Origin of the sequence: Halorhodospira halochloris (assembly GCF_002356555.2) — a bacterium.
GTDB lineage: Bacteria > Pseudomonadota > Gammaproteobacteria > Nitrococcales > Halorhodospiraceae > Halorhodospira > Halorhodospira halochloris.
Map to the genome: position 1 here is coordinate 2520172 of NZ_AP017372.2, position 114124 is coordinate 2634295.

General features: G+C 57.3%; 115 protein-coding genes and 2 tRNA genes (2 of these 117 running past the window's edge). 56 read left to right on the forward strand and 61 right to left on the reverse strand.

Translation table 11 applies throughout. From position 1 onward, the window contains the following. From HH1059_RS11535 to HH1059_RS11580, 10 genes are all read right to left on the reverse strand, one after another. Positions 1-127 carry the start of an STAS domain-containing protein gene (locus HH1059_RS11535; protein WP_162549530.1) on the reverse strand. It extends 164 nt beyond the left edge of the window, so only the first 127 of its 291 coding nucleotides appear in the window; its start codon is at positions 125-127; its stop codon lies beyond the left edge, outside the window. Between the two features lie 81 nt (positions 128-208). Further along, positions 209-577, reverse strand: a complete 369-nt coding sequence (locus HH1059_RS11540) for an Hpt domain-containing protein (protein WP_096406133.1) — start codon at positions 575-577, stop codon at positions 209-211. After that, positions 567-1133, reverse strand: a complete 567-nt coding sequence (locus tag HH1059_RS11545; protein WP_096406136.1) for an isochorismatase family protein — start codon at positions 1131-1133, stop codon at positions 567-569. The genes HH1059_RS11540 and HH1059_RS11545 overlap by 11 nt, the downstream gene beginning before the upstream one ends. 30 nt (positions 1134-1163) lie before the next feature. Continuing rightward, positions 1164-1715, reverse strand: coding sequence for a Slp family lipoprotein (locus HH1059_RS11550; RefSeq protein ID WP_096406138.1), 552 nt, complete (start codon positions 1713-1715; stop codon positions 1164-1166). Continuing rightward, positions 1712-2623: a metal ABC transporter permease gene (locus HH1059_RS11555; RefSeq protein ID WP_096406141.1), complete on the reverse strand. Its 912-nt coding sequence runs from the start codon at positions 2621-2623 to the stop codon at positions 1712-1714. Before HH1059_RS11555 ends, HH1059_RS11550 begins: the two co-directional genes overlap by 4 nt. Next, positions 2623-3459, reverse strand: a complete 837-nt coding sequence (locus HH1059_RS11560; protein WP_231901951.1) for a metal ABC transporter ATP-binding protein — start codon at positions 3457-3459, stop codon at positions 2623-2625. Before HH1059_RS11560 ends, HH1059_RS11555 begins: the two co-directional genes overlap by 1 nt. Before the next feature lie 11 nt (positions 3460-3470). After that, positions 3471-4424 carry a metal ABC transporter solute-binding protein, Zn/Mn family gene (locus tag HH1059_RS11565; protein ID WP_096410242.1) on the reverse strand — a complete coding sequence of 318 codons (954 nt, stop codon included), beginning with the start codon at positions 4422-4424 and terminating at the stop codon, positions 3471-3473. An 8-nt stretch (positions 4425-4432) separates the two neighbouring features. Then, positions 4433-6028 carry a glucose-6-phosphate isomerase gene (gene pgi / locus HH1059_RS11570; RefSeq protein WP_096406144.1) on the reverse strand — a complete coding sequence of 532 codons (1596 nt, stop codon included), beginning with the start codon at positions 6026-6028 and terminating at the stop codon, positions 4433-4435. Positions 6029-6031: 3 nt separating this feature from the next. Continuing rightward, positions 6032-7378 (reverse strand): UDP-glucose dehydrogenase family protein, encoded by a 1347-nt coding sequence (locus HH1059_RS11575; protein WP_096406146.1) that lies wholly within the window; start codon positions 7376-7378, stop codon positions 6032-6034. Positions 7379-7681: 303 nt separating this feature from the next. Continuing rightward, a complete protein-coding gene (locus HH1059_RS11580; protein WP_096406149.1) occupies positions 7682-8692 on the reverse strand; it encodes an NAD-dependent epimerase in 1011 nt (336 codons plus the stop codon). Positions 8693-8887: 195 nt separating this feature from the next. On the opposite strand from HH1059_RS11580, the gene HH1059_RS11585 reads away from it, so the two are divergent. Next, positions 8888-9382, forward strand: coding sequence for a disulfide bond formation protein B (locus HH1059_RS11585; RefSeq protein WP_162549532.1), 495 nt, complete (start codon positions 8888-8890; stop codon positions 9380-9382). A 46-nt stretch (positions 9383-9428) separates the two neighbouring features. Beyond that, complete coding sequence (locus HH1059_RS11590) at positions 9429-9929, forward strand: thioredoxin fold domain-containing protein (protein ID WP_162549533.1); 501 nt, start codon at positions 9429-9431, stop codon at positions 9927-9929. Between the two features lie 79 nt (positions 9930-10008). Here HH1059_RS11590 and trxB read toward each other — a convergent pair whose 3' ends face one another. The 3 genes from trxB to HH1059_RS11605 all read right to left on the reverse strand — a co-directional run bounded on the left by trxB (position 10009) and on the right by HH1059_RS11605 (position 13906). Next, positions 10009-10962 (reverse strand): thioredoxin-disulfide reductase, encoded by a 954-nt coding sequence (gene trxB, locus HH1059_RS11595; protein WP_096406157.1) that lies wholly within the window; start codon positions 10960-10962, stop codon positions 10009-10011. A gap of 23 nt (positions 10963-10985) precedes the next feature. After that, the gene (locus HH1059_RS11600; protein ID WP_231902094.1) at positions 10986-12989 is read right to left on the reverse strand and encodes a S9 family peptidase; all 2004 of its coding nucleotides are present in this window, start codon (positions 12987-12989) and stop codon (positions 10986-10988) included. Positions 12990-13381: 392 nt separating this feature from the next. Continuing rightward, on the reverse strand, positions 13382-13906 hold the full coding sequence (locus HH1059_RS11605) for a hypothetical protein (RefSeq protein WP_096406159.1): 525 nt from the start codon (positions 13904-13906) through the stop codon (positions 13382-13384). Between the two features lie 115 nt (positions 13907-14021). On the opposite strand from HH1059_RS11605, the gene modA reads away from it, so the two are divergent. The 6 genes from modA (at position 14022) to vapC (ending at position 17989) form a co-directional block, all read left to right on the forward strand. Next, the gene (gene modA, locus HH1059_RS11610) at positions 14022-14792 is read left to right on the forward strand and encodes a molybdate ABC transporter substrate-binding protein (protein WP_096406162.1); all 771 of its coding nucleotides are present in this window, start codon (positions 14022-14024) and stop codon (positions 14790-14792) included. Positions 14793-14815: 23 nt separating this feature from the next. Continuing rightward, positions 14816-15505, forward strand: a complete 690-nt coding sequence (gene modB / locus HH1059_RS11615; protein ID WP_096406165.1) for a molybdate ABC transporter permease subunit — start codon at positions 14816-14818, stop codon at positions 15503-15505. Further along, the gene (modC, locus tag HH1059_RS11620; protein WP_096406167.1) at positions 15505-16572 is read left to right on the forward strand and encodes a molybdenum ABC transporter ATP-binding protein; all 1068 of its coding nucleotides are present in this window, start codon (positions 15505-15507) and stop codon (positions 16570-16572) included. The genes modB and modC overlap by 1 nt, the downstream gene beginning before the upstream one ends. An 82-nt stretch (positions 16573-16654) precedes the next feature. Then, positions 16655-17260, forward strand: coding sequence for a nitrogen fixation protein NifQ (locus tag HH1059_RS11625; protein WP_096406170.1), 606 nt, complete (start codon positions 16655-16657; stop codon positions 17258-17260). Between the two features lie 97 nt (positions 17261-17357). Further along, entirely contained in the window at positions 17358-17588 is a 231-nt protein-coding gene (gene vapB / locus HH1059_RS11630) for a type II toxin-antitoxin system VapB family antitoxin (RefSeq protein WP_096406173.1), read from the forward strand. Then, positions 17588-17989 (forward strand): type II toxin-antitoxin system tRNA(fMet)-specific endonuclease VapC, encoded by a 402-nt coding sequence (vapC, locus tag HH1059_RS11635; protein ID WP_096406175.1) that lies wholly within the window; start codon positions 17588-17590, stop codon positions 17987-17989. Before vapB ends, vapC begins: the two co-directional genes overlap by 1 nt. 124 nt (positions 17990-18113) lie before the next feature. Here vapC and ssb read toward each other — a convergent pair whose 3' ends face one another. Further along, positions 18114-18590 (reverse strand): single-stranded DNA-binding protein, encoded by a 477-nt coding sequence (ssb, locus tag HH1059_RS11640; RefSeq protein WP_096406178.1) that lies wholly within the window; start codon positions 18588-18590, stop codon positions 18114-18116. 102 nt (positions 18591-18692) lie between these two features. Further along, on the reverse strand, positions 18693-18881 hold the full coding sequence (locus HH1059_RS13555; protein WP_162549535.1) for a hypothetical protein: 189 nt from the start codon (positions 18879-18881) through the stop codon (positions 18693-18695). 132 nt (positions 18882-19013) lie between these two features. Between HH1059_RS13555 and uvrA the strand changes: the two genes are divergently transcribed. Continuing rightward, positions 19014-21863 carry an excinuclease ABC subunit UvrA gene (uvrA, locus tag HH1059_RS11645; protein ID WP_096406181.1) on the forward strand — a complete coding sequence of 950 codons (2850 nt, stop codon included), beginning with the start codon at positions 19014-19016 and terminating at the stop codon, positions 21861-21863. A gap of 64 nt (positions 21864-21927) precedes the next feature. After that, positions 21928-22398: a hypothetical protein gene (locus HH1059_RS11650; RefSeq protein ID WP_162549536.1), complete on the forward strand. Its 471-nt coding sequence runs from the start codon at positions 21928-21930 to the stop codon at positions 22396-22398. Positions 22399-22492: 94 nt separating this feature from the next. Here the strand turns inward: HH1059_RS11650 and HH1059_RS11655 are convergent, their stop codons facing one another. From HH1059_RS11655 to HH1059_RS11690, 8 genes are all read right to left on the reverse strand, one after another. Beyond that, the gene (locus tag HH1059_RS11655; RefSeq protein WP_162549537.1) at positions 22493-25417 is read right to left on the reverse strand and encodes a carboxypeptidase-like regulatory domain-containing protein; all 2925 of its coding nucleotides are present in this window, start codon (positions 25415-25417) and stop codon (positions 22493-22495) included. 4 nt (positions 25418-25421) lie between these two features. After that, positions 25422-26282, reverse strand: a complete 861-nt coding sequence (locus HH1059_RS11660) for a fimbrial biogenesis chaperone (protein WP_096406188.1) — start codon at positions 26280-26282, stop codon at positions 25422-25424. Positions 26283-26408: 126 nt separating this feature from the next. Further along, positions 26409-26957, reverse strand: a complete 549-nt coding sequence (locus HH1059_RS11665; protein WP_096406190.1) for a hypothetical protein — start codon at positions 26955-26957, stop codon at positions 26409-26411. Between the two features lie 117 nt (positions 26958-27074). After that, positions 27075-27503 carry a hypothetical protein gene (locus HH1059_RS11670; RefSeq protein ID WP_096406193.1) on the reverse strand — a complete coding sequence of 143 codons (429 nt, stop codon included), beginning with the start codon at positions 27501-27503 and terminating at the stop codon, positions 27075-27077. A gap of 256 nt (positions 27504-27759) precedes the next feature. Further along, the gene (locus tag HH1059_RS11675) at positions 27760-28545 is read right to left on the reverse strand and encodes a response regulator transcription factor (RefSeq protein ID WP_162549538.1); all 786 of its coding nucleotides are present in this window, start codon (positions 28543-28545) and stop codon (positions 27760-27762) included. A gap of 693 nt (positions 28546-29238) precedes the next feature. After that, positions 29239-31668 (reverse strand): glycoside hydrolase family 65 protein, encoded by a 2430-nt coding sequence (locus HH1059_RS11680; RefSeq protein WP_231901952.1) that lies wholly within the window; start codon positions 31666-31668, stop codon positions 29239-29241. Continuing rightward, the gene (gene otsB / locus HH1059_RS11685) at positions 31665-32459 is read right to left on the reverse strand and encodes a trehalose-phosphatase (protein ID WP_096406201.1); all 795 of its coding nucleotides are present in this window, start codon (positions 32457-32459) and stop codon (positions 31665-31667) included. Before otsB ends, HH1059_RS11680 begins: the two co-directional genes overlap by 4 nt. A 69-nt stretch (positions 32460-32528) precedes the next feature. Next, the gene (locus HH1059_RS11690) at positions 32529-33272 is read right to left on the reverse strand and encodes a beta-phosphoglucomutase family hydrolase (RefSeq protein WP_096406203.1); all 744 of its coding nucleotides are present in this window, start codon (positions 33270-33272) and stop codon (positions 32529-32531) included. A 106-nt stretch (positions 33273-33378) separates the two neighbouring features. On the opposite strand from HH1059_RS11690, the gene HH1059_RS11695 reads away from it, so the two are divergent. From HH1059_RS11695 to HH1059_RS11705, 3 genes are all read left to right on the forward strand, one after another. Further along, positions 33379-34878, forward strand: coding sequence for a sensor histidine kinase (locus tag HH1059_RS11695; protein ID WP_162549539.1), 1500 nt, complete (start codon positions 33379-33381; stop codon positions 34876-34878). Beyond that, positions 34875-36233, forward strand: a complete 1359-nt coding sequence (locus HH1059_RS11700; RefSeq protein ID WP_096406208.1) for a sigma 54-interacting transcriptional regulator — start codon at positions 34875-34877, stop codon at positions 36231-36233. Before HH1059_RS11695 ends, HH1059_RS11700 begins: the two co-directional genes overlap by 4 nt. Positions 36234-36353: 120 nt before the next feature. Beyond that, positions 36354-37622: a M20/M25/M40 family metallo-hydrolase gene (locus tag HH1059_RS11705; RefSeq protein ID WP_096406211.1), complete on the forward strand. Its 1269-nt coding sequence runs from the start codon at positions 36354-36356 to the stop codon at positions 37620-37622. Positions 37623-37780: 158 nt separating this feature from the next. Here the strand turns inward: HH1059_RS11705 and HH1059_RS11710 are convergent, their stop codons facing one another. Beyond that, complete coding sequence (locus tag HH1059_RS11710) at positions 37781-38983, reverse strand: DEAD/DEAH box helicase (RefSeq protein ID WP_096406213.1); 1203 nt, start codon at positions 38981-38983, stop codon at positions 37781-37783. A 277-nt stretch (positions 38984-39260) separates the two neighbouring features. On the opposite strand from HH1059_RS11710, the gene HH1059_RS11715 reads away from it, so the two are divergent. Genes HH1059_RS11715 through HH1059_RS11725 form a run of 3 tightly spaced genes read left to right on the forward strand, consistent with a single transcriptional unit; the run spans position 39261 to position 42717 of the window. Then, on the forward strand, positions 39261-40547 hold the full coding sequence (locus HH1059_RS11715) for an FGGY-family carbohydrate kinase (RefSeq protein WP_096406216.1): 1287 nt from the start codon (positions 39261-39263) through the stop codon (positions 40545-40547). Positions 40548-40592: 45 nt separating this feature from the next. Then, positions 40593-41951, forward strand: a complete 1359-nt coding sequence (locus tag HH1059_RS11720; protein ID WP_096406218.1) for an adenosylmethionine--8-amino-7-oxononanoate transaminase — start codon at positions 40593-40595, stop codon at positions 41949-41951. 43 nt (positions 41952-41994) lie between these two features. Further along, the gene (locus HH1059_RS11725) at positions 41995-42717 is read left to right on the forward strand and encodes a 16S rRNA (uracil(1498)-N(3))-methyltransferase (protein WP_096406221.1); all 723 of its coding nucleotides are present in this window, start codon (positions 41995-41997) and stop codon (positions 42715-42717) included. A gap of 242 nt (positions 42718-42959) precedes the next feature. Here the strand turns inward: HH1059_RS11725 and HH1059_RS11730 are convergent, their stop codons facing one another. After that, positions 42960-45332, reverse strand: coding sequence for a FimL-related protein (locus HH1059_RS11730; protein WP_096406223.1), 2373 nt, complete (start codon positions 45330-45332; stop codon positions 42960-42962). Between the two features lie 51 nt (positions 45333-45383). On the opposite strand from HH1059_RS11730, the gene gshB reads away from it, so the two are divergent. The 9 genes from gshB to trxA all read left to right on the forward strand — a co-directional run bounded on the left by gshB (position 45384) and on the right by trxA (position 53027). Then, positions 45384-46328 carry a glutathione synthase gene (gene gshB, locus HH1059_RS11735; RefSeq protein ID WP_096406226.1) on the forward strand — a complete coding sequence of 315 codons (945 nt, stop codon included), beginning with the start codon at positions 45384-45386 and terminating at the stop codon, positions 46326-46328. After that, positions 46325-47422 carry an FAD:protein FMN transferase gene (locus tag HH1059_RS11740; protein ID WP_096406229.1) on the forward strand — a complete coding sequence of 366 codons (1098 nt, stop codon included), beginning with the start codon at positions 46325-46327 and terminating at the stop codon, positions 47420-47422. Before gshB ends, HH1059_RS11740 begins: the two co-directional genes overlap by 4 nt. Beyond that, complete coding sequence (locus HH1059_RS11745; RefSeq protein WP_162549541.1) at positions 47388-48272, forward strand: energy transducer TonB; 885 nt, start codon at positions 47388-47390, stop codon at positions 48270-48272. The genes HH1059_RS11740 and HH1059_RS11745 overlap by 35 nt, the downstream gene beginning before the upstream one ends. Positions 48273-48334: 62 nt before the next feature. Continuing rightward, positions 48335-48919, forward strand: coding sequence for a YqgE/AlgH family protein (locus HH1059_RS11750; RefSeq protein WP_096406234.1), 585 nt, complete (start codon positions 48335-48337; stop codon positions 48917-48919). Beyond that, the gene (ruvX, locus tag HH1059_RS11755) at positions 48912-49346 is read left to right on the forward strand and encodes a Holliday junction resolvase RuvX (protein ID WP_096406236.1); all 435 of its coding nucleotides are present in this window, start codon (positions 48912-48914) and stop codon (positions 49344-49346) included. Before HH1059_RS11750 ends, ruvX begins: the two co-directional genes overlap by 8 nt. Continuing rightward, positions 49343-49855 carry a bifunctional pyr operon transcriptional regulator/uracil phosphoribosyltransferase PyrR gene (gene pyrR / locus HH1059_RS11760; RefSeq protein WP_096406239.1) on the forward strand — a complete coding sequence of 171 codons (513 nt, stop codon included), beginning with the start codon at positions 49343-49345 and terminating at the stop codon, positions 49853-49855. Before ruvX ends, pyrR begins: the two co-directional genes overlap by 4 nt. Continuing rightward, positions 49852-50838: an aspartate carbamoyltransferase catalytic subunit gene (locus HH1059_RS11765; protein WP_096406241.1), complete on the forward strand. Its 987-nt coding sequence runs from the start codon at positions 49852-49854 to the stop codon at positions 50836-50838. The genes pyrR and HH1059_RS11765 overlap by 4 nt, the downstream gene beginning before the upstream one ends. Continuing rightward, positions 50835-52121: a dihydroorotase gene (locus tag HH1059_RS11770; RefSeq protein WP_096406244.1), complete on the forward strand. Its 1287-nt coding sequence runs from the start codon at positions 50835-50837 to the stop codon at positions 52119-52121. The genes HH1059_RS11765 and HH1059_RS11770 overlap by 4 nt, the downstream gene beginning before the upstream one ends. Before the next feature lie 48 nt (positions 52122-52169). Then, a complete protein-coding gene (gene trxA / locus HH1059_RS11775) occupies positions 52170-53027 on the forward strand; it encodes a thioredoxin (RefSeq protein WP_096406246.1) in 858 nt (285 codons plus the stop codon). 90 nt (positions 53028-53117) lie between these two features. Here the strand turns inward: trxA and HH1059_RS11780 are convergent, their stop codons facing one another. Then, on the reverse strand, positions 53118-53894 hold the full coding sequence (locus HH1059_RS11780; RefSeq protein ID WP_096406249.1) for a lytic transglycosylase domain-containing protein: 777 nt from the start codon (positions 53892-53894) through the stop codon (positions 53118-53120). A gap of 153 nt (positions 53895-54047) precedes the next feature. Between HH1059_RS11780 and HH1059_RS11785 the strand changes: the two genes are divergently transcribed. The 8 genes from HH1059_RS11785 to HH1059_RS11820 all read left to right on the forward strand — a co-directional run bounded on the left by HH1059_RS11785 (position 54048) and on the right by HH1059_RS11820 (position 60256). Further along, a complete protein-coding gene (locus HH1059_RS11785) occupies positions 54048-54746 on the forward strand; it encodes a YggS family pyridoxal phosphate-dependent enzyme (RefSeq protein WP_096406252.1) in 699 nt (232 codons plus the stop codon). 13 nt (positions 54747-54759) lie between these two features. Continuing rightward, the gene (gene proC / locus HH1059_RS11790) at positions 54760-55590 is read left to right on the forward strand and encodes a pyrroline-5-carboxylate reductase (RefSeq protein WP_096406255.1); all 831 of its coding nucleotides are present in this window, start codon (positions 54760-54762) and stop codon (positions 55588-55590) included. After that, entirely contained in the window at positions 55590-56168 is a 579-nt protein-coding gene (locus HH1059_RS11795; RefSeq protein ID WP_096406257.1) for a YggT family protein, read from the forward strand. Before proC ends, HH1059_RS11795 begins: the two co-directional genes overlap by 1 nt. Before the next feature lie 138 nt (positions 56169-56306). After that, positions 56307-57455, forward strand: coding sequence for a homoserine O-succinyltransferase MetX (metX, locus tag HH1059_RS11800; protein ID WP_096406260.1), 1149 nt, complete (start codon positions 56307-56309; stop codon positions 57453-57455). Then, positions 57452-58066: a methionine biosynthesis protein MetW gene (gene metW, locus HH1059_RS11805; RefSeq protein ID WP_096406262.1), complete on the forward strand. Its 615-nt coding sequence runs from the start codon at positions 57452-57454 to the stop codon at positions 58064-58066. Before metX ends, metW begins: the two co-directional genes overlap by 4 nt. A 105-nt stretch (positions 58067-58171) precedes the next feature. Beyond that, positions 58172-58849, forward strand: coding sequence for a spermidine synthase (locus HH1059_RS11810; protein WP_096406265.1), 678 nt, complete (start codon positions 58172-58174; stop codon positions 58847-58849). Next, a complete protein-coding gene (locus HH1059_RS11815; RefSeq protein WP_420797832.1) occupies positions 58846-59778 on the forward strand; it encodes a histone deacetylase family protein in 933 nt (310 codons plus the stop codon). The genes HH1059_RS11810 and HH1059_RS11815 overlap by 4 nt, the downstream gene beginning before the upstream one ends. Before the next feature lie 88 nt (positions 59779-59866). Beyond that, positions 59867-60256 (forward strand): PilZ domain-containing protein, encoded by a 390-nt coding sequence (locus HH1059_RS11820; protein WP_096406267.1) that lies wholly within the window; start codon positions 59867-59869, stop codon positions 60254-60256. Positions 60257-60406: 150 nt separating this feature from the next. Here the strand turns inward: HH1059_RS11820 and HH1059_RS11825 are convergent, their stop codons facing one another. Continuing rightward, entirely contained in the window at positions 60407-61036 is a 630-nt protein-coding gene (locus HH1059_RS11825; RefSeq protein WP_096406270.1) for a YbhB/YbcL family Raf kinase inhibitor-like protein, read from the reverse strand. A 92-nt stretch (positions 61037-61128) separates the two neighbouring features. On the opposite strand from HH1059_RS11825, the gene HH1059_RS11830 reads away from it, so the two are divergent. After that, positions 61129-61578 (forward strand): gamma-glutamylcyclotransferase family protein, encoded by a 450-nt coding sequence (locus HH1059_RS11830; RefSeq protein ID WP_096406272.1) that lies wholly within the window; start codon positions 61129-61131, stop codon positions 61576-61578. A gap of 2 nt (positions 61579-61580) precedes the next feature. Here the strand turns inward: HH1059_RS11830 and bioD are convergent, their stop codons facing one another. Genes bioD through bioB form a run of 5 tightly spaced genes read right to left on the reverse strand, consistent with a single transcriptional unit; the run spans position 61581 to position 66101 of the window. Beyond that, on the reverse strand, positions 61581-62282 hold the full coding sequence (gene bioD / locus HH1059_RS11835; RefSeq protein WP_096406275.1) for a dethiobiotin synthase: 702 nt from the start codon (positions 62280-62282) through the stop codon (positions 61581-61583). Then, positions 62264-63133: a malonyl-ACP O-methyltransferase BioC gene (gene bioC / locus HH1059_RS11840; protein WP_096406278.1), complete on the reverse strand. Its 870-nt coding sequence runs from the start codon at positions 63131-63133 to the stop codon at positions 62264-62266. The genes bioD and bioC overlap by 19 nt, the downstream gene beginning before the upstream one ends. Beyond that, positions 63117-63902 (reverse strand): alpha/beta fold hydrolase, encoded by a 786-nt coding sequence (locus HH1059_RS11845; RefSeq protein ID WP_162549542.1) that lies wholly within the window; start codon positions 63900-63902, stop codon positions 63117-63119. Before HH1059_RS11845 ends, bioC begins: the two co-directional genes overlap by 17 nt. A 4-nt stretch (positions 63903-63906) precedes the next feature. Continuing rightward, complete coding sequence (gene bioF, locus HH1059_RS11850; RefSeq protein WP_207148150.1) at positions 63907-65124, reverse strand: 8-amino-7-oxononanoate synthase; 1218 nt, start codon at positions 65122-65124, stop codon at positions 63907-63909. Beyond that, positions 65121-66101 carry a biotin synthase BioB gene (bioB, locus tag HH1059_RS11855; protein ID WP_096406284.1) on the reverse strand — a complete coding sequence of 327 codons (981 nt, stop codon included), beginning with the start codon at positions 66099-66101 and terminating at the stop codon, positions 65121-65123. The genes bioF and bioB overlap by 4 nt, the downstream gene beginning before the upstream one ends. A gap of 68 nt (positions 66102-66169) precedes the next feature. Between bioB and HH1059_RS11860 the strand changes: the two genes are divergently transcribed. Continuing rightward, positions 66170-66901, forward strand: coding sequence for a ComF family protein (locus tag HH1059_RS11860; protein WP_096406287.1), 732 nt, complete (start codon positions 66170-66172; stop codon positions 66899-66901). Between the two features lie 10 nt (positions 66902-66911). Here the strand turns inward: HH1059_RS11860 and ubiA are convergent, their stop codons facing one another. The 9 genes from ubiA to rph are packed head-to-tail and all read right to left on the reverse strand — an operon-like array spanning position 66912 to position 76069. Beyond that, positions 66912-67814, reverse strand: a complete 903-nt coding sequence (ubiA, locus tag HH1059_RS11865; RefSeq protein ID WP_096406290.1) for a 4-hydroxybenzoate octaprenyltransferase — start codon at positions 67812-67814, stop codon at positions 66912-66914. Then, positions 67795-68391, reverse strand: a complete 597-nt coding sequence (locus HH1059_RS11870; RefSeq protein WP_162549543.1) for a chorismate--pyruvate lyase family protein — start codon at positions 68389-68391, stop codon at positions 67795-67797. The genes ubiA and HH1059_RS11870 overlap by 20 nt, the downstream gene beginning before the upstream one ends. A gap of 31 nt (positions 68392-68422) precedes the next feature. After that, positions 68423-70492, reverse strand: coding sequence for an ATP-dependent DNA helicase RecG (gene recG, locus HH1059_RS11875; protein WP_179948764.1), 2070 nt, complete (start codon positions 70490-70492; stop codon positions 68423-68425). Positions 70493-70501: 9 nt separating this feature from the next. Continuing rightward, positions 70502-70897, reverse strand: a complete 396-nt coding sequence (locus HH1059_RS11880) for a RidA family protein (protein WP_096406295.1) — start codon at positions 70895-70897, stop codon at positions 70502-70504. A 36-nt stretch (positions 70898-70933) separates the two neighbouring features. Further along, the gene (gene spoT, locus HH1059_RS11885; protein WP_096406298.1) at positions 70934-73120 is read right to left on the reverse strand and encodes a bifunctional GTP diphosphokinase/guanosine-3',5'-bis pyrophosphate 3'-pyrophosphohydrolase; all 2187 of its coding nucleotides are present in this window, start codon (positions 73118-73120) and stop codon (positions 70934-70936) included. Between the two features lie 23 nt (positions 73121-73143). After that, complete coding sequence (rpoZ, locus tag HH1059_RS11890) at positions 73144-73506, reverse strand: DNA-directed RNA polymerase subunit omega (protein WP_096406301.1); 363 nt, start codon at positions 73504-73506, stop codon at positions 73144-73146. Positions 73507-73560: 54 nt separating this feature from the next. After that, a complete protein-coding gene (hemW, locus tag HH1059_RS11895; RefSeq protein ID WP_096406303.1) occupies positions 73561-74751 on the reverse strand; it encodes a radical SAM family heme chaperone HemW in 1191 nt (396 codons plus the stop codon). 2 nt (positions 74752-74753) lie between these two features. After that, positions 74754-75356 carry an RdgB/HAM1 family non-canonical purine NTP pyrophosphatase gene (gene rdgB / locus HH1059_RS11900; protein ID WP_096406306.1) on the reverse strand — a complete coding sequence of 201 codons (603 nt, stop codon included), beginning with the start codon at positions 75354-75356 and terminating at the stop codon, positions 74754-74756. Then, a complete protein-coding gene (gene rph / locus HH1059_RS11905) occupies positions 75353-76069 on the reverse strand; it encodes a ribonuclease PH (RefSeq protein ID WP_096406308.1) in 717 nt (238 codons plus the stop codon). Before rph ends, rdgB begins: the two co-directional genes overlap by 4 nt. A gap of 237 nt (positions 76070-76306) precedes the next feature. Between rph and HH1059_RS11910 the strand changes: the two genes are divergently transcribed. From HH1059_RS11910 to gmk, 3 genes are read left to right on the forward strand one after another with little or no spacing between them, the layout of a single operon-like run. Next, positions 76307-77914, forward strand: a complete 1608-nt coding sequence (locus HH1059_RS11910; protein ID WP_096406314.1) for a methyl-accepting chemotaxis protein — start codon at positions 76307-76309, stop codon at positions 77912-77914. Positions 77915-77951: 37 nt separating this feature from the next. Then, complete coding sequence (locus HH1059_RS11915; RefSeq protein ID WP_231901954.1) at positions 77952-78815, forward strand: YicC/YloC family endoribonuclease; 864 nt, start codon at positions 77952-77954, stop codon at positions 78813-78815. Next, a complete protein-coding gene (gene gmk, locus HH1059_RS11920) occupies positions 78805-79419 on the forward strand; it encodes a guanylate kinase (RefSeq protein WP_096406319.1) in 615 nt (204 codons plus the stop codon). Before HH1059_RS11915 ends, gmk begins: the two co-directional genes overlap by 11 nt. A gap of 10 nt (positions 79420-79429) precedes the next feature. Here the strand turns inward: gmk and HH1059_RS11925 are convergent, their stop codons facing one another. Next, the gene (locus HH1059_RS11925) at positions 79430-80266 is read right to left on the reverse strand and encodes a LabA-like NYN domain-containing protein (RefSeq protein WP_096406322.1); all 837 of its coding nucleotides are present in this window, start codon (positions 80264-80266) and stop codon (positions 79430-79432) included. Positions 80267-80294: 28 nt separating this feature from the next. Next, positions 80295-80738: an iron response transcriptional regulator IrrA gene (gene irrA / locus HH1059_RS11930; protein WP_096410247.1), complete on the reverse strand. Its 444-nt coding sequence runs from the start codon at positions 80736-80738 to the stop codon at positions 80295-80297. Between the two features lie 138 nt (positions 80739-80876). Between irrA and cls the strand changes: the two genes are divergently transcribed. From cls to HH1059_RS11945, 3 genes are read left to right on the forward strand one after another with little or no spacing between them, the layout of a single operon-like run. Further along, entirely contained in the window at positions 80877-82298 is a 1422-nt protein-coding gene (cls, locus tag HH1059_RS11935) for a cardiolipin synthase (protein ID WP_096406324.1), read from the forward strand. Positions 82299-82342: 44 nt separating this feature from the next. Next, on the forward strand, positions 82343-83758 hold the full coding sequence (locus HH1059_RS11940) for an FAD-binding oxidoreductase (RefSeq protein WP_096410248.1): 1416 nt from the start codon (positions 82343-82345) through the stop codon (positions 83756-83758). Between the two features lie 35 nt (positions 83759-83793). Beyond that, positions 83794-84747, forward strand: a complete 954-nt coding sequence (locus HH1059_RS11945) for an MlaA family lipoprotein (RefSeq protein WP_096406327.1) — start codon at positions 83794-83796, stop codon at positions 84745-84747. 144 nt (positions 84748-84891) lie between these two features. On the opposite strand, the gene HH1059_RS13565 is transcribed toward HH1059_RS11945, so the two are convergent. The 4 genes from HH1059_RS13565 to HH1059_RS11960 all read right to left on the reverse strand — a co-directional run bounded on the left by HH1059_RS13565 (position 84892) and on the right by HH1059_RS11960 (position 87255). After that, positions 84892-85041: a hypothetical protein gene (locus tag HH1059_RS13565; protein WP_162549544.1), complete on the reverse strand. Its 150-nt coding sequence runs from the start codon at positions 85039-85041 to the stop codon at positions 84892-84894. A 144-nt stretch (positions 85042-85185) separates the two neighbouring features. Beyond that, positions 85186-85620 carry an ATP-binding protein gene (locus HH1059_RS11950; RefSeq protein WP_096406329.1) on the reverse strand — a complete coding sequence of 145 codons (435 nt, stop codon included), beginning with the start codon at positions 85618-85620 and terminating at the stop codon, positions 85186-85188. After that, positions 85617-85967 carry an STAS domain-containing protein gene (locus tag HH1059_RS11955; protein ID WP_096406332.1) on the reverse strand — a complete coding sequence of 117 codons (351 nt, stop codon included), beginning with the start codon at positions 85965-85967 and terminating at the stop codon, positions 85617-85619. The genes HH1059_RS11950 and HH1059_RS11955 overlap by 4 nt, the downstream gene beginning before the upstream one ends. A 103-nt stretch (positions 85968-86070) precedes the next feature. Continuing rightward, complete coding sequence (locus HH1059_RS11960; protein ID WP_096406334.1) at positions 86071-87255, reverse strand: PP2C family protein-serine/threonine phosphatase; 1185 nt, start codon at positions 87253-87255, stop codon at positions 86071-86073. 342 nt (positions 87256-87597) lie between these two features. On the opposite strand from HH1059_RS11960, the gene HH1059_RS11965 reads away from it, so the two are divergent. Genes HH1059_RS11965 through HH1059_RS11990 form a run of 6 tightly spaced genes read left to right on the forward strand, consistent with a single transcriptional unit; the run spans position 87598 to position 95201 of the window. Next, complete coding sequence (locus tag HH1059_RS11965; protein ID WP_096406337.1) at positions 87598-88302, forward strand: tetratricopeptide repeat protein; 705 nt, start codon at positions 87598-87600, stop codon at positions 88300-88302. Further along, positions 88299-88973, forward strand: a complete 675-nt coding sequence (locus HH1059_RS11970; protein ID WP_096406339.1) for a tetratricopeptide repeat protein — start codon at positions 88299-88301, stop codon at positions 88971-88973. Before HH1059_RS11965 ends, HH1059_RS11970 begins: the two co-directional genes overlap by 4 nt. 3 nt (positions 88974-88976) lie before the next feature. Next, on the forward strand, positions 88977-91607 hold the full coding sequence (locus HH1059_RS11975; RefSeq protein ID WP_096406342.1) for a tetratricopeptide repeat protein: 2631 nt from the start codon (positions 88977-88979) through the stop codon (positions 91605-91607). Positions 91608-91625: 18 nt separating this feature from the next. After that, entirely contained in the window at positions 91626-93329 is a 1704-nt protein-coding gene (locus tag HH1059_RS11980; protein WP_096406345.1) for a glycosyltransferase family 2 protein, read from the forward strand. Further along, the gene (locus HH1059_RS11985) at positions 93326-94387 is read left to right on the forward strand and encodes a glycoside hydrolase family 26 protein (protein ID WP_096406347.1); all 1062 of its coding nucleotides are present in this window, start codon (positions 93326-93328) and stop codon (positions 94385-94387) included. Before HH1059_RS11980 ends, HH1059_RS11985 begins: the two co-directional genes overlap by 4 nt. Next, the gene (locus HH1059_RS11990) at positions 94380-95201 is read left to right on the forward strand and encodes a PilZ domain-containing protein (protein ID WP_096406350.1); all 822 of its coding nucleotides are present in this window, start codon (positions 94380-94382) and stop codon (positions 95199-95201) included. Before HH1059_RS11985 ends, HH1059_RS11990 begins: the two co-directional genes overlap by 8 nt. Positions 95202-95301: 100 nt before the next feature. Here HH1059_RS11990 and HH1059_RS11995 read toward each other — a convergent pair. Next, positions 95302-95378 (reverse strand) — tRNA-Met (locus tag HH1059_RS11995). Positions 95379-95707: 329 nt separating this feature from the next. On the opposite strand from HH1059_RS11995, the gene HH1059_RS12000 reads away from it, so the two are divergent. Continuing rightward, positions 95708-95899 carry a hypothetical protein gene (locus HH1059_RS12000; RefSeq protein WP_096406352.1) on the forward strand — a complete coding sequence of 64 codons (192 nt, stop codon included), beginning with the start codon at positions 95708-95710 and terminating at the stop codon, positions 95897-95899. 111 nt (positions 95900-96010) lie between these two features. Here the strand turns inward: HH1059_RS12000 and HH1059_RS12005 are convergent, their stop codons facing one another. Continuing rightward, a complete protein-coding gene (locus HH1059_RS12005) occupies positions 96011-96211 on the reverse strand; it encodes a hypothetical protein (protein WP_096406355.1) in 201 nt (66 codons plus the stop codon). Positions 96212-96542: 331 nt separating this feature from the next. Between HH1059_RS12005 and dxs the strand changes: the two genes are divergently transcribed. Continuing rightward, positions 96543-98411 carry a 1-deoxy-D-xylulose-5-phosphate synthase gene (dxs, locus tag HH1059_RS12010; RefSeq protein ID WP_096406357.1) on the forward strand — a complete coding sequence of 623 codons (1869 nt, stop codon included), beginning with the start codon at positions 96543-96545 and terminating at the stop codon, positions 98409-98411. Then, entirely contained in the window at positions 98404-99507 is a 1104-nt protein-coding gene (locus tag HH1059_RS12015) for an RNA ligase (RefSeq protein ID WP_162549545.1), read from the forward strand. Before dxs ends, HH1059_RS12015 begins: the two co-directional genes overlap by 8 nt. 47 nt (positions 99508-99554) lie before the next feature. Here the strand turns inward: HH1059_RS12015 and HH1059_RS12020 are convergent, their stop codons facing one another. Beyond that, positions 99555-99848 (reverse strand): hypothetical protein, encoded by a 294-nt coding sequence (locus tag HH1059_RS12020; RefSeq protein ID WP_096406362.1) that lies wholly within the window; start codon positions 99846-99848, stop codon positions 99555-99557. 301 nt (positions 99849-100149) lie between these two features. Between HH1059_RS12020 and HH1059_RS12025 the strand changes: the two genes are divergently transcribed. Continuing rightward, entirely contained in the window at positions 100150-100479 is a 330-nt protein-coding gene (locus HH1059_RS12025) for an HPF/RaiA family ribosome-associated protein (protein WP_096406365.1), read from the forward strand. Positions 100480-100546: 67 nt separating this feature from the next. Here the strand turns inward: HH1059_RS12025 and ychF are convergent, their stop codons facing one another. The 8 genes from ychF to HH1059_RS12065 all read right to left on the reverse strand — a co-directional run bounded on the left by ychF (position 100547) and on the right by HH1059_RS12065 (position 106701). Further along, a complete protein-coding gene (ychF, locus tag HH1059_RS12030) occupies positions 100547-101638 on the reverse strand; it encodes a redox-regulated ATPase YchF (protein ID WP_096406368.1) in 1092 nt (363 codons plus the stop codon). A gap of 8 nt (positions 101639-101646) precedes the next feature. After that, the gene (gene pth / locus HH1059_RS12035; protein ID WP_338072299.1) at positions 101647-102231 is read right to left on the reverse strand and encodes an aminoacyl-tRNA hydrolase; all 585 of its coding nucleotides are present in this window, start codon (positions 102229-102231) and stop codon (positions 101647-101649) included. Positions 102232-102238: 7 nt separating this feature from the next. After that, positions 102239-102865 carry a 50S ribosomal protein L25/general stress protein Ctc gene (locus HH1059_RS12040; protein ID WP_096406373.1) on the reverse strand — a complete coding sequence of 209 codons (627 nt, stop codon included), beginning with the start codon at positions 102863-102865 and terminating at the stop codon, positions 102239-102241. 27 nt (positions 102866-102892) lie between these two features. Next, entirely contained in the window at positions 102893-103831 is a 939-nt protein-coding gene (locus HH1059_RS12045; protein ID WP_096406376.1) for a ribose-phosphate pyrophosphokinase, read from the reverse strand. 58 nt (positions 103832-103889) lie between these two features. After that, positions 103890-103964 (reverse strand) — tRNA-Gln (locus HH1059_RS12050). An 18-nt stretch (positions 103965-103982) separates the two neighbouring features. Next, complete coding sequence (gene ispE, locus HH1059_RS12055; RefSeq protein ID WP_096406378.1) at positions 103983-104843, reverse strand: 4-(cytidine 5'-diphospho)-2-C-methyl-D-erythritol kinase; 861 nt, start codon at positions 104841-104843, stop codon at positions 103983-103985. Next, the gene (gene lolB / locus HH1059_RS12060; protein WP_096406381.1) at positions 104836-105450 is read right to left on the reverse strand and encodes a lipoprotein insertase outer membrane protein LolB; all 615 of its coding nucleotides are present in this window, start codon (positions 105448-105450) and stop codon (positions 104836-104838) included. The genes ispE and lolB overlap by 8 nt, the downstream gene beginning before the upstream one ends. A gap of 3 nt (positions 105451-105453) precedes the next feature. Beyond that, positions 105454-106701 (reverse strand): tetratricopeptide repeat protein, encoded by a 1248-nt coding sequence (locus tag HH1059_RS12065; protein WP_096406383.1) that lies wholly within the window; start codon positions 106699-106701, stop codon positions 105454-105456. Positions 106702-107030: 329 nt separating this feature from the next. On the opposite strand from HH1059_RS12065, the gene hemA reads away from it, so the two are divergent. Together hemA and prfA are read left to right on the forward strand one after the other, a co-directional pair. After that, on the forward strand, positions 107031-108380 hold the full coding sequence (gene hemA / locus HH1059_RS12070; RefSeq protein ID WP_096406385.1) for a glutamyl-tRNA reductase: 1350 nt from the start codon (positions 107031-107033) through the stop codon (positions 108378-108380). After that, positions 108301-109392, forward strand: a complete 1092-nt coding sequence (gene prfA, locus HH1059_RS12075; protein WP_096406387.1) for a peptide chain release factor 1 — start codon at positions 108301-108303, stop codon at positions 109390-109392. Before hemA ends, prfA begins: the two co-directional genes overlap by 80 nt. Positions 109393-109525: 133 nt before the next feature. On the opposite strand, the gene dksA is transcribed toward prfA, so the two are convergent. From dksA to clpX, 3 genes are all read right to left on the reverse strand, one after another. Next, positions 109526-109960, reverse strand: a complete 435-nt coding sequence (dksA, locus tag HH1059_RS12080; protein ID WP_096406390.1) for an RNA polymerase-binding protein DksA — start codon at positions 109958-109960, stop codon at positions 109526-109528. A 139-nt stretch (positions 109961-110099) separates the two neighbouring features. Further along, positions 110100-111182: a 3-deoxy-7-phosphoheptulonate synthase gene (locus HH1059_RS12085; protein ID WP_096406393.1), complete on the reverse strand. Its 1083-nt coding sequence runs from the start codon at positions 111180-111182 to the stop codon at positions 110100-110102. A 138-nt stretch (positions 111183-111320) separates the two neighbouring features. Beyond that, entirely contained in the window at positions 111321-112604 is a 1284-nt protein-coding gene (gene clpX, locus HH1059_RS12090; RefSeq protein ID WP_096406396.1) for an ATP-dependent Clp protease ATP-binding subunit ClpX, read from the reverse strand. 166 nt (positions 112605-112770) lie between these two features. Here clpX and HH1059_RS12095 point away from each other — a divergent pair, with 166 nt between their 5' ends. The 3 genes from HH1059_RS12095 to HH1059_RS12105 all read left to right on the forward strand — a co-directional run. Next, entirely contained in the window at positions 112771-113034 is a 264-nt protein-coding gene (locus HH1059_RS12095; protein WP_231901956.1) for a Trm112 family protein, read from the forward strand. A gap of 215 nt (positions 113035-113249) precedes the next feature. Next, positions 113250-114083: a peptide chain release factor N(5)-glutamine methyltransferase gene (gene prmC / locus HH1059_RS12100; protein ID WP_096406401.1), complete on the forward strand. Its 834-nt coding sequence runs from the start codon at positions 113250-113252 to the stop codon at positions 114081-114083. Continuing rightward, positions 114080-114124, forward strand: the beginning of a protein-coding gene (locus HH1059_RS12105) for a HesA/MoeB/ThiF family protein (RefSeq protein ID WP_096406404.1). Its footprint extends 702 nt past the window's final position; 45 of the gene's 747 nt are visible here — the first part of the coding sequence; the start codon lies at positions 114080-114082; its stop codon lies beyond the right edge, outside the window. The genes prmC and HH1059_RS12105 overlap by 4 nt, the downstream gene beginning before the upstream one ends.

Below are 114124 nucleotides of genomic sequence, written 5' to 3' on the forward strand. Positions count from 1 at the left end.
GGCTACTGCCGTCAAGTACCACCGGCTGCTCATCGGCGAGTGCGCTACTAAGCTTCTGTTTCAACTCAGAGACAATCGTAATGTCGAGTTGCTCTCCCAAGTTAATAACACCCGAAGCTTCAGCCATTGCCTTACCCTTCATGATTTTATTCTTCAACAGTGCCTAAAAATCTTTCCTCAGGCAAGCATTTTGTTTTGTTGATATTTGTCATCTTCCCGCAGAGAGGGAAGGATTTGTTTGTTCTTTGATAAAACCATCCAGCCTGTCTATTGCCTCTTCCAACTGCGACATTAGGCTGCGAGCTGTCTCTAAATCACCGTCGCGCGCAGCATCATCGATGAGCCTGGCAACACTCTGCGCCTCGGAGGCGCGGATGCTCGCCAAACCGCCTTTCAGCGGGTGCGTTGAGGCGTGAGCTGTCTCGCAGTCGCCATTCGCTAAAGCGGCACGAATCTCTGCCATGCGCTGCGGCATATCCTGACGCATCCGCGCCAGGAGCATGTTAGCCAGATTCTCGTCACCGCCAACATTATCAAGCAGCTGCTGCATATCGACGATCGGCTCTTCAGCCATCATTGACCTCCCACCCTTGACGCAAACGGGGCAGCAACGCTCGGAAAGAGTCGGTACCAGCCCGTTGGAGCCATTCAAAGGCCACCATCTCGTTGCTTACAACGACAATGCCGGCATCGCGCATCCTTTGCAGCGCTAGTTCGCGATCACTTGGCCGCCGTGAACCAACCGCATCGGCCACCACAAATACCTGACGGCCACTCGCTTTGAGACCCAGGGCGCTCTGCAGCACACAGACATGAGCCTCAGTCCCCACTACCACCACCTGTTTGGGTAAACCTGCATGGAGCGGCTCAGGCTCGCTCATCCACCCAAAGCAGTTTTTGTTATAAAGCCTCGTTTCATCTACCCAAGGCGCTATCTCAGCAACTGTTTTACCTATGCTCTCGGGAGATTGCTCTGTGGTAAATATGGGCACCTCTAACTGGCTAGCTACTGCGGCCAACCACTCAGCCGCCGCTATCACTTGCTGCCCCTGGTATATCTTGGGCAGTAACTGCTGCTGTAGATCAACGATCAATAAGGCACTGCGCCGTGGATCAATAATTCCATTATTCATTGAAAAATCTCCAAATGGCATCAATAAGTACTATCTACACCACGGCGACCTCGGATCATATCCCGGTGATCGCGGATCGCAGTACCACCGATCACCATAACAGTGGCCATAGAATACCCCCCTAGTAGCACTAGGCTCACTCAGCTCTGCCCAGAGATGGTAATCCTCAGCCTCGACAACTGGGTAGGTGTACTCATGCTCATCAATCCTACCTTCACGCTCACCCGCAACCTCACCCAATACGGTAATGTAACGGCCTGGAGAGTATGTGGTCGGCTCTAAAAAGCCATCAACCCTAAACATAAACCTGCCTTGGGTCTCATCTCTATCCTGCGGCCGGCCATGGCGCCCCAGCGGCCGCTCGACTATCTCGATCTCGGTGTAATCCGGCTTATTGTGGACATCGGCTATCGCCCCACCCCAACGAACCCGCTTACCTTGATACTCTTGCGGGGCATCACGCACCTGCGTCAAGGTTGGCGCATCATCAGGCGCAGAACGTAACTGCTCAGGAACAGGCGATGCGCAGCCTGCCAAAAGGCCAACCAAGCCAAACAGTATAATCAGCGCCACTAGCCTCATGAGGCAACCCTCCACTGCCAGAACCGCGCCAATAGGCCGTGCCGCGGAGCCAGCAACAGGCTGAGCAGAAACAGCCCCGCAGCCACCAGTACCATTGCGCCACCCGAGGCCAAGTCAAAGTAGTATGCCAGATAGAGGCCGATAACTGTCGATAGAACACCACACAAGGCAGCCAACCCAATCATCCGTGAGAGCCTGTCAGTGAGCAGATAAGCAGTAGCGCCAGGGATAATCAGCATAGCCACAACCAGAATGATGCCCACCGTCTCGAGACTGGCAACAATGGTCAGGGTAAGCAGGAGGATTAAACCGTAGTGAATTGCGGCTGTATTCAAACCCAAGGCTTGGGCATGGATCTCATCAAAGGCATAGGCGAAGAGCGCCTTATAACCAAGCAGGACAGCTAGCAAAGCTATAACACCGGCCACCAGAGTCAGCAGTAGAGCACCTTTATCAACGCCCAGAACATTGCCAAAGAGTATGTGCATCAGGTGGGTAGAGGTAGCAATCTTGCCGATAATAACCACCCCAAGGGCGAATGCGGCGGTAAACATTATCCCTATAGCGGTATCAGACTTGATCCTCGTAGTACGCTCGATAAACCCAATACCCAACGAAGTCAAGGCGCCGGCAATGAAAGCACCGACAAAAAAAGGCCAACCCAGCAGGTAGGCAATAGCGACTCCTGGCAAGACGGCATGCGATATGGCATCTCCCAGCAGTGCCCAGCGCTTGAGCACGACAAAACAGGAGAGAACCCCACAAACCAAGCCTACAACTATGGAGGTAAGCAGCGCCCGCTGCATAAACTGATATTCAAACGGCGTGGCCATTGACTCGGGGAGCAACCCGACACAGGCCATCAAGACTGCCAGCAAGCTGTCGACCAGCGCCTCGCCCCACTCCATCAGCGATCTATCTCCCGAACACTCCGGGCAAACGAAGGGTCTGCAGTCTGCATCAGCAACTCATCACTGAGCACCTCTTCCGGCTTACCCGAGGCGATAACCCGGCGGTTGAACAAAATAATCCGATCGGCATACCGCCTCGCCCCAGCTACGTCGTGGGTTACCAGAACTACCGTGCGCCCGGCAGCACGTAGCTCGCGCAGTACACCGAAGATCATCTGTTCACTTGCCGCATCCACCCCGACCAAGGGCTCATCCAGCAGGAGCAGCTCAGCTCCCTGCGCCAGGGCCCTTGCTAACAGCACCCGTTTGCGTTGCCCGCCGGAAAGGGCGCTGATGTGTCGAGGCGCGCAAGCGCTCATATCTGTCGATGATAAGGCCTGCTCGACCGCTCGATGGTGCTCTTTAGCACACCAACGCTGAGGGAGAAAACGGCACATCCCGGAACTTCTCATCCGCGTATAGCGCGCCGAAAAGACCACATCCCAGACCGATGCTGGGAAATCCCAATCTAAGGTCTCCTGCTGCGGCATGTAAGCAATGTTTCCAGCTCGGCGCTGCTTGGATGCCGACAAGCCCTTGATAAAGAGCCAACCTTGACGAGGCTGCAGCAATCCCATAACCAACTTAAGCAAGGTTGACTTGCCAGCACCATTAGGGCCCACCAAGGCAACCAACTCACCTTGCGGTATATTCAGGTCTACGCCAGCTACTGCATCAAAGCCCTGATAACCGGCATAAAGCCCGCGCCCCTCTACGGCAGACGGCTCAACTGCCGCAGCGTTGTCGCCACTTCCTGACCCGTTAGGGCGCTCAGCAATCAAGCTTCCGGCCAACAAGCCGCCCCCTAGTCATCGCCTACTTCATCACCCACGTCACCGCCTTCGCCATCCCCCAGCGCAGCAACTATCACATTTGCGTTATGGCGCATCATACTAAGATAGTGACCGGCCACACCGTCAGGCTCACCTAGCGAATCGACATATAGTGGACCGGCAACAGCAACCCCGGTGTCTGATGCCACCGACCTTACATAGCGATCAGATATAGTGCTCTCCCAAAATATGGCCCCGGGACGCCACTCATTAACCAGATCGACTACCCGCATCATCTGCCGCGGCGAGCCCTCTTCCTCGGCATTACTGCCCCAAATACCGTCGTGCCGAAAGTCGTATGCATGAGCGAAATAGGGGAAAGCCGCTTCACTGGTAATCAAAATACGGCGCTCTTCCTCGATTGTTGCAAGTTTCTCTTCCAAGTCCGCATACAACTCCTTGAGCTCAGCTTGGTACTCATCTGCTCGATCCCGGTATAGCTCTTCGCCATCTGGGTCCAATTCGGCAAGGGTTTGGTAAATCACCTCTATGTAACGTTCGACCGCACGCGGGTCCATCCACATGTGCGGATCAGGCTCGCCTTCTAACTCACCTATTCGGATCGGTTTAGTGGGATAGCCGCTCTTCTCGGCTACTGCAATTAGATCGACATCGCCGCCGACCGTCGCCCGCACTTGGCGAATCCACTGTTCCAGACCGTAACCGTTGTAAAAAAAGACCTCGGCACGCTCAAGATCACGAAAGTTTCGCGGGCGCAGTTCCCACTCATGGACCTCGGCGCCCACCGGGGCGAGGCTGACCACCTCGACCCTGTCGCCGCCCACAGCAGTGACAAGATCGGCCAAGATAGTAAAAGAAGCCACTGCCTTAATACGCTGCTCAGCCCCCAACGTCAGCGGTGCGAGCATAATAAGCAAAGGCAATGATAGCTTCGCAGCCCACAATAGGCGGCGTTGTTTTACCATACCCACCGTTAGCCCCACCTCTTAATCCAGTCGATAGCCCCGGCTGTAGCCGGATTCAACTGATCTACCCCAGATTCGCCGCGTAGCACCGGCACCAATTGCTTAGCCAGCTGCTTACCCAGTTCGACCCCCCACTGGTCAAACGGATTAATCCCCCAGATTGCTGCCTGGACAAAGACCCTATGCTCATGCATCGCCACCAAACGGCCGAGGGTGCGGGGATCGAGCCGTTTGAACAATACCAAGGTTACCGGGCGATTACCGCTATAGTGCCTATGCTCGGCGGCAGCTTCAGCAGCTGAGGGCGTGCGGCCGAGCGCCAGAGCCTCCGCTTGACCAAGCACATTGGAGAGGATCAAGGCTTGGTGATCAATTGGACAGTCCTGCTCATCAACCGGGCTAACTAGCTCGGTTATCACACGCCCGGTGCCTTGATGCAGCCACTGGAAAAAGGAGTGCTGGGCATTAGAGCCGATCTCGCCCCAGAATATTGCCCCCGTACTGCAGTCGACCTGCTCACCCGTTTGGGTAACCGACTTACCCAAGCTCTCCATATCAAGCTGCTGCACATAGGCCGGGAAGCGTCGCAAGCCCGGATGGTAGGGCAGTAAGGCATGGCCACTAGCCCCACGCAGGCTAATCTGCCAGACCCCCAGCAGACCGAGCATGACCGGTATATTCTCCGCCATCGGGGCGCTGCGAAAATGGGTATCCATATCGTGCATACCCTGCAGCAGCTCGCGGAAGTTCTCCATGCCGATCACAGCTGCTAAGGGTAGACCCATGGCCGAAGGCAGCGAGTAGCGTCCCCCAACCCACTCCCAGACAAAGAAGCGGTTCTGAGGTGGAATACCGAAATCTGCCATGGCCTGATCATCTACCGATATCCCCACGAATTGCTCGGCAACCGCATGACCTGCTGCCTGCTCCAGCCATTGCCATGCACTGCGCGCATTGGTCAATGTCTCTTGGGTAGTAAAAGACTTGGAAGCCACCACGAACAGGGTCGTAGCCGGGTCGATCCGGGACCATGCCGCAAGCAACTCCCGGCCATCCACCCCGGATACTGTATGCAGACGTAAACCGCCCTGAGCATAAGGGGCCAAAGCCTCATAAGCCATGGTGACACCACACTCAGAGCCGCCAATACCAATACTGACAATGTCGGTGATCGGCCTACCATCAAAGCCGAACACCTGACCGGCCCGCAACGCAGTCACCAACTCACCCATGCGCGCGAGCTGCTCATGGACCTGCGCAGTGATATCCTCACCTTCCACCTGCAGTGTTGCATCTGCAGGCTGTCGCAACGCCGTATGGAGAGCCGGCCGACCCTCCGACAAATTAACCACATTGCCGCTGAACAGCGCCTCCACCTGCTCGTTGAGCCGGCGCTGCTCAGCTAGGCGAAACAGCCCCTGCCAGTCTTGGTCATCAAGGGCGTGTCGCGAGAGATCTACCAACAGATCCTCCAGAGCACAGCTGTAGCGCCTAAACCGATCAGAATCAGCGGCGAAAAGATCGCTTACCAGCGGCTCGCCATATTCCTCGATGCGTGAGATTAATTCGCGCCACGCAGAACACTGTCCAAGATGATTAGACATGGTTCACTCACCTTTATGTCGTATGCTCTCGCCTCTACCGATACCGTAGTAGGTAAAGCCCATGGCCTCCATAACTGAAGGGGTATAAACATTACGGCCGTCAATAATAACCGGTTGCCTAAGGGCCTGACGTATCCTCTCAAAGTCGGGGCTTCGAAATACCTGCCACTCAGTACAGACAACCAGTGCGTCCGCATCCTCTAGCGCATCGTACTGATTATCACACAGCTCCAAATCTGCCCGCTCACCATAGATCCGTTCCACCTCATCCATGGCCTCCGGATCATAGGCCTGAACCTGGGCGCCGGCATCCCAAAGCGCTTCCATCAGCACTCTGCTTGGCGCCTCGCGCATATCGTCAGTATTCGGCTTGAAGGCAAGGCCCCACAGGGCAAAGGTACGCCCCTGCAGTTCATCTCCAAAGTACTCGCGGATGCGCTGCATGAGGATATCCTTCTGATTCCGGTTCACGCGCTGTACCGCCTCGAGCAGCTCGGGCTGGTAATCATACTCCTGAGCGGTATGTGCCAACGCCTGGACGTCCTTGGGAAAGCAGGAACCGCCAAACCCACAACCCGGATAAATGAAGTGATAGCCTATGCGCGGATCTGAGCCTATCCCGATCCTTACCCTTTCAATATCAGCCCCCAAGCGTTCGGCAATATTAGACAGCTCATTCATGAAACTTATCTTAGTGGCGAGCATGGCATTGGCAGCATACTTGGTCAGCTCCGCTGAGCGGATATCCATACTGATCAGACGATCATGGTTGCGGTTAAACGGTGAATAGAGCGCTTTCATAAGCTCTGCAGTGCGCGGATTATCGACCCCGACTATGATCCGATCAGGCTTGACAAAATCATCTATAGCAGCCCCCTCCTTGAGAAACTCCGGATTAGAGACAACATCGAATTCAAGGCTGCTACCGCGCTCCCTGAGCTGTTGACCAACAACACTACGCACTTTATCAGCAGTACCGACGGGAACCGTCGATTTATCGACGATTATTCGATAATCGTCCATGTGCTGGCCGATGGTTTGCGCCACATTAAGAACATAATGCAGATCTGCCGAGCCATCTTCATCCGCGGGAGTTCCCACAGCGATAAACTGGAACAAACCATGGTTTACCCCCTCAGCGGGATCAGTAGTAAAGCGCAGTCGTCCCTCTTCCTGGTTGAAGGTCAACATATCATCGAGCCCAGGCTCGTATATTGGCACCTCGCCGTTCTGTAGCTGAGCAACCCGCTCGGCGTCTATGTCAACGCAGACCACATCGTTGCCAGCGTCCGCAAAACAGGTCCCTGTTACCAACCCGACATAGCCGCTTCCGAAGATAGTGACCTTCATTTTTTACTCCATATCTATAATTTAAACGCTTAACCGAAAATAACCTCATAGGGGCACCTCTAAAACTTCCCGGAGCCTTCATCTGCCCCGGCGTGGAGGTCTTAGCGCCAGGGATGGCGCCATGAAGCCTCCAAGGACGGATTCACGGCGTCCTCCACACCGGGGCAGATGAAGGCTCCGGGAAGTTTTAGAGGTGCCCATCGGGAGCTTATACACACTTGTTCGGTACCACTAACCATCCTCTTGAGCCATTTTCTGCCCCGGTTTAGAGGACCACGAGTCTCGCAGCTACCCATACCTGGCTTAAGCGTTATAAAAATCCCTATACCACTTGATAAAACTAGCCATACCATCCTCTATCGTAGTAGTCGGCCGCCATCCGGTGGCCTGGTATAGATCGCCTATATCGGCATAGGTCTGCTCAACATCGCCCGGCTGCATGGGCATGAGGTTACGTTGAGCAGTACGGCCACAAATCTTCTCGATAACGCCGATAAAGTCGTTCAATGCCACGGGCGAATTATTGCCGATATTATAGAGCCGGTACGGCGCGAAGCTGCTGGCTGGATCGGGGGCATCTGTGGAGAAACTCGGATTTGCTCCGGGAATCTGCTCGGCTACCCGAAGCACGCCCTCAGTGACATCGTCAATGTAACTGAAATCGCGGCGCATATTGCCGTAGTTGTAAACGTCTATAGGCTCGCCGCTGAGAACCGCGCGGGTAAACTTAAAGGGGGCCATATCAGGCCTCCCCCACGGGCCATAGACCGTAAAAAAGCGCAAGCCGGTCACTGGCAGCCCGTATAGATGGGCATAAGTATGCGCCATCAACTCGTTAGACTTCTTGGTAGCCGCATATAATGAAACAGGATGATCGACGTTATCATGAACCGAAAAAGGCATCCGCGTATTGGCGCCATAGACCGAGCTTGAGGAGGCATAGACGAGATGCTCAATGCCGTGGTGACGGCACCCCTCAAGGATGTTACAGAACCCTACCAGATTGCTATCGACATAGGCGCGGGGGTTTTCCAATGAGTAGCGCACTCCAGCCTGAGCAGCTAGGTGGATGACGCGATCAAACCTACCATCACGAAAGACCGCTTCAACTCCTGAGGCATCAGCGAGATCGATTCGCGCTAGATAAAAATCGCCGCTCTGCTGCTCTAGCTCAGCCACCCTGGCATTCTTAAGCGCCACATCGTAGTAGTCGTTGAGGTTGTCTAGGCCTACTACCTGAACACCTTCGGCAAGCAGGCGCTGCGCCACATGCATGCCGATAAACCCGGCAGCACCGGTAACCAATACGCGCACGTCACTCTCCTTTCACTGCATTACGCCCCGAGTTATAAGTCCAGCGGGGAACTGCACCAAACTCCGGTTAGCCCTTCAAGTCCTCAACTGACACACACTAAGCACCTCTCTTACTAGTACTTAGCTAAAACCCAGCAGTTGGCATATCATGACGCAGATGGGGTAGAGTTTGCTATAGTTGAGGAGAATTTGATTATGAGCAATCGTCAAGCTCTCGGCTTGGCAACCGCAGGTGCCGTTATTGCGCTGGTAATTGTCTCCGCGATAGAGCACTTGGGGATATTGCAACCGTGCGCGCTATGCTGGACTCAGCGATTAATCATGGGACTCTTTGCGCTGGTAGCCATAACCGGCTTAGTACTCTGGCCGCAAAGCAAACTAGGCAGATACGCCTGCGGCGGCGCCGCTGTTCTAGTCGCAAGCGCTGGGGCCGGTGTCGCAATTAGACACCTCTACGTGGTGGGGAACCCGGATGTGGTCGAGTGCGGAATGAGTCCCGACATGATGCTTAGCATGCTGCCGCTGAACGAAATTGTGGTTGAGTTTGTCACCGGCCACAGTGACTGTGCTCAAGCAGGCAGCCTGCTGTGGGTGCCTTTGCCCTTATGGAGCTTAGTGGCCTTTGTCTTGTTCGGCGCACTCGCCGGATATGCTTTGCTTAAACCCCACTCAGACCGGCGCAGTGACTAAGAATGGCACGGTATCAAGCATTAATGCAGTTGAAGGAGTTGCCTATATGACTAAACGCTTGGCCACCATAAAGATCCTCTTTTTAGCCTTGCTACTCGCCGGCTGCCCTAATGATGCCCCGGGTGAATCGACCGATACATCTGCTTCGGAGCTGGAACAGTTCCAGGACAGCCATTATATAACCGAGGGCGACGGTGACATGATCGTCTACGCCTTTACCGACCCCCAATGCCCGGCTTGTGATCAGCTCCATCAGCGCGTCGCAGAAGGAGCCACACCCAATATTGAATGGCGCTGGATTCCGGTAGGCTTCCTTGGCCAAGGCGCGCGGCGTGATGCGGCCAACCGCATCGAAGAGGCCCTTGATGTAGATGGTGAAATGGCCGAAGAAGAGAACCGCCAGCTTGCCGTTAGCTTAGGGGTGCGCAGTGTGCCGACCATCTTTTACCGCCACCCCAATGGCGAGACCTACCATTTCAGCGGCGGCAATCAGCAGCAGTTGAGCGGCCTGGAAAGCGTTGCCGAACAGTACCGGGAGGAACAGTAGCGGCCTCCCGTTTTAGCAAACCGGTATGCGCGCCCCCGGTTGCCCCGATTTAGAGGCATGGCGCCAAGGATGGCGCCATCTAGCTGATCTGTTGCAGGTACCTTTCGGCATCCAGGGCGGCCATACATCCCGTACCCGCTGAGGTAACCGCTTGACGATAGACAGAATCCATCACATCACCAGCAGCAAAGACACCCGGCACATTAGTAGCGGTCGCATTGCCCTGCTGGCCACCATGAACCTGGATAAAGCCGTTGCTCATGTCTAGCTGTCCGGCGAATAGTTCGGTATTAGGCTTATGGCCGATGGCTATAAAGACTCCGGCGACATCCAGCTGAGACTCTTGATCGTCCTCGACATTACGCAGGCGCAGCCCGGTTACCCCCATCTCATCGCCTAGCACCTCGTCAAGCACGTGGTTCCAGAGTATATCGACCTTGCCCTCGCTGGCCTGCCGGAAGAGTTGCTCCTGCATTATCGCCTCGGCACGCAACTTATCACGACGATGGATAAGCGTTACCTTGGAAGCGATATTGGCTAAATAAAGCGCCTCCTCCACCGCAGTATTACCACCGCCGACCACGGCGACCTCACGGTTGCGATAGAAAAAGCCATCACAAGTAGCACAGGCTGAAACCCCTTTACCCATGAAGGTCTGCTCAGACTCCAGGCCCAAGTACTGAGCCGACGCCCCAGTAGCCACAATCAGGGCATCGCAGGTATAAGCACCCGTATCGCCCTGCAGCTCAAACGGGCGCTTACCGAGCTCGGCAGTATGGATATGGTCAAACACGACCTCCGTGCCGAACCGTTCGGCGTGTTGGAGCATGCGCTCCATCAGCTCCGGCCCTTTGACCCCCTCGGCATCACCAGGCCAATTATCGACATCCGTAGTGGTGGTCAACTGGCCACCCTGCTCGATGCCGGTTATCAGCACTGGCTGCAAATTGGCGCGTGCTGCATAGACCGCCGCAGTGTAGCCAGCCGGCCCAGAGCCAAGGATTAACAAGGGTACGTGCCGCGCATTTGTCATTGCCAGGATCTCCTCAACTCTTGCTATTCGCCGTCGTCAACTTCGACCTCGTTTATATCTACTCGCAGCTCTTCCAAACGCCCTTCTATAGCCTCATCGTACTCGCCCTGATAACGGCCACCGATGTGCTTAGCAAGAAAACGCTCTGTCGCAGCAAGATACGCCAGCCTATTTAACTCATCAACGAAGCCGTGCCCCTCATCAGGGGCCACCAGGTATTCGACCGGATGGCCAGCATCACGCAGCGCCGCCACAATCTGATCTGACTCACGTTGAGCCACTCGTGGGTCGTTAGCCCCGTGGACGACCAACAGCGGCGAGCGCATCTGATCGACCGCAAAGAGGGGCGACTGCTCCTTAAGGCGCTCTCTATCCTGCTCGTCCTTGGGGTCACCGACCCGCCGTTTCAGGCGCTCCATGCCCGGCTCCCAGTAGGGCGGAAAGGTCTCAATCAAGGTAATGATGTTCGATGGACCGACTACTGATACGCCCGCCGCGTAGAGCTCAGGGGTAAAGGCCAGCCCGGCCAGCGTAGCAAAGCCACCATATGAGCCACCATAAATGGCAACCCGGTCGGGGTCGGCAATCCCTTCATCGATCAGATACTTCACCCCATCGGTGATGTCATGTTGCATGACGCCGGTGCCCCACTCGCGATTGCCGGCGTTGAGAAACTCCTTGCCGTAACCGGCAGAGCCGCGAAAGTTGGGTTGCAATACCGCATAGCCGCGGTTGGCGAGAAACTGCACGGTGCCGCTATACCCCCACTTGTCGCGCAACCAGGGCCCACCGTGCGGATTTACTACCACCGGCAAATCCTCTCCATCTGAGCCGGGCGGCAGGGTAAGATAGGCGGGGATCTGTTCGCCGTCACGGGCGCTGTAACGAATCGGGCGCATCGGGGCAAGGTGCTCATTGGGCAGTTCCGGCCTACCCGCGTAGAGCTTATCCAGGTTCATCTGATCAGCATCAAAAACATATACCGTGCCCGGATCGGTATCGCGCGCCGCGCCAACCGTCCACTGCGACTCATCGCTTGTACGCGATGTAAAACTCAGCTCACTCTCCCCAAGCTGCTCACGCAACCACTCCAGCTTCTCGGCAAAGCCCTCATCATGGGCGTAGATACGCTGCTTATCACCAAAATAGGTTGTGGCAAGCAGCCGATCATCCACCTCGGAGAAGATCGCCCCGTCAAGATCGACCTCGCCCTCGGGGTCGGCATCGACCAGCTCTTCCTCGTCCTGGCGCGGGTCAAACAATACCAGCTCGCTCAGATCGCGCTCCTCGCCGGCGTTGGTGACGAGATAGACGCGCTCACCATCGGGATGAAACCGAGCAACCCGGCAAGACTCACCGAAGTCACAGGAATAGACCTGTTGGAATTCGCCATCGGCAAAGCTGAGGATCTCGCTGCCCCCATCACTGGTAGTCCGCGAGGCCTTACGCAACTGCCCTTCATGAAAATGCCAGGATTCGATCCCGACCTCGTTGCGCGCCAACTTCTCTTTGTCACCGCTAGCGATTTCTACCTGATAGACATCGTGATAACGCGGATCACGATCATTGAGTCCGACAAAGACCACCTCAGGCTTCTCCCGCGGCACATGGTAGATAACCGCACGCACCCCCTGATCTCCCGCTAACTGCCAGGAATCCGCCAGATCACCTTCGTCCGCCGCATCGTCATGAGGATTCAAGGCACGGATCTGATAGTTCTCATCACCGTAACGATCCTGCATATAGACTATCGACTCACCGTCGCGGCTCCAGAAATAAGTAGCTATCGAGCGCTCATAGCCGGTTAGCGGCCGCGCCTTATCAAATGGTTCATCAATGCCTTTTATCCAAATATTGCGTCCGCCGTTGTATGGCTTCATAAAGGCAATATATTCACCATCTGGCGATATGCGCGCAGCACTGTAACGCGGATCCTCAAAGAAGAGCCTGATATCAAGCAGCGGCGCCTCTTGTTCTACCTCTTGTTCTGGCTCTCCAACACCAGGAACGGCACACGCGGCAAGCATCACTACTGTGCACAATAAGGCAGCAACCGCTCTGCCGCTGCACAATGATTGCTCAAAGCCGCACCAATTCAGACTACAGCGCCCTCGTGCGCGTAAATACAACCCCCGCATGGAATGGAACAGCTGCTCGCTTTGCAAACCTCTTAATGGCATGTCTACCCCTACACGATGCTTTAATGGCTGCGCCATGGCCATATCCCCAAAAAAAGCTCCTCAACGCTGCCTACGGTGACCTCCACTAGGGATCCTCTAAAACTTCCCTGGCGCCATCATCTGTCCCGGTTTGGAGGGCGCCGTGAATCCATCCCTGGAGGCTTCTTAGCGCCCTCCCTGGCGCCAAGACCTCCACACCGGGGCAGATGATGGCGCCAGGGAAGTTTTAGAAGCACCCGCTAGGAGCCCTCGAGTTGCTCCGCGGCGATCACGATAAGCTCATAAAACACCGGCATGCGCTGCGCAGCCCGATCCAATATCTGCGCCGTATAACCATAAAACTCTCTACCCCCACAACAGTTTATAGGGAACAACTTGGGCAGAATACGCACCTCTTGCGGGGAAAGGTACCCCCTAACCCTACTACAGCCATAATAATGCGCCATGCTCAAGGCGGCAGCCATAGCCGCGGCATAGAGCATGGGGAAACGCTCACTGTAAATATCATGCAGGTATTTGAGCTCGCCCTGCTCAACACCATCATTGTCCGGCAAGGCGCAGCTAGGATTGATGGTAAGATCCTTGATCAGCATATCGTCCTGGCTTAGCAACAAGATGGCGGTCGCCGCCACATCCCGCTCTATCCCCGGCGGAGCGCCGTTACCATCAACGCGGCTGCGCGTGACATAGATCCAAATCCCCTCCTTGCCCTTCTCGCGCTCAAATCTATAATACTTCTGGAATGTTTGCACGGGTGTGCTCATCGACCAAGCCCCATATACCTAACAAATATGATCTAGCACCATAATATATTAGAGTTGATGGCTTGGCGCGGAAATTGCCTTAATCAACTAGAAAGCAACACCTAGGCATTTTTTCATGAAGAATACTGCTCAGCTTACTACCATCACCGCGCTTTGCTGCACCATACTCCTCACCCCGCTAGTAGCCGCAGCGGAGCTGCGAGTTGCCAGCGCGGCAAATTTCTTGAGCACCATCAAGGAGCTCGCCGCACAATATGAGGACCAGACGGGACAGCAAATAAGAATCAGCAGCGGCTCATCCGGCGCCCTCTACGCCCAGATCAGCAATGGCGCACCGTTTGATCTGTTCTTCTCAGCCGATGTCAAACGCGCCGAGGCCTTGGTCGACGACGGCATGGCATACGCCGACTCACGCTTCACCTATGCTCTGGGCATACCCATCTTATGGTCGGATCGAGAGGACTGGCTTGAAGATCCGCAGGAGACCCTGCGCGCGGGGGATTTTCGCTTTATCACCATCGCCGAACCGCGTAATGCCCCCTACGGGGCTGCAGCCAAGCAAATCCTCTCAGACCTAGACCTGTGGCAACGCTTTACCCAAGAGGGGCGCATAATCAGGGCACAGAATCTTACCCAGGCCTACTCCCATGTTGCCTCCGGCGCCGCTGATCTGGGCTTTTTAGCCTTATCCCAGCTCAAGGATAAAGAGGGCGAGATCCCCGGCTCCTTCTGGCGACCACCCGCTGAACTCTTCTCCCCCATTGAGCAGCAGGCAGTAATACTCAAGCGAGCTGAAGATCACAACGCTGCCCGTGAGTTCACGGACTGGCTACGCGGCGACGAAGCCAGAGATATGATTGAGCAGGCCGGCTACGCGATCCCCTGACCAGAGCGAAGGAACCTGGGTAAATGTTCGGCATCAGCGACAATGACCTTACCGCGCTGTGGATAACCCTCAAGTTGGCGGTTATCAGCACCAGCATTCTCATGCTCTTAAGCGCCCCCTTGGCCTGGTGGCTAGCCCATACCCAGCGGCGTAGTAAGGTGATTATCGAGGCGCTGGTTGCCATGCCGCTGGTTCTGCCACCGACGGTCATGGGCTTCTACCTGCTGGTCCTGTTAGGGCCTCGCGGGGCGGTAGGCGGCTTTCTCGAGGATATTGGGGTCGGCCACTTAGCATTCACCTTCACCGGCCTGGTGATAGGCTCGATGATCTACTCGCTACCATTCGTTGTCCAACCCTTGCAAAACGCCTTCGCCAGCGCCGGCGGCCGCATGCTCGAGACCGCTGCCACCCTACGAGCCAACCCCCTAGATCGCTTTATTAGCGTGGTTATACCTCTAGCACGACGCGGCATACTCACCGCGGCAGTTCTCTCGTTCGCTCATACCTTGGGGGAATTCGGCATGATCCTGATGATCGGTGGCAATATCCCCGGCCAGACACAAGTAGCCTCTATCGCTATCTACGACCATGTCGAGGCCATGGACTACGCCTCGGCGCACAGCCTATCTTTATTGCTAGTAGCCTTAGCATTCATCCTGCTCATGAGTGTCTACGCCCTAAATAGACGCTTCAAGGTAGTAGGGATCGGCTGATGGCCATTGAGGCGGAATTCTTCCTTGACCGCGGCGATTTCACTCTAGATGTCGAGCTCGACATCCCAGGCCAGGGCGTAACCGCCCTGTTTGGCCGCTCCGGCTCCGGCAAAACAACCATTCTGCGCTGCCTAGCCGGGCTGGAGCGCATCCACACAGGACGACTCTTTTTCAATGGCGAGACCTGGCAGGATAAACGCCAATGGTTACCGGTGCACAAGCGCCCTTTAGGTTATGTCTTCCAAGAGGGTAGTCTCTTTCCCCATCTGCGGGTGCGCGACAACCTTCTCTATGGCTTCAAACGTCTCCCCGCCGAACAGCGCCACCTCAACCTCAATGAGGTTGCCGGCCTGCTCGGGCTGACAGGTTTGCTCGAGCGTTACCCCGACTCCCTCTCCGGTGGCCAACGTCAGCGCACCGCAATCGGCCGCGCCCTGCTCACCAGCCCACAGTTATTGCTGCTTGATGAACCGATGGCCTCGCTCGATGCGGTCAGCAAGGAGGAGATACTCCCCTACCTGGAAAGGCTCCACGACGAACTTGCTATCCCGATGGTCTATGTCAGCCACTCAATCGAGGAGGTCGCCCGCCTAGCCGATCATATGGTACTACTTGATAATGGCCGCGTCCTCGCCCAAGGGCCCCTGCAAAGCCTGCTGACCCGGACTGACCTGCCCATGGCCCATAGCCAACAGGCCTCTGCGGTAATCGAAGGGCAGATCACCGGCCATTGCGAGCAAGACCACCTGACCGAGTTGGGCTTTGACGGAGGCGGGCTGCTCGTCCCCCTACAGGATCGCGCCGTCGGAGATAGGCTGCGGGTTCGCATCATGGCCCGAGATGTAACCATAGCGCTATGTCGGCCAGAGTCGAGCACCGCCCTCAACACACTGCGCGCCCAGATTACTGAGATCAGCCCTGACCCCCAGCCCAGCCACGTCATAGTCCGGCTAGTGATAGGTGAGCAGGCCTTATTGGCTCGAATCAGCGCGCGCTCCTGCCGGGAGCTGGAGCTTGCCCCGGGTCAAGCGGTATGGGCGATGATCAAGGGCATAGCTGTTACTTGATGGTTAGGGAAATCAGTGACGGCGCTTGGGGAGCGCCTGGGTTATTAATGTTTTCTGTCGAGCTTGAGGAGTCACGAATAGCATGTCCAGCCAACCCCACACAGTGAGCCACTTACCAAGCAGTGCAGAACGCCGTGCCGCATTACTGGCACTGCCTGGTCAGGGCGAACCCTTTGATCGCCATTTGCTGGCTAGCACCCTAGCGCAGGCGCTACAGGAATCAGAGCAGCCGCCCCAGCAATCCTTGAACGTGCTTCTTGGCCTCGGCAGTAGTGATCTAACCAGCCTGCTGGATTATACCTTCCCCGGTTTCGCCGACCTGGAACCGCAGGCCAGCTATTGTGACGATCCCGGCGAACCGGCGATTGAGGAGCCCGACCTACGCCAACTACTGCTCGACCATCGCAGTCAGCAACACCCCGAGGAGGCTTGGTTGGCGTCGATCATCGCTCGCCGCGCCCTGCAGCCGGGGCACCTATGGCAAAGCTTAGGCCTGGATGATCGCGCTCAATTATCAAAGATGCTGCACCGCCATTTCCGCTCTCTAGCGGAGCAGAATAACCATAATATGCGCTGGAAGAAGTTCTTCTACCGTCAGCTCTGCGCATCGGAGGGCGTTCTTATCTGCAAATCACCGATATGCGGCGACTGCCCTGACTATAGTGAGTGTTTTATTCTGGATGATTGATTAAGCGCGAAATTAGATTGGGATATGCTATTGACATATCCCTGGCTGGAGTTAGAGTGGGATATCTCAATTAGATATACACAAAGAGGCGAAATCGATGGAGCGAGTAAGCATCTTCAAAAGCAACAAAAGTCAGGCATTACGGCTCCCAAAGCCCGTAGCTTACCCTGAGACGGTTAGGCAGGTAGACATTTTTATCCTGGGCCGCACCAGGATCATTACTCCGGCTGGCGAGTCATGGGATACCTGGTTCGAGAGTGACGGCGTTTCCGACGATTTCATGACAAGTCGTGAGCAGCCGGGCCACCAAGAGCGTGAGCCCCTTTGATGCTGAAGTACATGCTCGATACGAATATCGCCATTTATACCATCAAGAATCGCCCACAGGAGGTTCGAGAGGAATTTAAGGCGCATGACGGTCAGATGTGTATTTCGGCCGTCTCCCTGATGGAGCTTATATACGGTGCGGAGGCCTCTGCGGCTGTTGATCGAAACTTACGCGACATAGAAGGGTTTGCCGCTCGCCTTGAAGTCCTTAACTATGACAACGATGCGGCTGTGCATACCGGGCAGCTTCGGGCCGAGCTTAGGAAAGTGGGCCGACCTATTGGTCCATACGATGAAATGATCGCTGGCCACGCCCGCTCAAAAGGTTTGGTTGTTGTTACGAACAATACAAAGCAGTTTGAAAACGTGCCAGGCATACGCTTGGCAAACTGGGTGAATTGATCACCTTGAGCCTCCCCACGGCTATACAGCCTTTGCCGGGCAAACTAAAAGGCGAGGTGCCGCACTATACGGCCAACCTCGCTTGGAGTACTCCCTGTTCTTTACATCATCTTAGATGTACGCCTCAGAACGGAATCTCATCATCAACAAACTCTCCGGAGTCCTCCGGCATAGAGCTCTGTCCCTGACTGCCGCCCTGTCCAGCCGCAGCGGGGGCACCCTGACCCGGGCGTTCACCGCCCATTTGGCCATCAGCGCCGGCACCGCGGCTATCGAGCATCTGCATCTCGCTAGCGATTATCTCCGTCGTATAGCGGTCCTGCCCATTCTGATCCTGCCACTTGCGCGTCTGTAGCCGCCCCTCGACGTAAACCTTGCTGCCCTTGCGCAGATACTCGCCGACTATTTCACCGAGCCGGTTGAAAAAAACCACCCGGTGCCATTCAGTCCGCTCCTGCTGTTCGCCAGTTTGCCGATCCCGCCAAGTATCCGTAGTGGCTAAGCTGACATTCGCCACCGCACTGCCTGAGGCGGTATAACGAACCTCGGGATCCCTTCCCAGATTGCCGATCAAGATGACTTTATTTACGCCCCTTGCCATGGCCGAGCACCTCCATTCCGTAGCTCGTAAATCGAAAAAATTCTGCCGCTCAGCGGCCTTGCCAACCGCCGTCGGCCTCCTGTGCCAAATAGTGACGGCTGGTTACGCTAATTTAAAGGTTTTGGCTAGCCAGGGGAACCGACAAAATGCGCTTAGGTTAGCCTTGGCTAGGCTAGTAACTGAGCTAGGTGCAAGAGGTGCCTCTAAAACTTCGCCGGCGCCACCATCCGCCCCGGTGTGGAGGACTTGGCGCCAGGGATGGAGCCATGAAGCCTCCAGGGATGGATTCACGGCGTCCTCCACACCGGGGCGGATGGTGGCGCCGGCGAAGTTTTAGAGGTTCCCAAGAAGCTCAAGCCTGGCACTAGAGCATAGAAAATCCCTATACTGGGGGATTATCCTAACAGATCAGCTAACTCAAGAATGGACTATATCCGCATCCGCGGCGCACGAACTCACAACCTGCGCAACGTCGACGTCGACATCCCCCGCAACCAACTCGTAGTCATCACCGGCCTCTCCGGCTCGGGCAAGTCATCACTTGCCTTCGACACCCTCTACGCCGAGGGCCAGCGCCGCTATGTCGAATCCCTCTCGGCCTACGCCCGGCAGTTTCTCTCTATGATGGATAAGCCCGACGTTGACCATATCGAAGGGCTGTCACCGGCCATCTCGGTAGAGCAGAAACGCGCCTCGCACAACCCCCGCTCCACGGTGGCGACAGTCACCGAAATCCACGACTACCTGCGCCTGCTCTTCGCCCGCGTCGGCACTCCGCACTGCCCCGAGCACGGCATCGCCCTGCATGCCAGCTCGGTCAGCGAGATGGTGGACAGGCTGCTGGCCGAACCGCAGGGCAGCAAGATGATGCTGCTCGCCCCGATCGAGCACCCCAGCGGCAGCGCTCAACAGACCTGTGAACAGCTACGCGCTCAGGGCTTTATTCGTGCCCGCATCGACGGAGTGATCCGCGAACTGGAGCAGACACCCCAAGTAAGTGCCGATCAGGATCACCAGATTGAGGCAGTCATCGATCGTTTTCGTATCCGCGATGACCTCGCCGGGCGCCTAGCCGATTCGCTAGAGACCGCCCTAGCCATCAGTGACGGCATAGTGCGGGCAGGCTGGCTAGACGAGCCCGAGCGCGAGCCACTGACCTTCTCCACCCGCTACTCCTGCCCGCAGTGTGGCTACAGCGTCGAACCCCTTGAGCCGCGGATGTTCTCATTTAATAACCCCAACGGTGCCTGCCCGAGCTGTGACGGGCTTGGAGTAGAGCACCATTTCGATCCCGCCAAGGTCGTCAGCCGCCCGCAACTCGCCCCTGCCGAGGGCGCCATCCGCGGCTGGGACAGGCGCAACGCCTACTACTTCAACCTGCTCGAGGGGCTTGCCGAGCACTACGGTTTTGACATTACCACCCCCTGGGAGAACTTAACCGACGAAGTCCGCGAGGTAATGCTCTACGGCTCAGGAGATGAGGAGATTGAATTCCGCTACCCAACCCGTAGCGGCGAAACCGTCCACTGCCACCCATTCGAGGGGGTTATACCCAACCTGCAACGCCGTTACCGGGAAGCAGAATCGGCCACTGTCCGCGAAGAGCTTGGTCGTTACATCAGCGAACGTCTCTGCCGGGAGTGCCAGGGCAGCCGCCTTAACGAGCGCGCCCGCAACGTCAGCGTCGCTGGCTATAAACTAGCTGAACTGGCCGCGCTGCCTATCCATGAGGCTCACCAGCGTTTCGGCAACCTCGAGCTGACCGGTTCCCGCGCGACAATTGCCGCCCCGGTGATCGATGAGATCCGCCGCCGTCTCGGCTTCCTCGACGATGTCGGGCTCGGTTACCTGACCCTGGAACGTTCGGCGGACAGCCTCTCCGGCGGCGAGGCGCAGCGCATCCGCCTAGCCAGCCAGATCGGCGCCGGCTTGGTCGGCGTACTCTACGTCCTCGATGAGCCCTCGATTGGCCTCCACCCGCGCGACCATAACCGGTTGCTGGCGACCCTGCGGCGCCTGCGCGATATGGGCAACAGCGTCGTAGTAGTCGAGCACGAAGAGGACTCGATCCGCGCCGCCGATCACCTGATCGACATGGGCCCCGGCGCCGGCGTCCACGGTGGTGAGGTGGTTGCCACCGGCACCCCGAAGCAAGTCGCCGCCAATCCGGCATCGGTTACCGGGGCCTTTCTCAGCGGTCAGCGCCGCATAGAGATCCCCCACCGCCGCCGCTCGCCCGACTTCACAGAGCCGCTACGCATCCGTGCTGCTAGCGGCCACAATCTCAACAACCTAGATATCGAACTGCCGCGCGGCCTGCTGATCGGCGTTACCGGCGTCTCGGGCTCCGGCAAATCGACCTTGATCAACGACACCCTCTACCGCCAGGCCGCCAAGCAGCTCAATGCTGCCCACACCGACCCTGCTGCCCATGCGGGCATTGATGGCCTAGAGTACTTCGATAAGGTAGTTGATATCGACCAGAGCCCCATTGGACGGACCCCGCGCTCCAACCCGGCAACCTATACCGGCCTATTCGGCCCGATCCGCGAACTCTTCGCCGCCACCCCAGAGGCCCGCTCCCGTGGCTATAAGCCCGGGCGCTTCTCATTTAACGTCCGCGGCGGGCGCTGCGAGGCCTGCCAGGGCGAAGGCGTGGTGCGGGTGGAGATGCACCTGCTGCCCGATCTCTACGTCGCCTGCGACGCCTGCAAGGGCACCCGCTTTAACCGCGAGACGCTGGAGATTCGCTATCGCGGCTATACCATCCATGAAGTACTCGAGATGAGCGTTGAGCAGGCGCGCGAGTTTTTCGAGGCCGTCCCCACAGTCCGCCGCAAGCTCGACATGCTCAGCGAGGTCGGCCTCGACTACCTTTGCCTCGGCCAAAACGCCACCACACTCTCCGGCGGCGAGGCGCAACGGGTCAAACTAGCCCGCGAGCTCTCGCGCCGCGAACACGGCCGCACCCTCTATATCCTGGATGAGCCGACCACCGGGCTGCACTTTGCCGATGTCGAGCAGCTGCTCGGTGTACTCCAGCAGCTCTGTGATAACGGCAACACGGTGATCGTTGTCGAACACGATCTCGATATCATCAAATGCGCCGATTGGGTCATCGACCTCGGCCCGGAAGGCGGCGCAGCGGGTGGCAACCTGGTAGCGGCTGGAACCCCCGAGGATATTGCTGAGGCAGAGGGCTCCTATACTGGGCAGTACCTCCGCCAAGTACTAGGTAAGACATACGCGAATCTCATACTTGAGGGCGATTGAAAAACCACCTTACTTTCACTAAGTTAACGACGAGACTTAGGACAAATACTGTTCGGGGCTCGAAATGCTTGCGGGCAGAACTAAGGCGTACTCAATAAGTGCAGCAGTCTACTTGGTGTTGTATAGCTCAGCCGGCTTAGCCGACTCCGCTGGCACTCAAGAGAGCGGATCCTTTACGGCTGATGTCGAGGTGATCCCCGCAGCCGGTGTCGACTCTACTAATATCAATCCCTCACTGGCGCTCAATGACGGTGCCCCCATCACCCCGGGCGAAACAGCCAGTGGTGAAGTTGAGCTAAAAATACTTGGTTTAGGGCCCATAGAGATAAGCTACTCACAAGAGCTAACCGAACACCCCTCTGGTGCGGATTCGGGTGACGGCAGCTCCACCGAGCTTAATCTCCCCGATGACAAAACCGAATTGGTGGCGTTTTACAAGACCCGCACAGATGAGATAAAAGCTGAAACTCAGGAAGATGCTGAGGCGGGCCGTTACCAGTGGCACGTCACCGTTACCGCGGCCTACGATTGGTAACCACCCCTTGGCTTACCCAGCCCCCGTTCCCCGACCCCCCCCTCTAAAATAAAAAACCTGGCTTGCTAAATCCCATTGCCGGATGAGCGGCCAGTCACTCGCCCTCTATTTGCAACTCCCTTTGGTGCTCCCAGTGGGCCACCTCGTCGAGCGGCGCGCGGTCCGTCGGCACGACCACCCGGGTTCCATCGGCCAGCTCTCCGTTAAGCATGCGTACCTCCTCGACCAGCGCCTCCAGGCCGCCCTCGACCTGTTCGGCACCCAAGCGCTCGATGACATGCGCTAGATGCTCGCGTAACTCGTGCTCGGCGTCATAGTCGAAGCTGATCTGCTCGACGGGATGCGCCGGTGAGGCAAGCTGGATGATCTCGCCACCGTCATGGATTGTCATATCCATATTGCTGACCAGGTCACCATCTCCCTCGACGGTTACCTGCTGCGCCGTGGCCTCCTGCGGCGCACCCAGTCGCTCGGCCTGGCCCTCAGACGCCTGCACCAGATAGTCCCCTGGCGGCAACTGATCGAGGATATAGAGTCCGTCGTAGGCACTTCGGGCAGTGCTTATCAACTCCCCTGTTTCGGTATCTAACGCCTCGAGCTCGAAGCCGGAAGCCTCAACAGGAGCCTCGACTCCACGGCGGCGCTCCACCACTCCATCGATCTCGCCGGTCACGTGCAGCTCGAAATCGACCGGCAGAACCCGCCCAGGCCGCGGCACAAAACTGACTCCTCGGCTCGCCGGCTGAACAAATGGATTGTCGATACTACCTACATCCACCTCTACATTGACCGGCTCGTGCGGTTCCAGCCGCGCCACCCATGCCTCTCCATCGGCGTCGGTGGCACCACACGCACGCTCAGCGCAGACCTCAACCCCCTCAACCGGCTCCCCATCTTGGTGGATATTGGCCATAACCGCCCCGCGATCGTAGCCTCTGCCGGCCTCAGGGTCAGGCACCCAGCCACCGTCGGGATGGGGCAGGCCGCCAACATCCAGACCGACAGATACTTGCCAGCTACCCTCACTATCTACCTCACCACGCCCCGAGAACCGCCAGTACTCCCGAGTAATACGGGACAGGCCCAGTCTGAGGCTGTGCGGGCGATCGTTGAAACTACCACGCAGGCGAGCACTGCCACGCCAGTCCTCGTTGAGGTTCTGACTGTACTCGGCGTTGGCGTTATTCAGCTCGGCATCTGGGGCCAGATCATAATTTAATCCCAGATTAATGCGCCCTTCCCGGTGACGCCCCCAACGGGTTCGCACGTTGCCGCTAGCAATTATATCCTCATAGTCTTCCCGGCTTACGGTTAATGAATGGCGCAGCATCAGACCATTGAGCCTAATATTCTCTCGAGTCCGCAGCCTCTGCCAGATAGAATCACCCCCTGCCGACTCCTGGTGCTCGTAGCGCAGCCGGGTGCGCAACCCCCCCACTGAACCGGCAAGATGAAGTTCATGTTTGTGGCGCAAATCACCGCTGACCCGCTCGCGGATCTCGTCGGTAGCCAAACCAGCAACGTGGGTATACTCATAGCTCAAATCTATTGGCCCTAGCCCACGATCCAGAGCCAATTGCCAGGCCCGTCCATTTCCGCTTTCCCAAGCTCCACGCAATCGGCCCCAAACCCCGAAAGCACTAAACGCGGCATCGGCACCTGCCACCTCGCCATGGGCTGAATAATCGTCCTCCTCTGGATCAAGGTAGTGGATATCAGCACCAACGCTTAGGCTCTCAGTAACACCCACATCAACTCGGCCAGCCGCGCTTTGATCGTAATCGTCTTGAGGATCATCCTCGTAGATGCTCTTGCCCTCCCGGGTAGCATCCAGGCTGTAGTGAACCGTACCGGGTGGCAACAACCCCGGACCTATCTCTATGGTGCGGGTGATTGTTTCACGCTCACCATGCGGACCGTAGAGCTCGATGGTGTAGTGGTTGGTGCCTGAACGGGCATCAATATCATCAAACTCATGGCGATCTGTCTCCACGTCTTGAGCGAAATCGACAAGATCATCGTCCCGGTAAAGCTCGACGTCCCAACCCTGGGGCACCTCAATCTCGATGCTCTGGTCAGTAAAGGTGGTACGCGCCACGCCCTCGGGGCGATTGGTTACGGTTACGCCCATGCCGGAACTACCGCGGCGGAGCAGATCGTAGCGTGGCGGATTAACCCGACCCAACTCGTAGCGCTCCAGTGCCGGATGGCCCACCTGCTGCCCGAGGGTACCGTCAAAACGGCGAATGTAATCGTCATCGTTAGCCAGCAGCCGCCACTCCGAGTCGTGCCAAAGCAGGTCGCCGGCCCCGGCAAGATCAGCACTTGTGGAACTTCGCTCTTCGTTAAGACGTTGATCAAGACTCAAGGACCAGGCCGGGCGGGTAAGTGCACGCGGCGGCAGTTCCTCACGCGGCAACCACTCCTCGCCTTCTTCCCCCGGCGCATCATCGCGCAGCTGCGCCCAGCGGGCCTCGCGCTCCAGGCGCCTGAGTACAGGCATATCCTCCCTGGCGCGGATATGAACCTCGGCACTACGCGGTCGATAATCGAAATCTACCGGAAGGAACTCCTGGATGGCCGCTTCACGAAAGTAGAGATCGTCGTGCTCTTGGATCCAATCAGCTTCATCGAGGATCAGTGGGTCTTCATCGATCTCACCCATCCCGCTAGCGGTATCGAATGATACCTCTCTATCTTGCTCGAGAATCCACCCAGAGACCTCCCCCTCCAGTGGATCGACATCGAGTGCAAGTTCAAGGTGACGGGCCAGCTGACCCAGGGGATAATAGATGTCGTCTTCTTTCTGGAGCATATACTCGCTCTCAGAGAGGGTATAGCCCTCCAGCTCAAGGCGCAGGACCATATCCTCGGCCCCTGCAGCCTCATCCTCTTCCTGGAGACGCTCAACAGAGAGCGGCGCAGGGACACTAGGCGACCAGAGTATTAGGCCGATGGCAAGCAGCCACGCTGCCCACCCAGGCCGCCAATCGAGCCTACCCCCCCTCAGCCAAAGCACCACCTCACTCGATGACGACTGTCCGTTCCGCCTTTACATGGCCACCGACCTCGCCGAACCCCTCGCCCTCGTCTTCAAAGGCGCGGTAGACGACCCGCAGCTCATCGCCAGGGGCCAGATCGTGCTCATCCAGCGAGAACGGCAGGACCCGCTCCTCCATCGAGCTGGAGATCACGGCGCGCCCCCGCTCCAGGATTGGTTCGTCGTCACCAGGCCGATAGACCTCCAACGAGCCGTAGATGCCGCGATCACCGTTGCGCGCTACGGTGACCTGCAGGGCGTCTTCGTCCTCGTCGTCTTCGGCCGCCTCGAAGCGGGCGCCGCGGATCTGCGGCTCACCCTCCGGCTCGCCCACCTGGATCCCCACCGGGATGGTCATGGCGAAGAGCGCCTGAATATCCACGGCGACCTCATCGTCCTCCAGCTCCTCCTCGGCGAAGGCAGGGGCATCCGCACTCGGCATGGTCCGAACCGCGAAACGGGCCCGGTACTCGCCCGGCTCCACGTCGTCGGGGACCCGCGACATGATGCGCACTGTCTGGCTCTCGCCTGGACCTAGGGTCATCTGGCGGGGGTGGTGGCGAAGCAGATCCGCACCGTGGTGTTCGCGCTCTCCGGCGGCCGGCTCGACTGGGTCAATCAGCTCCGAACGCCCGTAGGCGTCCGACTCCACGTCGGCGACCACTACCCGGTACTCCTGGACCTCGTCGCTTTGGTTGAAGACCTCAACCTGGGCGCTGCGCTGCTGATCATCGAAGAACAGCCGCTGCGGGGCGATCTGGATCGAAGCCGCGACTTGCGTCGCAGTAACGCCCAATGCCAGTCCGATTGTCGCGCTCGAGTACCAGCTCGCCGCCCGCTTCATGGATGCCCTCCTGTTCGTCTCAATCTATTCGTAGCGCCAAGGGACATACTGCTGGATCCAGCTTCCGAACCCATCACACAAGAACCCCGCCTCCCAAAAAGAGGGACGCGGGGGCAACAAACACCACTATTGGTCGTAGGCGACCGTTACGGTGAACTCGTTCTTGTAGAGCCCGGCTTCCTCAGGGGCCGTCTCCTCGGCCCTATCACCATATTCGATCCACTGGGTGTCCTTACCATCTTCCCCTAAGGAAATCGGGTCACTCCCATTTTCATCTTCAAAACTGAACGAGGAAGTAAGGGGAATGATCGCCGTGTTGTCCCCGTTCTCAAGCTCCAGCTTCACGGTCTGGCCCTGGGCGTTATCGATATCGCCCTCAAGGTGGATGTGATACTCCCTGCCGGGCTCACCCTTGACATCGATATCAACGCCATCTACAGACGGCTCGGGAAGTTCCTCCCCGACAAAGACCGTTCCCTCTTCCCAGATGATGTCTCCCGAGGCCTCGACCGATATCGGGTTATGCACCGTGATATCCGTCGTGAAGCTCTCCTCCACCAGAGTGTCATCATCCCCGTCGTCCGCCAGCACCGGCGCGCTCACAAGCACCGCTGCGGCGGAGACGAGCGCCGGTACGGCCCATCGGCTCCGACGTTTTCCTGTTTCGGCCTTCATTTCGAACCCCTCTAACAGGTTGCATCACCGACCGGATTAGGGAGGCGGCCTGCCCGCCTCCCACTCCGGCAATCACCGGATCAGGCCCGTAGGCCTCGAAGATCCGTGCAAACCTCGTTAGAGGTCGTACTCGGCCGTCGCCTCGACGGTGATATCATACTCGCCAGCATCCTCGGCGGTCACATTCAGGGTGCCGGTGATATCATCCTCGCCAACCTTACCGGAGCCGTCGGGAACGCCGTCGTTCAGGTCCAGACCTTCCTCTGCGTCGTATTTGTGCTCCGTCCAGTAGGTGAATTCAGCCTCATCCTCGCCGCTCACCGAGAAGCTATAGTCATCGCTAGCATTCTCACCCTCGACGAAGGTCTCGGGGAGCTCTGCCTCGTCGGAAACTCCCACCGAGATCGGCTCATATACGTTGAGCTTAACGTCGAAGGAGTCCGTGGCATCCTCGTGCACGTCCGCCATCACATTACCGGCCCCGATGGCCAGAACCGAGCCCATAGTCGCAACAAGAGCGCCCTTAATTACTCGATCGTATTGCATGATCCTTCCTCCGGTTGTTGGTTTCACGCCGCAAAATTCAATTCTCTTACCTGACGCCAACCCTGCCGTTGGGTTTTAGGCTCTCCCTCGCGTAACGTCAGGAATATGATGAACACCCGTTGCGCCGCTGAAAATCGAACGAGTTTATGAAATTTACAGAAAATTTTGTCCTGGTTTTTAATAAAACCGTGTCACTCTTTTGCGCTCTAACTCATACGATTTTCTGATAGTATAGTCCGGCTCCCAACCCAGAGTACTAGTACCTATCGAGAAGGTTATTGCGCGCCCACATAGCGGCCTCTACCCTGTTCTTTACCTCTAGCTTGCGGAATATGCTATATAGGTGAGACTTTACCGTATGTGTGCTAATCGACAGCTGACTAGCAATATCATCATTACTTGTACCCTCGCCTAAAGCACGCAGTACAAGCATCTCCTTGACTGTAAGCAAATCGAGGCGGCTTCTTTCGATCTCCGCATAGCCGCTGCGAACACTTTTTACAAACCTGTTCAGTGCCTCGCGCGGGAACCAGATCTCGCCCGCAAGCATTGCACTTATCCCCCGCTCCAATAGTTCAGGAGGGGCATCATCACGAAGAACACCTACTATCAGGTCGCAGTGTAAAAATTGTTCAACATCAGTGCTCTGGGGCACATTGATCAAGCCGAGATAGATATCATTGATCGCCGCAACATCAGTCTTGGCACTCCTAGTGCCTAGCCGCTGCACCTCCTCCCCGGCAGTGTACATATCCAGCAGGATAAGCCTTGGCCTCCCGCCCCCTCCCAAGCCTTCACCTGCCTGCACAGCCCCATACAATTGCTCCGGGCGGATTACTTCACAGGTGCAAACCCCTGCTCCGGTAAGATGTTCGCTCAGTAGGCGGCTCTGCACCCCTGGCTGACAGATCAGATAGACGAGATCCGCACCAGATTCGAGACTTTTACTGTGCCGAGGCGAACTTGAGACACTCTCATGGATGCCGTTTGCTATCTTATCATTGTCTACAGTAGATAGGCTGCTCTCGCGACTACTATACATTATTACCCTCCCCCTCATGTTAGCTGGGTATTAATCACCAGCAGCGCTTTATATCCTTAAAACCACTGCTTATAACCATAGCTAGCGCATAGTAATCGCTCCGAATGCTATCTAAGCGATTAGTTATGGGTCAACTCAGAAGACATCAATTGATTAATAACTGCAAAAATGAGGAGATGCTCAGGTTTTGTTTATATCAAATTTTTTCTAGCAAAAGGCCTTTTCTATTTTAATACATGCAAAATGATGAAAGCTGCCCATCATGGCGCCCTTCCTGACACCCTTGACCCCGCAACCAAGCTGCCGCGGGGCTTACAGAAAGGGATTTATATAAATTATACCGCTATCACGCCAAAGAGGGACCTCTAAAAGCGCCCCTGGGGCCACTCAACTGCCCGGTGTGGAGGTCTTGGCGCCAGGGATGGCGCCATGAAGCCTCCAGGGATGGATTCACGGCGTCCTCCACACCGGGCAGTTGAGTGGCCCCAGGGGCGCTTTTAGAGGGGGCGTTTTTAGAGCTCCCCAACGGGGCACCGAAAAAACTCCTCGTAAGCCACTCGGCTAGCCCGGCTTGGAGGTCTTGGCGCCACGGATGGCGCTATGAGCCCCAGGGATGGTAACTCACAGCGCCCGGAACCGCAGAGGCACAAAGACATACGGGGACCTGTTAGATATTACGAAGGAACCCTCCCATCACTCGTAATAAGAGAGCTCCAGCGACTGACCCTGCTCAAGGGTATAGAGCTTGTCCCGATAGCCAATCGTGATCGGCGGGCAAAGACCCTCCTCAAGGCTTACCACCAGGCGGGTGTGGTTGACCAGGATGGTCAGCCAGTGACCTCGATAATGGACTTTGTGCTGCGTCTGTTTTAAGCCCTGCGGCAATAACGGATTGAGCCACAGCACCCCGTCGCGCAGTTCCAGGCCAGTATAACCGCGCAGCACCAGATCGACTGTGCCCGCCATGGCGCCTAAGTGAATGCCCTCCTTGGTGGTGCCACCCTGGACATCCGCGACATCGCTCATCAGGGCGTTATCGAACAGATCCCAAGAGCGCTGCCGATCAGAGCGGGCCAGCACCCAGGAGTGGACGATATTACTCAGGGTGGAGCCGTGCGAGGTGCGCGCCTCGTAGTACTCGATATTGCGCCTAATCATCTCCGGCGCAAAATTATAACCCAGGCGATTAAACAGCTCCTCCAGCTTTTCAGCGGAGAAGAGATAGAAGAGCATCAGCACATCGGCCTGCTTGCTCGCCTTGTAGCGATTGACATCCTCGCCTTCTGCCTCAAGGATTCGATCAAGGCGATGGATGTCGCCATACCGCTCGCGGTAGCCTGCCCAGTCCAGCTCTTCAAGCTGCTCGTAGCCCTCATATTGACTGATGATGCCATCGTCGTGGAAAGGCACGAACATCTTGCGGCTGATATCGTCCCAGCGCTGCAGCTCGGCCTCGTCAATGCCCAGATACTCCAGCAAATCTGAGCGCAGCGTCGGCGATAGGGCATCCAGGGCCTGCTGCGCAGTAAGCAGACACCAAACCGCCATAACATTGGTATAGGCGTTGTTATCGAGGCCCGCCTCTTCCCGATCCGGATAGCGCGTATGGAACTCATCCGGGCCGACCACGCCACAAATCTCGTAGCGCTGCTTAGTCGGGTTGAACTGCGCTAGGCTCGACCAGAACTGTGCGATGCTGAGGATCATCTCCGCCCCGGCAAAACCGAGGAACTCAGAGTCGCCGGTGACCTCGTAATAACGCCACGTGTTGTGGACGATGGCGGCGTTGACATGGCGCTGCTTATAAGTGGTATCGGGTAGCCAGCGCCCAGATTTGGGGTTGAGATGGAGGAACTGGCTCTCCTCGCGCCCATTACTGCCACTCTGCCAGGGGTACATTGCCCCGCGCAGGCCCAGCTCGCGCGCGCCCCAGCGCGCCTCGGGCAAGCGCCGGTAGCGGTACATCAGCAACGAGCGGGTAATCTCCGGCATGTGCAGATTGAGCAGGGGCAGGATAAACAGCTCATCCCAGAAGATGTGGCCGCGATAGGCCTCGCCATGCAGCCCCCGCGCTGGGACTCCGACATCCAGGTCGATGGTGTGCAGCGAGGTGGTCTGGAGAAGGTGGAATATGTGCAGACGCAGCACCAATTGCTGTTCTAGAACGCCGTTGGTATCCGCCTCCAACTCAATATCCCACCAGTGCCAATACCGCTCCCAGGCCTGGCGCTGACATTCGAGCAGCTTTTGGAATCCTTCGACACGCTGAACAGCCCATTCGGCATCGAGGGCCGGCTCGCAGATAGCACGATCCCGCCCGGTATAGAAAGCGGCTATTTTCTCCACCTCGAGGATCTCGCCTTGCTGACACTCCAACTCAATGTCGTGGCCGATGAATCCGTTCTCCTCTACCAGCTGACGCTCGACCCCGCTCGCCAACTCACCGCCACGATAGACACGGGTCCGGGCAGCGTGGGCCATATCGAGGCGCGATTGATTGGTCATGCTGCGCAACGTGACTGAGTCGGTAGCCGACTCGCGCGCCTCAAGTACTTCCAGGTGCTTGGTTTCGAGCTGGCGGTAGCGAGCCACGCCGAGATTCTCGACCCCACCATCAATCCCTGAGCGGATGACCAGCTTCCCCGACCAATTCAGCGGCTCGAACTGCCAATGTAACGCTGCGAGATGGCTGTCCCCCATATGGACTAGGCGCTGACTGGTCAAGCGGGTCTCCCGTCCAGCTGGATCCCGGAACCAGAGCCGATAGGTCAGGGTGCCGTGGCGAATATCGAGAACCTGCTTATACTCCAGCCACTCAACCTGATCGAAGTCAAGCCAATCGCCATCGGCCGGCTTAAAGTTAAGGCAGAGCCAGTTGGGCAGATTGACCAGGTCCTCGTTCTCTACATTGCGCCCCGATACAACACTGGTGGCCCTATTGAAGCCACCAGCCATATAACTACCTGGATAGTGGGTGTCGCCGGCGCTTGCCCCTTCAAAGGCACCACGAGTGGCAAAACGGCCATTGCCCAATGTGCACAGCGCCTCACGGTGCTGCTGTTGCTCGGGATTCCACCCGTCGTACTCCATCTGCCAGCCCAAGGTCTTGGGAAGTAACATCATTGCCCCTCTTGCAGCAAAAGCTCAAAAAACTGTTTTACCTCTTCCACGCTGCTTAACTGATACTGAGCCGCTGTTTCTCGCTCCAGCTCGCCAACAAAGATGCCGATGCCCTTGCCCTGCAAGGCCTTAAAGGCGTCTTCATCAGTCCAGTCATCACCCAGATAGAGAGGTGTCACCCCGGGCTTATCCAGCCCCAGTGCCTCAAGCAGCCACAGCACTGCCCGCCCCTTGTCCCAGGGCACGTCAGGCTGCAGCTCGAAGACCATTTTGCCGTGCCCCAAGCGCAGCTTCGGGTGCGCGGCGACTATCTCTTGCACCGTTGCCGCGAGCTGCTCGCGCTCTCCCTCAGCGACATGCCGGAAGTGGACAGCCAGGGCAAAGGCCTTACGCTCCAGCGCCCAGCCGGCAATATTGGCCAACCTCCCTTCGAGCTCTGCCTGGGCCTTATCAAGCTCCTCGACACAGGCCTCGCCCTCGGCATTGCGTTGCTTCAAGCCCCCCGGCCCGGCAATATCGAAGCCGTGGCTGCCGGCATAGTAGACCTGCTCTAAGCGCGCAAACCCCTGCAGGGTGGGCAGATCACGGCCACTGACCAGCGCCACGCTGTGCCGCTCGGCAAGGCTCGCCAGCAACTCACGCATCCGCTCATCAAGCACCGCCTGACTAGGATCATCGACGATCGGCGTCAGGGTGCCGTCGTAATCAAGGAACAGCGGGATCTGCTCGCCGGCCAGACGGTCTAGCAGCTCTCTTTTTACTTCTGGTTCAAACAGGTGCATCGGTCTACTCATTGCACTCCCCTCGTGCACAGTTGTTGTGCACTCTCTCTAATCGGCAGCTAAAACGCAGCGCTCTCGAGCTTATTTCAACTCGGTGATTTCGCTAACAGTTACATCGGCGCCATGCTCGATAAGATCAGCATGATTGCCATGGCGGGCCACCCCTACGACCACGGCAAAGCCCCCCGCAGCGCCTGCTTGGACGCCTGAGATGGCATCTTCAAACACCACACTTGCACTAGGCTCGACATCCAGCCGCCTGGCTGCCTCGATGAAGATATCCGGATCCGGTTTACCTTTAAGGCCGAGCTCGCGCGAGACTGCACCATCAACCCGGGCATCGAACAGCTCTTCGATGCCGGCGGCACGAATCATCGCCTGGCAGTTAAGGCTGGATGAGACGATGGCCGTCTTAACGCCAGCTTGGCGCCACTCTTTGACCCGCTCCAACCAGTCAGGAAAGACTTCCACCCCATCCCTAGCGAGCACTTGCTGAACCAGGGCATCTTTGCGGCTGCCCAGCCCATGCACTGTATCTAATTCCTGCAGATCGCCGTGTTCACCCTCAGGCAACTCGATGCCACGTGCTGCTAAAAAGCTTCTCACCCCGTCGTGGCGGGGCAGGCCATCGACGTAGGCAAAGTAATCCCCCTCTTCATCAAACGGCACGAAGGGCTCTCCGCGCTCGACCGAATAACGCTGCAAAAATTCGTCAAACATCTCTTTCCAAGCCCGCGCATGAACCGTAGCGGTCCGCGTAACAACGCCATCCATGTCGAATATCGCCGCTTGATACCCAGGAATTTCTACTTTTATGGCGCTCATCAAAGAGCTCTCTCTATGTTATATAGGGCGTATCCGCGTCAGAAGAGCAAAGACCCTATCGCTTTATGCCTTAGCTATTCAACCTTTTTGCAAATATCATTCCTTAATGAACAGAGCAGCCCCACAATTTGGAATTAGAGACGCTAAAGACTCTCTCAGCCGCCTTTTTGGACGACCGAAGTCTCTACTGCGGCTGGTCCTAATCGGCTTCGCACTGGTCAGCGCACCCCTGATCCTGGCACTTGGCGTCGCCGCCTGGTCAGTCGACCGCATTGCCGACGAGGGCCAGGTAGCGGTTTATGAAGCCATCGGCGTCACCCAAGAGAGTGCTCGCATGGCGCGCCTGGCCACCGACATGGAGCGCGCAGCGCGGCAGTATCTTATCTTCGACGACCCGACTTCATTGCAAGACTATCGCAGCTGGCGCCGCGAGCTTGCCGCCGCCGGCGGCCTGCCGGGCAGCATAGGCCCGGCTGAGGCCGATTGGATCCACCGTGGCGTGCGCATAGTCGAGGCAACACTGCTCGCCACTCTGCTGCTCAAAGAGCAGCCGGAAATAGACGCCCACCACAACATCCACCAACTGATCATGGCCTTACACCGCTCGGTCGGGGCAGTATCCAGCGCCGGTTATGAGCGCATCGACCACGAGGTCGAACAAATGGCCGACTTCTCAGCCCAGGCCCGCGAGGTATTAATCTGGCATCTGCTCGCCGCTATCCCGGTGACAGTTATATTTTCCATTTATTTCTCCCGGCGCATCCACCGCCCCATTTACGCCCTCGGCGATTCCATTCGCCGCCTCGGTGCTTCACGCTTTGACGAACCTGTTGCGGTCAGTGGGCCCCGCGACCTCGAAAACCTGGGCAGCGAGCTAGACTGGCTGCGTCGGCACTTGTCAGATCTGCAAACACAACGCCAACGTTTTCTGCGCCATATCTCCCATGAATTAAAGACCCCCCTTGCCGCGATTCTCGAAGGGACCGAGCTGCTCCGGGATGCGCAGATCGCGGGCAACCCAGGCCAGTCCCGGGAGATAGCCGATATAGTCCGAGAAAACGGCCATGAATTACGCCGCCAAATAGATAACCTGTTAAGATTCACCCGGCACGGCGAGTCGGCCTCGCCAGAAGAGGAAGTCAAGGTTATAGATATCGCTGATCTTATCCGGGAAGTCGCCGACAGGCACCTGCTTAGTGCGCAAAGGCGCAGCATAGAGATAGACCTCGACCTTGAGGAGCAAAGCCTTGAGGCCGACAAGCGACAACTTGCTACGGTTGTTGATAATCTGCTCGCTAACGCGCTGCGCTTTTCCCCTGACGAAGGGAGGATTAGCGTAACCCTTAAGGAGAAAAACGACCTCATCGAGCTTTGTGTAAGCGATCAAGGCGAGGGAATAACGCAGCAAGAGCGGCAAACGATATTTGAACCATTCCGCCAGGGCGAAACTACTGGCAAGGGTTCAGTAAAGGGTAGCGGTTTGGGGCTATCACTGGTGCGCGAGTGTGTGACCGAACTCGGTGGTCAAGTTAGCGCCCAAACAGCCCCAGAGGGTGGTGCCCTGCTGCAGGTCGTGCTGCCCAAGCGAGAGTTGAAGCACAGATGAGCGAAAAGACCCGCGTACTAGTTGTTGATGATGATCCAAGCCTTTGCCGGCTGTTGGAGATGCGTTTACAAACCGCCGGTTATCAACCGGCCACTTGTGAAAGCGGGGAGAGGGCCTTGGCTGAGCTGGAGCAAGAGCCGGCCGATGTGGTGGTAGCCGACTTAAAGATGGGCGGCATGGATGGCCTTGCCCTATTCGACGCAATCCGCGGACGCTGGCCCACCCTGCCGGTAATCATCCTCACCGCCCACGGCTCTATACCGGATGCGGTAGAAGCTACCCGGCGCGGGGTACACGGTTTTCTGACTAAGCCTTTCGACGCCGAAGAGCTATTGGATCTGCTGGAGAAGGCGGTAAATGTTACCGGCGGCTCAGAGTCGGCGCGCGAGTCGGCCCAGCGCCACGGCATTCACACCCGCAGTCCGCGCATGGAAGCCGAGCTTGAACGCGCCCTGCTAGTCGCCAACTCAGAGGCCAACGTCTTAATCCGCGGCGCTAGCGGCACCGGCAAAGAGGTGATCGCTCGGGCTATTCATAACGCCAGTCAGCGCGCACAGGGGCCTTTCGTTGCCGTCAACTGCGGAGCGATCCCCGAAACTCTCTTGGAATCCGAGCTCTTTGGTCACGTCAAAGGCGCCTTTACTGGGGCCGAGCGGGATCGTGAGGGGCTCTTCCGCGAGGCCGACGGCGGCACCCTGTTTCTTGATGAGATCGGTGATATGCCGTTACAGCTGCAGGTCAAGCTGCTCCGCGCCCTCCAAGAGCAGGTAGTGCGGCCCCTGGGTGGCCGCGACGGCGTCTCGGTAAACGTCAGGGTCCTCTCCGCCACGCATCGCGATCTTGATAAGGCGCTAGCCGAGGGGGAGTTTCGCGAGGATCTCTACTTTCGCCTTGCTGTAGTTGGCCTAGAGCTACCCTCCCTGGCTCAGCGCCGTGAGGACATACCGCTACTAGCCAAGCAATTCTTAAGCGAGGCCAATGAGCGCCACGGCCGTGAGGTCCGTGATTTGTCGCCCGAGGCCTTGGAGATGCTGTCGCAGGCCGAGTGGCCTGGCAACATCCGGCAACTCCAGAACGTGATCGAACAGTGTGTCGCCCTCAGTACCAGCGACGTCATTCCCGGTGACCTAGTGCGCCAAGCACTGCGCCAGGACACCCAGCCTGCGGTTCCACCGCTAGCCCAGGCACGCGAATCGTTTGAGCGCGAGTATCTGATAAGGCTGCTCAAGCTGACCGAGGGCAACGTCAGCCGGGCAGCCAAACTAGCCGGGCGTAATCGTACTGAGTTTTACCGTCTGCTCGGTCGCCATGAGCTGCGGGCGGCTGACTTCAAGCCTGCTAAAGGAGGTTCCTAGCCAAATTTTCGGGGTGCCCTAATGTCATGGCCCACCGAGGCAGCCAGTCTCAGTGGGGAGCACTTAGAGGTTAGTAACAACAAATCGTAGTATAAGATCATCAGCCAAAGGGAGAAAACAATGGCCACAGCCAGCAAGCCCTGGACAGAGCCCATGCCAGAAGAGCAGTTTGCGCGGATGCGCGATGTTCTTGCCGCGCCGAGCCCGATTGGGCTTGAAGCGGGGATGACTTTAGGCGTCATAAAACCCTACTTTGACTCCTTCGCCCCCGCGGGCTGGGCAGTACGACAATTCCAAGGCCATGCCGGGATTGTCCTTGACTCACATCCGGGCGAGGACGAGCGGTTTAAGATCATGGTGGTTGGCCATGCTGACAAGATCCGCCTCCAAGTGCGCAGTATCGGCGACGATGGCAAAATCTGGGTGGACAGCGATTCGTTCCTGCCTGGAACGCTGATAGGCCACGAAGTCACCTTGTTTAGTGAGGACCCTGACAGCCCCGGTGCATTCCGGCGCATTGAAGGCGGCACCATAGAGGCGCTAGGCGCCATCCATTTTGCCGATGAAGCGGTGCGCACCGGCTCCAAGGGGGTTAAGAAAGAGCAGCTCTATCTCGAACTGCAGGTCCACGGCGATAAGCAGAAGAAGCAGATCGAGAATCTCGGTATCCGCCCGGGCGACCCAATCCTACTTAACCGCCCGATTCGCCGCGGCTTTAGCCCTGATACGTTCTACGGTGCCTATCTGGATAACGGCTTAGGCTGCTTTGTCACCGCCGAGGTGGCACGCCTGATTGCCGAACAGGGCGGCACAAAAAACGTGCGTATGCTCTTTACCATGGCCAGCTATGAAGAGATTGGCCGCTTCGGTAGTCGCGTAATGGCTGGCGAGCTCAAGCCTGATGCGATCATCGCGGTGGATGTCAACCAAGATTATGTCGCCGCCCCCGGGGTTGGGGATAAACGCTTCCAGCCATTGAGCATGGGCAAAGGCTTCACTTATGCAACGGGGGCGATAGCCAGCGATCAGCTCAACGCCATCCTCCAAGAGGTTGCCCGCCACCAAGAGATCCCCTATCAGCGCGATGTTTGCGGGAGGGACACCGGCACTGACGGTATGGCTGGTGTTCTAGGCAACGTCGACTGCGTTGCAGCATCCATAGGCATGCCGGTGCGCAACATGCACACCATCTCCGAGGTAGGGCATACCGGTGATGTGCTTGCTGCTATCCATGCCATAACCGGCGCCGTGCAGGAACTCGACCGCCGCGATGATGGCCAGGGCTCGCTGCGCCAAACGTTCCGCACCGGCCACCCACGCCTCGATCAGGCCAGCGGCCTGGAGCATCAGTGGCCGGCCGAAACGGATGAGGACAAAAAAGATAAATAGAGGGCGTAATACAACGGGGGCAACCATAGCCATTTAGCTGCCCCCGGGGCGGAGGTCTTGGCGCCACGGATGGCGCCGTGAAGCCTCCAGGGATGGATTCACGGCGTCCTCCACACCGGGGCAGCTAAATGGCTCACGTGACTCGCGAAGGGGCTTGGCTAGCGCCTAGCACCCTGCCTCTGCCGTGCCGCACCCCCGCGTCCAGCTGGCTGACGGCGCTGCCTGTTGCTGGGCTCGAAGCCGTCCATCACCTCCAGCGGGATAGAGGCCTTGACCGTGCGTTGGATTGCTTGCAACTGGCGACGCTCATTACTACCGACGAACGACCAGGCAAAGCCATTATCCCCACCCCGGCCAGTCCGACCGATACGGTGAACGTAGTCATCCGGGTTGTTGGGCAGATCATAGTTAACCACATTGGGTAATCCGGAGATATCCAACCCGCGGGCTGCCACATCGGTTGCCACCAGGGCCCGCACCGAACGCTTTTTGAAGGCGTTGAGCGCCCGGCCCCGCTGTCCCTGACTCTTATCGCCATGGATTGACTGGGCCTTGATACCGTCGCGCTCCAGTTCCTCGGCCAGCCGGTCGGCACCACGCTTGGTTTTGGTAAAGACCAGCACCTGCCGCCAGTCGCGCGAATCAATCAAATGGGTCAACAGCTCGCGCTTACGGTTGGAGTCGACTAGATACGCCGCCTGCTCAACGGCAGATGCCGCAGAGTTTGTGCCGGAACTCTCAATTACCTGCGGCTCATCAAGAAAACGCCGCGCCAGCCCGGCCACCGCGCCTGAGAAGGTGGCGGAGAAGAGCAGGGTTTGGCGATGCGGGCGTAAGGCCTTGGCGATCTGCTCGATAGCCGGCTTGAAGCCCATATCTAGCATCCGGTCGGCCTCGTCAAGGACGAGTATATCAACACCGCGCAGATCGACATTGCCGCGCTCCATGTGGTCTATCAGCCGCCCCGGTGTGGCCACGACGATATCCACCCCGCGCCGGAGGGCAGCGGTCTGCTTGCCCATGGGCGCACCGCCGTAAATCTCGGTACAGCGCAGCGGCATATGGCGACCATAGGTGGTTACGCTCTTGCCAACCTGTGCTGCCAGCTCGCGAGTAGGGGTCAGCACCAAGGCACGAATGCGGCGCTTGCTCTGTAGCTCGGCGCCATCATTGACGCGTTGCAGCATCGGCAGAGTAAAGGCGGCCGTCTTGCCGGTGCCAGTTTGGGCGCTTGCCATAACGTCACCGCCCGCGAGAACCGCAGGAATAGCCTGACTTTGGATCTCGGTCGGGGTGTCATAGCCTTCCTGCTTGACAGCACGCAGGATATCGGCGGAAAGGCCCAGGGAATCAAAAGACATAAACGCTCCTCAAAATAAAAACAAGCCAAGGCGCCAGTGCGCAATTGGGCACCAGATATGGAAAGGGTAATATCGGGGAAAGGCCTTGGCGGGACGATCCACGACCGGTTCGAGGCTACCGGACCGTAAATCGCTGAGCGTTTAGGCGGTATCCTGGGCCCCAAAAAAGTGGGCCTCTGCAAACACAGTTACAAAACTAACACACTATCTACTAGACTGCTAGCGAAGAATTCAGCGCAAATTGCGCAGCTTCTTTAACAGAGCCTGTTTAACCCTCATGGTCAAAATTAAAACACCTTACCAGTCACCACTAGCCACAGGGCTCGATATCGGCACCTCAGGCTGTCGCGCAGTTGTGATCGATGGCGACTGTCAGCCGCTCGCCTGGGGGCGAGAGGACTGGCCGAACAGCGACATGCCCGCCAGCCCCGAACAATGGTGGCAAACGGCCGTAGCAACGCTCGCTCAGGTATGCAACAAATTCGGCAGACGGATTCGATCTGTGACAGTCGTTGGGACTTCAGGCACTGTACTACTAGCCGACCCTAACGGTACCCCAGCTACTCAGGCAATGCGCTATAACGAACCTGCTGAGCGGAGTTGGAGTGATCACATCGCTCACTTCGCCCCAGCAGCGAGCGGCGCCCACGGCAACCACTCAGGATTGGCACGCGCACTCCAGCTTGCTGCTACACAAGGCCTCAAAAAAGAAGGCTTCTTAATCCACTCTCAAGCCGACTGGGTCGCTGCCAGGCTGTGCAATCAATTCGGCTGGTGCGATGAGAACAATGCCCTAAAACTAGGCTATGACCCGGTAAACCGCAACTGGCCGAGCTGGCTCAACCGGCTCCCAATACCGGCCAATGCTTACCCGAGCGTCTACCCCAGCGGTAGGCCAATTGCCCAGATCAACCCCGCCAGCGCAGCCTGCGCGGGGCTAAGCAGCAACTGCCAAGTCATCACCGGGACCACCGATTCGATTGCTGGCTTTCTAGCGGCTGGCGCCGATCGATCGGGTGAAGCGGTTAGCTCCCTAGGCACGACCTTGGCCCTGAAGATGAGCTCAGAGACAGCGATTTTCTCGCCCAAACACGGTGTCTATAGTCACCGCCTCGGCGAGTCTTTCCTGGTCGGCGGGGCCTCCAACTGCGGCGCCGGGATTCTCAAGCGCTATTTTACTCCTGAGCAGCTAGATGAACTGAGCGCCAAGATCGATCCCGAGCGAGACACCGGCCTCGACTACTACCCACTGCCCTGCCCTGGCGAACGCTTCCCGCACTATGACCCGCACCTTGAACCTCGTCTTGAACCTCGCCCAGCAAGCGATGCCGAGTTTCTGCAAGGGCTCCTGGAGGGGCTAGCTGCGATTGAGGCGAGCGGCTACCGCCGCCTCCACGAACTCGGTGCCCCGCAGCTTAAGAGAGTCGTTAGCGTCGGCGGCGGGACTGCCAATCTAGCCTGGCAACGCATCCGCCAGCGCTACCTCGGTGTGCCGGTCAGCGCTGCTACCCAGACCGAAGCCGCCTTTGGTGCAGCGCTCCTCGCCCACCGTTGCATAGAGTAGCGCTGCAGTTTATCGTCAACCCGTCAGCCTTCGCAGGAGCAGAATATGCATGAGCGCAACGCAGCCCTGATTCAGCGTGATTTAAACGTCCTTTGGCACCCTTGCACCCAGATGAAGGATCATGAGCAGATCCCTTTGCTGCCCGTCGAACAAGGCCGGGGTGCATGGCTCAAGGACCTCGAGGGGCGCTGGTATCTGGATGCGGTCAGCTCCTGGTGGGTCAACCTATTCGGCCACTGCAATCCGCAAATCAACGCGCGCATTAAAGAGCAGGTTGACCAGCTCGAACACGTAATCCTCGCCGGCTGCTCCCACGAGCCGGCCGTTGAACTCGCCGAACGGCTGGTAAGCATCACCCCGCAAGGGCTAACCCGCTGCTTCTATACCGATAACGGCTCATCCGCGGTGGAAGTCGCGCTGAAGATGAGCCACCACTACTGGCGCAATATCGGCAAGCCGCACAAGACCAAATACATCAGCCTGGCCAATAGCTATCACGGCGAGACCCTGGGGGCACTCGCCGTCGGTGATGTGGCGCTGTTTAAGTCTACTTACGAACCACTGCTGATGGAGTCGATAACCGTACCCGGCCCCGACTCTTTCCACCGCGATGAGGGGGTCAGTTGGGCCGAGCACGCCGAACAGATGTTTGTGCATATGGAGGCGGCGCTAGAGAACCACGCCGAAGAGTGCGCTGCGGTAATTGTCGAGCCCTTGCTCCAGTGCGCCGGCGGGATGCGCATGTACCACCCGCGTTACTTAGAGCTACTGCGTGAGGCTTGCGATCGCCACGGCGTTCACTTGATCGCCGATGAGATAGCTACCGGTTTTGGCCGCACAGGCACTATGTTCGCCTGCGAACAAGCCAACATCAGCCCCGACTTCATCTGCCTCTCTAAGGGCCTAACCGGCGGCTACTTGCCCCTCGCCGCAGTGTTGATGGGTGAAGATATATACGCCGCTTTCTATGACGATTTCACCAAACTGACTGCATTCCTCCACTCCCATAGCTATACCGGCAACCCCATAGCCTGTGCCGCAGCGCTGGCCACTCTTGATATATTCGCCAACGATGACGTGATCGGGCAGAACCGCCAGACCGCCGAACTTATGGCTGAGGCAGCCCAACCCCTGATCGACCATCCACACGTCGGTGAGGTGCGCCAGGTCGGCATGGTACTGGCTGCTGAGATGGTTAAGGACAAGGCCCACATGACCCCCTTCCCTTGGCAGGAGAGGCGCGGCTTGCATATCTTCCGGCACGCCTTGGAGCGCGGGGTATTGATGCGCCCCCTCGGCCACACGGTTTACTGGATGCCGCCTTATGTCATCTCGCCAGATGAGGTCGCCCTGCTCGGTGAAGTTGCTGCCGAGGGCATAGATAAGGCCACCCGCAACCCCTAAAACCTGCTTGTGCACCACCTCGTCCCGGAGTGGTGGAGTTTTTATGGTTCGCCTATACGTTCAGCAGTCGCTCACCCCTGGTGAGGAGATCGAATTGCCGCCCAACCCCGCCGCTCATGTCAAGGCGCGGCGGTTGAGCAGCGGTGATGCAGTGACCCTATTTACCGGCGAGGGCGGCGAGTATCCCAGCCTGCTGACAAGTGTTCAGCGGCGGCAGATAACGGCCCAGGTAGGCGATCACCAACCGGTGGAACGCGAGCTCCCCTATCCGGTTATGGTGCTCCAGGCTGTTATAAAGGGCGAACGGATGGACACGGCGGTTGAGAAGGCCACCGAGCTCGGTGCTAGTGCCATCATCCCCACGCTGACCCAGCGTTGTGTGGTTCGCCTGGACGATGATAAGCGTGCATCGAAGCGCCAGAGGCATTGGCAGGCGGTCGCCGCCAGCGCTTGTGAACAGTGCGGACGCAATCGACTGCCTTGGATCTGCAAGCCGACCCCGCTTGAGCAGGTCTGGCCACTGCTTGAGGGCTACAACTCCCGGCTGCTGCTTAATCAGCAAGCCCAGCAGACCCTTGCTGCACAGCTCAAGCCAGAAGCTACAGCACTGCTGATCGGCCCGGAAGGCGGGCTCAATGGCAGCGACATTGAGTTAGCAGAGCAGCTAGGTTTTCGGGCGGCCTATGCCGGGGCCCGCATTATGCGCTCCGAAACTGCAACCATTGCGGCAATGAGCCGTGTATCAGGCTATTTTGAAGAGCTATAAGGGCAGACTTCTCGAGGGGTTAAAGGATCACCTAAAACCAACTTAGCCATGCAGTTGCCCCTTCAAGGATCCTCTAGAGCTTCGCCTGAGCCACATGGTTGCCCCGGTGTGGAGGACGCCGTGAATCCATCCCTGGAGGCTTCATGGCGCCATCCCTGGCGCCAAGACCTCCACACCGGGGCAACCATGTGGCTCAGGCGAAGCTCTAGAGGCGTCCCCAAGATGCCACCACATGCCGACCATTACTGCGCCTTTACCAAAGCCCGCTCTATGGCCTCCGCCAACTGCTCACGTGAATAGGGCTCGATCAATAAGGCGGCAGGCTCCATGCCACGCTCTTCCAAGCGCTGCCGATCCCGCTCCACTGTGGTGACCGCAACCACCTGCTGCACAGCCACTCCTGCCTCTTCCTCAAGCCGGCGCAGCGCATCTAGGCCGGCATCACCCCAGCCCATCTGCACATCGATAACTACCACGTCGGGCTGGTGGCTGCGTGCCAACATCACTGCCTCGGCCAAACTATTCGCCTCAAGCATGGTGAAGCGCTGGTACCCTATTAAATAGGCAGTAATCCGCCGCAAGGTGCGCGAATCGTTAACTATCAAGGCCCGCTGCCGCTCCGGTTCAACACTCGCCTGCTCATCAGCAGGGCCATCCCCTGAGAGCACCTCCATAGCAGGCAGACGCAAGGTAAACGTAGTGCCACTACCGGGTATTGTCTCAAGCTCGAGTACGCCGTCTAGCTCACGGCTTGCCTCTAACGCCTCGCCCATGCCTTCCCCGGGCAAATCTGAGTAATCTTGATCTGTTGCCAGACTCACCCCGGGCAGGGCAATTAGGCTTAGGGCCTCGTCATTACTCAACTCCGCAAGCGGCTCCTCCGGGTCATAATCCGAGAGCAGGCGCTGCAGACCGGTTAAATCGAGTCCGCCGCCATCATCACTGACCGTGATAAGCAGCTCGCTGGCTTCCCGCCAAGCGCGTAGCCGCAACGTCCCCCGTCCCGACTTACCCTGCTGGAGGCGCCGCTGGGCCGACCCGATGCCGTGGATCACTGCATTGACGGTCAGAGGCTTGAGGACATTACAAATATTTACGACGGCAGCAGTGGACAACCGGCCTTCTTCAGCAGCGACCTCCAAGTCCACAGCGCGCTGATATTCAGCAGCTACCTGTTCAATGCTATCCAGCAACTGCTCGTATACTGCCCCAAGAAGGCCCAGGAGTTGGGGCTGAATCTCGCGAACCCCTGCCGTTACCTCCTCACTCGGGACCGCTTCGCAGGAGCCAGCATGGCCTTGCTCGCCACCATCCCCTGGCGGCAGACTTTTACTGCCATGCAGGGCATGTCTCAGCCGGTCTAGCTCCTCAGCCAGGGATTCCAGGCTAGTGCGCAAGCGTTCCGCAGAGTGCTGATCAAAGCCATCGGCTAAGGCTGCGGCTACCTCATGTTCGATTTCACGGCAGTGATCGGCAAACCCCTGGAGGCCGGCAAGTCCTGCGCTGCGCTTGAGATTATGGAGTATGCGCTGGATCGTAAGGCCGGCTTGAACATCACCGTGACGCCAGCGCTTGAGGGCCGTACCTAATTGGGCCAGGGCGGGTTCGACTTCCTCGTAAAACAGCTCCTGCAGTTCCACAGAAGGCTCATCTTCAGGGCCCAAATCAGCCGGCAGGAAAATTTGTCTACCAACTGCCTCTGCTGAAGTGCCTGACGAATCGGGCAGAGCCAGCTCCGTTCGCGGCATACGCATCAACGAATGCTTTAGTTCAGCAACCCGGCCGACTACTACCGGTGCCACGCGTACCCTGCTGAACATGACCTCATGCAGCGAGCAAGCGGGCAGTCCAGAGGTATTACCGCCCTGGGCCAACCTGCGCAGTTCGCGGTCAAAAGCGACCAGTGACCGCTTATCTGCCGTCTCCAAGGCACCACCCTCGGCCAATGCCTCAATAACCCCCAAAGCCAACCAACAGGCAGCTCCTGCCGCGCTATCGCCGAGCGCCCTTTCTAAAGGCAGCAGGATATTTTGCAGAGCAGACAAACCGCGGTGCTCATTACCGCGCAACAGCTCAAGCAAACCGATTTGATATGGCCAACGCGCCCGAGCAACCAGGGCGCTCGGGTCCTCCACCCAGCCGTAAGGCGCTTGAGCATCTACACAGTGGCGCAGCAAGGCTAAGCTGTCATAGCGTGGTGCTCCTCGAGCACAGCGCAAGGAGTCAATCGCAGCAGCTATATCGCTTATCGGGTCGTGGCCCGCAGCCACGTCCTCCAAGATATCGTTCCAACCCAATAGGCTGTGGAGCAGACTGTGGCGCAGCCTTTGACAATCCTCTGGATCTGCATATGGATCCGCCCAGGCGTCCAATAGCCGATCAAAACCCGCATCGACCTCTTCACTAAAGCGCTCTAACTCGGCAACGCCCAGAAATCGGAAACCGCTCTGTAAACGCTGCAACACCGCACGGACGCCTTCCAAGGCAAGTGGGTCATCACCGGCCTGCTGCATGCGCACAACAGCCGTATCCACCGCATCACGCAGCTGCGGTAGAAGGCGCATAAGATCTCGATGCGCCGCTGCGGGTGTTACCATCGCCTGTCTATATTCCATGGGTTCGTTACAATGATGGTTATGGATTGATTGACCATGAGATAACTAACCATGACCACCCAAATCGGCGTCGTGATGGATCCCATCACCAACATCAAGCCCCACAAGGACTCGACCCTGGCGCTCCTTCTCGAGGCCCAGCGCCGCGGCTATGAGCTTGTCTACTTCGAGCCCACAGACCTTTTCATCGACAACGGCAAGGCATTCGGCTGCGCCCGCCGGATAACTGTGGCAGATTCAGCCAACAGCTGGTTCACTTTAACAGAACCGAGGAACATCAACCTCGCCGAACTGAGCTGGATTCTGATGCGTCAGGACCCACCAGTTGACGCACGCTTCGTAACTGCCACACACATACTCTCTCTAGCCGAGCAGCACGGCGCCAAAGTAATAAACAGCCCGCGCGCACTGCGTGAGGGCAACGAAAAAATACTCGCCCAGTGGTGGCCTCACCTCTGTCCACCTACCCGGATTGCTGCTGACATCGCCCTGCTCCGCGAATTCGTCGCTGAGCAGGGCAAAACCGTTCTGAAGCCCCTCGATGCAATGGGTGGCTCTTCAATATTTGTTGTCGACCCCGAAGACGCAAACCTGAGCGTTATTTTAGAGACGCTTACTGCCGCAGGCACTCGTTGTGCCCTAGCGCAGGCCTATCTGCCGGCAATAACCGCTGGTGACAAGCGCATCCTGGTCTTCGACGGCAAGCCTTTCCCTTACGCCCTAGCCCGCATTCCCGCGGCCGGAGAAACCCGGGGCAACCTCGCCGCAGGTGGGCGTGGCGAAGGAGCAGAGGTGACCGCACAAGAGCGAGCCCTCTGCGCCGAACTGGCACCAAGACTGCTGAATATGGGAATTCGCTTCGCCGGCCTGGACGTGATTGGTGACAAGCTGACCGAGATCAACATAACTAGTCCCACCTGCATTCGCGAAATAGACAAGATATTCAATGTCAATGCAGCTGCGGAGCTCTTTGACTGCTTGGAGAGGCACCCATGATCAATCGCACGCCCCCAAAAAGATCGCCCTATACGCCGGCCCTAACCCTTATCACAGGCCTAGCAATACTCAGCGGATTGGTGCTTTTGAACAGCTGTGAGCGCCCGCAAGAGGCGGAGAGTTTGAGCTTTTCTTCGCTCGGCACAGTTGTCGAGATTAAGATCACTGACCCCGGCGCCGCTGACCAACAACAGGCTTTACAAGCGGCCCGCGCCCAAATAGATCAGATTCACGGTGCCTGGCACCCTACTTTCGGCTCCGAGCTAGGACCTCTGAATGAAAACCTGGCCAAGGGCGAGTCGACAAAGGTAAGCGCAGAGCTAATAGAATTGCTTAACCGCGCCCGTGAGGTTGAGCAGGCCAGCAGCGGCAAATTCAGCCCGGCGATTGGCGGCCTTACCGAACTATGGGCTTTCTCTAGCCATGATGGACCGCTGAAAGAACCCCCTGATCGGGATAAGCTGCTTGAGTGGGTAGAAAAGTCTCCCCGCCTTAGCGACCTAGTTATCACTGAAGATAGGGAAGTATCTACTAAAAATACGGCAGTACAACTAGACCTCGGCGCCATAGGCAAAGGCTACGCAGCCCAGCAAGCCATCAACGCCCTTACCGAGGCGGGAGTCAAATCTGCAGTAGTGAATATAGGCGGCGATCTAGTCACTCGGGGGCACCCCGAAATGGAGAGTACTCGTAACTGGCGAATCGGGGTTAAGGATCCGCGCAGCGAAGATATTCTGGCCACTGTGGAGGCAGCTGCCGATGAGGCGATCTTTACCTCAGGGGATTATGAGCGGGCCTATGAGCACGAGGACAGCCTGTATCATCACATCTTGGACCCAACCACTGGTTATCCAGCTATGGGCAGCCGTTCAGTTACCGTAATCGACACCGACCCAGTGTGGGCCGATGCTGCTGCAACCGCCTTGTTCATCGCTGGCCCGGAAGGCTGGCAAGATTTGGCTGAACGACTTGGCATAGAACACGTGTTGTTGATAGATAGTGACGGTAAGGCTTGGATGAGCAGCAGCATGGAGCAGCGCGTGGAGATGCACCGCGATATTGAAACCAATCGAGTCGATGACCTTGCAGAGTGAGGGCAGTGTGACACAGAGGGGCAGGATACATATTGATGATCGCCTTGGCATGGCGATGTTCCTGGCAGTCTCGGTTCATGCCCTGGTAATACTCGGCGTCGGGCTCACTTGGGAAAGCGCACCACTGGAGTCCGACAACTCAATGATGGAGGTTACCATTGCCCATGTCGAAGCGGACTCCCCCCCTGAGGATGCAGACTATCTAGCCGAAATCGACCAAGACGGCGGGGGTGTTGCCGAACAACCTCAGATACCCTCGCCATTAGCCGGCAGTCCGCTCCCGCCGGCAGAAGCACTGGCCGACGAAGCCGCCGGCTCGCCGGCTACCGAACAGGCCGAGCGACTAATCACCTCAGTAGACAGTGAACAACCCGCGCCGAGCGACACAGCAGAGCCAAGCGCCGATGCGGCTGAGCAGGAGCAACACAGTGAGCATGATTCAGCCGCGGCGGAATTTGCACAGCTACAGCAGCGCCTCAGCCAACCGCGGGAGCCTTCGAAGCGATTTCTTAACGCCCGCACCCAGGCTCATGAGGCTGCCGCATATATGGAAGAGTGGACCCGCAAGGTTGAGGGGGTTGGCAACCTAAACTACCCTAACGAGGCTCGCCGCCGGGGCCTTTCGGGCCAGCTCATACTAGAGGTTACTTTACAGCCAGACGGCTCGGTAGATGACGTGCGGATAATCCAACCATCCCAATATCGCATCCTTGATGAGGCGGCTGTGCGGATTGTCGAACTTGGCGAGCCATTCGCAGAGGTCCCAGATGAAGTCCTCAACGGCCATGACAAGCTAGTGATAACTCGCACATGGGAGTTTATAGACGGTAAACAGCTGGAAACCCATTGAAGGTTTGCGCTGTCTAGAGTCAACCCTTGTATGCACCGCTGCAATTAGTCGATACTAGGTACATGACTGGAAAGCTGGCAACAGAAGAGAGCGCGTGCCTGGCGAATCACTTTTTGATCGCCATGCCCAATCTTGCTGACCCCAACTTTGCTCACACAGTAACCCTGCTTTGCGAGCATAGCGCCGCTGGTGCAATGGGCTTAATAATCAACCGTCCAACTGAGGTCAAACTCTGTGACCTCTTTGAGCACCTGGAGCTGGAGGCGAGCGAAAACAGCCCCCGCGAACAGATTGTCTATGCCGGTGGCCCGGTCCAACGCGACCGGGGGTTTGTCATCCACCCACCCGATGACAACAACTGGGATGCAACAGCCCGCATCTCGCCCGAGGTTGCCATCACTACCTCGCGCGATATCTTAGCCGCCTTGGCCCGTGGCGAAGGACCAGAACAGTCTCTGGTGGCTCTTGGTTACGCAGGTTGGGGGTCAGGTCAGCTCGAAGAGGAATTGGCGCAGAATGCTTGGCTATCGGGGCCAATTGATAGCAAAGTAATCTTCGAGACGGACACTTCTCGGCGCTGGTACGCAGCTGCGGCGAACATGGGAATAGACATCTCGCTCCTCTCCTCGGAGAGCGGGCATGCCTAATGAGCGCGACCCTGATGGGGCTACAGTGCTTGGCTTTGATCCTGGCGAGAAGCACATTGGGGTGGCTGTAGGCGAGGCTCTCTTGGGGAGCGCCAAGCCTGTTGCCGTACTCTCTGCTCAGCACGGCCAACCGGACTGGGGCAAGGTTAAAGACTTAATCGAGCAGTGGCAGCCTAGCTTGGCTGTCGTAGGAGTGCCTAAACACGCCGACGACAGCGCGGCAACTAGCACGGCTGCGGCAGAGCGCTTCGCTAACCGCCTGCACGGTAGATTTGGGATAGTGGTTAAGACTATTGATGAGCGCCTATCATCCCACGAGGCCGAGCAGAGGCTGCGGGCGCGCGGCCACAAATTCAACCTAAATAGCGTTCATAGCGAAGCAGCTGCGGTGATACTTGAAACCTATTTCGCACAAGGGGCGGCATGACTGAACCACAGTTAGAAGTCGGCGCATTGCTCGACTGCCTGACTGAGCAGGCAGAGCGTTTGCTCAACCACTATGGAGCAACCGAACCCATCCTGGTAGGCATTCATACCGGCGGCGTCTGGGTAGCTCGTGAGTTGCAGCGCAGACTGCAAACACCATCGCCTGTCGGCACTTTAGAAGTAGCCTTTCATCGTGACGACCACGCCACATCAGGCCTTAAAGCAGCGGTGCAGACCTCTGAAGTACCGGCTAGCGTGGATAACAGGGTGGTCCTGCTAATCGACGATGTCATTCACACCGGCCGGACCAGTCGCGCTGCCCTTAACGCGCTCTTTGACTATGGCCGTCCAGCGCGAGTTCTCCTAGCAACTTTGGTCGACCGCAGCGGGCGGGAGTTACCAATCCAACCCGACATAGCCGCCACAACTCTGGAACTGCCAGCAGGGCACAGGCTCAGGTTACTAGGACCGGAGCCGCTGCGGCTGATTCGCGAACAGGAGGCGGCGTGAGCTTACAGCTCGACTCTCAAGGCCGGCTGCGCCACCTATTGACCACCGAGGGTCTACCGCGGGAACTATTAACGCGCATATTGGATACCGCTGAGTCCTTTTCTGGAGTTATCGGCAAGTCAGTCAAAAAGGTTCCACTGCTGCGCGGCAGAACCATAATGAACCTTTTTTTTGAGCCTAGCACTCGAACCCGCACGACCTTTGAGTTAGCAGCCCAACGCCTCTCCGCCGATGTCCTCAACATCGATGTTGCTACCTCTTCGGCGAGCAAGGGGGAGAGCTTGCTCGACATGCTCCATAACCTCGAGGCCATGCAGTGTGATGCCTTTGTAGTGCGCCACGCCGACAGCGGTGCCGCGGAACTTATAGCTCGGCACGTCAGACCTGGTGTCGCCATAATAAATGCTGGCGATGGTCGCCATGCCCATCCCACCCAGGCACTTCTTGATGCCTTTACCATCCGCAGCGAAAAGGGCCCCCTGGAGCCTCTGACGATCGCCATAGTTGGCGACATACTCCACTCGCGAGTCGCCCGCTCCGAGGTGCACGCATTTCTCGGGCTAGGTGCCGGCGAAGTACGTCTTATCGCCCCACGTACCTTGTTGCCGCGTTGTTTTGACGGCCTGCCGGTGAAGGTCTTTGAGGATATGGATGCTGGGCTTGAAGGGGCTGACGTAGTAATAATGCTCAGGCTGCAGCGTGAGCGCATGAGTGGCGCTTTGCTGCCCAGTGAGAGCGAGTTTTTCAAGCGCTACGGCTTGACCGAAAAGCGCCTTGAGCGCACTAGCCCACAAGCCATCGTCATGCACCCAGGGCCAGTAAACCGCGGAGTAGAGCTCGACCCCAGAGTCGCCGATGGGCCGCGCTCGGTCATCCTGCGCCAGGTAACCAATGGTATAGCAGTACGCATGGCGGTTATGTCCATGGTGATCGGGGGACACAGTGATGAGGCTGCCATAAGGAACGAGGAGGTAAGCAGTTGAGCCGGCTACGCATAACCGGTGGAACCATTGTCGATCCGGCCGCCAACTTGGAACAGCCAAGCGACCTCTATGTCGCCGACGGCATAGTCCTTGCCCATGGTGATGCACCTGACGGCTTCTCTGCTGACCAGGTTATCGATGCCACCGGCAAGCTAGTCGCTCCCGGCTTGGTTGACATTGCTGCTCGGCTGCGCGAACCGGGCAGTACCAGCAAGGGTGGTATAATCTCGGAGTCGCAAGCCGCTGCCGCAGGGGGCATTACGACCTTGCTTCAGCCTCCGGACACTCAGCCCATAACGGATACCCCTTCGGTGGTTGAACTTATCCATAGCCGCTGCAATGAAGCAGCCGCGACCCGAATCCTACCAGTTGGCGCTCTGACCAAGGGGTTAAAAGGCGAGCAGCTAAGTGAAATGGCGGCTCTGCGCGATGCTGGCTGCCCCGCCCTGGCAGATGGCGGTCGACCGCTGCACAACACTTTGGTGCTACAAAGGGCGCTGGACTACGCAGCAACCTTCGCTATACCGGTAATGCTAACCCCTGAAGACCCCTATCTCGCAGCCGGTGGGGCCACACATGAAGGCGCCATTGCTAATCGCCTCGGCCTAGCCGGACAATCGACAGCCACCGAGACAGCGGCCTTAGGACGGCTTATTGCTATAGCCGAGGAGCGTGGAGTGGCAATCCATGTCGGCCGCCTATCTAGCGCCCGGGGGGCGGAAATGGTAGCTGCTGCGCAACAAAGGGGATTGCCTATCACCGCCGATACCGCCATCCACCAGCTCTACCTCACAGAGCACGACTGCGCTGGGTATAACAGTCTCGCCCATACCTGCCCGCCGGCGCGCACCACCGGCGACCGAGAGGTTTTACGCCAGCTGGTCTCGACCGGGGTAATCGGCTGCCTGTGCTCAGATCACCAGCCCCATGATCCTGACGCCAAGGCCGGCACCTTCGATGCTTGCGAACCGGGCATTAGCAGTCTTGATACATTCTTGGCCCTCACCCTCCGTCTTGTAGATGAGGGATTGCTAACTCTTAAGCAGGCATTCGAGCGTATCACCAGCGGACCAGCTAAAGCCCTCGGCCTTAACGTGGGCTCGCTGCAGATGGGATCGCCTGCGGACATCTGCATTATCGATCCTAAACTGGCCTGGCAAATTAAGCCTGAGACCATGCACAGCCGCGGCAAAAATACCCCTTTTGCGAACTGGGAGTTAACTGGCGCCGCTACAACAACCATCGTCGACGGGCGCGTTGTATATCGGCGCCCTAGCGACTAGGTCAAATATATTTTGGACTTATAAGGCAATTGAAAGCCGGAGGTAGCCTTGAGCGATTCCCCTTATGTTATTGATATAACGGCAGACAATTTCAAAGAGCAGGCCATTGATGCATCTTTGCAACAACCTGTTCTGCTCTACTTTTGGGCCCAATGGTGCGAGCCTTGCAAATCGCTTGGCCCGACATTAGAAAAATTAGCCGATGAGTTCCGCGGCGGCTTCCGAGTTGCCAAAGTAGACTGCGATCAGGAACAGCAACTCGCCATGCAAGTTGGGGTACAGAGTCTGCCCACAGCACTATTGATCAAGGACGGTCAGCCGGTGGATCAATTTATGGGTGCAGTGCCTGAAGGTGAACTGCGTAAGTGGCTAGAGCAATACGTTGAAGCGCCGGCCGCCGACCCTATGGAACAAGCCAAGGAGTTATTGGCTGCCGGCAGATCTGCAGAGGCGCTGCCCTATTTGCGCCAAGCCCACCAGCAGCGTCAGGATGTTGACAGCACCCTGGAGCTTGCCAAAGCACTGATGCACAGTGGCGAAACAGAGGAAGCGTTCCAGTTAGTAGATGGACTCTCCCCCAACGATCTCCAGGACGCCCGCGCCCAGGCGATCCTAAAACGCAAAGAGCTAGCCGAACAGGTTAAGGATTTACCTCCCCTAGAGGAATTGGAAAAGCAAGTAGCCGAAAGCCCGGGTAACCACTTGGCCAAGATCAACCTGGCTATGCGGCTGGTCGTTGCAGGCGGTGAAGTTGAGGCACTTGAGCACTTGCTAGAGGTTTTGCAGCAGGGCGGAGATCATAAAGAGGATGCCCATCAGGCAATGCTCAAGGTACTAGCTATACTCGGGCCTGAGCACCCAGAGGCTCGTCGCTACCGGCAGAGACTTTTTCAACTTTTGCACTGATAGCGGCAGCTTATAACAGCTACTCACGCAGCAGCCCGAAACACGAGTAGTTATAGCTAGCAGTGATAGCTGGAAACCGCCGCGAGGATGCTAGGCGGTTTCAAGCCTCATATTGCTGCGCTCAAGCACCCTATGGATAAAAGCCCTGGTTTCATAGGGGGCGCGCCGATTAAGCAGCCAGCGCAGATCATTCAGGTTGTTCATGTGTGGATTTGAGGTGATATGGCGATACACATTGCCGGGGCCCCAGTTATATGCAGCCAAGGCTAGCCAGAGCGCCATCGGCTCTCCGTAACTTGAGTAGCGCTCCCGCAAATGAGCCAGATAGTGGCTACCCAACAAGACATTTACCTGGGGGTCGAGCAGATCCTCGTGATTGATGTCGGCTATATCTCTCTCAGCAAAACGTTTCGCCCATTCAGACTTGTGGCCGGACATTCGGCTAGCAGTATCTACTGCTGCAACCGGCCTAACCTGCATCAATCCTACAGCCCCAGCGGAACTAACAACGCTGGGGCGGAAATCGCTTTCGGTGCGCACTACAGCTCGAATAAGGTCTATATCTAGTCCAGTCGACTCCGCTGCCTCGGCAATTATCTCCTCAAGCCGCTGCATGGAGATAACTCGATTTGAGTCGACCCGCAGAGCGGGATCGGCATCATCCCCTGCTGTCAGGATTTCGATAACAGCCGGGGTTGCCTGTGGCATTGATGCTGCGTCCTGCAGCTGCTCATCCACCCCTTGCTCCCAAGCAGCTCCCTTGATTTGCGCGGGAAGATGCGCGGGCCAAGCCTCGTTATGGTGCACCACAACCACAACCGCCACCAAGCTTGCCACCGACCACGCAGCGCTTAAAAGTACCCGCATACACTCTACCTGTACCCTTGCACACCAAAAACAACCATAATCTTAGCACGGAATTTCGGGGTTCGCAGCCATAGCAATCTGCTTGAGGGCGATTCGACGCAACGCGTCTTAACTCGTATTATTATCCGTACTAAGCTCTCAGGATGTGATGCAATGAATGCCCCCAACCCAGACATAGCAACCAACCTTGAGAGGGTAATCGAACGTATCCGCTCCGCGGAAGTGGCATACGGTCGTACACCCAACAGCGTCAGTTTGCTGGCAGTAAGCAAAAGGCAACCCGTTGAGGCAATACGGGCAGCCTATCAAGCCGGCCAACTAGCCTTCGGCGAGAATTACCTGCAAGAGGCAGCAGAAAAACAATCAACATTTGCCAGCAGCGATATCGAGTGGCACTTGGTCGGCAGCCTACAGTCGAATAAAACCCGAGCGGCCGCCACAACCTTCGACTGGGTGCACACCATCGACCGAGCCAAAATAGCTCAGCGCCTTAGCGATCAACGCCCTGACGCCTTACCGCCAATTAATATATGTCTACAGGTGAACATTAGCGAAGAAACCCAGAAAGCTGGCTGTTCACCTGAGGAAGTCTTACCACTTGCAGCCGCGACGGCCGATTTGCCTGGGGTACGTCTGCGCGGCCTGATGGCTATACCTGAGCCAAGCACTGATTGCACTGAGCAGCGCCGCTCATTTGCCAAGCTGCGCAAGCTTTATGAGCAGCTTCAGGATGAAGGGTTTAGAATGGACACCCTATCCATGGGTATGTCGCTCGATCTTGATGCGGCAATCGCCGAGGGAGCTAATTATGTCCGTGTCGGCACTGCAATCTTCGGGCCACGCAACAATTGACAGGAGGTAGAGTATGCCCAGCAACGCTCAATTAGCCTTTATTGGCGGCGGCAATATGGCCCGCTCGCTGATCGGCGGTCTTTTAGCAGATGGCTACCCGAGCGATCAGATCCGCATCGCCGAACCTAACGCAGAGCGCCGGGACATGCTAGCCAGTGAACTGGGTATTGTTCCCTCCGCGAGCAACACCGATGCCGCCACTGATGCAGCGGCGGTTATCCTGGCTGTCAAGCCACCAATAGTGCGTAGCGTTGCTGAAGAACTCAGTGGATTGATACACAAGCAGCAGTCACTGACCATTTCAGTTGCTGCCGGTGTGCGCATGCAGGACATAGAGCGCTGGCTAGGTGAAGGCGTTGCAGTGGTTCGCACTATGCCCAATACACCATCTTTAGTGCGCAGCGGAGCCACGGCGCTACTCGCCAACGCCCAAGTCAATAAAGCTCAACAAGATCTCGCCGAATCGCTAATGCGCGCTGTCGGCCAAACTCTGTGGCTTGACGTTGAAGAGGATATGGATATCGTTACAGCAACCTCCGGTAGTGGACCTGCTTACTTCTTTCTGCTCATGGAGGCATTGGAAGATGCAGCGGCAGAACAGGGGCTTGATCGCGAGCGGGCGCGTCTATTGGTCCTGGAAACCGCTACTGGGGCAGCAAGAATGGCATTGGAATCAGAGGACTCACCTGGCCAATTGCGTCAACGTGTCACCTCGCCTGGAGGCACTACCGAAAGCGCCCTAAACGTACTCAATGATCACGATTTTCACACAGCGATAGGCAAGGCCGTAAAAGCGGCCGCAGACCGCGCTGAAGAGTTAGGCAACCTGCTTGGGGAACAATAATGGGATCGAGTTACTTTACTGACCCACTGATCTTTCTTATCGGCACCGCCTTCTATCTATACATATTGGCGGTGATGCTGCGTTTCTTGTTACAAGCGGTAAGAGCGGACTTTTTCAATCCGATATCGCAGTTTCTAGTCCGCGCCACGTCCCCGACACTTAACCCACTGCGGCGGGTTATCCCCTCGGTGTACGGCATTGACCTTGCTGCCATTGTGCTAATGCTAGCGTTACAGGTGGCAGCTATCTCCATAGTCTCCTGGCTCTATTTTGGCCAGCAGCCGGCCATGATGCCTTTGTTGCTGGAATCGATTAGCCGAATACTAGGGCTGCTACTAAACTTATATACAATTCTTATTCTTGTTGGGGTCATCATAAGCTGGGTCAACCCAACCGCGAGCCATCCAGGCCTCAACCTCCTTTATCAATTAACCAACCCAGTGCTGCGCCCTATACGTTCACTGCTGCCGGACATGGGGGGACTTGATTTGTCGCCACTAGTGGCGCTTATCCTTATCCATGTAGCCCGGATGATGTTGGTATACCCGCTGCGCGGCCAAGTGCCTGTTCCTATCTAGGCAACGAAAAGGGCATTTTGCAAACCCGTCGGGCTATCTGGCTGGCCTGGCGGGTATCTTAATCCATCTGACGGCTTGTCCTGCCACGCCTAGGCTCGATAAACTGCAACGCTTGTGTCCGCGAGTTATTATTTGTCTATGGTCAGAAGCCCGCCGATCGATTCCGTAGGTCTTGTTACTCAGCACAAAGCGGTGTTCGAAGAGCCGCTCGCCCTCGACTGCGGTCGCGAGCTACCCCGCTATGAGTTGGTTTACGAGACATACGGTGAACTAAACCGTGATGCCAGCAACGCCATCCTGGTCTGTCACGCACTGTCCGGCAACCACCACGCGGCCGGCTACCATTCAGAGCATGACCGCAAGCCAGGTTGGTGGGAGACATGCATTGGCCCCGGCAAACCCCTCGACACCAACCGCTTCTTCGTAGTCTGCAGCAACAACCTTGGCGGCTGCCACGGCTCGACCGGGCCAGCGAGCATCAATCCGCACACTAATAAGCCGTATGGCGACCAATTCCCGGTAGTTACCGTCCGCGACTGGGTGCGAAGCCAAGCAAGCCTTGCTGACCAACTCGGCATCAAGCAGTGGGCAGCAGTGGCAGGCGGCAGCCTCGGCGGCATGCAGGCACTGCAATGGGCCATAGATCACCCCGAGCGCTTGCGTCACGCTATCGTTATCGCAGCGGCTCCGCGCTTATCGGCGCAGAATATCGGCTTCAACGAGGTCGCCCGACAAGCTATTATGGGTGATCCCGAATTCCACGGTGGGCGCTATTACGATTACGGTGTATCGCCACGGCGTGGCTTGGCTGTGGCGAGGATGCTCGGCCATATCACCTACCTCTCCGACGATGCGATGCGGGCCAAGTTTGGCCGTGATCTGCGCGGCAGCATGAGTTTCGATTTTGATGAAGTCGATTTTGAGGTCGAGAGCTATCTCCGTTATCAAGGGCAACGCTTCGTTCAGGACTTTGATGCCAATACTTACCTGCTCATGACCAAGGCCCTCGACTACTTTGATCCCGCCGCAGAGCACAGTGATGACTTTTCCGCTGCAATTGAGCCGATACAATGTTCCACATTGCTGCTGTCATTCTCTAGCGACTGGCGATTTGCCCCTTCCCGCTCCCGCGAGATACTCCGCGCCCTGTTGCAGAAAGAGAAACCCGTGAGCTACATGGAGATAGAGGCCACCCAAGGTCACGATGCCTTCTTGATGCCGATCCCCAGATACCTTGAGGCCTTTTCTGCCTACATGGGTAATGTTGCCCGGGAGGTAGAGATATGAATCCGCTCCGGCGAGAGCTAGAGATAGTTGCCGATTGGATAGAACCCGGCTCGCGAGTCCTCGATCTGGGCTGTGGGGACGGAACACTGCTGCAGTATCTAGTGCAACGTAAAGGAGTGACCGCTTACGGCCTGGAAATCGATCCACGCAAGGTTACCAGGTGCATGGATCGCGGCGTTAACGTGGTACGCGCCGACTTAGACGAAGGTTTGGCGGATTTTCACCGCGATAGCTTCGATCATGTGATCATGAGTCAGACCATCCAAGCTGTTCGCTACCCCGACAAACTGCTTGAAGACCTGCTTCGGGTCGGCCGCCACGGCATAGTCACCTTCCCCAACATCGGCTACTGGCGGCTGCGCATGCAGTTGCTCTTGCGTGGCCGAATGCCGCGCAGCCCGGCTCTACCTAATGCTTGGTATAACTCGCCCAATATCCATCTATGCACACTCCGTGACTTCGAACGCTTGTGTTCGAGCATGGGGATAGAGATTCTCGAGCGTCGCACACTGGATCGCGCCCACCGATCCAACCCGCTGCTCAATCTCTCACCTAATCTCCTCGCCGAGGTGGCGATTTACCGTTTCGTACGTGGCAGCCAGTCGCGATAAAATCGAACCAGTTGCCAACATTCAAGTTGCGCGTATCACTGTAATCGCAGCAAAATCGACTTAACCAGACTTGGGGTCGACCTACTTTACCAACCGGAGCCGTCTATGCAGCCGGAATACGTTCGCTATAACCAGGAGGTGGTGGAAAGGCGCAGCTCTGCCTACCAAAATATCGTTATCGCCTACGATCCGAGCGTTGGCCACCTCCTCTATCTTGATGACGATTTGCAAATTGCCGATGCCGACACACCCTACAATCAGGCAATCATCTCGCCACTAGTGGATAACGACTCCTATGCCGAATCGCTCATTCTCGGCGGTGGAGATGGCGGCGTGCTGCGAGGTCTTCTCGATGCCGGGGCACAACGAGCTGTATTAGTAGATATTGATGGCGAAGTAATCGAACTCGCTAAACAATACCTGCCCAACCTGTGTGGCGACGCCTTCGAGCGCGACGGTGCAGAGGTAATCGTCGGAGATGCCTTTGCCTTCCTCGACGCGCCGGACACCTGGGACGGTATAGTATATGATCTGACCATGGACCCGATTCGAGTTGATCAACCCAGAACGGATTACATTTGCGAAATCTTTGCCAAGGTCCGCCGACGCCTCCGCCCCGGAGGGGTGATGAGCATGCAATGTTGTGGTGCGAATGAACCGGGCCTGCGAGAAGAGATCCGTGCCGGTTTAGCTGCAACCTTCCCAGAATGGGGCGACTGGGAGGCAGAGATACCCTCTTTCGATGTACCCTGGGTGTTCGCCTGGGCAAAAGTAGGAAAGTGATAGCTGTGAGTACTTGGCTTGTAACCCACCCAGCATGTCTCGAGCACGACACCAGCAGCGGCCACCCGGAAAGCGCTGCCCGCCTGCGTACCATCATTGCTGCGCTGGAGGACCCCATTTTCGAGTTTCTGATCCGCGAAGAAGCGCCGATGGCGACTCGCGAGCAACTTGAAGGCGCCCACGATCCGGATTACGTGGCCGAAATCCTGGCTAGTGTTCCCGATTCCGGGTATACCCATATAGACCCGGATACGCTACTCAGCCCGCACAGTGGCGAGGCAGCACTGCGTGCAGCCGGCAGCGTCTGTCACGCCATTGACGGCGTCTTTCAAGGCAAAGCCCAGCGCGCCTTTTGTGCCGTACGCCCGCCTGGCCACCATGCCGAGGCGGATAGGGCGATGGGCTTTTGCTTTTTTAATAATGTCGCGGTTGGCGCTGCCCATGCAGTTGGGCAATACGGCCTGGAACGGGTTGCTATGGTAGATTTTGATGTGCACCACGGCAATGGCACCGAGCAGATAAGCCGGGGAAGGTCGCGCTTTAACTACTTTTCCACCCACCAGCACCCCCTGTTTCCAGGCACCGGCGTTCCTTCCCAGGACTCTCCCAAGAACATTATCAACGCTACATTGGCCGATGGAGATGGTTCTGAGCGCTTTCGGGAGATCTTTTCCGGCTCGATACTCCCGGCGATTGACCAACTTGAGCCGGAGCTGATCCTCATATCGGCGGGCTTTGACGGTCACCGCTCTGACCCCCTTGCTACGCTGCGCCTCGATGAGACCGATTTTTCATGGGCAACGCGTGAACTTGTCGCCATTGCTCGCCAGCACTGCAACGGTAGGGTTGTCTCTGTGCTTGAAGGAGGCTATAACCTGTCCAGCGTTGGACGCTGTGCAGCCGCTCATGTCGAGGCATTAATGATGTAGAGTGGCGCGTTGCGATAACTGCGTCTGGCCAAACTAGCACCAAGCAAACTGCAGAACTAGTGTGACGGATAACTTAAGGAACAGCTAAATGAGTAAGCAGAGTGGCCGCTACAAACCCAAGCTAGAGCGATTCCGGCGCACCGGGAAACGGTCTCACCTGCTCTACTACTTGCCGGTATTCAACGCGGTCAGCGGGGAGAGGATGGGGGTTTTGGCTGATTTATCCCTAGGCGGCCTGCTTATAGTCGGCCACCAGCGCCAAGCCATAGGCGAACAGTTGCGCGTGAGGATAGAGGGAGAAAAGGGCAGCAGGCTAGCTGGCGAAATTGGACTAACTGTCGATGCCGAGGTGCGCTGGTCAGCCCAGGATGTAAACCCTTCTTATTTTGCCACGGGCATGAGATTTCTCAGCATTGACGAGCAGATGCAGCAGCATATCGAAGAAATCCTGCACAGACTCGGCCATGGTGGCGACTGAAAGCGGATTTTCAGGTCTTAAGGCATTGCAAAGGCCTCACTTGTCTCATCTGCGCTCCCCTGCGCCTCGTGATCACTGCGCGGACCACTCGCGGCCCCTCCACAACGGGGCCGCGATGATGAAAGAGGTTCGCGGAGACACTGCGTCAATTCAAGCCGGAACCCTTGGATTAAGGCTGTAAGTGGTGGTTATGCAATCCTGTGCCAGAATATGGCCTCGAATAGCTCCTAACAGTTCAGCACCGCGAAAACCCTCCTCAACCGGTGCTCGTTCAACATCCAAGGCATAGAGCGTAAAGACGTAGCGGTGGGCTATGGAGTCATTCCAAGGCGGACAGGGACCATCATAGCCGTAGTAGACGCCGCTTAATTCCTCGCTGCCGGCGAGAAAATCGGTATAGTCATTCACCCCCTGCCGAGCTCCATTAGGCGCATTGGTATCGCGCTTCCCGCCTGGCACTACGCCATCAGCATACGCCCCCTCGGCCAACTCACCGAGCTGCGGGTCAATATCGACTAGTAACCAGTGATAAAAATCGACGCGCGGCAAATCGGCAGGGACCTCTTTGTCCTCACGATTGACATCTTCAGCACTACTGGGCGCATCAGGATCATGGCAGATTATGACCAGTGACTTTGTTCCGGCTGGCAAATCCTGCCAAGCAATGTGCGGGCTTTTATTGGGCCCGAAGGCCATATGATTCTCTTCGTCCGGGACACCAAAGGCATACTTCTGCGCGATTGGCTGACCATCAACAAGCGAGTTACTCAAGATTCGCATTGGTCTACCTCCTCAAGCATGTGTATCATTTACCGACTATAGCGTTGATTTATCCACAGATATATTGTACTGCTTTACCTGAGGGGCGGACCATGACCACACGGGATCGACTCTTTGCCTACGGCACCATCCTCGACAACCCTCAAGATCCACAGGTGCAAGCAGCAATCACGCGCTATACTGATAAGATCGACGATGCTTGTGTACCTGGCCGCCTCTACGATCTAGGCGCTTTTCCCGGCGCTGTGCCCTTGCTTGCCGGAAAAGAGCAACAACAGCATTGGGTTAGGGGCCAAATCCTCGAGATAATCGACTCGCGCCGCGTCTTCAAGGTCCTCGACGCCTACGAAGACGCTGATATAAACCACCCCAAGGCCGGTCTGTTTCGCCGTGAAAAGGTTGCAGTAACCCCAAATAGCGCCTCAGAAGAGCCCATCACCTGCTACATATACTGGATAAATAAGGTGCCACCTTATGCCCACCGTATAGAAGATGGTGACTGGCTAAGTCACACCAAGCGCAAGGCAGGAACAAAAAGATAGGCTCAGATGGGATTCTTTAACGCCTCGATTAGCTCCATCAAGCTGCTGACATCAAGGTATTCTGCAGCGAGGCTTGGACTCGGCTGGGCAAAGGCTGGCAAACGCCCTAAACGAGGCGCCGGCATGCGCTCATCAAGGGCGGCAACTTGAGCATCAAGACGCGTATCTTCTGGCTCCAGATCACTTGCCACCCAACCCAAAAGATTGGCGCCATCGTTTAGTATGGCCTCAGCGCTGAGCAGGGCGTGGTTTATACATCCCAACCGGATACCAACAACTAGTAAAACCGGTAAATTACTGCGCAGGGCCAATGTCCCGACATCCTCGTGGCCTGCTAGGGGGACTCGCCATCCTCCTGCGCCCTCAACCAGCGTAAAACGCTGCTCGCTCTGAACTCGTATAGCGGCAGCCAGGCCGTCGACATCTATCCTTTGGCCTTGCTCAGCAGCAACGATATGAGGAGCCGCCGCGGCCTCCAGGGCACATGGGTTAATTGTTGAGTAATCTGTCTGGCAATTCAGCAGGCTATGGAATTGCTCAGCATCCTCATTGCGCAACTGTCCGGCAACATAATGACAGCCTGCAGCAACCGGCTTCATTGCCATGACCTCTACCCCTTGGCGCTGCAGGGCAACTATCAACCCTGCGCTAACCAGGGTTTTGCCGACCCCTGTATCGGTACCGGTTACGAACAGGCCCGGCATGTACCCTCCTGATCACTGCAGTCTGTTGCTGGGCAACTCCATGCGTGGCCGTATATAACTTCATATGTAGCTGGTACACGGCCTTGCTGATTCCTATGAGCTATTGAGTATGCCGCCTCGACCCGGGCCAAACGATGAGGTGATGTCAGCCCGCGGCTGCGGTTAGTAGCAAGGTTGGCGGCGCCCAATTTTTTGAGATCGCGCATCGCCTCACGCGGCTGATCATAGGTCAAGGTAATGTTCTCACCGCTTACGACCGGCCCGCTAAAACCGGCTGCTAGCATTAAATCGCCAACCGTATGCTTATCGATGAAACGGTGGACATGCTCATAGTCATCAACTTCACTCCACGCCTCGCGTAACTCATAGAGAGTCTGCGGGCCGAATGTCGAAAAAAAGACAGCGCCTTGGGGGCTGGTAACTCGACGTATCTCCGCCAACGCCCGCGGCAGTTCATCTGACCACTGCAGAGCGAGATTGGAAACAACCAAATCGAAGGTTGCGTCTGCAAAGGGCAAGCTGTGCAAATCAGCACAGACACAATGCGGTTTGCGCACCCAAGGTAACCAAGGGGCACGAGGCCGATTATGGCGAAGCATGGCTGGGGCTACATCGAGGGCAAAGACGCTTGCCTGACGAAACTCCTTGAGCAAAGACCTAGTCACATATCCGGTACCAGCGCCAAGATCTAAAATGCGACTTGGATCTATCTGTGCAGGGCGCAAGCTCTCCAGCAACCGATTGCCTACCTCGCGCTGCAGCACAGCCACTTGGTCATAGCTAGAAGCGGCTTTATCAAATCGCTGCCGCACCTTATCCCGCTCGAATGGCTGATTAGTCGATCGGCTCACTTATCCTCCGCTGCACAAAATCGTCGATCAATTCAGCAACCGTTAGACTGTGGGTCACATGGGGTAGGTGACCAGCCTCAGGGATGATGCACGATTCTCCGCCCGCAAGTTGGGCAGCACACTCTAGCGCCGCAGCGGGCACTAGCGGATCGCGGTCGCCGCCAATCCACAAGCTAGGCACCTCGCGCTCGGACAGGCTATCTAGAACCGAGCGCAGATCGGCCTCAAGCAGAGCATTCAACCCCGCCGCAAGCCCCGCCTGAGTTGCCTGACCAACTCCCCGAACGGCCTGCCGGTCAGCAGAGGAGGCCTTAGCCAAATTACTTCTAAAGCGTTTCACGACCGCCTGCGGGTTCTTCCCTAAGGCTTCTATCATCGCCTCAAGATCGCTGCGTTGCACCGCGTCGGACCAGTCTTCAGCAACACAGAAGCGCGGGGTTGCAGCTATCATGATTAACGCTTTAATGGGCAATTCGCGGCGCCACATATCTACTGCTATGGTCCCACCTAGCGACCAACCGAGCCAAATAGACCCATCCTCGGCGCGGCTTTTGTCATTATTACCGGCTGCAACTGAGCCAATGTTGCTCACCTGAGCCGTTACCACCCCGTCGAGAGTATTAGCGGCCGGATCGGGGCTCCCACCGTGTCCAGGCAACTCCCATAGGCGGGGCTCCAAGCGAGCGGGAAGGTGGCTAACTAGCTCGCTGAATATTGAGCTAGTAAAAGACCAGCCAGGCAAACAGTGCAGAGGGTGCACCCGCATCATTGACTCAATCCGCCACTGGATGCCGCTGCATTGTCCTAGCCAGGACCTCAAGCAACTGATCAACATCATCTTCACTATGCTGAGCAGTGAAGCTTATCCGCAACCTTGAGGTCCCCTCCGGCACCGTCGGTGGTCGTATAGCCGCAACGCGGAACCCGGCCTGCTCTAGTTCGCTACTCCAACTCAAGGCATTTTGTGCGCTGCCGACTATAATCGGCTGAATTGGAGTAGTAATCTGCCTATTCCCACCTACGGGCAGGCCCAGCTGCTCAGCGCCCAGGCGGAACCGCCGGGCCATGGCTATCACCCTCTCCCGCCGCCAGGACTCCTGTTGGGCAATGAGCACAGCTTGGTAAGCAGCCGTAGCCACCCCCGGTGGCAGAGCTGTAGTATAGATATATGTCCGGGCCGCCTGCATCAAGGTCTCAATCAAGCATTTACTGCCGGCAACAAACGCCCCGAAGACGCCAAACGCTTTACCTAATGTGCCCACTAGCACGGGCACTTGCCGGTCAGCGCAGCCGCTTGCCGATATACTGCCGCGGCCATTCTCCCCCAACACTCCCAGTCCATGAGCATCATCAACAACCAGGATAGCGCCACTCCGATCCGCAAGGCAGGCCAATTCATTGAGCGGGGCCACATCACCGTCCATGCTGAACACCCCATCGGTAACAACCATCGCCAAAGAGGCGTCGAGTTGCGCGCAGCGGCTGCTGAGTTGAGATACATCGGCGTGAGGATAGCGCAGACTTTTAGCACCGGCTAAACGCAGGGCATCGATAAGTGAGGCATGGTTGAGACGATCTTCGCCAACTCGCTCACCGCGCCTAACAAGGGCACTTATAACGCCTAGATTGGCCATGTAGCCGGTAGAAAAGAGCAACGCCGCCTCGCGGCCGGTAAACTCCGCTAGCGCTCCTTCCAGTTCAGCATGCTCCCGCCGATGGCCGGTCACCAAGTGCGCAGCACCCGTGCCGACACCGCTACGCCCGGCATATCCGATCATCGCCTGCGCGAGACGAGGATCCGTCGCCAGGCCAAGGTAATCATTGCCGCACATAACCCGTATAGAGCGACCGGCGCTAGTGCTCGCCCGCGCCCCGTCATAGCCGTATAGCGGCTCTACCTGACGCCACAAACCGCCATCACGCCTACTTTGCAACCACGGCTGCAGTCGGGCATCGAGCCTAGTTACTGCATCGGCGGTGGAGTCTATCAAGGCTCCAGCTCTGCACAGGCGTGTTCACGCTCTTCTAGGGCCATGCCGAGGCGCTTTAGCAGGCGCAAATCGTGATCAGTATCGGGATTATCAGTCGTCAGCAGCTTATCGCCAAAAAACATGCTATTCGCACCGGCCATGAAGCACATTGCCTGCAACTCGTCACTCATACCGTCGCGGCCGGCCGAAAGGCGCACATAGGAGCGCGGCAACAAGATGCGGGACACCGCAATGGTACGCACCATCTCGAACGGATCGAGCGCCTCCACATCCTCCATGGGCGTTCCCGGTATAGGGATAAGCCTATTAATTGGGACGCTTTGCGGCTGCACGGGCAGATTGGCGAGGGTTCTTAACAGCTCGATGCGATCATCCCGCGACTCTCCCATGCCAATAATCCCCCCGCAGCAGACCTGCATCCCCGCTGCGCGTATCCTCTCCAGAGTCTCCAGGCGCTCATCATAGGTCCGGGTAGAGACAACCTCACTGTAGAAATCCGGCGAGGTATCGAGATTGTGGTTAAAGTAGTCGAGCCCAGCTTCGGCAAGCCTCTGCGCCTGCCCCTCAGCGAGCAGACCGGCAGATAGACAAGCTTCCAAACCCTCCGCTTTGACCGCCTGAACCATTGCTACTAGCGGCTCGATATCGCGCTCCTTGGGGCCACGCCATGCCGCACCCATGCACAACCTTAGTGCGCCCGCCTCGCGCGCCCGGCGCGCAGCGCCGCGCACAGCATCGACATCGACCAAGGCCTCCGGATTAAGGCCGGTATCATAGCGCGCGCTCTGCGAACAATAGGCGCAATCTTCGGCGCAGGCCCCAGTCTTTACCGACAAGAGAGTACTTGCCTGCACCAGATTTGGATCAAAGTTCTGACGATGGACGCCCTGCGCCGTAAACAGCAGATCCGGCAGGCTGCGTTCGAATAATTCGCGTACTTGGCTATAAGTCCAGTTCGGACTGGCTTGCTGAGTCATCTTAGTATGCTATCTTAGCTCTATTGGAACGTGACATTCTGACTAGTGATGATAGCAGGGAGGCAACCATGGTCAACTATTTCCGCTATCTGCAACTCAAAAACCCGCTGCAGGCTGCGCTAGAAGCCTGTTACCCGCCGTTATGCAGGCTTTGTGGCGATAGCGGTGATTCAGGCATAGACCTATGCCTTGGCTGCCAAGAATCATTGCCTTGGAACAGCCCCGCTTGCCCACGCTGCGCCATGCCGGCTCAGGGTCAAGATTTACCCTGCCGCTGCATCAACGAACCCTGGCCCTTTACTAGCGCTACCGTACCGCTGCTTTACGAGGGGGCCGTAGCGACCTTGGTCGGTGGCTTTAAGTACCACGGCAACCTGGCGCAGGGGCAGTTGCTCGGCAAGATTCTCTCTAAGGCACTGGAAGCTAGCGAGAAGAGCTTACCCAGGCACCTTATCCCGCTGCCACTTCATTACCGACGGCTCCGCCAGCGTGGCTTTGAGCAGACCAATGAGCTAGCCAGGGCAATCAGCAAAGACAACCCGAGCATAATTACAACGCCCATCCTCAACCGCCGTCGGGCCACTTCACAGCAGTCACTGCTTACGGCAGGTCAGCGTCGCGCCAATGTTGACGAGGCTTTTGCGGTAGACGCCCGCTCTTCTCTACCCAAGCACGTAGCACTGCTCGACGACGTTGTAACCACCGGAGCTACGGCGATCTCCGCAGCAAAGGCGCTGATCAGTGCCGGGGCCGAGCGAGTAGATCTCTGGGCTGTGGCGAGAGCCAGTATTAATAGCTAGCCTTGAATATCTACTGGAAGCCAAGCCAGTGGATATCCAAGAAAATCCCCAAAAATACTAGCCCGCCTAGCCACGCGTTATTGAGGAAGGCGCGGAAACAAGCCTGACGTTCACGATTGCGGATAAGGTACTGCTGATAGACAAAGAGCAAGGCAGCGCCTGTTATCCCGCCGTAATATGCAGCTCCCAAGCCCAGGTGCAGTCCAACCTGGATAAGCGCAATGATCATCAACACTTGCAAAAAGCCTATCATCAGCCTATCGAGGTCGCCAAAGAGCACCGCCGTTGACTTGACCCCGATCTGCAGGTCATCGTCCCTATCAACCATGGCGTACATAGTATCGTAGACCGTCGCCCAGAGCACCGCAGACAACATCAGCAGCCATACTACCACCGGCAATTCACCGCTCTGGGCTGCGAAAACCATGGGCACAGCCCAACCGAAGGCCACCCCCAAGTGCACCTGAGGCAAATGAGTGTAACGCTTGGTGAACGGATAAGTGGCTGCCAGCACCACCGCAACCAAAGACAGCAGGATGGTGAGCGGATTGGTAAAGAGTACCAGCGCAAACGCCAACAAGCATAACAGCACGAAGACTAATAGCGCCTCGCGCTCACTCACCCGACCAGTCGCAAAGGGTCGCGTACGGGTACGCTTGACCTGGCCGTCAATATGGCGATCAGCGTAATCGTTGATAACACACCCAGCGGCGCGCATTATCAGCACACCGAACACAAATATAACCAGGATATCCAGATCAGGAACACCCTCGGCAGCAAGCCACAAAGACCACATTACCGGCCAAAGCAGCAGGAAATTCCCGATCGGACGATCTAGTCTAGCCAGTTCGGCATAGGTACGCAGGCGCTCCAGGATCCACGATCCGGTGCTGCTATCTGCTTGCCAACTCACCCTCGGCCACCTCCCTACAGCTTGCTGCCAAGAACACTTCGGTTACCAGGATACTCTGCCGGCCTGCCATTAGAGTAGATCTGCGAGCCCATGCCCCTGGTACAGCATCCTCACCATAACGATACAAGCGCCAAGCCAGTGGCTCTTCGCCCTGTAAGCGCGCCACTGCCAAAGGCCCGCGCCGCGCATCCGGCGCTGCAAATATAAGTCTACCCAAAGGCTGCGCACCAAGGCGAGTAACACTCGCCCAGGGCCCGGGCATCAGCCGCGGCATTACGCTCCGCGCATAGATACGCTGCCCAGCAGTACAGTTTAAGATTACTTCACGCAACCACACCCACCGCCGCGGATCTTCTCCCAAGGCAAGTGCCTCGTCTGCAGATGGTCGTGCCATCCCCTGCCAGAGGAGAGTTACCTCGACATTGCCGAAGCGCTCTAGCTGCGCAGTCAGTGACCCCTTTACAGCAATAAGCTCACGCACCCATACCGGCGGTCGGCACGGCAAGGCAGCTATGCTCGGACGCCAGCGTGCGTCTCGATGCTGCCACCTCATCCGTTGCGTGAATCGTTTATCCAAACCCAACCACCTAATACCATTGCCTCATGCCTTACACTTGTCCGTAGCGCTGAGCCTCTCCTATCCAGCGCTCAATCAAGGCCTCAACCACATCAGGCTGTTCAGTCAAGAGTCGCCCAGCAACCCGCTGCACGGTATCCAACAGAGCTTTATCGCGACTCAAATCAGCGACCTTTAAGCCGAGATCACCGGTTTGTCGCGAGCCGAGAAACTCACCGGGGCCACGAATCTGCAAATCCCGCTCGGCGATAACAAACCCATCGGTGGTCTCACGCATAACCTCTAGGCGCTGACGGGATACGGCTGACAACGGTCCATGATACATGAGCACGCAACTCGACGCCGAACTACCCCGGCCAACCCGCCCCCTTAACTGGTGCAGCTGAGCCAAACCAAGACGCTCAGCATTATCGATTATCATCAGGCTGGCATTGGCAACGTCCACCCCCACTTCAATCACCGTCGTCGCCACCAACAGTTCGATCTCGCCAGCCGCAAATTGCGCCATAGCCCTCTCTTTTTCGGCCGCGGCCATGCGCCCATGTATCAGCCCAATAGTGCATTCATCAAGCTCTCGCGCGAGCTCCTCGGCCGTCTCCTCAGCTGCCTGGGCATCAAGCTCCTCAGAGGCTTCCACCAGGGTGCATACCCAATATGCTTGGCGCCCCTCAAGCAAGGCTCCCCGTATCCGTTCAATCACTTCATCACGTCTTGCACTGGAGACCGCCACGGTCTTGACCTCACCCCGCCCTGGGGGACGCTCATCTAGCAACGAGACATCAAGATCGGCATAGATGGTCATTGCCAGTGTGCGGGGGATGGGAGTTGCAGTCATGCTCAACTGGTGGGGCTCAACACTACCCGCCTTCTCCTTCAGGGCAAGACGTTGATTGACGCCGAATCGGTGCTGCTCATCTATCACCACCAACCCCAGCCTGAAAAACTCAACCGCCTCTTGGAATAAAGCATGGGTGCCAATGGCTACTCCTGCCCGTCCTGCAGCCAAACTCTGCATGGCACTACGCCTTTGCGCTGTTGACGCACTACCACTGAGCCAAGCCAACTCCACCTCAAGGGGAATCAACCAACTCGACAGGGTTCGCCAGTGCTGCTCGGCCAGCAACTCGGTTGGGGCCATGACAGCAGCCTGATAACCGCTGCCTATGGCACGGGCACAGGCCAATGCTGCAATAACCGTCTTCCCCGAGCCTACATCGCCTTGCAGCAAGCGCAGCATCGGACTAGGTTGCGCCATGTCTGCAGCCACTTCGCTATCGACCCGGAGTTGCGCAGCGGTAAGCTCAAAGGGGAGTGTGTCGCGCAGTTGGCCGGCCAACCCCTCCCCTCCATCCAATACCGGCGCGGTGGCAGCAGCATGCAAGTTGAGCCGATAACGCCGCAGTGTCAAGTGATGGGCTAGCAGCTCCTCATACGCCACCCTTTGCACAGCCGGGTGGCGCCCCTCAAGCAAGGCCTGGGTGTCCGTCTCCGGAGACGGCCGATGAATCTGCTGGAACGCCTCCAACAGTCCTGGCCAGCCAGACTCAGGAAGCATAGACCCGTCGAGATGATCCTGCCCGTGTTGGGCAAACAACTCCAAGGCAACATCGACCAGGCTTCTTAGTTTTTTTTGATGCAACCCGTCGGTGCTCCGGTAGACAGGGGTCAAGGCCTCACTCAACCGATCAGTGTCGCCGGGTTTGACCCGCTTGTACTCGGGGTGAACCATCTGCAGGCTGCCATAGCCTGCACGCACTTCACCGAAGCAGCGCAGCCACAAGCCGCGCTGGAGCCGCTCGGCGGTTTTCGGGGGATAGTTAAAGAAGACCAGATCCAGCTGACCTGAGCCATCACTGATACGGCAGAGCAGGCGCCGACGCCGCCCCTGAGCTACCTCGCTCCAAGCAATAGCACCCTCGACCAGGGCCCGCTCACCGGCACTCAGATCGGCTATCCTGCGCAAGCGAGTCCGATCCTCGTAACGGATGGGCAAGTGCAGCAACAGATCTGCAAGGGTATAGATATTTAATCTATGCAGCCGCTGTACGCTTCGCTCACCCACTCCGGGTAGTGCTTGCAGGCGCCAGTCTGGCGCTATCACAGCTAAGCTTTAGGCCTTGTTGGGAAGATACAGGATTGCGTCCATCTCTACCGCTGCCCCCTTAGGCAAGGCGCTAACGCCCACTGCAGCTCGCGACGGGTAGGGCTGGGCGAGGACATCCGCCATCACTTCGTTGACCAGTGAAAAATGGCTCAGGTCGGTCAAGTAGACTGTTATGCGCACCGCATCCGCTAAAGATCCGCCAGCGGCTTCGGCAACAGCGCCGAGATTAGCAAAGACACGTTCTATCTGACTGTGCATGTCGGCACCAACCAGTTCACCGGTCTCTGGGTCCAACGGTATCTGTCCGGAAACATAGACAAATTCACCGGCCTTGACTGCTTGGTTATAAGGACCTATGGCGGCAGGAGCCGCAGTTGTCTCAACTGTCTGAAGGTTTGACATATCTCCTCCTTAATACCGACTAAAAAACTTCTTGTCCTAATTGATCTTCCGCGAAATGCGCTGCACAACCGACATGGCGCGTAAGTGTCGCATTATCGAGGCCAGGTGGCGACGGTCGCGAACCAGAATCAAGAACCTAACAGTGGCTATCATGCCATCGCGCTCTTCAATGGTTACGTTCTCTATGCTTGAGCCACGCTCGGCAATAGCATAGGCGAGCTGAGCAAGTGCGCCGCGTTCGTTGACTACATCAAGGCTTATCTGAGCCGGAAAATCATTTTCACTCTCCGCTTCCCAGTCGACGTCTATCCAATTCTCGTAGCGTTTACGCTGCCCGCCGACGTTTTTACAATCGCGATGATGGATAACCACACCCCGACCACTGCTCACAAAACCGACAATAGGATCTCCCGGGATAGGCCGACAGCAGCGGCCAAAGCTGACGACTGCCCCCTCGTTCCCACGCAGGGTTAAGTTGCCACCGTGCCCCTGTTCGGCAATACTCTCATTAAACTCTGCTGCGCCTTGCTCTAAACCTGAGAGTAACTGTGCGACCAACCACGGCACCCGCCTGCCGAGACCTACCTCTTTAAACAGCTGTTCCAAGCTATCCGCGCCGGCCTTTTCAACCGCATGTTCAACATGTTCTGCATCAAGCTGTTCCAGATCAAGTGACAGGGCTGCCAGAGCGCGCTCGACCATGCGTCTGCCGAGATCCACAGCCTCTTCGCCCTCCAGTCGCTTGAGGGCGTGACGAATAGCCGTTCGCGCCTTTGCGGTTACCACAAAGTCAAGCCACACCGGGTTTGGCCGGGCTACCGGGGCAGTGACGATCTCAATCATCTGACCAGTTTTGAGAGGCGTTCGTAGCGGGGTTAAACGATGGTCAACCTTGGCCGCAACACAACTGTTACCGACATCTGAATGGATAGCATAGGCTAAATCGACGGGTGTGGCGTTATGAGGAAGCTCGATTATGTCGCCTTTGGGCGTAAAGACATAGATCTCATCCGGGACCAGGTCTATCTTCACACTTTCGATAAACTCTTCGGAATTGCCGGCGCTGCGCTGCATCTCGAGCAGGTGTTGGACCCATTCGCGGGCCCTTATCTGAGCCTTGTTGCTGCCCTCCTCGGCATCTTTATAGAGCCAGTGCGCAGCTATCCCCGACTCAGCCACAGCATCCATCTCGCCGGTGCGGATCTGCGCCTCCAGGCGGATCCGATGCGGTCCCACCAGGGTAGTGTGGAGCGATTGGTAGCCATTGGCCTTAGGGATAGCAATGTAGTCTTTGATTCGTCCCGGGCGCGGTTTATATAGATTATGCAGGATGCCGAGCACGCGGTAACACTCGTCAACCGAATCTACTACTACCCGAAAACCATAAACATCAAAGACATCACGAAAATTAAGCTGCTTATGCAGCATCTTACAATAGATCGACCAAAGGTGTTTTTCACGCCCCTCGACCTTAGCCTCAATGCCCATCTGGGACAGGCGGCTGCGCACCTGATCGCAGACCGTATCCAGGATAACCCCCCTCCTGCCCCTTTGCCGCGCTAACTTCTCCTTGAGCGCGCGATAACGCAGCGGGTAGAGGGCAGCGAAACCAAGATCCTCTAGCTCGATGCGCATCGCGTTAATTCCTAGCCGCTGCGCTATTGGGGCGTAGATCTCTAGGGTTTCACGGGCGATCTGCCGACGCTTTTGCGGCGGCATAATCCAGATGGTGCGCATGTTGTGAAGGCGATCGGCCAGTTTTATCAGGATGACGCGGATATCCTGCGTCATTGCCATGATCATCTTGCGGAAGCTTTGCGCCTGAGCCTCCGCTTTGCTCTTGCCGTCTATAGCGGTAAGTTTTGAAACGCCATCGACAAGTTCGGCAACCTGCTCACCGAACCTATCGACAAGGCCTTCTTTAGCCGTAGGCGTATCTTCAATGACGTCATGGAGAAGTGCCGCGACAATAGCCTCCTCGTCGAGGCGCATCTCGGCGAGGATGCGGGCTACTGCTACAGGATGGACTATGTACGGCTCGCCGCTGCGCCGGCGCTGTCCTTCGTGGGCAGCTGCCGAGAAGCGGTAAGCCTCCTCGACTCGCTCAACCTGGTGTGAATCTAGGTATTCGTGCAGCTCGGCGAGCAACTCGCCCAGGCGACGCTGCGGGTCAGACAACGCCGCGCTATCATCATCTGCAATTAAACTTGCGGCTCGCGCCATACTTCATCCGACCGCCACATACATCAGGCGCCGCCTTCATCTGAATTGGTTGAACCCCCGTCCGGGGTGCCGAATTCTCTCTCTTCACTAGCATGCGGGTCGGGCTGAGCAGGACCGCCGCCCACCTCTGCCACAACATCCGCCGTACTAAAGCCACCAAGTCGAGCGGCCTCATGAGAGCCACCCTCTTCAACACCAAGGATAGATGGGCCGATATGTCCATCAGCTATCTCGCGGAGGGCCACTACCGATGGCTTATCGTTCTCCCAGGCTACTAATGGCTCTACCCCATTGGCGATCTGGCGGGCGCGCTTCGCCCCCGCAAGCACTAGCTGAAACCGGTTATCGACATTTTCCAAACAATCTTCGACAGTAACTCGAGCCATAGTAATCTCCGTTCAAATGCAATATTTTGTTAATTTTACTGCTTTGCTGGCCAACTAGGAAGCAGGTAAAAGAAACTCAAGGGCCGAATCAAGCAGCTCAAAAGCGCCATCAGCAGCACGCAAACGTCCCGCTCTCCATTCCAACCACCCGTCTTTGATTAGTTGCCCCACACAATCCTCAAGCTCAGTCCAGGAAATCCCACTATTCGCCTGCGCCTCACATGGCGCAATGCCATCAACCAGGCGCAGCCCATTGGCAAACAGCTCGAACACCACCTCATCGCGACTTAGCTGCCAATCTCTGGCATCCGCCGATTCGGTGCCAGCCGAGCGCAGCCACTGCTGCGGCGAAGCCACAGCCTCAGTGCGAACGATCTTCCCCGGCGCTAAAGTGAGCTTGCCATGGGCGCCCGGCCCGATACCCAGGAAGTCACCGTAGCTCCAGTAGTTGAGGTTGTGAACGCACTGCTGGCCCGGGCCAGCAAAGGCTGAAACCTCATAGCGCTTGAGCCCGGCCGCTGCCATCTGCTCGCGACAGGCGCTCTCCATCTGCGCCTGGGCTTGGTCATCAGGCAAATCCGCAGGTGGGTTCTGCGCTATGGGAGTCCCAGATTCTATAGTCAGCTGGTAGTGGCTGATATGCTTGACTCCGAGGTTCACTAGCCTAGTCACATCAGCCTGAGCCGAGCTTTGTGTTTGCCCGGGCAGGGCATACATCAAGTCGACATTAACCCGCGTTAAGCCAGCCGCATGGGCCTGCTCTAATGCACTTAGCGCGGCCCGTGAATCATGCACTCTCCCCAAGCGCCGCAAAAGGTGATCGTCCAGGCTCTGAACACCCAAGGATAACCTATTTATCCCAGCGGCCCGGTAATCGCACCACTCACCGCGCTCCCTAGCCCCCGGGTTTGCCTCCAGTGTAACCTCGACATCCCAAGCAAGCCCAATTTGTTCGCCAACTGCTTCGAGTATCCTCTGCACAGCCGCAGCGGGCAGCAGGCTTGGTGTACCGCCGCCGAAAAACACGCTTACCGCCGGTGGCGCGGCTGTCGAACCAAGTAGTGCTCGCTGTTCATTAAACCATCTGCAGACGCGGCTCAGCTCAGCTTCAACCCCACCAACAAAAGGCTCTACTAAGGTCTCGCCCCCCATCGGATAGGCATTGAAATCGCAGTAGGAGCAGCGTCGCAGGCACCACGGCCAATGTATATAAACACTTAGCGGCGGTAACCGGTCTCTACACATGCCTAGCTTGCGATCACGAATCGATTCAGCTGATCGACCAGCTCGCGCAAGGCTTGGCCACGGTGGCTACGCGCATCTTTGGCGCCACTGTCTAGTTCAGCGGCAGTTAAGCCAAGCTGGGGGTCTGCAAAGAGTGGGTCGTAGCCAAAGCCGTTAGTACCTCGCGGGCTATCAACAATATAGCCGCGCCAAATCCCATGGGCTAGCAATGGTGCCGGGTCCTGCCAGTTACGCAAGTAAACCATTACGCAGTGGAATGCGGCTTGGCGGCGGTGGTTCTCCACTCCAGCCAACTTGCTGAGCAAAAGTTGGTTATTTGCAGCATCGTCACCCTGCCTGCCGGCATAGCGGGCAGAATATATACCCGGCTCGCCACCCAGGGCCGGAACCACTAGCCCTGAATCATCTGCTACGGCTGGTAAACCACTGCACTTGGCGACATGCCTGGCCTTGATCAAGGCATTTTCAACAAAGGTAGCGGCATCTTCGGGCGCTGAATCTATTTCCAATTCTTTCTGTCCCAGCACCTCTATGCCGGAGCCGGCAAGCATTCTCGACAATTCAGCCATTTTGCCCGGGTTACCGGTAGCAAGAACCAGTCTCATGCCCCCAAAGCCTCATTCTGAGCCAAAAGCAACTCTTTTACCCCTTTATCTGCTAGATCAAGCATGGCATCGAGCTCATCGCGCCTAAATGCATGCCCCTCAGCCGTACCCTGAATCTCAATGAAACCACCGCCCTCATTCATCACTACATTCATGTCTGTCTCGGCCTCACCATCCTCAGCATAATCCAGATCCAGAACAGCCTCGCCCCGGTATACCCCAACCGAAACCGAGGCCACTTGGCCATGGAGAGGCGAACTACGGATCACCCGTTGCCGCACGAGGCTCTCAACTGCGTCGACCAAAGCGATATAACTACCGGTTATAGCAGCGGTTCTTGTACCGCCATCGGCCTGGAGAACATCACAGTCGACGACTACCTGGCGCTCGCCTAGGGCCTCCAGATCGGTTACTGCGCGCAACGACCGACCTATTAGGCGCTGTATCTCGAGGGTCCGTCCCTGCTGCTTGCCCCGCGCAGCCTCGCGATCACTGCGGGTGTGAGTAGAACGTGGCAGCATACCGTATTCCGCGGTCACCCAGCCCCTGCCTTTATTGCGCAGCCATGGCGGGACACGTTGTTCGACACTCGCAGTACACAGTACTCGAGTATCACCGTAGGCGATCAATACCGAGCCTTCGGCATGTTTGGTGTAATGTCGCTGAATTTCAACAGGGCGCATCTGATCACTACTTCGGCCACTGGGGCGCATCTTACCTCCTTGAAATTAGTGCTTTATCTTCAGCACCTTAGAAAAACCGTAGAGACAAAACCAACAACAGCTCTGGACTGTTTATCCCGCGTATTAGATTATGGACACAAAATCCTCGCAACATGACACGGTATGCGTTGACCAGATTCAGCCAATTGAAGCAGATATATAAAGAGCAAGCTTGCTGTGCCTGCCTGGGGACCCACTAGCCCCGGTTAATAACAAGAGAGGACCGCCATGCGCGTCAACGAGCCCGTCACCCAGCGCCGGGTAGAGGTGGCCAAAGATGCCACAATACTTTCTACTACGGACCCCAAAGGCAAGATAACCTACGTTAACGAAGACTTTGAGCGCATCAGCGGCTACCACCGGGACGAACTAATTGGCCAGTCCCACAACCTGATCCGCCATCCAGACATGCCGCGTACGGCCTTCTACGAGATGTGGCAACGCCTCCAATCAGGCCACTCGTGGATGGGGGTTGTGAAAAACCGCTGTAAAAACGGCGACCATTACTGGGTGCACGCCTACGCGACGCCAATCTTAGATGATCGAGGCCGAATTGTCGAAATCCAATCGGTACGTCAGGCGGTCCCCGATGAAGCTATAATTGAGCGGGCCGAAGCACTCTATGCCAAAGTGCGTGCGGCTGAACCAGACAAGGGCGAACTGACCCCGGTGCCAAGAACCGGGGTTAAGCTCGGCATCCGAACCAAGGCCCTTGCTCTTATCAGCTTACCTGCCGTCACCGCTTTGCTGGTTACTATCCTTAGCCCGCCGATACTCGCACAGGCGGGCCTGCTCTTCCTTGCAGTTGTTGCTGCGATAGGCGGCTTTGTTTGGGTTTGGCAACCTATTGAACAAATCTTTCGCCGTTCAACCAGTATGCTGCACGACCCGGTTGGCGAACTGGTCTATTACGGCGGTCAAGATGAGGCGGCGCGCATCAATCTTGCTTTGCTATATCTACAAACCAAGCAGGAAGCAGTACCCAAGCGTCTTGCCGGGGTCACCGATCATATCCAAAGTGTCGGCACACAGTCGAGCGAAGCCATAGCTGAGGCAAACGAGCGTTCCCGGCAGCAGACCGAGGAGACACAACAGGTTGCCACAGCCATGGAAGAGATGTCGCAAAGCGTCGAAGAGGTCGCCCGCAACGCCTCCATGGGGGCTGAAACGAGCCAACGCGCCCAAGAACAGACTGCGCGAGGCATGGAGGCCGTTCAACAAAGCGCCGATGCTGTACGCAACTTGGTAGAAAGGATACAAGGCTCCTCCGAGGTCACCAACCTAGTCGCATCTGAGACCGAGCGCATTGGCAAGGCCCTTGACCTTATCCAAGAGATTACCGAGCAGACCAACCTGCTGGCCTTAAATGCTGCCATCGAGGCCGCCCGAGCCGGACACGTAGGCCGAGGCTTCTCGGTAGTTGCCGAGGAGGTGAGGGTACTTGCCGATCGCACCTCCGAGTCCACTAAAGAGATCAAATCTATTATTGACTCTCTCCAGGACGGGGCCACTCGAGCAGTGGCGACAATGAATGAGAGCCTTGAAAAGGCTGAGGAGACAGCCAACTTCGCTGATCAGGCCCGCCAGGTACTCGAGGATATCAATTCTGCAGTGGCTACCATGCAGCAAATGAGCGCTGAAATCGCCAGTGCTACAGAGGAGCAAAGCGCCACCGCCGATGAAGTTAACCGGAACATCAACAACATAGACCAAATGGCCCAAGAAGTTAGTCGGCGCACCGAGCAGGCAAGCTCACGCATGGGCGATCTTGCAGATGAGATAGATCAGGCATCACGCCTAGTCAAACGCTTTGCCAGACGCCAGCACAATCAGTAAAGATGCCTAGAGGATTTAGACTCAAATGATCAGGAGCATGACTGCTTTCGCGAGACGTGAAGCGCAATGCGACTGGGAAGGCTGCGCAGCTAAGCTAATCTGGGAACTGCGCTCGGTGAACCACCGCTATCGCGAGATACAGCCGCGCCTGCCCGAAGAACTGCGCTCCCTAGATCCGGATGTTCGCGAGCATGCTGCGCAAGCCCTAGCGCGCGGTAAGCTAGAGGCTGTGCTCTACTGCAAAGGACTAAGTAGCAGCGAACTGGAAATAGATTGGCAAAGAGTGGCAAAGCTGGCGAGTGCATGTGATGAGTTATTGGAGAAATTTAGTAACTCAGCCTCCCCGGCGCCAGTTACTGAGTTCCTGCGCCTACCTGGGGTACTCAATGAACCGACAGGGGAACTGCAACCGATTAAGACGGCAGCCTTAGCGCTCTTCGATGATGCCTTGGCTGAACTTGTAGAGACCCGCAGCCGCGAGGGCAGCAAACTTGCCAATCTCATCCAACAGCGCCTTGAAGCAACCCGCGCAGCGGTAGAGGGGTTACATGAGCGGCGCTCAGCTGCCAACCAGCAAATAAGGGAAAGGCTTGAGGCGCGGATAGCCAACCTCTCCCAGCCTGCCGACCCAGGGCGGCTTGAGCAAGAGCTGGTTTATATAGCGCAACGTTTTGACATAGATGAAGAATTAGACCGCATTCAAGCCCACCTTGATGAGGTAGAACGACTGCTAGACAGCCAGGACGCAGTAGGCAGAAGGCTTGATTTCCTCATGCAGGAACTTAACCGCGAGGCCAACACCATAGCTTCCAAGGCTGCAGACTCTACAACCAGCAACACAGCGGTCGATCTCAAGGTCTGGGTAGAACAGATGAGGGAGCAGGTACAGAATGTCGAGTGACGGAGCTTATGGGCGGCTATTCATCATTTCCGCCCCATCAGGGGCTGGCAAGACCAGCTTGGTTAACAAGCTCATTGCAGAGATGCCGGGGATCGAGCTATCGGTATCTCACACCACCCGCCCCCAACGCCCTGGCGAAAAGGCAGGCATCCATTACCATTTTGTATCCACAGAAGACTTTCAAGGGATGATTGATGAGGGGCTTTTTCTCGAACATGCTCGCGTGTTTGACAATTTTTACGGCACATCCCGAACAGCAGTACTCGAGCGCTTGGCAGCCGGCATAGACGTCATACTCGAAATAGACTGGCAAGGCGCACAGCAAGTCCGCGCCCAACTCCCTGACTGCCTGTCAATATTCATTGTTCCACCATCACGCAGCGAACTGCAGCGCCGACTAAGCGCACGAGGGCAAGACAGCGCCGAAGTTATCGCAAGACGCATGCGCGATGCAGATGCTGAGATCTCCCACTATCATGAGTACGACTTTGTGCTAATAAATGATGACTTCGCTCAGGCACTCGGTAGGTTGCGTTGCATCATTACAGCCGAGCGGCAAAGGACGGAACGCCAAGCCGAATATGTAGAGAGACTGCTTGGCTAAGCGGGCACTGTTAGACGCGCTGGATCTGCACTGCCTGCATTGAGCCTTCCTTGACCTGCGACTCGACCAGGTCAAACTCGAGGATTATCTCATGGCTAGGCAGGTCAGAAGCCCGGACATCTTCAGGCAGATCACTGTCGTGAAAAAATGCTGAGGCGTAAGGGGACTCAGGGTCACGGGTATCGGTTATCCACAGATTATCCGAGGAGATCTCATGTACACCACGCAGGTAGCGAATAAATCCGTAGCTACCTTCCTGCGCGTGATAGTAGCAAATCCCTCTGACCCGCGACCCCGGCTCACCCCAAGGTGGACGACCATTGTTAGCCCGCCGGATAGGCTGCAGGCCGGGGATTAGGTAGCCACAGATATAGTCGTCAGCTACCCGTTTAAGGTCGCTTGAGACGTTCTCAAAAGCAACCACCTCTACCCTGCAACCTTGATCTTGCAGTGCACTGACCACCTGAACAAAATCACCATCGCCAGTGGCCAGAACAACGCGGGATAGATGCCTCGACTGGGTAAGGGCGTCTACAGCCATCTCCAGATCAGCGTTCGCCTTCGCGTAATGGCGTCCCTCATCATCTGTATACCAGCGAAAGTGCTTGACGATAACCTTATAGCCAAGATCGCGCAGAGAAGCGAAGAAATTACTTACCTTTTGCTGATATGAGTAATCACGGGCAGCGCGGGCATCATCGTAGACGGCGTAAACGTTGAGCCGCAACGCCTCGCCCCCGCTACGGCAAGCGAGCCGCCGGAGCACATCGTATTGCATACCAAAGCCACCATTGGCCTGGATATTGGCAGCATCCACATATAATCCTACCGCTCCCGGCGCGACCAATTGATTCTCCTTAATCGACGGTTAATTCTTACTGCCCATGATCGCGCAAACGTACCACAATATCGACCCCGCTGATATCTTTGCCGGGAGGCAACTCCATAGCGCCGCATAACTGCTGCTCGTCGACATCCAACTCTAGGTCGCTTATCTCTCCCGTAAGCTCATCGTAGGCATGGTGGTGGGGCTCGGGATTGGTATCGAAATAAGACTTACCCGAATCGATCACCAACTCACGCAACAGCCCCGCATCCTTAAACTGATTCAGAGTATTGTATACCGTCGCCAGTGAGACCTTAATACCATTGGCACTGGCTTCCTCGTAAAGTGACTCAGCCGTAACGTGGCGCCCGTTACCCTTAAACAGCAGAGATGCCAGGGCTAGTCTTTGCTGGGTCGGGCGCAAGCCGACAGAGCGCAGCATAGAGGTGGTAGCGGCATGGCTTGAGGGTTCTGATGGTGACTTCTGACTCATTTTAGACTCCTGCTCGGTTGCCGCAGCAATGAAGATTGGCATGAAACTTAGTATTATCCTAGAAAAAAAACCCAGCTAAGTAAACGCAAAAGCGTATACCCGGTTCCCAAACAGGGCCAAAAACGGGAAACTGGTAGCATGGAAGACGCTACAACCCTGATAGTCGCAGTAACCAGCGCAGTCGCAGCGGCAGCCGGGCCTATTGCCGCAGGCCATGCCCTATTAACCAAGCGCGAACCACAGGTTGCCGGGGCCTGGATCGCCGTTTGTCTCGTTTTTCCCCTAGCTGGGGCTGTCATCTACTACGTCTTCGGCATCAATCGGGTCCGCACCCGTGCCCGCAAACTTGTTGCTGAAGAACGGATCCCGCCCAGCGCCGGTCCATCCACCGAACTGCACAGCCCAACCATAAGCCCTGAATACGCTGAGCAGGTCCGTATCTCCGACGCAGTTACAGGGCGAAAGCTAGAGACCGGCAACCGCCTGCAGGTGCTGCACAATGGCGAGCAGGCTTATCCAGCCATGCTCAATGCGATCGATGCCGCCGAGCGGACCGTCTTTTTAAGCTCTTATATCTTTGAAAACAACGCCAGCGGTCGCCAGTTCATCAGAGCTCTCGCCGCTGCTTACAAACGCGGTGTTGACGTCCGCGTTCTCATCGATGGGGTTGGCGAGCTCTACTCCTGGCCGCGAGCAAGCACCTTGCTGAAACGCTCACAAGTCCCGGTTGCCCGCTTTCTGCCGCCGCGGATAATACCGCCGCAACTGTCCATAAATCTGCGCAATCACCGCAAAATGCTCATCATCGATGGCCGTCTTGCCTTTACAGGGGGAATGAACATCGGTGATCGCCATCTCGTCCAAAGCCAACGCCAACATCGCGTAGCCGACATGCACTTCTCTTTCGATGGCCCGGTAGCCCGCCAAATTGAGGAGGTTTTCCTGGAGGACTGGGAGTTTACTACTGGCATAAGTGATTACCCACCTTCGCACGCCCTGCGCCACACCGATGGCGCACTCTGCAGGGTTATCTCCGACGGACCTAACGAGGATCTGGATCGGCTGGTCATGACACTAATCGGCGCCCTTTCCGCTGCACGCGAGGAAGTATGGTTGGTGTCACCCTATTTTCTGCCCATGCGCTCTCTGGTTACCGCCCTCGAGGCGGCAGCGCTACGCGGCGTCACGGTTCGCGTACTCCTGCCTGAACAGAACAACCTGCCCTTCGTCCACTGGGCTACGCGCCACATGCTGGGCGAACTGATCCATTGGGGGGTCAAGGTATACTATCAACCTCCGCCGTTTGCCCACACTAAGCTCTTTGTCGTCGATCGGCGTTACGCTCAGGTAGGTTCAGCCAACTTGGATCCGCGCAGCCTGCGCCTGAATTTCGAGCTCAATGCCGAGATCTACAACCGCCCGTTAGCCCAGCAATTGGCTGCTGATTGCGAGAGAATATGCGCCCGCTCGAGGAGCATAACTGAGGCAGAACTTAATCAGCGTAGAGCGCTAGAGAGGGTAAGAGATGCTATCTTCTGGCTCACCTCGCCATACTTGTAATGCTCGCTGCTGCTTGTCACCCCAGTACCACCGAGAATCCGCCAATGCTTATTGATGAGTTACGCCGCAAACTTGACCCAACTGCGGTCATCACCGACCCCCACCGCCTAGCACCATACATGCAAGAGCGTCGCGGTCTCTACCCAGGCAAGGGTCAAGTCGTGGTAAGGCCCGCAAACGTACGCGACATAACTCAAGCAATAGAAATCTGCCATAGGCATGGGGCCAGCATAGTCCCCCAGGCTGGCAATACCGGCACAGTAGGAGGAGGCTCGCCGCGCTCGGCAACGGAGGTAGTGCTTAGCGTAGAAAGACTCGAGGCCATTCGTGAGATCGACCCGGATGACGGGACGATAACCGTTGAATCGGGCTGCACACTCGCTTCTATCCAACGTGCAGCCTATTCCGCGGGCCGCCTTTTCCCGCTGAGCCTCCCCTCGCAAGAGCAATGCCGGGTCGGCGGTAACCTAGCCACCAATGCCGGTGGCCTCAATGTGCTTCGCTACGGCACCACCCGCGAGCTGACTCTTGGTATCGAGGTTGTCCTCGCCGACGGCCGTATCTGGAGCAACCTTACTGGTCTACGCAAAGATAATAGCGCCTACGATCTTAAGGATTTGTTTATCGGCAGTGAGGGCACTCTCGGTGTAATAACTGCAGCCAAGCTTCGCCTGTTCCCATTGCCGCGTTGCCGGCGGGTCACCCTGCTCAGCTTACCCAGCGTGGATGCGGCTTTGCCTTTACTACGTCAACTCCAGGCAGAGAGCGGCGATGCTGTTGTAGCTGCCGAGCTGATAAGCTCCACAGCAATGGCCATGGGCCAATTGCTTGAGGGTACGCCGGCGAACCCCCTCGCAGAAGCAGACTGGTATTTGCTGCTAGAGCTTGCTTCACCTGATCCGCGCGCCGATCTAGACACCTGCTTGAGTAGCATCCTTGAGCCGGCAATGAATGACGGGTCCGTCAGTGATGCAGCCATATCCAGTAGTGAATCGAGTGCTGAGCGCTTATGGCTACTCCGCACAGCAATACCCGATGGCCAAAAACATGCCGGGGCCAGCATCAAGCATGACATATCCGTCCGTCCTGGCGAGCTGAGCAAATTTTTGCCAAAAGCCTTAGCTGCCATAACTGAGTACGACAAGGACATTCGCCCGTGCGTGTTCGGCCACGTCGGTGATGGCAATCTGCACTTCAATTTAACTCAACCAGCACAGGGTTCTGCTGATGATTTCCTAGCTCGGCGCGCAGAAATCAACCGAATCGTTCATGATATAGTGGCCAAACACCATGGCTCCATTGCTGCCGAGCACGGCGTCGGCCAATTGCGACTCAGTGAGTTATCGCGCTGTGCTGATCCACTCAGCCTTGAACTGATGGGCAGAATTAAGGACGCCCTTGATCCTAATGGAATATTCAACCGCGGCAAGAAAATACCTTGGACAAGATTTGCTCAATAACGCCCGCAGTGAGTCATAGCAAACGTGTTAAAGCAATGACAAGACTTTTCCTGTTAGCCCTTCTAGCCTGCATTGTTGCCGTGGCTGGCTGCGCCAGCTCTCCCGAGGCTAACAACCCCAACGATACGCAGGACGAGAAGCAGAATGACGATTGGAACGACGATTGGGGTGACGATGATGACTGGAATGACGACTGGGATGAAGATGGCTGGGATGAGGGCACCTCTGATCCGTTAGAGCGCTATAACCGGTGGGTTCATAGCTTTAACATGACGGCCGATGAATACCTCATCCGCCCCGTGGCCGTCACTTATAAAGAGCAAGTCCCTGATGGCATCCGCAACCCCATAGGTAACTTTTTCCGCAACCTCCTCGAGCCCTTTTACGCCCTCAACCACTACCTCCAAGGCGATGGCGAACAGGGCGCGCGTAGCATAAATCGTTTCTTCGTTAATTCCACGGTCGGAGTACTCGGCCTATTTGATGTGGCCGGTTCCGCCGGATTGGAGCGAGAGAGAACTGACCTAGGCTTGACCCTGGGTCACTGGGGGACGCCGGAAGGCCCCTATATAGTGCTCCCCTTCTTAGGGCCCAGCACTTTACGCGACAGCTCTGGGCTTGCCCTCCAATACCTTACCCGTGACTACCACAGCGTCTACTTTTGGGCAGATGTTGACCACCACCAGCGCTACTTGGCAACTGGACTATACGGTCTTGACCTGCGCGCTGGCCTGCTCTCGTTAGACGAAATGATGGAACGCACCGGCGCAGATCCATATATCTTTATGCGTGAATCCTACCTCCAGAACCGCCGCGAGCAGCTCGGCGAAGACGACTGGGATGATTGGGATGATGATTGGGATGACGACGACTGGGATAACGGGGATGATGATTGGGACGACGAGGATTGGGATAACGGGGATGATGACTGGGACGACGAGGATTGGGATAACGGGGATGATGACTGGAACGAGGATGATTGGGGCTGAGGTGAAACTCTAAAACTCCCCCGGAGCCACTCAACTGCCCCGTCGTGGAGTCGTGATGGTCTGGCGATGCATCGGGTCAAGCTAGTTGCTCATGCCGTGGAGGCAGATGAAGTTGGTTCTAGCCTTAGGAACTTTATTGTGTCACTAAAAGAAATACCCCAAGGCCGTACCCACCGACAAACCCCAAATCTCGCTCCGTTTTTCACCCCTCTCCCAATAGAGGTAGTTGATTTCCCAGAACACCTTTCTGCCGAAGCGAATCCAGGTATTGCGATAGGTAGTATCAGGATCCACTACAGGGAGGAATCCTCCATAGGTCAAACTATAGCCTTCCAGCCCAAAAGGATGATCGTAGACGACTTCGAGCCCCTGCGGATAGACCGTTTCGTTGATAGTATCGTGATCGCGGAACAGCCCGTGTCAGCACTTGAGCCCCCGTTACTCATCGAGAGGGTACCGCATCTCGAGCGTGTTGCCAGAAGGGCCCGAGCGGTAGGCGACTTCCTCCATCAGTGAGGCGATGATAGCCAAGCCGCGCCCCCCCTCCTCCGGATACTGTGCATCGGCGTCCTGCTCCAGCCGACTCAGGAGGCTATCGAGACTTTCCGGCATCGACCTGCCATGGTCGGTCACCGCAACGACAAGCCGATGCTGGTGCCGGGTTACTGTTACCTGGACGGTGTGGCCCGGCTCCCGCTGGTAGGCGTGGATGATGGCGTTATTGACCGCCTCGGACAGGGCTAGTTCCACGTCCACCGCAGCGGTCTCGTCTAGCCCTATCTCGCCGGCAAGTTCTTCCCAGGCTCGGCACAGCTCGGCGACCCGGCAGAGGTCCGAGTCCAGAGCTAGTTCGAGGAGGCTGCGCTCGCTCACCCCTCACCCGACAGCGCGGCAACCGCTTGCTCGACATTTTCATGCATGGGGAAGACCCCCTTGTCGAGCTTGGTCACCCGGAACAGCTGCTGGACCTTGGGGCTCTGCGCACCAGCGAGGACGACGGCGCCGCTCGGGTCGATGTTCTTGCGCAGCGAAAGTAGGGCCGATAGACCGCTGGAGTCAATGAATGTCACCTGGCTGAGATCAACGACGAACCTGGCAAAACCCCGGTCCAGGACCTCCAGAGCGGCCTGCTTGAACGACGATGCCTGGCTAGCGTCCAGACGCTCTACGCCTACTACCAAGATCGCGATATCCCCCCGTTCTGTGACCGCATAGCTCATGCCTGTTCCCCCTTATCGAACTCATCCCTTATGCTGAGCGGACCGTCTCTCTCAGCCAACAAATCCCGGCTCGCACCGGACCCATTATGCTCCTGCGTGATACTCACCGCCGACCTCTCACGCTCAGGCAGGCGAATGTCACGTCGTCCTCCGGCACCTCCTCGGTATGCGCCGCCATCATCCGCTCGATGCCACGTACCACCCCTTCGGCCGTACCCCCCCGCCACTGCTCCAGCGCAGCCTCAAGGCGCTCCTCCGAAAAGGGCGTGCCCATGCTGTCCTCGAACTCCACGAGACCGTCGGTGTAGATGAGCAGGAGATCGCCTCGCCCGACTGCGACCACGCCCTCCTCGTAAGAGCCCCATCCCCCGACGCCGATCGGGAGACCGCCGGTGGCAAGGGTCTCGCACCCGCCCTGCTGGCGCACCAGTAGCCCCGGCGGGTGGCCGGCGTTGCAGTAGCGGATCTCGCTGGCCACGGGATCGTAAATCAGGAAGAGGATGGTGAAGAACTTCTCGAAACGCTCCAGCGGGAACTCGGCATCCAGCGCCTCTAGGATGGCCGCCGGCGAGACCTCGCCGCGCTCAGTCACTCGCTGGCGGAGCGACTGCGCGGCAACGAACGAGACCAGCGCGGCGGCGACCCCGTGGCCGCTAACATCCAGCATGTAGAGCGCGATCCGGCCATCGCTCAGGGGGATCACCGATAGGGCGTCGCCGCCGAGTTCATCGCACGGCTGGTAGGACCAGGCTAAGTTATAGTCAGAATCATCCGGCTGTGCCTCCGGCAGGAGTGTCTGCTGGATGCGCGAGGCGACGGCGAGGTCCTGCTCGATCTTGCGCCGCTGCTCCTGGAGGCATCGATTCTTGGCAGCCAGCTCGTCCGAGCGGATCTTGAGTTGGGTGTGTGTCCAAACGCGGGCCCGGACCACCGCACCGCTGAACGGCTTAGTAATGTAGTCGACCGCTCCGAGGTCCAGCCCATGCGCCTCCTCAGCCTCCTCTCTCTTCGCCGTAATGAAGATCACCGGGATCCCTTGCGTATGCGGCTCCTGCTGCAGCCGCTCGAGGACCTCGTAGCCGCTCATGCCGGGCATGACGATATCGAGGAGAATGACATCAGGCAGGCGCTGGCGAGCAATGATCTCCAGCGCCTTCTCGCCGCTCTTGGCGATGAGGACCCGATAGGCGTCGTTGAGCAGCTTTGCTAGCCGCTCCAGGTTCGTCGACTGATCGTCAACGATGAGTACCGTCGGCCTTTCGGCGGTAGCGTCCTCATCTACCTCCATGCCTCGCCCCTCGAATCGGAGCAGACTTGCCTATCGCACAACTGTCGTTCGAGCGTTTACATCTCATCCGGGCAAGCTACCACATACTGGCAAAACCTTCTAGGCTGTTAGTGCGCGTTCCGCAGCTGTTACGATAATCTATACCTCCAATCGGGTGCCTCTAAAAATTTCGCCGGCGCCACCATCCGCCCCAGTGTGGAGGACGCCGTGAATCCATCCCTGGAGGCTTCATGGCGCCATCCCTGGCGCCAAGACCTCCACACTGGGGCGGATGGTGGCGCCGGCGAAATTTTTAGAGGTTCCCAATCGGGCCGCGGCTAGCATGTACTGAGGAAGCACGTATTGAGGAAGGGGGTCATCGCTCTAGGTATCTTCGGCCTGGTGGCCGCGACGGCCGCCGCCTACGCCCGCCTGAACGCGGACCTGGTCCACTTCCGGGTCGCCGAGTGGATCGCTCCGCTAGGCTATACCGAGATTGCAGGGGAGCATCTGGGCCGGAGCGTCGAGCTCGGCCTGAGCCACCCGGACCGACTCCGCGAAGCCGCACTCGAGCTGCTCCGGCGCGACGAGGCAGATGCGGCCTTCGCCGCCATCGACCGCCTCTGCGGACAGGGCGAGTTGGAACCCGGCCTGCGGGCGATACTGGCCGGCCACCTCGACCGCCTCGGCCACCCCGACCGGGCCCGATCCCTCTATGACGGGGCGCAGCTGACCCCGCAGGGTACGATGCACTACGCCGAGCTGCTGCGGCGTGCTGATAAGCACGAGGCGGCCATCGATCTCTACCGCAACCTGCTCCAGCGCCTGCCCCCGGACGATGGCGCCGCTCCAGAGTTCCCCAGCCGCGCCGACGTGCGCTTAGCCTGGGCTGAGACACTGGCTTGGAACGGGGCATACGCCCACGCCGAGGCGGTGCTCGCCGAGCTCCTTGAGCAGCGGCCGGAGCACCGGCCGGCCCGGCTGTTGCGGGCGCGCGTCCTGGCCTGGGGCGGCAACCCGGACGCCGCCATCGAGGCATACCGCCACTACCTGGGAGACACACCATGACACCGGACAAGGCCAACCCATTAACGCTCCTGCTACTCCTGGCGCCGCTGGCCGCATCTGGCAACGACATCGACCGAGACTCTCTCCCGGATCCAGACGCGCTGACACCACCGCCCATGGCTGAGCCACCTGCCCCGGACCCGACACCGGGGCGCGCCGCTGACACGGATGAGATCCAAGCCCGCCTTGAGCTAGCCCGCCTGCTCGCCGACCGGGAACACTACGACGAGGCTATTCAGGAGTACCGCAGGGTCCTGGAGGCTGAACCCGAGCGGATCAAGGCGCGCGTGGGGCTGGCTCGAACACTCTTCTGGGCCGGACAACACGAGGCGGCCGCCGCCGAGATCGAGGCCATCGATACCGAGGACCTAAGCCTGCAGGAGAGGCTCTTCATAGCCGACCTCCACCTGAGTAACGACGACTACGACGCCGCCATCGAGCTCTACGCTGCCTACCTCGCAGAGCACCCCGACGACCACGAGGTCCGCCACAAGAAGGCCCTGGCGCTAGCTTGGTCGGAGCGCCACGCCGCCGCCATCGAGCAGTTCGAGGCGCTGGTGGAGGCACGACCGCGGGACCGGCAACTCCAGCGACAGTTCGCCAAGGTTCTGACCTGGGCCGACAAGCCGGACCGTGCCATCGAGATGCTGCAGCGTAGCCTGGAGGAGTAGCCAGTGCCTTGGCACCGCCGGACCATCGGGGCGAGCACCGCAGCGGCGGTGCTGGTATTGGCCATGGTGGCTGATCAGACCTCCGCGCAGCCTTTGGAAGGGCAAGCGGAAGCGAGCCTCGTCGCTGCGCAGGAGCACATCACCGACCACGAGGCGCGGCACCAGCTCGCTCGGCTGCTCTCCTACCAGCCCGAGCGCTGGGAGCAGGCCTTGCACCATTACCGCCGCCTGCTTGAGGATGCTCCCGAGGATCCGGAGCTGATCACCGATACCGCGAAACTCCTCTACTGGAAGGACCGCCCCGGCGCAGCCGCCCGACTGCTGGACTCTCTGCCTGAACAGACGGCGCAGGAGCGCGCGAGCCTACTCCTCCAGGCCCGGATCGAAAACGCGCTCGGGCGCGTGGGCCAAGCGCTCGACATCCTCGAGGGCCTGAGTCCCCTGGACGGACGCGAAGAGCAGCTTCAGTACACCGAAACTCTAATCCGCTCCGGCGCCCTCCACCGCGCCGAGGCAATCCTGCGCGAGTTCCTAGCGCAGCAGCCGGAGGATCGCGAGTTCAGGCTCCGCCTCGGTGACCTCCTCCAGACCCAGGGTCGGCACTACGCCGCCGAGCACCACTACACCCACTTGCTCGCTGAAGCCCCCGAGGACGAGGTCATTCTCGGCCGGCTGAAAGGTCTCGCCGCGGCGACCGGCTTCCATTCCCATCCCCCTCCTAGCCGGGCACCCGACGCGGACCCGCTCGCTGCGCCACCACTCGCCCGCTACGCGGCGCAGCAAGTCCCTGATCCGGAACACGAACGCAAGGCTCAACCCACGCCGCCGAGGGAGGAAGCCGAAACGATCCCGCCGCATGAGCGGGAGGCACCGAGCGGCGAGGCCGACCCCGAGGCTGCGCGCGAGCTCTTCCACAAGGCCCAGCGCCTCACCGAGCAGGGCGAGATACAGCAGGCCGAGGAAACCGTCCGGGAGGCGCTGGCGCATGAGCCGGAGCTCACCCTCGCCTGTTACTTGCATGCCGATCTGCTGCTCTCGCTCGGTGCGCTGGACGCGGCCGAGTCCCGGCTCGAGGCCCTAGCCGAGCGCTTCCCGGACGCCACCCAGCCCCGCCTAGCCCTGGCGCGGCTAGCCTCATGGCAGGACGAGTTCGACCGCTCTCGGGAGCTCTACGACGCGCTTGCAAGGGCCTACCCAGAGGACCCAACCTTCGCCTGGGAGGCAGCGCGTGTCGCGTGGTGGGCCGGCGAGCACGAGGAGTCCTTGGGCCGCTACGAGGCCCTGCTGGTGGGCTCGCAGGAGGCATGGGTGGAGCACCCCGAACTGGGAGTCGCAGCCGACGCCATCCTGCAGGCGGGCGACCCACCCTTTGCCGAGCTCGAGGCCCGACTTATCGAGCACGGGGAGCCGATCGCCGACCACCCGGACTACCCTCGCTATGCTCTGCAGAAGGCGGTCTACCTAGAGGGGCGCAGCAAGCTCCTCGTCCGGCAGCAGCGTCCGCGCGAGGCGCTGTCCGTGCTACAGCGAGCGACCCATTTCCAGCCCGGCAACCAGAAGACGCTTCTCGACCAGGCCCAGGTAGCCTGCAGTCTAGGGCTGTGCGAGCTGGAGCGCGAGACCTACCAGCAGCTACTCGACATCGAGCCGCAGCACGGGCAGGCCCGACAGGGCCTCGAGCTCCTGCGCCGCGAGCGCAGCCCCAAGGCCGGGGTACAGGCTGCGTACCGCAGCGAATCCGGTCAGGAGACCGAGATCGAGGTGAGTAGCTACGGCCTCCATGGCAGCCTCCCTGTCGGCCGGCGGGCACACGGTGAAGTCACTGTCGATCGTCTCCACTACGACTTCAATTCGGAGACCCCAGAGGCGCTCGATCAGACCCGGGGAAGCCGGATCCAGGGCGCACTGACCGGCGTCGCCGGCCCGCAGTTGCTCTGGCGTGCCGAACTCGCGCACACGCGTCTCGACGAAGCCGAGGCGAGGAACGCCACCGAGGGGCGGACGCAGGCCGAGTACCACCCCGACGACCACTGGCGCGCTGGCGCCGCGCTGGCCCGGCAGCGGGTCCTGCGCAACGCGCGGACGGCGCAAGATCGGGTTTACCGGCGCGTGGTTGAGCTCGAGCTCGACCACTACCCACATCGACGGATCGATCTAACTAGCCGCGCGGAGCTGGCCGACTACAGCGACGACAACCGCGGCTACCTGCTGGAACTCCAGCCGCGGGCGCGTATCACCGATCACCCCCGCAAGCTCACGCTGGGCTTGACGCTCCAGTACCGCGACTACGACGAGGACGACGAGGACAATAGCGCCCCCGAAAACGGGCATCAGAACCAGGGCGTGGAGGAGTTCGGCTACTGGACGCCCCAGCGGTATGTCGCCAAACGCCTGTTCCTGGAGTGGCGCCACGACCTAGCAGAGGTCTTTGCCTGCCGGGCGCTGGCGCACCACTACCGGCTCCGGGTCGCGCCCTACACCGATAGTGACGGCAACAGCGGCGCGCGCTGGAGCTTGGCGTACATCTGGGACGCCTCGGAGCGGCTCCAGCTGTCGGCCGACACCTTCCTGGAACGCTCGAGCGAGTGGGACACCGAGGGCTTGGCCCTGCGCGCTACCTGGCACTTCCACTGACGCGGTAACGGATAGTCTATGGCCAAGCTCACCCGCTACTTGAACCGGAACCTGACGCTCGCCCTCGCGGGCGTAGCGATCTGCACCATCCTGCTCTACCTGATCGCCCGCACTACGCTGTTCCTCTTCGCGGACTACCTCTGGGTTGAGAAGGCAGCAGCCTCGCTGCTGCTGCTCGCCGAGCTGTTCATCATGGTCCACGCGCTCGGTTACTTCCTCAACGTCTACCATGTCAACCGCGGGGGCGGGCCCCGGGGCGGGCCCCGGGCCGCCGCTACCACCGACGGCACCCCGCAGTCGTCAGCGCCGCGGTTCATCGACGAGCAAGCCCAGGCGCAGCTCGCCGAAAAGGAGCCTCCGGAGGTCGCGATCATCGTCGCCGCCTACCGGGAGCCACTGTGGCTCGTCGAGGAGACGCTCACCTGCTTCTACAACCTCACCTACCCCAACAAGCGGCTATTCCTGCTCGACGACACGCGCTACGACCCCGCCGATCAGCGCTCGCCGGAGATGACAGAATATCGCCAGGCCCTCGATGAGATGTGCCAGCGCATCGGTGTCCACCTCTTCCGTCGCCCCTGGCGTGGCGCCAAGGCCGGGATGATCAATGACTTCCTCGCCTTCCTCGACGGCCGCCCGCCAGAGGGCTTTGAGCTCCGGCGTAGCCCACTGGATGACCGGCCCTTCGACATCAAATACGTCGCTGTCTTCGATGCAGACATGAACCCGCTGCCCGACTTCGCCGAACCCCTTGTCGCCCAGATGGAGGCGGAGCCGGATCTGGCCTTTATCCAGACGCCACAGTACTACTCCAACTTCGAGAGCAACCGGGTGGCCCACGCCGCCGGCATGCAGCAGGCGATCTTCTACGAGTACATCTGCGAGGGGAAAAGCTCCCAGGACACCATGTTCTGCTGCGGTACCAACGTCTTACTCCGCCGCGAAGCTCTCAAAGATGTCGGCGGCTTCGACGAGAGCTCGGTAACCGAGGACTTCGCCACCTCGTTACGCTTCCACTCCCGCGGCTGGCGCTCGGCCTACGTCAACCGGATCTGCGCCTTCGGCCAGGGGCCGGAGGACCTGAGCAGCTACTTCAAGCAGCAGTTCCGCTGGGCGCTAGGTACGGTGGGCCTGTTCCGCAGGATTCTCCAGGGGCTCGTCCGCTCCCCTCGCCAACTCTCGGCGGCCAAGTGGTGGGAGTACACCCTCTCCGGCAGCCACTATTTCGTGGGATGGGTGTTCCTGATCTTGGTCCTGAGCCCAGCCCTGTATCTGCTGCTGGGGGTGCCGAGCTTCTTCGCCCGGGCGGATATCTATCTGCTGTTCTTCTTCCCCTACATCGTGATCGCGCTCGCCGTCTTTACCCTGGTCATGAGCCAACGCAAATACCGACTGCGGGATCTAGTATCCGGGATCGTCCTCCAGGCCACGGCCTTCCCGGTCTACATCAAGGCCAGTTTGCTCGGCATCCTCGGCGTCCGCGGGACCTTTACCACCACCCCGAAGGCGGGTAGCCACGCCGCGCCGCTGCGGGCGCTGTGGCCCCACCTTAGCCTGATCGCGCTGTCCATCATCGCTATCACCTGGGGCATCATGCGGGCCCTCTTCGAGCAGGAGCCAATATGGGCCATCCTGGTCAACACGCTCTGGTGCCTTTACCACCTAGGCATCCTGCTGGCAGTGTTCTACTTTAATAACCCGGCACAGGAACATACGGCATGATCTATCGGCGCCTCATCCAATGGACCGGCGGCCTCCTCCTTCTCGGCGCCCATGTCCTTGTGACCTCTCTGGCCTCGGCGGGCAGCGCAGCACCGACCGCAGACGCAAAGGTCCCCTTCGGGGTTGCGCTCGACGGCAAGGCGACCCGCGAGCGCCTCGCCACCATCGAGCGCGAGCTCGACCTGGAACTGGACCTCGTTGCCATTTTTACCCAGTTCCCTGAGGATCCGCGGCACGATAACTTCCCCGCCGAGCAACTGGTGGCCATCCGGGACACTGACGCCCGCCCGGTACTGACCTGGGAGCCGATGCACGTTCAGGACGGCGAGGAGCACATCCTCCCCGCTTCGGCGATCACGGACGGCACCTATGACCCCTACCTGCGCCGCTTCGCCCGTGGAGTTAAGGCCTTCGGGGATCCGGTACTCATCCGCTTCGCCCATGAGATGAACCTGATCCGCTACCATTGGGGGGAGGCGACCCCGGAGACCTACGGCCCCGAGACTCCGGAGCGTTACCGGGAGATGTTCCGCTACGTAGTGCGCATCTTCCGCGAGGAGGGTGCCGCCGAGCACGCCCGCTTCGCCTTCAACCCCAACGCCGAGTCGGTGCCCTCCCCGGAGCACGATTCGGACGCTGCCTGGAACCGGCCGGAGGCGTACTACCCGGGTAATGACAAAGTCGACGTGTTAGCCATGGATGGCTACAACTGGGGCACCACACAGACCCCGGCCGAGCACGGGTGGCAGAGCCAGCACCAGTCCTTCCGGACCATCTTCGAGCCCCTTTATCGCACCCTGCGGGAACTCGCCCCGGAGAAGCCCATTTACGTCCTCGAGACCGCCAGCGCTGTGGAGGGCGGCGATAAGGCGCGCTGGATAGAGCAGGCCGCGGCGACGGCGATGGAATGGCAGCTGGCCGGGGTCGTCTGGTTCCACAACGACAAGGAGCTGGACTGGCGCCTAGACGCCGGCGTTGAGGACACCGCGCTCGACCCCCTGCGGCGCATGCAGGGAGGTTCTGGGGACGCGCGCGAGGAGTCTCCGAACGATGAGTGAGACCACCCCCGCTGCTGAGGCACGCCGGGAGCTGCGGCACCCCATTGAGTCCATCACCCTGCCGTTTCTCGGCTCACGCGGCGATAACTTGCAGCCGTTCCAGTACCTGCTGCGCGACGTCAGCAGCAGCGGCGTAGGCGTATTTCTGCCGAGCTGGCTGACCAACCGCGAGCGCCTTCGGCAAGGGGATCCGGTTTTTTTCCATCTCCCCTTCTTCTTTGGCGAACGACGGATCCTCAACCAAGGTTACGTCACTTGGCAGCGCTACTCTGAGGACGAGACAGGGCAGATGGTAGGAGCTCGGTTGACCAGTGGCGCTCCACTATCCTATCCGCTGGCAATTTCGATCGATGATCAGCAGATCCAGATCGACCTCAGGCGCTTTAAGTCCCCGGAAGCCCTAGCGCAGCGAATCATCCACGACTCGGTCCTACTCAAGCGCGGGATCCTGATCTATCTCCGCCACCTGGAGTCCCTCTTCTCCCGGGTCAGCGACCTCGACCGGGTGGAGTATGGCGTCTTCCGGGAACAGATCATCGGCGACGTTCGTCGGCGAATCCAGGATAACCTCGCCTACCTGGAACCATTCGATCTGCTAGCAAGTGATACTCCCGAGTTCGAGACCCCAATCACAGACCGCATCGACCTCGACGAATTCCGTGCCGCAATGGAGCCGGAGATCAACCTGGAGCTCTTCGAGTTCGCCCTTGGCACCGAGACCTCCGAGCTCTATCTGGGCTCGATCAAGACGCTGGAACACCGGCTCTATCTCAATTACAACGCCTACGTCATGATCTACATTCAGGCGCTTTGACGGGTAGGGTTAAACCGGAATCAACAGGTCGCACAGCTGGGGGGGCTACCCGGGGTAAAAGTTCGGCAGCTGATGTGAGCTTTTTAAGTGCTTGATCTTATGGTGGCTATGGGTGGAGTCGAACCACCGACCTTCGCATTATGAGTGCGACGCTCTAACCAGCTGAGCTACATAGCCTTCAGTCTGTCCAGCCTATTCTCTTTCAGAACACCGACTATGTCAACATTCACAGAACTGTGCGCAGGTGTTGCCTATTTGCGACAAAAAACCACTAGCCTCAAACCAATCCCTTTATAATCAGTAGCTTTTTGCGTCGCTCATAGGCGACTAAAGCCGTCGCCACACCGATATGGGGTGCGGACGAAAACTCTGTGAGCGGCTTAAGATGCTGTCGGCTGGACCCCGAAGCACTGACGTTATTGGCACAAAAAATGCATTCTTGTTCCATGGCTAGAGTGAAATATTGCTAGTAAGCAGAAAACACAATTTGCGATCAGGAGGTTTCAATGCCGTACAAGATGCTTTTCGCCATGCTTCTCGGCCTACTCATAAGCGCAGGTATGGCAGGGTGCGCCGGCCAAGAACAAGAGCCTGCCGAGCCGGGCACTGAGCCAGCTCCAGAAGGAGAGGATCCGTGGGGTCAGCCAGAGCCACAACAAGAAGAGGATCCATTTGGCGGCGGTGGAGAACAGTGGTAGCAACGCGAACTGTCTAACCGCTGAGCACCCCTGCAGAGTGCAAGGCGCTTACGGGGGGTGCTTCGAATTTATACCAACACCAATTCTGCACGCTATTTGAATAAGGCTGGTTTAAACGAAATCATCTATATAGCGACCACAGCCATCGGCACAGTCATCCTTCCCCTGCACACTGGCACTTACCAATAGCATTTGGCCCCTAAGCAGATCGGTCTGGTCTTCGATAGCTGCCTTAATGGCCTCCTTGGCTTGGTGCCCTTTGTAGCCGCCGTAGAGGCCGGCACCAATGCTGAGAATACCCACCAATTCCATACTTATCCCTCCCTCCTGACATAGATGTCGCCAGCAGACAACAAGATAGTATCCCTTTCAAAGTATAAGACCTAATACTACCCCGATCGTGATCAATTACAAGCTCTTCCTTTTGCATATCCGAACCTGCCATATTGGGCGCCTCTACCTCCCTGAGTCATTTGGCTGCCCCGATATGGGGGTGTTAGCACCGGGACGGCGGCATGAAGCCGCTAGGTGGATTCACGGCATCATCCACACCGGAACAGCCAACACCCCAGGGGTAGTTTTAAAGTTTCAATAGTGCAACCCTTAGACGGCGATTTAAGTTATCATCTGGATTATGGACAACATGCGCTACCCTTCAGACAAAAACTTGTTACCCCATATAAACACCCCAAGCGAACTGCGGACATTGCCCATTGAGCGATTACCTCATTTGGCTCAGGAGGTTCGCGAATACCTTATCGATTGCGTTTCGCAAAGTGGCGGCCATCTAGCCGCCGGACTTGGGGCTGTAGAGCTAACCATAGCCCTCCACTACACCTTGAACACCCCAGATGACCGAGTTGTATGGGACGTTGGCCACCAGTGCTACGCCCATAAGGTTTTAACCGGCCGCAGGGAAGAGCTCAAACGTATTCGCCAGAGCGACGGACCAGCTGGATTTCCCTGCCGAGACGAGAGCACTTTTGATGCCTTTGGTGTAGGCCACTCTTCAACAAGCATAAGTGCTGCACTTGGCATGTCGCTAGGTGCCCAGGCTACTGGCTCAGGCAGGCGCAGCATAGCGGTTATCGGCGATGGCGGCATGACCGCCGGTGAGGCATTTGAGGCCCTTAATCACGCCGGGGGGATTGAAGCCGACCTACTAGTCATCCTCAACGACAATGAGATGTCGATATCCGAAAACGTCGGCGCACTGTCCAACTACTTAACAAGATTGCTCTCCGCACCACTGACCGGGTCGCTGCGCAGAGGGGCTCGCGATGTGTTGCGCCACGTCCCTCCCGTTCACCAGCTGGCCAGACGGACCGAAGAGCATGTAAAGGGAATGCTCGCCCCCGGCACACTGTTCGAGGAGCTTGGCTTTAACTACTTTGGCCCGGTTGATGGACATGACCTGCCAGGCCTTATCCAAGTGCTCCAGAACCTTCGCGATCAACCGGGACCCCGCCTACTGCATATAGTTACCCGCAAAGGCAAGGGTTATGCCCCGGCAGAAAAAGACCCCATTAGCTATCACGGTGTCGGCCGCTTTGACCCCAAGCATGGTTTAACCAAGTCGGCAAGCGGCTCGCTAAGCTACACTGATGTGTTCAGTCGCTGGATATGCCGAGCTGCCGCTGAGGACTCAAGAGTTCAGGCGATAACCCCTGCCATGCGCGAGGGATCCGGTCTAAATGAGTTTGCCGAACAGTTTCCAGCACGTTTTTTTGACGTTGGCATAGCCGAACAACATGCTATAACCTTCGCCGCCGGGCTTGCTTGTGAGGGCACCAAACCGGTAGTAGCAATTTACTCCACCTTCTTGCAACGCGGCTATGACCAGCTAATCCACGATGTTGCCTTACAGCGGCTCCCAGTGATTTTCGCCATCGACAGGGCCGGCATAGTCGGAGCCGACGGCGCCACTCACCAAGGCACATACGACATTAGCTTTTTGCGCTGTATCCCGGATATGGTGATCATGGCCCCGAGCAGCGCGGTTGAGTGCTGGCGGATGTTAAGCACCGGACTAACCCACACAGGGCCATCGGCAATTCGCTATCCGCGCGGCAAAGACAATGCCACAAAACTGCCCGACGACCTCGAGCCGATCCCAGTAGGCAAGGCAGTAGTCAAACGCAGCGGAGAATCGGGCACTGTAGTCCTAGCATTTGGCCCGCTGCTTGCCGCAGCAGAAGCCGTTGCAGATGAGTTAGACCTGACTATAGTAGACATGCGTTTCGTTAAACCCCTCGACACTGAAACCATTGCTGATATTGCTAGCTGCCATCACCATATAGTTACCATTGAGGAGAATGTCATTAGCGGAGGCGCGGGCAGCGCGGTCAGTGAATTTTTGCATAGAGAGGGCGTAAAAAATGTATCCATTACTCACATGGGGCTCCCTGACCGACCGATTGAGCACGGCGAGCGTGATGAACTGCTCGCCACGTTAGGCCTAGACGCTCAAGGCTTGAGGCAAGTTGTCTTAAGAGAAGATAATCTTGACTAACGAATCCTTAATCTCCCAAGCATTGGAGAAGAAAAAGGCTAAGCACGAACGCTTTGCCGAGATCGACTATATCCGGCTAACAGATGCACAGGGCGGCTGGCCAAGGGGTACCGTGTTCCTCAATAACCGTGCAGTACCAGGCTACCCATCAATAGGTCGGGTTCTTAATCTCGAGCAAGGGCTTGAGCAACAATTTTATGCCCCGTTCCATGCCGAAGAGAAGATCGACGGCTACAACGTAAGGATAGTTAAGCACGAAGGGCACTATCTAGCCTTCTCCCGAGGCGGGTTCGTCTGCCCATTCACCACTGACCGCTTACCTGATCTAATAGATACCGACATACTTGATAGTCACCCCGACTTAGTAATTTGCGGTGAAGTAGCCGGGCCCGGCAACCCGTACCTCGAAGGGCATCCACCTGATATTAGCGATGAGATAGTATTACTGGTATTCGACTTGATGCGCTTTGATGAGCTTGGTTTTTTTGAAACCACCGAGAAGCTGAACATCATTAGGCAATTCAACCTGCCAGCAGTACCTTACCATGGGCGTTTCGAGCCCCATCAAGCCCAACAGATCAGGGATATTCTTCCAGAGCTCGATGATCGGGGGGTAGAAGGCCTAGTGCTAAAGGAGGAGGGGGCACGACAGAAGCGCGCCAAATATGTCACCCCAGCCTCAGTGGTGCAAGACATCCGGGCTATGGGTGACGCCTTGATGGACATGCCAGCAGAATACTTCACCAATAGACTGCTGCGACTAGTGCTCATCCTCGAGGAATCGCCGCAGCTCGATTCCTCACAGCTTCGCTATGAGCTCGGCTGCGCCCTGATTGACCCCCTGCTGGAGGCCGCACGCAACCACCCAGCAACACACAAGGTCTCACACCACTTTGAGTGTCGCTTCCGGCACCGCATTAACGCCGAGCGTTTTATTCAGCACATTAGCCGAGCACCACAGAGAGAGATTCACTCATCAGTCAGATCACTAGAAGAGGATCAAGACGGCTATTGGGTCTTAACCTTTGAGCGTGTCTTCCCTCGCGTCAGCGGCCTCCTTGCCAACTTTCTCAGTGGTGGTCAGGTCCACGACTAGCCCAAATCTAGCCGCCGCCCTATATCTGACTACTACGCAGAAAACTATCATGCGTACTCGTCGAGCTGGTGCTGGCCATCATCTTGCTGATCGATAGCATCAGAACCCTCCTGGCGCGCCGGCTGTTTATCCTGCGACCCATTATCAGCCAAAGCTTTGCGCTTATTTTTGTCATTGCGCAAACGCTCATCAATGGCATCAGGCCGATCAGGCTCATCACTCCTATGCCCAGTCTTCTCAATGCGTGGAAACGGCGCTACCGGCTCAACCGCGTTCACTTCCTTGAGTTTACGCAGCTGGATGTTCCGACTTACATCACGAATTGGGGGAACGTTGAACATGGCATCCCCTCCTCTATTTAGACCTTCAAGCTAGTCTCCAAAACAAGCAGAAGCCCCTAAAGCGCATATACTAGGCTTAGATCTACAAACTATTTATCCTCCTTTGCTCATAATCGGCCGTTCACCATCTTTCTTGACAAAGCTGATAACATCCATGATGTGCAAAGGAGTATAGCTAAAGCTTGGTCTAAGCAGCCAACTGGTTCAAAATAGACTTCAAGTGCAGCGGGCAGAGTAGTTGAACGCGTTTCTGCACTTGTCACTAACTTTCATAACCCACCTGGAGGGAGATTTCAAGCCAATGCAGATCCAGATAAACCCCGGCTCCGGTGTTCACATATCCGAGGCTCTCGAGCGCAACATACACGAGGCCCTAGGAGCCATTGACCGGCGCTTTGGAGACCAATTGACACGCATCGAAGTACACTTCCAGGATGTCAATGGACCAAAAGGCGGGGTAAACAAGCACTGCCGCATAGAGGCCAGGCCCCGGGGCCTTGACCCGGTCATCGCCGAGAACACCGCAGAGGATGCATACGACTCGGCGCGAGGCGCGGCGCGCAAGCTGGAAAGCGTGTTAGATACTCGCTTCGGCAAGTTAGCTAGCAAGCAACGGGGCAACAACCACTGATTAGCTGATAAGCGGCTTTTCATCCCGCCTTATAGGGAGCTTCACAACTCCCTATTTGGGGCGGGTGCTAAACATTAAACCTGAAATGCACTACATCGCCTTCTTGTAGGACGTATTCCTTGCCCTCAAGACGCATCTTGCCAGCCTCTTTAGCTCCTTGCTCACCACCACAGCTAACAAGATCGTCAAAGCTAGTAACTTCGGCGCGAATAAAGCCGCGCTGCATATCGCTATGAATCTTCCCCGCTGCTTGTGGGGCAGTTGACCCTGCTGTTACGGTCCATGCTCGCACCTCCTGCGGGCCGGCGGTGAAGAAGGTCTGCAAGCCGAGCAGCCTGTAGCCGGCGCGAATAACCATATTCAATCCGGGCTCATCAAGGCCGTAAGCGCTAAGCATTTCTGCTCGGTCCGCGTCTTCAAGAACAGCCAACTCCGCCTCAATGGCCGCACAAACCGGAACCACCTCAGCTTTTTCGGCTGCGGCACGCTGCTGCACAGACTCCAGCAAGGGGTTTTCGGCGAACCCATCTTCTGCAACATTGGCTATGTACATCAGCGGCTTATTAGTAAGCAGGTGAAACTCCTTGAGCTTATGGCGACTCTCCTCATCAAGATCGAGCGCCCGTACCGGGCTACCGCTATCCAGCCCATCGCGTACTCGCTCAAGCAGATCGCGCATCCCCACCGCCTGCTTATCGCCACTTTTTGCTGCGCGCTCTTGTCTTTGCAAGGCTTTATTTAGCGTATCAAGATCGGCAAGGGCCAGTTCGGTTGCGATTGTCTCAATATCAGACACTGGATCTATGCTGCCGCTTACATGGTGTACATCTTCGTCCTCAAAACAACGTACAACCATAGCAATGGCGTCCGTTTCGCGGATGTGGGCCAGAAACTGATTGCCCAACCCCTCGCCTTGCGCAGCACCTGATACCAACCCGGCGATATCGACAAACTCCATCGTGGTAGGGACCACCTTGTTCGGCTTAACCAGCCGGGCAAGTTCATCTAGCCTCGGGTCAGGCACGGGGACTATGCCAACGTTTGGGTCTATAGTGCAGAAAGGGTAGTTTTCGGCCGGGATATCGTTTTTTGTTAAGGCGTTGAATAATGTCGACTTGCCCACGTTAGGCAGGCCGACGATACCGCAATTAAATCCCATAAGGAAACTCAACCATGTAGTTGACGGCAGGCGCGATCCCAATCACCCGCCAGTAGCCAGGGTAGCACTTCGGCGGCCTCTTCCACAGCGACCTCAAGTTGCCTGCGCTCCGCTTTACTCGGCTGCGATAAGACGTGGCTGACAACGCCATCACGATGGCCAGGATGGCCAACACCGATTCTTACTCTAGCAAACTCTGCCGAGCCTAACGTCGCCTGGGTGTGTCGCAACCCCTTATGGCCGCCATGACCTCCGCCACGCTTAATGCGGACCGTTCCGGGCGGGAGGTCCAACTCATCGTGGGCAACTAATATTGACTGGACCGGAATATTGTAGTAATTGGCCATCGCGCCAATCGAGTTGCCGCTATGATTCATGAAGGTAGTAGGCTCAAGCAATCGGCAAGTATAACCATCTATGTTCACACGGCCTGTTACGCCGGAAAATTTCTTTTCCAGACGCAGCTCGCCGCCATGGCGCCGGAGCAACTCCTCAATAAACCAGAACCCGGCATTGTGCCGGGTTCCTTCGTACTTTGCGCCGGGGTTGCCAAGGCCGACGATGAGCCTAAACTCACCCTCTTGACCTTGCACTGGCGGATCACTCGCTTTCGGCTGACTCTTCGCCGCCGGAGTCTCCGCCGCGCGTCTTACGAGTTGCCTGAACCGATACCACAGGCGCATCATGTCCAACTCCGTGTTGCAGCGCAGCTGACTCTACTCCGCTAGGCAGGTGCAATTCGCTTATATGAACCGCTTTGCCAACATCAAGCTTAGAGACGTCGACATCGATATGGGTGGGCAGATCTTGCGGATAACACACGACCTCTATATCCAGCATATCGTGATGCAGAACACCGCCTTTCTTAACCCCGGGCGACACCTCCTCACCATGGATATGCAGCGGCACTTGGACAAAGATCTTCCTATCCGATTGGACTCGCTGCAGATCTATATGCTGCACCAAAGGCTTATAAGGATGGCGCTGCATGTCCTTAACGATGGCCTGGGTCTTCTCAGAGCCAATTTTGAGCTCCAGGATCGAAGAGAAGAAGCTCTCCTCCTCAAGCAACCTATACAACTGATCGTTGTCTATTGCCACCGGCTGTGGTTCTTTTCCTGCACCGTAGACGATTCCGGGCACCCGCCGTGCGCGACGTAAGCGGCGCATAGCCCCACGGCCGGTTTCGCTGCGCGGATGCGCGTCGAGCGTCATTTCCACCGTCATGATCTTACCAACTCCTAAATTTTATGTTCACTCAACGAAAAGCTCGCTGACAGACTCGTCGTTGCTCACTCGACGCATAGTCTCAGCAAGTATTTCCGCAATGCTCAACTGCCTAATGTTCGGGCACGCTGCCGCCTTATCACTAAGCGGGATACTATCACTTACCACCAGTTCATCAAGCCCCGAGGCGGCAATCTTGTTTACTGCATCGCCGGAGAGAACCGGGTGAGTTATATAGGCAACCACTTTGCGCGCGCCCCTATCCTTGAGCGCATTTGCTGCCTGACAAAGAGTCCCCGCAGTGTCCACTATATCATCCACGATTATGCACGTCTTATCTTCAACATCACCAATGATGTGCATTATGGACGACTCATTGGGTCGCGGCCGTCGCTTATCAATTATTGCCAATTCAGCGTCATCCAAACGCTTTGCTACAGCGCGAGCCCTTACAACTCCACCGACATCGGGGGAGACGACGACCTTGCGCGGGTATAGCTGCCTCCATATATCCCCGAGCAGGATCGGCGATGCATAGACATTGTCTACAGGTATATTGAAGAAACCCTGGATCTGGTCGGCGTGAACATCTACGGTTATGATTCTGTCGTAACCGGCCGCCTGCAGCATGTCCGCAACAAGTTTTGCCGATATAGGAACTCGCTGCGAGCGCGGCCGCCTATCCTGGCGAGCATAACCGAAATAGGGAATCACCGCAGTGACCCGAGCTGCCGAGGAACGCCGCAGCGCATCTACAATGGTCAGCAACTCCATGAGGTTGTCGTTAGCGGGACGACATGTAGACTGAACCACGAACACATCCTTCCCTCGGACATGTTCGTTGATCTCCACCATTATCTCGTCGTCACTGAACCGGTCTACTACGGCGTGTCCGAGACGTGCTTTGAGGTGGGCTGCTATCGCTTCGGCGAGGTGGGGATTAGAATTCCCCGTAAAAACCATCATAGGACCGTTGATATGCACGGCTAGACGTCCATCCCTCTACTCGGCAATCAAGAGTATATGGCTGGGGCGGCAGGATTCGAACCTGCGAATGCCGGTACCAAAAACCGGTGCCTTACCGCTTGGCTACGCCCCATTTGTCGATTGGTTGCTACTAAGCCCTAGCTTGGGCCAGCTCAAACTCAATAGCTGACTTCGCTATGCCCCTGCTGACAAAGCCACCCCATTTGGATGGCATGCTGTCCAGAGCCTCACGTGCCTCCGCCTCTTCTCCAAAGGGCACAAAGCAGCAGGCCCCCGTGCCACTCATACGAGCTCTGCCGTGCGAACTCAACCATTCTAACGCAGATTCGACTTCAGGCCAATGGGCTCGGACTACTGACTCACAGTCATTCCTAGCGTCGCCAGCTAGCAGGTCGCGTATTTTGATAGGAAGTGTGTCGCGTGTCAAACGCGGATCACAAAAAACTTGAGCCGTAGAGATAGCCACCCCCGGGTCGACTACCAGGTACCACTGCGATTCGGCAATTCTTTCCGGCAAGGGCTCCAGGATTTCCCCCACTCCTTGAGCCCAAGCGCTGTAGCCGCGGACAAAAACCGGAACATCGGCACCCAAACCAAGCCCAATCTGCGCTAAGCGATCGCGGCCGAACCCCAAGCCCCAGATATAATCTAAGGCGAGCAGAGCGGTTGCGGCATCGGAGGAGCCGCCTCCCAGCCCGCCACCAGCTGGCAATCGTTTCTCGAGCCATATGTCGGCTCCCAAGCATGTACCAGCTGCCGCTTGCAGAGCCCTAGCTGCACGAACCGTCAGATCATCTTCAGCTGCAACCCCAGGTATATCTTTGCACCTGATTATCTTAGTGTCGTCGCGCCGTCGCAGATGCACAACATCACAATGATCGAGCAGCTGAAAAGCGGTCTGCAACTCATGATAGCCATCTTCTCGCCTACCAAGCACGTGCAGAAATAGATTGATCTTGGCCGGCGCCGACCAACTGCTCCACTCACTCATCGTCTATCTGCCAGCTGGACAAGGCAACTCGTAACTGCTTCGCAGACTTTTGAATATCGATCCGTGACGGCATATATATCCCTTCAACACTCTCCCAACGCCTAAACTCAACCTGCCATCCATTCTGGACAATTTGCCGCGGGCGCCCCCGCGCATCGATATCCTTATCCCCCACCTCGAGTTCCTCGGCCGGCAAACCAACTATCCAGTAACGTAACGCCGATACGGGCAAGTCGTAGCCGGTATGCGTAGCGAACAGACTCTCCGGATCTGGCGCCGAATGCGCTTGCCCCGAGCCGTCATTGAGGACTACTGCGCCCGGCTGCCCACTCACCCTGACCGCACCGGCACCGAAGGGACCGGATAGGTTGATGTCGAAAACTTCATCGCGCTGCTGCCAGCGCAAACTCAGGGTAGCCCCTTCGCCATTCACACGTACCGCGGCGCGCCCACTCACCGACCAACGGAGTAAATCTTTGCGCTCCTCAACAAACTCAGCGTGAGCATCGGCGCGTTCTTCCTCGTCAACCAACAAAGCACAGCCAGAAGCGCCAAACAAGACGGCCAGAACAGCAACCACTGCCAACCGCCGCCAAGATATTGCCATCACCTAAAGCTCCTCCTTATCGACCTCGTAACGCTCAAGAGTCTCTTTCAACACACTGTGCGAAGAGTCAATCTCAACGGCTTGTCGCCATACTTGCTGCGCCTTGTCAGGCTTATCAAGTTCCCAGAGGAGCTCTCCGAGATGGGCACCAATTTCCGCATCTTTCTCTTGCTCCCAGGCGCGCTCCAGGTATTCCAGCGCCTCCTCCAAGCGCCCCAAACGATAGAGGACCCAGCCCTTACTATCCAGGATTGCCGCACTGGTAGGGCGCTTTTCTAACGCCTTGGTAATCAGCTCCAACGCCTCCTCGAGGTCGCGGTCGTTATCAGCCAATGTATAACCGAGAGCATTCATGGCGTGCGGGTCATCGGGCGCTAGCTCAAGGACACGGCGCAAATCTTCCTCGGCGCTAACATCATCGCCCATCATCGCCCGCAACACGCCCCGGCCATATAGCAAGTCGACATCTGTGCCGACCGCTTCGAGTGCCTCACTGTAAACCGCTAATGCCGCATCTTCCTTGCCCTTCTTACGAAGCAAGCGCGCTTTATCCATGGCGCTGCGCGGCAACCAATCTGACTCCTGCTCAAGCGCCAACTGATAAGCTCGGGCCGCGGCTTGGAGGGCTATAGCCGTGCGCCCCAATCGCTCTGCGGTTTGGGCCAGCACAATATGCCCTTGTTCTACCTCAGCGTGCTTATCTGCCAACCTCTTGAGAGTACTCAACGCCTTATCACTGTCATCGACACCATGCAAAAGAGTACTCTCAAGGAGAGCGAAAGCTCCTCCCTTAGCCCCCTGCCACCCATCGATGAATCTATCAAAATGGGCAACGGCTTCGTCTATATCCCCTCTGCGCAGCGCCACCATGCCCAGCAACTGGCCTGCCACCGCCCGATCTGGAGCGATATCTTGTAACCGCTTAGCTGCTAATTCGATGCTCTTATCGTCTTCGAGCAACACGGCCAACCGCACAGCCCTCTCAACCACACCCAGATCCTCGGTTAGCTGCATGGCGTCAATATAATGCTCCAGGGCCCAGTCTGGACGCTCCTTTTCCTTCGCCACCCCAGCAGCGAGTACATGCCGGATAGCCAAGGTTCGCTGATCAGGCTCCCAAGAGTCGACCTCTGCTATAGGTTGCTGCACTGCTCGCCGATCCTGACCCGGATGAGTACATCCAGCAACTATTGTTGCAACTGTTATAAACACAACGCTCACGGCACGCGGCAAACAGCGATGTGTCATCATCTAACCGAACCTCCCTAGGCTCTAAAATAGGCCTTCCAGTTATTTCTCAAGGCTTCCCCGAGCCCACCCAACTGCCCCGATGTAGAGGGCGCCGTCAATCCATCGTGGCGGCCCCATGACGCCATCCTTGACGCCAACCCTCACGATGGGGCAATTGAGTGGCTCCGAGGATACCTTTAGGGGTATCCTTGAGCACTGTATCCGGCTGCACACCAACCAACCCGGGCATTTTTTCGCAGGGCCAACTATTTACTCTAACAGTCGCCATTAGTGACAATAATGCTGTAAAGTTCTGATGGTGCCTAAACCAGCTAACGGATGCCAGCCTTATGCCATTATTCGCAATAGGACTTAACCACGAGAGCGCACCTGTGGCCGTACGTGAGAGCTTGGCATTCAATGCCGAATCACTGCCCGAGGCGCTCCAAAAGGCGAAGAGCGAGACCTGCGCGGAGGAAGTAGCCATCCTCTCCACTTGTAACCGCACAGAGATATATGTGCGCCTCCCGCACACCGATCCTGAGGTGGTCGTGGGCTGGCTCGCTCGCTATCAAGGGGTTGATTTGCGCAAGGTACGTCCGCATTTGTATGTGCGCCGCAGTACCGAGGCAATGCGCCACTTGATGCGGGTCTCCGCCGGCTTGGATTCTTTGGTCCTAGGCGAACCGCAAATACTTGGCCAAGTGAAGAGCGCTTACCAAAAAGCATCGTCTGCGGGCAGCTTGGGCGCGGTTCTAGACAGGCTATTCCAACACGCCTTTTCGGTAGCTAAACAGGTCCGCACCGATACCGATATTGGCTCTAACCCTATATCGGTAGCCTTTGCTGCCGTCACCATGGCAAGGCAGATTTTCGATGACTTTCCCAAGCGGACAGCCTTGCTTATCGGTGCAGGAGAGACAATTGAGCTTGTGGCCCGCCACTTAGCTCAAAACGGCATCGGCAACGTGCTTGTTGCCAACCGCAATGTCGAACGCGCTAAGCGTTTGGCTGAAGCCCATGACGGGGAGGCAATGGGGCTTAGTGACATGTCTCGCCGCCTTAGCGAGGCAGATATTGTGGTCTCCTCAACTGGCAGCTCCCTCCCAGTGCTTGGCAAGGGCAGCGTAGAAAGGGCAGTACGCGCACGCCGCCACCGCCCCATGTTCATGCTCGATCTGGCAGTGCCGCGCGATATCGAGCCTGAAGCCGGGGAAATGGATGATGTCTATCTGTATACTGTAGATGACTTGAGGGATGTGGTTGCTGAAAACATGCGCTCGCGCCAAGAGGCGGCACAACAAGCCGAGCAGATCGTCGAGCGCCAGGTGCACCAATATCTGCAGTGGCGCCGGGCACGAGACGCCGGAGAGGCTATCAGGACATTTCGCGAGCGCGCGCACAGCTATGCTCGTGCGACGCGCGCACAGGCAGCAAGGCGCATTGAGCGGGGCGACGACCCACATGAAGTGCTTGAGTGGATGACCCATACATTAACCCGGCGGCTCATTCATGCCCCCACTGTAGGGCTGAGGGCGGCGGCCGCAACTGGGGAAAACACTCGCATCAAACATGCATTACAGACTTTGGCAATTGATCAGCAAGTAGTAGAGAGGTCCGGTGAAGGAGACGATTCGCGACAAGCTGGAGAGGATGGCGGAGAGACACGAGGAGATTGGAGCGCAGCTAGCGGATCCTGATGTCGCCGCTGACCCATCGCAATTCACTAATCTTTCGCGTGAGTACTCAAGACTTGAGCCCGTAGTTCAAGATCTACGGGCCTACAACAAGGCTCGGGAAGACCTTGACGCCGCCAGGGCGATGCGTGAAGACTCTGACAAAGAGATAAGGGCCCTGGCAGAGGAGGAGTTCGCTAGCGCTGAAACTGAGCTGGAGAGACTAGAACAGCGCCTGCAGCAGCACCTTGTCCCAACAGACCCTGATGACGGTCGCAACGTCTTCCTCGAGGTCAGGGCTGGCACTGGAGGCGACGAGGCTGCACTCTTCGCCGGCGATCTGTTGCGCATGTATACCCGGTATGCTGAGCAACGAGGTTGGAAGGTTGAGGTCCTTAATGTCCGTCACGGCGAGCATGGTGGTTACCGCGAGGTAATAACCCGCATAGCTGGCAGGGATGTCTACTCGCGTTTGAAGTTCGAATCCGGCGTTCATCGGGTGCAGCGAGTCCCGACAACTGAGTCGCAGGGGCGCATCCACACTTCCGCGTGTACTGTTGCCATCCTTCCCGAGCTGGATGAAATTGATGCGGTAAGTATTGACTCTAACGATCTGCGTGTAGATACATTCAGGTCATCGGGTGCTGGCGGACAGCATGTCAACACAACTGACTCAGCAATCCGTATAACCCACCACCCTAGCGGATTAGTAGTTGAGTGCCAGGACGAACGCTCACAGAACAAGAACCGCGCCAAGGCCATGGCACTTTTGCAGGCCAGGCTCACAGAAAGGGAGCGCGAGCGTCAGCACTCTGAGCGCAGCGAGCAAAGACGTCTAGCAGTTGGGTCCGGTGACCGCTCAGAGCGCATCAGGACATACAACTTCCCGCAAGGTCGGATCACAGATCATCGCATCGGGTTGACACTGTACAAGCTTGAGCAAACCCTCAACGGCCAACTTGATGAATTGATTGACACCCTGATCCAAGAGAACCAAGCCGACCTGCTAGCTGAAATCAACGAGGCGACGAACTAGCCCCACCACGGCCGAGGGGCTCGGGTCGGCCAAGTCGCCGCCGCCGCCCAGAAATGGACCGCAGAGCCAGCAAGCCACTGGATCAAAAGACAATATCTCTTTTAACCCAGAAAGCTTGCTTACCATCCACCGGTCATGCTACCCGCTGACGTTCACGTATCTCTTCGAGCGATTTACAATCAATGCATAGGGTTGCGGTAGGCCTAGCTTCAAGGCGGCGTAGCCCTATCTCAATCCCGCACTGGTCGCAGTAGCCGTAATCGCCTCTGCGTATGCGCTCCAGAGCTTGATCGATCTTTCGGATTAGCTTGCGCTCCCGATCGCGGGCGCGCAGTTCGAGAGCGAACTCCTCTTCTTGAGTCGCACGATCAGCCGGATCGGCGTGATTATTGGCATCATCACGCATGTGATGGACAGTGCGCTCGACCTCTTCCTGAAGCTCCCGCTTCCAAGCCTCGAGCAACTCGCGAAAGTGATCAAGCTGCTCATCACTCATGTACTCTTCTGTCTCCCCGGCCTGATAGGGTTCAAAACCCTGAACCGGAAATGCATGTCTACTCGGCGCCATTCCTCATCCTCCTCCCAAACAGCTGCCTGCCTGTGGTCACAGAAGCCCCCTACTACCGGCAACCTCGCCCCAGGCTAGGCCATCAGCCTTAACCTCCAAACGGTTACATGAGTCGCATACTCAAGTCAATCTTAAATAATCAAAGCTGACGCAACGGCAGATGTTCGCGTAGCCCGTCTGCCGTCTTGCGCAAAGACTCCTCAGTAGCCGGCCAATCAATGCAGGCGTCAGTAATTGAGACGCCGTACTCCAGGTCGGCAGGAGAATCGCCCATCTTCTGCTTGCCCCAGCCTATATTGCTTTCCAGCATCACGCCGAAAATAGACCTGTTTCCATCAACAATCTGATGAACAACATCCTGCAGTACCGTAGGCTGCAGCCCTGGATCCTTGTTCGAGTTGGAGTGACTACAATCAATGACAATACGAGGCGGCATCCCGGCCTCTGCCAATGCTTGCTCGCAAAGACGGACACTCACCGAGTCGTAGTTTGGCTGCTGGCCACCGCGCAATACTACGTGGCCATACTGATTGCCCTTAGTACGGATTATCGTTATGCGGCCTTCTTGATCAATCCCCAGGAAACTATGCGGCGAGGAAGCCGATTGCAGCGCATTAATGGCTACTACCTGACTGCCGTCGGTGGCGTTTTTAAACCCAACCGGGGTAGAAAGTCCGCTAGCAAGTTCGCGGTGGGTCTGTGACTCCGTAGTGCGCGCCCCGATGGCCGTCCATGAGACGAGATCGCCATAGTATTGTGGGGCTATGGGGTCAAGGGCCTCGGTTGCTGTCGGCAAGCCCATAGAGGTTATTTGTAACAGCAGCTCTCGAGCCTGTCTTAACCCCTTATCGATTTGGAACGAGTCATCCATGTCAGGGTCATTAACAAGACCCTTCCAGCCGGTTGTTGTGCGCGGCTTTTCGAAATACACCCGCATGACCAAGTAGACGCTGTCGGCCAACTCATCATGCAGTTTTTTCAGGCGACGGGCATAATCGAGCGCAGCGTCCTTGTCGTGGATAGAACATGGCCCCACCACCGCAAATAGGCGCTTGTCCCTGCCATCAAGAATGTCCCTAAGTATCTGCCTGCTCTCTAAGACAGTATTTCGGGAGGTTTCATCCAGTGGCAACTGCTCTTTGATCTCAGCCGGCGAAGGGAGTCGTTCGCCCGCAGCCACATTTACGTTATTGACGTTGTCAGTTTCTATGTTAGATGGCATACATATCCCGTTGGCGGCTCGTTAATTCCTTTGCCTCCGCCCCCAACGGCCAGAATAATCGCTGCCAAGCAGAAGGCCAGTTAGGAGCACATCAAAAGGCAATAGTACTTAGCTAAGCGGTATGCCATCAAGCAAATTTTAATAGTTGCCTACACTTCGCTGTTCACCAACCATTTCGTATATCGGGGAACTCCCGGCAACAGTCTGCTCATCAACCACAATCCTTTTCACTGCCCCCTCGGCAGCAGGTACCGCAAACATCGGCTCGAGCAATATGTCTTCCAACACGGCGCGCAAGCCGCGAGCGCCGGTTCCCCGCTGATAGGCGCGTCTGGCTACAGCTTGCAATGCCTCATCTGTAAAGACAAGCTCACAGCCATCCCGCAGCAGCATGGCCCTATATTGCTCTACCAGAGCATTGCGCGGCTCGATCAGGATCCTTGTCAAGTCATCTACATCAAGGCTGTTCAGCTGCTCTACTACCGGCAGTCGACCAACCAATTCAGGGACTAGTCCAAAGGCTTGTAAGTCATTGGCCGTAGGAGTCGACTCCCCCTCTCCCAGGTCATCTAGGCAAGCAGTGAAACCAACCCCTTGGTAGCCAGCAGCTCTACGACTGGCGTCATTTAGCCCTTCAAAAGCGCCACCACATATAAAGAGCACATCGCGTGTATTAACAAGCAATTCGCGCCTATTGCGCCCGGGAACTTCAACTCTCACGGTGCGCCCTTCAATCAGCTTGAGCAACGCCTGCTGCGCCCCTTCACCAGAGACATCTTGCCTGCTACTTGTAGAATCTCGAAGCGAGAGCTTGTCGATTTCATCGATATAGACTATGCCCCGCGAAGCCTTTTCCGGGTCATGGCCGCAATTTTCAAGCAAGCGCAGAGCTATACTATCGACGCTCTCACCGGCGTAACCTGAAGCTGTGAGGGTGGTTGCGTCTATCGCAGCAAAAGGCACATCAACACTACGTGCCAAGCATGAGGCCAGGTAACTCTTGCCGGTTCCACTAGAACCGATAAGCAGAATGTTGCTCTTGCCTATCTCAACGTCTTCACCGCGCGCAGCCCAAACCAGGCGTTTATAGTGATTGTATACCGCTACTGCGAGAACCTTTTTGGCGCGCTCTTGGCCAACAACATAGTCATCCAGGGTTTTGCGCAAAGCGCGGGGCGCGGGCAGGGTCTCCAGGATTCGCTCTTGGCGCTGGCGGCTATCCTCCTGCAGGGCCTCGTTGCACTCATCTAAGCAGTGTTCACAAATATAGGCTTCCTCGCCCCCAATCAACGGCCCGGCAACGTCCTCCTCCTGCCCACAAAAGGAACAACGCCGGATGCGCTCTTCATCTAAGTCGCGCCCGTCGTAATCGTAGCCGGGCAGCCCCGGCAACCAGATTTCGCCAAAAGATGATCGCCGCATCGATCAGCTCCCAAATTCAATAGCGGATTCATCCTATTAAGCGGCAAGTCATTCGAAAGCTTGAGGCCAGGCCATGCGACTCAGGAGGAGTTTATGGGTTTCCTGATATAAAAAAAGCTGGCCCCATGGCCGGGTGAGCCACTATAATGACCATATGGATAGGAAATTGCTCAACATACTCTGCTGCCCGGTAACCAAGCGCCCCTTAGAGCCAATGTCAGCTAAGGATATTGAGCTCGTGAATCGGCTTGTCCGTGAAGGGAAACTTAACTACTTCGACGACGCTCAGGTAGAACATGAGCTGAGCGAAGCGCTTGTGACTGACAACCGGAGCCGCATCTATCCGGTCGAAGATGGCATACCTGTCATGCTTGAAGAGCGCGGCATACCTGGCTCTGTGCTGCAAGATGGGGGCAGTCCTAGCCCCTAATACAGGGCAGCCGAGCTATCGGGCGGTATCTTCATCAGACTACTTCGCCCCGTGGGCTCGCCAAAACGGCTCAATCTCTGCGCTTGCTTGTCCCTGTCGAGAAGTTGACACCGTTTAAACCACCAGATGGAGGAGTCACTGTGCCATCCAAATAGCCATTACTCGGCGCGCAGGAGGCCTGCAGATACTCCCGTTATCGTGGCAGAAAGGACGTTTTGACATCGCTTGGTGAAGCCTTAAAGAAGGGCGAAAGACTTTTAGAGGATCTTTCGTCAACGCCGCGCTTGGATGCGGAGCTGTTACTTTGCCACGTATTGGGCAGACCGCGCAGCTATCTCTACGCTTATCTCGAGCAGCAATTTGATGAGACCACACGGCAGGCATACCTGGCACTTATAGAGCGCCGCAGATGCAAGGAGCCGGTGGCATACATCCTGGGCACTTGTGAATTTTGGGGGCTAGAACTTGAAGTCTCCCCTGCTGTACTAATCCCGCGGCCAGAAACGGAACACCTAGTTGAAGCAGCTATCGCCGTATTGCCTCACGCCGGGAGACTACTTGACCTCGGCACCGGCAGTGGGGCAATAGCTCTAGCAATAGCCCAATCCCGCCCTGACGCACAGGTTAACGCCTTAGACTCTAGCCAATCAGCGCTAGCCATTGCTCGCAACAACCGCGACCGCCTCCGGCTTAACCACGTTGATATTCGCTTAGGCGACTGGAACACGGGGATAAGCGGCAGCTATGATGTGATTGTGGCTAATCCTCCCTACGTGGAAGAGATAGCAGATGAATGGTCCAGCGGGTCACTCCAATGGGAACCGCGAGAGGCACTGGCAGCTGGTTGCGACGGGCTCGCGGCAATCCGCAAGCTCATCCCGGCTGCCCGTGGCGCCTTGGCACCACAGGGCTATCTGCTCATTGAGCACGGCGCCTCTCAAGCCGCAGCAGTGAGGGCCATCCTCGCCGCTGAAAATTTTCATGCCATCGAGACCATCCGCGATTTAGCAGGATTGGAGCGAATCACTCTAGGCCTTGTGAACCAATGAATGATGAACAGCTACTGCGGTACAGCCGCCAAATACTCCTG

Coding starts and splice junctions, on each gene's coding strand:
- dxs (WP_096406357.1), top strand. CDS start 96,543: ATGCGCTACCCTTCAGACAAAAACTTGTTACCCCATATAAACACCCCA.
- irrA (WP_096410247.1), bottom strand. CDS start 80,738: ATGAGTCAGAAGTCACCATCAGAACCCTCAAGCCATGCCGCTACCACC.
- HH1059_RS11600 (WP_231902094.1), bottom strand. CDS start 12,989: ATGCTTGCCGCGTGTGCCGTTCCTGGTGTTGGAGAGCCAGAACAAGAG.
- spoT (WP_096406298.1), bottom strand. CDS start 73,120: ATGGCGCGAGCCGCAAGTTTAATTGCAGATGATGATAGCGCGGCGTTG.
- HH1059_RS11700 (WP_096406208.1), top strand. CDS start 34,875: ATGAGCGAAAAGACCCGCGTACTAGTTGTTGATGATGATCCAAGCCTT.
- ychF (WP_096406368.1), bottom strand. CDS start 101,638: ATGGGATTTAATTGCGGTATCGTCGGCCTGCCTAACGTGGGCAAGTCG.
- HH1059_RS12020 (WP_096406362.1), bottom strand. CDS start 99,848: ATGTTCAACGTTCCCCCAATTCGTGATGTAAGTCGGAACATCCAGCTG.
- HH1059_RS12025 (WP_096406365.1), top strand. CDS start 100,150: ATGCAGATCCAGATAAACCCCGGCTCCGGTGTTCACATATCCGAGGCT.
- HH1059_RS11985 (WP_096406347.1), top strand. CDS start 93,326: ATGATCTATCGGCGCCTCATCCAATGGACCGGCGGCCTCCTCCTTCTC.
- ruvX (WP_096406236.1), top strand. CDS start 48,912: ATGCCTAATGAGCGCGACCCTGATGGGGCTACAGTGCTTGGCTTTGAT.
- HH1059_RS11845 (WP_162549542.1), bottom strand. CDS start 63,902: ATGATGCGGGTGCACCCTCTGCACTGTTTGCCTGGCTGGTCTTTTACT.
- pgi (WP_096406144.1), bottom strand. CDS start 6,028: ATGTCTAATCATCTTGGACAGTGTTCTGCGTGGCGCGAATTAATCTCA.
- HH1059_RS11650 (WP_162549536.1), top strand. CDS start 21,928: ATGCTTGCGGGCAGAACTAAGGCGTACTCAATAAGTGCAGCAGTCTAC.
- rpoZ (WP_096406301.1), bottom strand. CDS start 73,506: ATGGCTCGAGTTACTGTCGAAGATTGTTTGGAAAATGTCGATAACCGG.
- HH1059_RS11830 (WP_096406272.1), top strand. CDS start 61,129: ATGACCACACGGGATCGACTCTTTGCCTACGGCACCATCCTCGACAAC.
- HH1059_RS11575 (WP_096406146.1), bottom strand. CDS start 7,378: ATGAAGGTCACTATCTTCGGAAGCGGCTATGTCGGGTTGGTAACAGGG.
- vapC (WP_096406175.1), top strand. CDS start 17,588: ATGCTGAAGTACATGCTCGATACGAATATCGCCATTTATACCATCAAG.
- HH1059_RS12045 (WP_096406376.1), bottom strand. CDS start 103,831: ATGATGGTTTTTACGGGGAATTCTAATCCCCACCTCGCCGAAGCGATA.
- HH1059_RS11945 (WP_096406327.1), top strand. CDS start 83,794: ATGACAAGACTTTTCCTGTTAGCCCTTCTAGCCTGCATTGTTGCCGTG.
- HH1059_RS11605 (WP_096406159.1), bottom strand. CDS start 13,906: ATGAGCACACCCGTGCAAACATTCCAGAAGTATTATAGATTTGAGCGC.
- HH1059_RS11860 (WP_096406287.1), top strand. CDS start 66,170: ATGGTCAACTATTTCCGCTATCTGCAACTCAAAAACCCGCTGCAGGCT.
- bioB (WP_096406284.1), bottom strand. CDS start 66,101: ATGACTCAGCAAGCCAGTCCGAACTGGACTTATAGCCAAGTACGCGAA.
- cls (WP_096406324.1), top strand. CDS start 80,877: ATGGAAGACGCTACAACCCTGATAGTCGCAGTAACCAGCGCAGTCGCA.
- hemA (WP_096406385.1), top strand. CDS start 107,031: ATGCCATTATTCGCAATAGGACTTAACCACGAGAGCGCACCTGTGGCC.
- HH1059_RS11680 (WP_231901952.1), bottom strand. CDS start 31,668: ATGATGTTACTTCCCAAGACCTTGGGCTGGCAGATGGAGTACGACGGG.
- HH1059_RS11695 (WP_162549539.1), top strand. CDS start 33,379: ATGAACAGAGCAGCCCCACAATTTGGAATTAGAGACGCTAAAGACTCT.
- HH1059_RS11785 (WP_096406252.1), top strand. CDS start 54,048: ATGAATGCCCCCAACCCAGACATAGCAACCAACCTTGAGAGGGTAATC.
- HH1059_RS12005 (WP_096406355.1), bottom strand. CDS start 96,211: ATGGAATTGGTGGGTATTCTCAGCATTGGTGCCGGCCTCTACGGCGGC.
- HH1059_RS11780 (WP_096406249.1), bottom strand. CDS start 53,894: ATGCGGGTACTTTTAAGCGCTGCGTGGTCGGTGGCAAGCTTGGTGGCG.
- modA (WP_096406162.1), top strand. CDS start 14,022: ATGAAGAATACTGCTCAGCTTACTACCATCACCGCGCTTTGCTGCACC.
- HH1059_RS11990 (WP_096406350.1), top strand. CDS start 94,380: ATGAGTGAGACCACCCCCGCTGCTGAGGCACGCCGGGAGCTGCGGCAC.
- rph (WP_096406308.1), bottom strand. CDS start 76,069: ATGCGCCCCAGTGGCCGAAGTAGTGATCAGATGCGCCCTGTTGAAATT.
- clpX (WP_096406396.1), bottom strand. CDS start 112,604: ATGCGGCGATCATCTTTTGGCGAAATCTGGTTGCCGGGGCTGCCCGGC.
- HH1059_RS11705 (WP_096406211.1), top strand. CDS start 36,354: ATGGCCACAGCCAGCAAGCCCTGGACAGAGCCCATGCCAGAAGAGCAG.
- HH1059_RS11540 (WP_096406133.1), bottom strand. CDS start 577: ATGATGGCTGAAGAGCCGATCGTCGATATGCAGCAGCTGCTTGATAAT.
- HH1059_RS12000 (WP_096406352.1), top strand. CDS start 95,708: ATGCCGTACAAGATGCTTTTCGCCATGCTTCTCGGCCTACTCATAAGC.
- pyrR (WP_096406239.1), top strand. CDS start 49,343: ATGACTGAACCACAGTTAGAAGTCGGCGCATTGCTCGACTGCCTGACT.
- HH1059_RS11710 (WP_096406213.1), bottom strand. CDS start 38,983: ATGTCTTTTGATTCCCTGGGCCTTTCCGCCGATATCCTGCGTGCTGTC.
- HH1059_RS11730 (WP_096406223.1), bottom strand. CDS start 45,332: ATGGAATATAGACAGGCGATGGTAACACCCGCAGCGGCGCATCGAGAT.
- hemW (WP_096406303.1), bottom strand. CDS start 74,751: ATGTGTAGAGACCGGTTACCGCCGCTAAGTGTTTATATACATTGGCCG.
- HH1059_RS11625 (WP_096406170.1), top strand. CDS start 16,655: ATGTCCAGCCAACCCCACACAGTGAGCCACTTACCAAGCAGTGCAGAA.
- HH1059_RS11660 (WP_096406188.1), bottom strand. CDS start 26,282: ATGAAGCGGGCGGCGAGCTGGTACTCGAGCGCGACAATCGGACTGGCA.
- modB (WP_096406165.1), top strand. CDS start 14,816: ATGTTCGGCATCAGCGACAATGACCTTACCGCGCTGTGGATAACCCTC.
- HH1059_RS11910 (WP_096406314.1), top strand. CDS start 76,307: ATGCGCGTCAACGAGCCCGTCACCCAGCGCCGGGTAGAGGTGGCCAAA.
- HH1059_RS12065 (WP_096406383.1), bottom strand. CDS start 106,701: ATGATGACACATCGCTGTTTGCCGCGTGCCGTGAGCGTTGTGTTTATA.
- HH1059_RS11970 (WP_096406339.1), top strand. CDS start 88,299: ATGACACCGGACAAGGCCAACCCATTAACGCTCCTGCTACTCCTGGCG.
- HH1059_RS11980 (WP_096406345.1), top strand. CDS start 91,626: ATGGCCAAGCTCACCCGCTACTTGAACCGGAACCTGACGCTCGCCCTC.
- HH1059_RS11825 (WP_096406270.1), bottom strand. CDS start 61,036: ATGCGAATCTTGAGTAACTCGCTTGTTGATGGTCAGCCAATCGCGCAG.
- HH1059_RS11550 (WP_096406138.1), bottom strand. CDS start 1,715: ATGAGGCTAGTGGCGCTGATTATACTGTTTGGCTTGGTTGGCCTTTTG.
- metW (WP_096406262.1), top strand. CDS start 57,452: ATGAATCCGCTCCGGCGAGAGCTAGAGATAGTTGCCGATTGGATAGAA.
- HH1059_RS11940 (WP_096410248.1), top strand. CDS start 82,343: ATGCTTATTGATGAGTTACGCCGCAAACTTGACCCAACTGCGGTCATC.
- dksA (WP_096406390.1), bottom strand. CDS start 109,960: ATGGCGCCGAGTAGACATGCATTTCCGGTTCAGGGTTTTGAACCCTAT.
- otsB (WP_096406201.1), bottom strand. CDS start 32,459: ATGAGTAGACCGATGCACCTGTTTGAACCAGAAGTAAAAAGAGAGCTG.
- HH1059_RS12040 (WP_096406373.1), bottom strand. CDS start 102,865: ATGACGGTGGAAATGACGCTCGACGCGCATCCGCGCAGCGAAACCGGC.
- proC (WP_096406255.1), top strand. CDS start 54,760: ATGCCCAGCAACGCTCAATTAGCCTTTATTGGCGGCGGCAATATGGCC.
- uvrA (WP_096406181.1), top strand. CDS start 19,014: ATGGACTATATCCGCATCCGCGGCGCACGAACTCACAACCTGCGCAAC.
- HH1059_RS11810 (WP_096406265.1), top strand. CDS start 58,172: ATGCAGCCGGAATACGTTCGCTATAACCAGGAGGTGGTGGAAAGGCGC.
- HH1059_RS11740 (WP_096406229.1), top strand. CDS start 46,325: ATGATCAATCGCACGCCCCCAAAAAGATCGCCCTATACGCCGGCCCTA.
- lolB (WP_096406381.1), bottom strand. CDS start 105,450: ATGGCAATATCTTGGCGGCGGTTGGCAGTGGTTGCTGTTCTGGCCGTC.
- HH1059_RS11665 (WP_096406190.1), bottom strand. CDS start 26,957: ATGAAGGCCGAAACAGGAAAACGTCGGAGCCGATGGGCCGTACCGGCG.
- ispE (WP_096406378.1), bottom strand. CDS start 104,843: ATGAGTGAGTGGAGCAGTTGGTCGGCGCCGGCCAAGATCAATCTATTT.
- ssb (WP_096406178.1), bottom strand. CDS start 18,590: ATGGCAAGGGGCGTAAATAAAGTCATCTTGATCGGCAATCTGGGAAGG.
- HH1059_RS11960 (WP_096406334.1), bottom strand. CDS start 87,255: ATGGAGGTAGATGAGGACGCTACCGCCGAAAGGCCGACGGTACTCATC.
- metX (WP_096406260.1), top strand. CDS start 56,307: ATGGTCAGAAGCCCGCCGATCGATTCCGTAGGTCTTGTTACTCAGCAC.
- HH1059_RS12085 (WP_096406393.1), bottom strand. CDS start 111,182: ATGCCATCTAACATAGAAACTGACAACGTCAATAACGTAAATGTGGCT.
- HH1059_RS11590 (WP_162549533.1), top strand. CDS start 9,429: ATGACTAAACGCTTGGCCACCATAAAGATCCTCTTTTTAGCCTTGCTA.
- HH1059_RS11555 (WP_096406141.1), bottom strand. CDS start 2,623: ATGGAGTGGGGCGAGGCGCTGGTCGACAGCTTGCTGGCAGTCTTGATG.
- HH1059_RS11955 (WP_096406332.1), bottom strand. CDS start 85,967: ATGAGCTATGCGGTCACAGAACGGGGGGATATCGCGATCTTGGTAGTA.
- HH1059_RS11720 (WP_096406218.1), top strand. CDS start 40,593: ATGCATGAGCGCAACGCAGCCCTGATTCAGCGTGATTTAAACGTCCTT.
- HH1059_RS11670 (WP_096406193.1), bottom strand. CDS start 27,503: ATGCAATACGATCGAGTAATTAAGGGCGCTCTTGTTGCGACTATGGGC.
- trxB (WP_096406157.1), bottom strand. CDS start 10,962: ATGACAAATGCGCGGCACGTACCCTTGTTAATCCTTGGCTCTGGGCCG.
- HH1059_RS11565 (WP_096410242.1), bottom strand. CDS start 4,424: ATGGTAAAACAACGCCGCCTATTGTGGGCTGCGAAGCTATCATTGCCT.
- gshB (WP_096406226.1), top strand. CDS start 45,384: ATGACCACCCAAATCGGCGTCGTGATGGATCCCATCACCAACATCAAG.
- HH1059_RS11750 (WP_096406234.1), top strand. CDS start 48,335: ATGACTGGAAAGCTGGCAACAGAAGAGAGCGCGTGCCTGGCGAATCAC.
- HH1059_RS11715 (WP_096406216.1), top strand. CDS start 39,261: ATGGTCAAAATTAAAACACCTTACCAGTCACCACTAGCCACAGGGCTC.
- HH1059_RS11585 (WP_162549532.1), top strand. CDS start 8,888: ATGAGCAATCGTCAAGCTCTCGGCTTGGCAACCGCAGGTGCCGTTATT.
- modC (WP_096406167.1), top strand. CDS start 15,505: ATGGCCATTGAGGCGGAATTCTTCCTTGACCGCGGCGATTTCACTCTA.
- HH1059_RS11675 (WP_162549538.1), bottom strand. CDS start 28,545: ATGTATAGTAGTCGCGAGAGCAGCCTATCTACTGTAGACAATGATAAG.
- rdgB (WP_096406306.1), bottom strand. CDS start 75,356: ATGAGACTGGTTCTTGCTACCGGTAACCCGGGCAAAATGGCTGAATTG.
- vapB (WP_096406173.1), top strand. CDS start 17,358: ATGGAGCGAGTAAGCATCTTCAAAAGCAACAAAAGTCAGGCATTACGG.
- HH1059_RS11545 (WP_096406136.1), bottom strand. CDS start 1,133: ATGAATAATGGAATTATTGATCCACGGCGCAGTGCCTTATTGATCGTT.
- HH1059_RS11690 (WP_096406203.1), bottom strand. CDS start 33,272: ATGAGCGCCATAAAAGTAGAAATTCCTGGGTATCAAGCGGCGATATTC.
- HH1059_RS11795 (WP_096406257.1), top strand. CDS start 55,590: ATGGGATCGAGTTACTTTACTGACCCACTGATCTTTCTTATCGGCACC.
- bioD (WP_096406275.1), bottom strand. CDS start 62,282: ATGCCGGGCCTGTTCGTAACCGGTACCGATACAGGGGTCGGCAAAACC.
- HH1059_RS11915 (WP_231901954.1), top strand. CDS start 77,952: ATGACTGCTTTCGCGAGACGTGAAGCGCAATGCGACTGGGAAGGCTGC.
- HH1059_RS11725 (WP_096406221.1), top strand. CDS start 41,995: ATGGTTCGCCTATACGTTCAGCAGTCGCTCACCCCTGGTGAGGAGATC.
- HH1059_RS11880 (WP_096406295.1), bottom strand. CDS start 70,897: ATGTCAAACCTTCAGACAGTTGAGACAACTGCGGCTCCTGCCGCCATA.
- gmk (WP_096406319.1), top strand. CDS start 78,805: ATGTCGAGTGACGGAGCTTATGGGCGGCTATTCATCATTTCCGCCCCA.
- HH1059_RS11820 (WP_096406267.1), top strand. CDS start 59,867: ATGAGTAAGCAGAGTGGCCGCTACAAACCCAAGCTAGAGCGATTCCGG.